Origin of the sequence: Micromonospora sp. NPDC049891 (genome assembly GCF_040660295.1) — a bacterium.
In the GTDB taxonomy this organism is placed as follows: domain Bacteria; phylum Actinomycetota; class Actinomycetes; order Mycobacteriales; family Micromonosporaceae; genus Micromonospora.
On sequence record NZ_JBFAML010000003.1, the window covers coordinates 1 to 112,629 of the forward strand.

At 71.2% G+C, this 112,629-nt stretch carries 111 protein-coding genes, 3 tRNA genes and 1 pseudogene (1 of these 115 only partly in view); 64 read left to right on the plus strand and 51 right to left on the minus strand.

From position 1 onward, the window contains the following. Window positions 1-375 precede the first annotated feature (375 nt). From AB0I71_RS05330 to AB0I71_RS05350, 5 genes are all read right to left on the minus strand, one after another. The gene (locus AB0I71_RS05330) at window positions 376-825 is read right to left on the minus strand and encodes a hypothetical protein (RefSeq protein WP_357582022.1); all 450 of its coding nucleotides are present in this window, start codon (window positions 823-825) and stop codon (window positions 376-378) included. 424 nt (window positions 826-1,249) lie between these two features. Next, on the minus strand, window positions 1,250-2,725 hold the full coding sequence (locus tag AB0I71_RS05335) for a hypothetical protein (RefSeq protein WP_357582023.1): 1,476 nt from the start codon (window positions 2,723-2,725) through the stop codon (window positions 1,250-1,252). Next, window positions 2,722-2,964, minus strand: coding sequence for a type II toxin-antitoxin system RelE/ParE family toxin (locus AB0I71_RS05340; protein WP_357582024.1), 243 nt, complete (start codon window positions 2,962-2,964; stop codon window positions 2,722-2,724). The genes AB0I71_RS05335 and AB0I71_RS05340 overlap by 4 nt, the downstream gene beginning before the upstream one ends. 3 nt (window positions 2,965-2,967) lie before the next feature. Beyond that, entirely contained in the window at window positions 2,968-3,372 is a 405-nt protein-coding gene (locus AB0I71_RS05345) for a type II toxin-antitoxin system Phd/YefM family antitoxin (protein WP_357582025.1), read from the minus strand. Window positions 3,373-3,777: 405 nt separating this feature from the next. Further along, the gene (locus AB0I71_RS05350) at window positions 3,778-4,317 is read right to left on the minus strand and encodes a hypothetical protein (protein ID WP_357582026.1); all 540 of its coding nucleotides are present in this window, start codon (window positions 4,315-4,317) and stop codon (window positions 3,778-3,780) included. 380 nt (window positions 4,318-4,697) lie between these two features. On the opposite strand from AB0I71_RS05350, the gene AB0I71_RS05355 reads away from it, so the two are divergent. After that, complete coding sequence (locus AB0I71_RS05355) at window positions 4,698-5,096, plus strand: hypothetical protein (RefSeq protein ID WP_357582027.1); 399 nt, start codon at window positions 4,698-4,700, stop codon at window positions 5,094-5,096. Between the two features lie 35 nt (window positions 5,097-5,131). Here the strand turns inward: AB0I71_RS05355 and AB0I71_RS05360 are convergent, their stop codons facing one another. Further along, the gene (locus tag AB0I71_RS05360; RefSeq protein WP_357582028.1) at window positions 5,132-5,533 is read right to left on the minus strand and encodes a winged helix-turn-helix domain-containing protein; all 402 of its coding nucleotides are present in this window, start codon (window positions 5,531-5,533) and stop codon (window positions 5,132-5,134) included. 375 nt (window positions 5,534-5,908) lie between these two features. Here AB0I71_RS05360 and AB0I71_RS05365 point away from each other — a divergent pair, with 375 nt between their 5' ends. The 5 genes from AB0I71_RS05365 to AB0I71_RS05385 all read left to right on the plus strand — a co-directional run bounded on the left by AB0I71_RS05365 (window position 5,909) and on the right by AB0I71_RS05385 (window position 7,763). Beyond that, entirely contained in the window at window positions 5,909-6,127 is a 219-nt protein-coding gene (locus AB0I71_RS05365) for a flavin reductase (protein ID WP_357582029.1), read from the plus strand. Next, the gene (locus AB0I71_RS05370) at window positions 6,124-6,297 is read left to right on the plus strand and encodes a hypothetical protein (protein WP_357582030.1); all 174 of its coding nucleotides are present in this window, start codon (window positions 6,124-6,126) and stop codon (window positions 6,295-6,297) included. The genes AB0I71_RS05365 and AB0I71_RS05370 overlap by 4 nt, the downstream gene beginning before the upstream one ends. A 231-nt stretch (window positions 6,298-6,528) precedes the next feature. Beyond that, window positions 6,529-6,921, plus strand: coding sequence for a type II toxin-antitoxin system RelE/ParE family toxin (locus AB0I71_RS05375; protein WP_357582031.1), 393 nt, complete (start codon window positions 6,529-6,531; stop codon window positions 6,919-6,921). Beyond that, window positions 6,921-7,235, plus strand: coding sequence for a helix-turn-helix transcriptional regulator (locus AB0I71_RS05380; RefSeq protein ID WP_093401373.1), 315 nt, complete (start codon window positions 6,921-6,923; stop codon window positions 7,233-7,235). Before AB0I71_RS05375 ends, AB0I71_RS05380 begins: the two co-directional genes overlap by 1 nt. 240 nt (window positions 7,236-7,475) lie before the next feature. Then, window positions 7,476-7,763 (plus strand): hypothetical protein, encoded by a 288-nt coding sequence (locus tag AB0I71_RS05385; protein ID WP_357582032.1) that lies wholly within the window; start codon window positions 7,476-7,478, stop codon window positions 7,761-7,763. Between the two features lie 96 nt (window positions 7,764-7,859). Here AB0I71_RS05385 and AB0I71_RS05390 read toward each other — a convergent pair. Both AB0I71_RS05390 and AB0I71_RS05395 read right to left on the minus strand, forming a co-directional pair. After that, window positions 7,860-7,967: pseudogene (locus AB0I71_RS05390) on the minus strand (PIN domain nuclease); the annotation flags it as partial. 80 nt (window positions 7,968-8,047) lie between these two features. Further along, a complete protein-coding gene (locus AB0I71_RS05395; protein ID WP_357582033.1) occupies window positions 8,048-8,908 on the minus strand; it encodes an SDR family oxidoreductase in 861 nt (286 codons plus the stop codon). Window positions 8,909-9,031: 123 nt separating this feature from the next. On the opposite strand from AB0I71_RS05395, the gene AB0I71_RS05400 reads away from it, so the two are divergent. Beyond that, entirely contained in the window at window positions 9,032-9,652 is a 621-nt protein-coding gene (locus AB0I71_RS05400) for a TetR/AcrR family transcriptional regulator (RefSeq protein ID WP_357582034.1), read from the plus strand. Window positions 9,653-9,672: 20 nt separating this feature from the next. Here AB0I71_RS05400 and AB0I71_RS05405 read toward each other — a convergent pair whose 3' ends face one another. Next, the gene (locus AB0I71_RS05405) at window positions 9,673-11,451 is read right to left on the minus strand and encodes an ABC transporter ATP-binding protein (protein WP_357582342.1); all 1,779 of its coding nucleotides are present in this window, start codon (window positions 11,449-11,451) and stop codon (window positions 9,673-9,675) included. Between the two features lie 108 nt (window positions 11,452-11,559). Between AB0I71_RS05405 and AB0I71_RS05410 the strand changes: the two genes are divergently transcribed. Next, window positions 11,560-11,991 carry a MarR family transcriptional regulator gene (locus tag AB0I71_RS05410; RefSeq protein ID WP_357582035.1) on the plus strand — a complete coding sequence of 144 codons (432 nt, stop codon included), beginning with the start codon at window positions 11,560-11,562 and terminating at the stop codon, window positions 11,989-11,991. Between the two features lie 236 nt (window positions 11,992-12,227). Beyond that, window positions 12,228-12,809: a DUF1349 domain-containing protein gene (locus AB0I71_RS05415; RefSeq protein ID WP_357582036.1), complete on the plus strand. Its 582-nt coding sequence runs from the start codon at window positions 12,228-12,230 to the stop codon at window positions 12,807-12,809. 14 nt (window positions 12,810-12,823) lie between these two features. Here AB0I71_RS05415 and AB0I71_RS05420 read toward each other — a convergent pair whose 3' ends face one another. The 3 genes from AB0I71_RS05420 to AB0I71_RS05430 all read right to left on the minus strand — a co-directional run bounded on the left by AB0I71_RS05420 (window position 12,824) and on the right by AB0I71_RS05430 (window position 15,618). Then, window positions 12,824-13,876, minus strand: coding sequence for a DUF2332 domain-containing protein (locus AB0I71_RS05420; protein ID WP_357582037.1), 1,053 nt, complete (start codon window positions 13,874-13,876; stop codon window positions 12,824-12,826). A gap of 137 nt (window positions 13,877-14,013) precedes the next feature. Further along, window positions 14,014-14,859 (minus strand): S1 family peptidase, encoded by an 846-nt coding sequence (locus AB0I71_RS05425; RefSeq protein WP_357582038.1) that lies wholly within the window; start codon window positions 14,857-14,859, stop codon window positions 14,014-14,016. 72 nt (window positions 14,860-14,931) lie between these two features. Next, window positions 14,932-15,618 carry a TetR/AcrR family transcriptional regulator C-terminal domain-containing protein gene (locus tag AB0I71_RS05430; RefSeq protein WP_357582039.1) on the minus strand — a complete coding sequence of 229 codons (687 nt, stop codon included), beginning with the start codon at window positions 15,616-15,618 and terminating at the stop codon, window positions 14,932-14,934. Between the two features lie 104 nt (window positions 15,619-15,722). Between AB0I71_RS05430 and AB0I71_RS05435 the strand changes: the two genes are divergently transcribed. Then, complete coding sequence (locus AB0I71_RS05435; protein ID WP_357582040.1) at window positions 15,723-16,439, plus strand: DUF4386 domain-containing protein; 717 nt, start codon at window positions 15,723-15,725, stop codon at window positions 16,437-16,439. Window positions 16,440-16,582: 143 nt separating this feature from the next. Beyond that, window positions 16,583-17,089 carry a hypothetical protein gene (locus tag AB0I71_RS05440; protein ID WP_357582041.1) on the plus strand — a complete coding sequence of 169 codons (507 nt, stop codon included), beginning with the start codon at window positions 16,583-16,585 and terminating at the stop codon, window positions 17,087-17,089. A 10-nt stretch (window positions 17,090-17,099) separates the two neighbouring features. On the opposite strand, the gene AB0I71_RS05445 is transcribed toward AB0I71_RS05440, so the two are convergent. Together AB0I71_RS05445 and AB0I71_RS05450 are read right to left on the minus strand one after the other, a co-directional pair. Beyond that, on the minus strand, window positions 17,100-19,487 hold the full coding sequence (locus AB0I71_RS05445; protein WP_357582042.1) for a glycosyl hydrolase family 65 protein: 2,388 nt from the start codon (window positions 19,485-19,487) through the stop codon (window positions 17,100-17,102). A gap of 78 nt (window positions 19,488-19,565) precedes the next feature. After that, the gene (locus tag AB0I71_RS05450) at window positions 19,566-20,273 is read right to left on the minus strand and encodes an A24 family peptidase (RefSeq protein WP_357582343.1); all 708 of its coding nucleotides are present in this window, start codon (window positions 20,271-20,273) and stop codon (window positions 19,566-19,568) included. Between the two features lie 681 nt (window positions 20,274-20,954). On the opposite strand from AB0I71_RS05450, the gene AB0I71_RS05455 reads away from it, so the two are divergent. The 12 genes from AB0I71_RS05455 (at window position 20,955) to AB0I71_RS05510 (ending at window position 30,165) form a co-directional block, all read left to right on the plus strand. Further along, window positions 20,955-21,524: a hypothetical protein gene (locus AB0I71_RS05455; protein ID WP_357582043.1), complete on the plus strand. Its 570-nt coding sequence runs from the start codon at window positions 20,955-20,957 to the stop codon at window positions 21,522-21,524. Between the two features lie 221 nt (window positions 21,525-21,745). Further along, complete coding sequence (locus AB0I71_RS05460; protein ID WP_357582344.1) at window positions 21,746-22,618, plus strand: hypothetical protein; 873 nt, start codon at window positions 21,746-21,748, stop codon at window positions 22,616-22,618. Window positions 22,619-22,667: 49 nt separating this feature from the next. Continuing rightward, the gene (locus tag AB0I71_RS05465; protein ID WP_357582044.1) at window positions 22,668-23,330 is read left to right on the plus strand and encodes an SAF domain-containing protein; all 663 of its coding nucleotides are present in this window, start codon (window positions 22,668-22,670) and stop codon (window positions 23,328-23,330) included. A gap of 2 nt (window positions 23,331-23,332) precedes the next feature. Then, window positions 23,333-24,133 (plus strand): ParA family protein, encoded by an 801-nt coding sequence (locus AB0I71_RS05470; RefSeq protein ID WP_357582045.1) that lies wholly within the window; start codon window positions 23,333-23,335, stop codon window positions 24,131-24,133. Continuing rightward, window positions 24,123-25,658 (plus strand): CpaF/VirB11 family protein, encoded by a 1,536-nt coding sequence (locus tag AB0I71_RS05475; protein ID WP_357582046.1) that lies wholly within the window; start codon window positions 24,123-24,125, stop codon window positions 25,656-25,658. The genes AB0I71_RS05470 and AB0I71_RS05475 overlap by 11 nt, the downstream gene beginning before the upstream one ends. 4 nt (window positions 25,659-25,662) lie before the next feature. Then, window positions 25,663-26,565: a type II secretion system F family protein gene (locus tag AB0I71_RS05480; RefSeq protein ID WP_357582047.1), complete on the plus strand. Its 903-nt coding sequence runs from the start codon at window positions 25,663-25,665 to the stop codon at window positions 26,563-26,565. Beyond that, the gene (locus AB0I71_RS05485) at window positions 26,562-27,425 is read left to right on the plus strand and encodes a type II secretion system F family protein (RefSeq protein WP_357582048.1); all 864 of its coding nucleotides are present in this window, start codon (window positions 26,562-26,564) and stop codon (window positions 27,423-27,425) included. Before AB0I71_RS05480 ends, AB0I71_RS05485 begins: the two co-directional genes overlap by 4 nt. 27 nt (window positions 27,426-27,452) lie before the next feature. After that, window positions 27,453-27,656: a hypothetical protein gene (locus AB0I71_RS05490; protein WP_357582049.1), complete on the plus strand. Its 204-nt coding sequence runs from the start codon at window positions 27,453-27,455 to the stop codon at window positions 27,654-27,656. Between the two features lie 3 nt (window positions 27,657-27,659). Next, window positions 27,660-28,106, plus strand: coding sequence for a TadE family protein (locus tag AB0I71_RS05495; RefSeq protein WP_357582050.1), 447 nt, complete (start codon window positions 27,660-27,662; stop codon window positions 28,104-28,106). Continuing rightward, complete coding sequence (locus AB0I71_RS05500) at window positions 28,088-28,555, plus strand: TadE/TadG family type IV pilus assembly protein (RefSeq protein ID WP_357582051.1); 468 nt, start codon at window positions 28,088-28,090, stop codon at window positions 28,553-28,555. Before AB0I71_RS05495 ends, AB0I71_RS05500 begins: the two co-directional genes overlap by 19 nt. Continuing rightward, window positions 28,552-28,977: a hypothetical protein gene (locus AB0I71_RS05505; protein WP_357582052.1), complete on the plus strand. Its 426-nt coding sequence runs from the start codon at window positions 28,552-28,554 to the stop codon at window positions 28,975-28,977. The genes AB0I71_RS05500 and AB0I71_RS05505 overlap by 4 nt, the downstream gene beginning before the upstream one ends. Window positions 28,978-28,992: 15 nt before the next feature. Then, window positions 28,993-30,165 carry a LysM peptidoglycan-binding domain-containing protein gene (locus tag AB0I71_RS05510; RefSeq protein WP_357582053.1) on the plus strand — a complete coding sequence of 391 codons (1,173 nt, stop codon included), beginning with the start codon at window positions 28,993-28,995 and terminating at the stop codon, window positions 30,163-30,165. Window positions 30,166-30,378: 213 nt separating this feature from the next. Here the strand turns inward: AB0I71_RS05510 and AB0I71_RS05515 are convergent, their stop codons facing one another. After that, window positions 30,379-31,230 carry a Rieske (2Fe-2S) protein gene (locus AB0I71_RS05515; protein WP_357582054.1) on the minus strand — a complete coding sequence of 284 codons (852 nt, stop codon included), beginning with the start codon at window positions 31,228-31,230 and terminating at the stop codon, window positions 30,379-30,381. Between the two features lie 86 nt (window positions 31,231-31,316). On the opposite strand from AB0I71_RS05515, the gene AB0I71_RS05520 reads away from it, so the two are divergent. Further along, window positions 31,317-32,081: a crotonase/enoyl-CoA hydratase family protein gene (locus tag AB0I71_RS05520; RefSeq protein WP_357582055.1), complete on the plus strand. Its 765-nt coding sequence runs from the start codon at window positions 31,317-31,319 to the stop codon at window positions 32,079-32,081. 99 nt (window positions 32,082-32,180) lie between these two features. Here AB0I71_RS05520 and AB0I71_RS05525 read toward each other — a convergent pair whose 3' ends face one another. From AB0I71_RS05525 to AB0I71_RS05535, 3 genes are read right to left on the minus strand one after another with little or no spacing between them, the layout of a single operon-like run. Next, a complete protein-coding gene (locus tag AB0I71_RS05525) occupies window positions 32,181-33,659 on the minus strand; it encodes an FAD-dependent oxidoreductase (RefSeq protein WP_357582056.1) in 1,479 nt (492 codons plus the stop codon). A 54-nt stretch (window positions 33,660-33,713) separates the two neighbouring features. Further along, on the minus strand, window positions 33,714-35,036 hold the full coding sequence (locus tag AB0I71_RS05530; protein ID WP_357582057.1) for a deoxyribodipyrimidine photo-lyase: 1,323 nt from the start codon (window positions 35,034-35,036) through the stop codon (window positions 33,714-33,716). Further along, on the minus strand, window positions 35,033-35,944 hold the full coding sequence (locus AB0I71_RS05535) for a phytoene/squalene synthase family protein (RefSeq protein WP_357582058.1): 912 nt from the start codon (window positions 35,942-35,944) through the stop codon (window positions 35,033-35,035). Before AB0I71_RS05535 ends, AB0I71_RS05530 begins: the two co-directional genes overlap by 4 nt. Before the next feature lie 65 nt (window positions 35,945-36,009). Here AB0I71_RS05535 and AB0I71_RS05540 point away from each other — a divergent pair, with 65 nt between their 5' ends. The 8 genes from AB0I71_RS05540 (at window position 36,010) to AB0I71_RS05575 (ending at window position 41,662) form a co-directional block, all read left to right on the plus strand. After that, complete coding sequence (locus AB0I71_RS05540; protein ID WP_357582059.1) at window positions 36,010-37,164, plus strand: polyprenyl synthetase family protein; 1,155 nt, start codon at window positions 36,010-36,012, stop codon at window positions 37,162-37,164. A 69-nt stretch (window positions 37,165-37,233) separates the two neighbouring features. Continuing rightward, entirely contained in the window at window positions 37,234-38,715 is a 1,482-nt protein-coding gene (crtI, locus tag AB0I71_RS05545; protein WP_357582060.1) for a phytoene desaturase family protein, read from the plus strand. A 55-nt stretch (window positions 38,716-38,770) separates the two neighbouring features. Beyond that, a complete protein-coding gene (gene idi / locus AB0I71_RS05550) occupies window positions 38,771-39,361 on the plus strand; it encodes an isopentenyl-diphosphate Delta-isomerase (RefSeq protein ID WP_357582061.1) in 591 nt (196 codons plus the stop codon). After that, window positions 39,351-40,292 (plus strand): MerR family transcriptional regulator, encoded by a 942-nt coding sequence (locus tag AB0I71_RS05555; RefSeq protein WP_357582062.1) that lies wholly within the window; start codon window positions 39,351-39,353, stop codon window positions 40,290-40,292. The genes idi and AB0I71_RS05555 overlap by 11 nt, the downstream gene beginning before the upstream one ends. Window positions 40,293-40,371: 79 nt before the next feature. Continuing rightward, window positions 40,372-41,151, plus strand: a complete 780-nt coding sequence (locus AB0I71_RS05560) for a polysaccharide deacetylase family protein (protein WP_357582063.1) — start codon at window positions 40,372-40,374, stop codon at window positions 41,149-41,151. A 154-nt stretch (window positions 41,152-41,305) separates the two neighbouring features. Continuing rightward, window positions 41,306-41,378 (plus strand) — tRNA-Glu (locus AB0I71_RS05565). Between the two features lie 33 nt (window positions 41,379-41,411). Next, window positions 41,412-41,485: transfer RNA gene (locus AB0I71_RS05570), tRNA-Asp, on the plus strand. Between the two features lie 103 nt (window positions 41,486-41,588). Beyond that, a tRNA-Phe gene (locus AB0I71_RS05575) sits at window positions 41,589-41,662 on the plus strand. Between the two features lie 67 nt (window positions 41,663-41,729). Here the strand turns inward: AB0I71_RS05575 and AB0I71_RS05580 are convergent. Then, the gene (locus AB0I71_RS05580; RefSeq protein WP_357582064.1) at window positions 41,730-42,056 is read right to left on the minus strand and encodes a hypothetical protein; all 327 of its coding nucleotides are present in this window, start codon (window positions 42,054-42,056) and stop codon (window positions 41,730-41,732) included. 79 nt (window positions 42,057-42,135) lie between these two features. Between AB0I71_RS05580 and AB0I71_RS05585 the strand changes: the two genes are divergently transcribed. From AB0I71_RS05585 to AB0I71_RS05605, 5 genes are all read left to right on the plus strand, one after another. Then, window positions 42,136-42,501 carry a hypothetical protein gene (locus AB0I71_RS05585; protein WP_357582065.1) on the plus strand — a complete coding sequence of 122 codons (366 nt, stop codon included), beginning with the start codon at window positions 42,136-42,138 and terminating at the stop codon, window positions 42,499-42,501. Next, entirely contained in the window at window positions 42,498-42,944 is a 447-nt protein-coding gene (locus AB0I71_RS05590) for a MerR family transcriptional regulator (protein WP_357582066.1), read from the plus strand. The genes AB0I71_RS05585 and AB0I71_RS05590 overlap by 4 nt, the downstream gene beginning before the upstream one ends. 90 nt (window positions 42,945-43,034) lie before the next feature. Continuing rightward, the gene (locus AB0I71_RS05595; protein WP_357582067.1) at window positions 43,035-43,412 is read left to right on the plus strand and encodes a metalloregulator ArsR/SmtB family transcription factor; all 378 of its coding nucleotides are present in this window, start codon (window positions 43,035-43,037) and stop codon (window positions 43,410-43,412) included. Further along, window positions 43,409-44,107 carry a cation transporter gene (locus AB0I71_RS05600; protein WP_357582068.1) on the plus strand — a complete coding sequence of 233 codons (699 nt, stop codon included), beginning with the start codon at window positions 43,409-43,411 and terminating at the stop codon, window positions 44,105-44,107. The genes AB0I71_RS05595 and AB0I71_RS05600 overlap by 4 nt, the downstream gene beginning before the upstream one ends. A 4-nt stretch (window positions 44,108-44,111) precedes the next feature. Next, window positions 44,112-44,717 carry an isoprenylcysteine carboxylmethyltransferase family protein gene (locus tag AB0I71_RS05605; RefSeq protein WP_357582069.1) on the plus strand — a complete coding sequence of 202 codons (606 nt, stop codon included), beginning with the start codon at window positions 44,112-44,114 and terminating at the stop codon, window positions 44,715-44,717. A 76-nt stretch (window positions 44,718-44,793) separates the two neighbouring features. On the opposite strand, the gene AB0I71_RS05610 is transcribed toward AB0I71_RS05605, so the two are convergent. Next, window positions 44,794-45,759 carry a hypothetical protein gene (locus tag AB0I71_RS05610; protein WP_357582070.1) on the minus strand — a complete coding sequence of 322 codons (966 nt, stop codon included), beginning with the start codon at window positions 45,757-45,759 and terminating at the stop codon, window positions 44,794-44,796. Window positions 45,760-45,955: 196 nt separating this feature from the next. On the opposite strand from AB0I71_RS05610, the gene AB0I71_RS05615 reads away from it, so the two are divergent. After that, entirely contained in the window at window positions 45,956-46,468 is a 513-nt protein-coding gene (locus AB0I71_RS05615) for an SRPBCC family protein (RefSeq protein ID WP_357582071.1), read from the plus strand. A gap of 34 nt (window positions 46,469-46,502) precedes the next feature. Here AB0I71_RS05615 and AB0I71_RS05620 read toward each other — a convergent pair whose 3' ends face one another. Beyond that, entirely contained in the window at window positions 46,503-46,892 is a 390-nt protein-coding gene (locus tag AB0I71_RS05620; protein WP_357582072.1) for a hypothetical protein, read from the minus strand. Between the two features lie 154 nt (window positions 46,893-47,046). On the opposite strand from AB0I71_RS05620, the gene AB0I71_RS05625 reads away from it, so the two are divergent. Continuing rightward, window positions 47,047-48,405 (plus strand): ABC transporter substrate-binding protein, encoded by a 1,359-nt coding sequence (locus tag AB0I71_RS05625; RefSeq protein WP_357582073.1) that lies wholly within the window; start codon window positions 47,047-47,049, stop codon window positions 48,403-48,405. Between the two features lie 58 nt (window positions 48,406-48,463). Here the strand turns inward: AB0I71_RS05625 and AB0I71_RS05630 are convergent, their stop codons facing one another. Next, entirely contained in the window at window positions 48,464-49,207 is a 744-nt protein-coding gene (locus AB0I71_RS05630) for an enoyl-CoA hydratase/isomerase family protein (protein WP_357582074.1), read from the minus strand. Next, entirely contained in the window at window positions 49,204-50,151 is a 948-nt protein-coding gene (locus tag AB0I71_RS05635) for a 3-hydroxyacyl-CoA dehydrogenase family protein (protein ID WP_357582075.1), read from the minus strand. The genes AB0I71_RS05630 and AB0I71_RS05635 overlap by 4 nt, the downstream gene beginning before the upstream one ends. Before the next feature lie 194 nt (window positions 50,152-50,345). On the opposite strand from AB0I71_RS05635, the gene AB0I71_RS05640 reads away from it, so the two are divergent. After that, entirely contained in the window at window positions 50,346-50,642 is a 297-nt protein-coding gene (locus AB0I71_RS05640; protein ID WP_099852498.1) for a hypothetical protein, read from the plus strand. A gap of 83 nt (window positions 50,643-50,725) precedes the next feature. Here the strand turns inward: AB0I71_RS05640 and AB0I71_RS05645 are convergent, their stop codons facing one another. After that, entirely contained in the window at window positions 50,726-51,514 is a 789-nt protein-coding gene (locus AB0I71_RS05645; RefSeq protein ID WP_357582076.1) for a methyltransferase domain-containing protein, read from the minus strand. Between the two features lie 54 nt (window positions 51,515-51,568). On the opposite strand from AB0I71_RS05645, the gene AB0I71_RS05650 reads away from it, so the two are divergent. Next, on the plus strand, window positions 51,569-51,949 hold the full coding sequence (locus AB0I71_RS05650; RefSeq protein ID WP_357582077.1) for a PPOX class F420-dependent oxidoreductase: 381 nt from the start codon (window positions 51,569-51,571) through the stop codon (window positions 51,947-51,949). A gap of 102 nt (window positions 51,950-52,051) precedes the next feature. On the opposite strand, the gene AB0I71_RS05655 is transcribed toward AB0I71_RS05650, so the two are convergent. Continuing rightward, window positions 52,052-52,261, minus strand: a complete 210-nt coding sequence (locus AB0I71_RS05655) for a BldC family transcriptional regulator (protein ID WP_007073996.1) — start codon at window positions 52,259-52,261, stop codon at window positions 52,052-52,054. 258 nt (window positions 52,262-52,519) lie between these two features. Then, complete coding sequence (locus tag AB0I71_RS05660) at window positions 52,520-53,359, minus strand: hypothetical protein (protein ID WP_269740393.1); 840 nt, start codon at window positions 53,357-53,359, stop codon at window positions 52,520-52,522. 261 nt (window positions 53,360-53,620) lie between these two features. Between AB0I71_RS05660 and AB0I71_RS05665 the strand changes: the two genes are divergently transcribed. Together AB0I71_RS05665 and AB0I71_RS05670 are read left to right on the plus strand one after the other, a co-directional pair. Continuing rightward, the gene (locus tag AB0I71_RS05665) at window positions 53,621-54,703 is read left to right on the plus strand and encodes a Glu/Leu/Phe/Val dehydrogenase dimerization domain-containing protein (RefSeq protein ID WP_357582078.1); all 1,083 of its coding nucleotides are present in this window, start codon (window positions 53,621-53,623) and stop codon (window positions 54,701-54,703) included. 293 nt (window positions 54,704-54,996) lie between these two features. Further along, complete coding sequence (locus AB0I71_RS05670) at window positions 54,997-55,209, plus strand: DUF3073 domain-containing protein (RefSeq protein ID WP_093403828.1); 213 nt, start codon at window positions 54,997-54,999, stop codon at window positions 55,207-55,209. 146 nt (window positions 55,210-55,355) lie between these two features. Here the strand turns inward: AB0I71_RS05670 and amcA are convergent, their stop codons facing one another. The 5 genes from amcA to AB0I71_RS05695 form a co-directional block, all read right to left on the minus strand. Continuing rightward, on the minus strand, window positions 55,356-55,592 hold the full coding sequence (amcA, locus tag AB0I71_RS05675) for a multiple cyclophane-containing RiPP AmcA (protein WP_357582079.1): 237 nt from the start codon (window positions 55,590-55,592) through the stop codon (window positions 55,356-55,358). Then, complete coding sequence (amcB, locus tag AB0I71_RS05680) at window positions 55,561-56,664, minus strand: cyclophane-forming radical SAM peptide maturase AmcB (RefSeq protein WP_357582345.1); 1,104 nt, start codon at window positions 56,662-56,664, stop codon at window positions 55,561-55,563. The genes amcA and amcB overlap by 32 nt, the downstream gene beginning before the upstream one ends. A gap of 176 nt (window positions 56,665-56,840) precedes the next feature. Continuing rightward, entirely contained in the window at window positions 56,841-57,995 is a 1,155-nt protein-coding gene (gene purM / locus AB0I71_RS05685; protein ID WP_357582080.1) for a phosphoribosylformylglycinamidine cyclo-ligase, read from the minus strand. 64 nt (window positions 57,996-58,059) lie between these two features. Then, the gene (gene purF / locus AB0I71_RS05690; RefSeq protein WP_357582081.1) at window positions 58,060-59,619 is read right to left on the minus strand and encodes an amidophosphoribosyltransferase; all 1,560 of its coding nucleotides are present in this window, start codon (window positions 59,617-59,619) and stop codon (window positions 58,060-58,062) included. Between the two features lie 162 nt (window positions 59,620-59,781). Then, window positions 59,782-60,144 carry a sterol carrier family protein gene (locus AB0I71_RS05695; RefSeq protein WP_357582346.1) on the minus strand — a complete coding sequence of 121 codons (363 nt, stop codon included), beginning with the start codon at window positions 60,142-60,144 and terminating at the stop codon, window positions 59,782-59,784. Window positions 60,145-60,246: 102 nt separating this feature from the next. On the opposite strand from AB0I71_RS05695, the gene AB0I71_RS05700 reads away from it, so the two are divergent. Beyond that, entirely contained in the window at window positions 60,247-62,478 is a 2,232-nt protein-coding gene (locus tag AB0I71_RS05700) for a carboxypeptidase-like regulatory domain-containing protein (RefSeq protein ID WP_357582082.1), read from the plus strand. A 186-nt stretch (window positions 62,479-62,664) separates the two neighbouring features. Here the strand turns inward: AB0I71_RS05700 and AB0I71_RS05705 are convergent, their stop codons facing one another. The 4 genes from AB0I71_RS05705 to purS all read right to left on the minus strand — a co-directional run bounded on the left by AB0I71_RS05705 (window position 62,665) and on the right by purS (window position 67,300). Further along, window positions 62,665-63,420 carry a 2-phosphosulfolactate phosphatase gene (locus tag AB0I71_RS05705; RefSeq protein WP_357582083.1) on the minus strand — a complete coding sequence of 252 codons (756 nt, stop codon included), beginning with the start codon at window positions 63,418-63,420 and terminating at the stop codon, window positions 62,665-62,667. 4 nt (window positions 63,421-63,424) lie between these two features. Further along, window positions 63,425-66,289: a phosphoribosylformylglycinamidine synthase subunit PurL gene (gene purL / locus AB0I71_RS05710; protein WP_357582084.1), complete on the minus strand. Its 2,865-nt coding sequence runs from the start codon at window positions 66,287-66,289 to the stop codon at window positions 63,425-63,427. A gap of 67 nt (window positions 66,290-66,356) precedes the next feature. Then, window positions 66,357-67,040, minus strand: coding sequence for a phosphoribosylformylglycinamidine synthase subunit PurQ (purQ, locus tag AB0I71_RS05715; RefSeq protein ID WP_357582085.1), 684 nt, complete (start codon window positions 67,038-67,040; stop codon window positions 66,357-66,359). Then, window positions 67,037-67,300: a phosphoribosylformylglycinamidine synthase subunit PurS gene (purS, locus tag AB0I71_RS05720; RefSeq protein WP_093403819.1), complete on the minus strand. Its 264-nt coding sequence runs from the start codon at window positions 67,298-67,300 to the stop codon at window positions 67,037-67,039. Before purS ends, purQ begins: the two co-directional genes overlap by 4 nt. Window positions 67,301-67,753: 453 nt before the next feature. Between purS and AB0I71_RS05725 the strand changes: the two genes are divergently transcribed. Next, window positions 67,754-68,434 carry a DUF1986 domain-containing protein gene (locus tag AB0I71_RS05725; RefSeq protein ID WP_357582086.1) on the plus strand — a complete coding sequence of 227 codons (681 nt, stop codon included), beginning with the start codon at window positions 67,754-67,756 and terminating at the stop codon, window positions 68,432-68,434. A 24-nt stretch (window positions 68,435-68,458) separates the two neighbouring features. Further along, complete coding sequence (locus AB0I71_RS05730) at window positions 68,459-69,022, plus strand: YbjQ family protein (RefSeq protein ID WP_357582087.1); 564 nt, start codon at window positions 68,459-68,461, stop codon at window positions 69,020-69,022. Window positions 69,023-69,134: 112 nt separating this feature from the next. On the opposite strand, the gene purB is transcribed toward AB0I71_RS05730, so the two are convergent. Then, a complete protein-coding gene (gene purB, locus AB0I71_RS05735) occupies window positions 69,135-70,559 on the minus strand; it encodes an adenylosuccinate lyase (protein WP_357582088.1) in 1,425 nt (474 codons plus the stop codon). A gap of 132 nt (window positions 70,560-70,691) precedes the next feature. Beyond that, entirely contained in the window at window positions 70,692-71,984 is a 1,293-nt protein-coding gene (locus AB0I71_RS05740) for an acetyl-CoA C-acetyltransferase (RefSeq protein ID WP_357582089.1), read from the minus strand. Window positions 71,985-72,099: 115 nt separating this feature from the next. Between AB0I71_RS05740 and AB0I71_RS05745 the strand changes: the two genes are divergently transcribed. The 7 genes from AB0I71_RS05745 to AB0I71_RS05775 all read left to right on the plus strand — a co-directional run bounded on the left by AB0I71_RS05745 (window position 72,100) and on the right by AB0I71_RS05775 (window position 79,465). Next, the gene (locus tag AB0I71_RS05745; RefSeq protein ID WP_357582090.1) at window positions 72,100-73,473 is read left to right on the plus strand and encodes a 3-oxoacyl-ACP reductase; all 1,374 of its coding nucleotides are present in this window, start codon (window positions 72,100-72,102) and stop codon (window positions 73,471-73,473) included. Between the two features lie 320 nt (window positions 73,474-73,793). Next, complete coding sequence (locus AB0I71_RS05750; RefSeq protein ID WP_357582347.1) at window positions 73,794-74,639, plus strand: MaoC/PaaZ C-terminal domain-containing protein; 846 nt, start codon at window positions 73,794-73,796, stop codon at window positions 74,637-74,639. Window positions 74,640-74,717: 78 nt separating this feature from the next. After that, complete coding sequence (locus tag AB0I71_RS05755) at window positions 74,718-75,476, plus strand: NUDIX domain-containing protein (protein ID WP_357582091.1); 759 nt, start codon at window positions 74,718-74,720, stop codon at window positions 75,474-75,476. Beyond that, window positions 75,473-76,447 (plus strand): serine/threonine protein kinase, encoded by a 975-nt coding sequence (locus tag AB0I71_RS05760; RefSeq protein WP_357582092.1) that lies wholly within the window; start codon window positions 75,473-75,475, stop codon window positions 76,445-76,447. The genes AB0I71_RS05755 and AB0I71_RS05760 overlap by 4 nt, the downstream gene beginning before the upstream one ends. A 10-nt stretch (window positions 76,448-76,457) precedes the next feature. Beyond that, window positions 76,458-77,417 (plus strand): hypothetical protein, encoded by a 960-nt coding sequence (locus tag AB0I71_RS05765; protein WP_357582093.1) that lies wholly within the window; start codon window positions 76,458-76,460, stop codon window positions 77,415-77,417. Between the two features lie 80 nt (window positions 77,418-77,497). Beyond that, window positions 77,498-78,796 carry an adenylosuccinate synthetase gene (locus tag AB0I71_RS05770; RefSeq protein WP_357582348.1) on the plus strand — a complete coding sequence of 433 codons (1,299 nt, stop codon included), beginning with the start codon at window positions 77,498-77,500 and terminating at the stop codon, window positions 78,794-78,796. 54 nt (window positions 78,797-78,850) lie between these two features. Further along, window positions 78,851-79,465, plus strand: coding sequence for a DedA family protein (locus AB0I71_RS05775; RefSeq protein ID WP_357582094.1), 615 nt, complete (start codon window positions 78,851-78,853; stop codon window positions 79,463-79,465). A gap of 70 nt (window positions 79,466-79,535) precedes the next feature. Here AB0I71_RS05775 and AB0I71_RS05780 read toward each other — a convergent pair whose 3' ends face one another. Then, the gene (locus tag AB0I71_RS05780) at window positions 79,536-80,177 is read right to left on the minus strand and encodes a response regulator transcription factor (RefSeq protein ID WP_357582095.1); all 642 of its coding nucleotides are present in this window, start codon (window positions 80,175-80,177) and stop codon (window positions 79,536-79,538) included. Continuing rightward, window positions 80,174-81,319, minus strand: coding sequence for a histidine kinase (locus AB0I71_RS05785; RefSeq protein WP_357582096.1), 1,146 nt, complete (start codon window positions 81,317-81,319; stop codon window positions 80,174-80,176). The genes AB0I71_RS05780 and AB0I71_RS05785 overlap by 4 nt, the downstream gene beginning before the upstream one ends. Window positions 81,320-81,512: 193 nt before the next feature. Between AB0I71_RS05785 and AB0I71_RS05790 the strand changes: the two genes are divergently transcribed. Continuing rightward, window positions 81,513-82,163 carry a VTT domain-containing protein gene (locus AB0I71_RS05790; protein ID WP_357582349.1) on the plus strand — a complete coding sequence of 217 codons (651 nt, stop codon included), beginning with the start codon at window positions 81,513-81,515 and terminating at the stop codon, window positions 82,161-82,163. Between the two features lie 32 nt (window positions 82,164-82,195). On the opposite strand, the gene AB0I71_RS05795 is transcribed toward AB0I71_RS05790, so the two are convergent. After that, window positions 82,196-82,834, minus strand: coding sequence for a TetR/AcrR family transcriptional regulator (locus AB0I71_RS05795; RefSeq protein ID WP_357582097.1), 639 nt, complete (start codon window positions 82,832-82,834; stop codon window positions 82,196-82,198). 67 nt (window positions 82,835-82,901) lie between these two features. On the opposite strand from AB0I71_RS05795, the gene AB0I71_RS05800 reads away from it, so the two are divergent. The 3 genes from AB0I71_RS05800 to AB0I71_RS05810 are packed head-to-tail and all read left to right on the plus strand — an operon-like array spanning window position 82,902 to window position 86,153. Further along, window positions 82,902-83,354, plus strand: a complete 453-nt coding sequence (locus AB0I71_RS05800; RefSeq protein WP_357582098.1) for an SCP2 sterol-binding domain-containing protein — start codon at window positions 82,902-82,904, stop codon at window positions 83,352-83,354. Between the two features lies 1 nt (window position 83,355). Next, window positions 83,356-84,570, plus strand: a complete 1,215-nt coding sequence (locus AB0I71_RS05805) for an acyl-CoA dehydrogenase family protein (protein ID WP_357582099.1) — start codon at window positions 83,356-83,358, stop codon at window positions 84,568-84,570. Window positions 84,571-84,590: 20 nt separating this feature from the next. Further along, on the plus strand, window positions 84,591-86,153 hold the full coding sequence (locus AB0I71_RS05810) for an AMP-binding protein (protein WP_357582100.1): 1,563 nt from the start codon (window positions 84,591-84,593) through the stop codon (window positions 86,151-86,153). Window positions 86,154-86,245: 92 nt separating this feature from the next. On the opposite strand, the gene AB0I71_RS05815 is transcribed toward AB0I71_RS05810, so the two are convergent. The 8 genes from AB0I71_RS05815 to AB0I71_RS05850 all read right to left on the minus strand — a co-directional run bounded on the left by AB0I71_RS05815 (window position 86,246) and on the right by AB0I71_RS05850 (window position 99,472). After that, window positions 86,246-91,330, minus strand: coding sequence for a DNA repair ATPase (locus tag AB0I71_RS05815; protein ID WP_357582101.1), 5,085 nt, complete (start codon window positions 91,328-91,330; stop codon window positions 86,246-86,248). Beyond that, a complete protein-coding gene (locus AB0I71_RS05820) occupies window positions 91,323-93,344 on the minus strand; it encodes an SPFH domain-containing protein (RefSeq protein WP_357582102.1) in 2,022 nt (673 codons plus the stop codon). Before AB0I71_RS05820 ends, AB0I71_RS05815 begins: the two co-directional genes overlap by 8 nt. 141 nt (window positions 93,345-93,485) lie before the next feature. After that, on the minus strand, window positions 93,486-94,118 hold the full coding sequence (locus tag AB0I71_RS05825; protein ID WP_357582103.1) for a hypothetical protein: 633 nt from the start codon (window positions 94,116-94,118) through the stop codon (window positions 93,486-93,488). Between the two features lie 119 nt (window positions 94,119-94,237). Next, window positions 94,238-94,834, minus strand: a complete 597-nt coding sequence (locus AB0I71_RS05830; protein WP_357582104.1) for a hypothetical protein — start codon at window positions 94,832-94,834, stop codon at window positions 94,238-94,240. Then, entirely contained in the window at window positions 94,831-95,337 is a 507-nt protein-coding gene (locus AB0I71_RS05835; RefSeq protein ID WP_357582105.1) for a sigma-70 family RNA polymerase sigma factor, read from the minus strand. The genes AB0I71_RS05830 and AB0I71_RS05835 overlap by 4 nt, the downstream gene beginning before the upstream one ends. Window positions 95,338-95,755: 418 nt before the next feature. Continuing rightward, complete coding sequence (gene purD / locus AB0I71_RS05840; RefSeq protein ID WP_357582106.1) at window positions 95,756-97,006, minus strand: phosphoribosylamine--glycine ligase; 1,251 nt, start codon at window positions 97,004-97,006, stop codon at window positions 95,756-95,758. Window positions 97,007-97,096: 90 nt separating this feature from the next. Beyond that, a complete protein-coding gene (locus tag AB0I71_RS05845) occupies window positions 97,097-98,014 on the minus strand; it encodes a type IV toxin-antitoxin system AbiEi family antitoxin domain-containing protein (protein ID WP_357582107.1) in 918 nt (305 codons plus the stop codon). A 168-nt stretch (window positions 98,015-98,182) separates the two neighbouring features. Continuing rightward, on the minus strand, window positions 98,183-99,472 hold the full coding sequence (locus tag AB0I71_RS05850; protein WP_357582108.1) for an adenylosuccinate synthase: 1,290 nt from the start codon (window positions 99,470-99,472) through the stop codon (window positions 98,183-98,185). Between the two features lie 125 nt (window positions 99,473-99,597). Between AB0I71_RS05850 and AB0I71_RS05855 the strand changes: the two genes are divergently transcribed. Beyond that, complete coding sequence (locus AB0I71_RS05855) at window positions 99,598-100,596, plus strand: hypothetical protein (protein WP_357582109.1); 999 nt, start codon at window positions 99,598-99,600, stop codon at window positions 100,594-100,596. 75 nt (window positions 100,597-100,671) lie between these two features. Beyond that, entirely contained in the window at window positions 100,672-102,657 is a 1,986-nt protein-coding gene (locus tag AB0I71_RS05860) for a chromosome partitioning protein (protein ID WP_357582110.1), read from the plus strand. A gap of 56 nt (window positions 102,658-102,713) precedes the next feature. Here the strand turns inward: AB0I71_RS05860 and AB0I71_RS05865 are convergent, their stop codons facing one another. After that, window positions 102,714-103,142, minus strand: coding sequence for a DUF3151 domain-containing protein (locus AB0I71_RS05865; RefSeq protein WP_357582111.1), 429 nt, complete (start codon window positions 103,140-103,142; stop codon window positions 102,714-102,716). Between the two features lie 251 nt (window positions 103,143-103,393). Between AB0I71_RS05865 and AB0I71_RS05870 the strand changes: the two genes are divergently transcribed. Then, window positions 103,394-104,641, plus strand: a complete 1,248-nt coding sequence (locus AB0I71_RS05870; RefSeq protein ID WP_357582112.1) for a hypothetical protein — start codon at window positions 103,394-103,396, stop codon at window positions 104,639-104,641. Between the two features lie 57 nt (window positions 104,642-104,698). Here the strand turns inward: AB0I71_RS05870 and fbaA are convergent, their stop codons facing one another. Continuing rightward, the gene (gene fbaA, locus AB0I71_RS05875; RefSeq protein ID WP_357582113.1) at window positions 104,699-105,724 is read right to left on the minus strand and encodes a class II fructose-bisphosphate aldolase; all 1,026 of its coding nucleotides are present in this window, start codon (window positions 105,722-105,724) and stop codon (window positions 104,699-104,701) included. Between the two features lie 157 nt (window positions 105,725-105,881). Beyond that, window positions 105,882-106,265: a phage holin family protein gene (locus AB0I71_RS05880; protein WP_357582114.1), complete on the minus strand. Its 384-nt coding sequence runs from the start codon at window positions 106,263-106,265 to the stop codon at window positions 105,882-105,884. A 166-nt stretch (window positions 106,266-106,431) separates the two neighbouring features. Here AB0I71_RS05880 and AB0I71_RS05885 point away from each other — a divergent pair, with 166 nt between their 5' ends. The 4 genes from AB0I71_RS05885 to AB0I71_RS05900 form a co-directional block, all read left to right on the plus strand. Further along, the gene (locus AB0I71_RS05885) at window positions 106,432-106,644 is read left to right on the plus strand and encodes a hypothetical protein (RefSeq protein WP_155217127.1); all 213 of its coding nucleotides are present in this window, start codon (window positions 106,432-106,434) and stop codon (window positions 106,642-106,644) included. 124 nt (window positions 106,645-106,768) lie between these two features. Further along, on the plus strand, window positions 106,769-108,343 hold the full coding sequence (locus AB0I71_RS05890) for an LPXTG cell wall anchor domain-containing protein (RefSeq protein WP_357582115.1): 1,575 nt from the start codon (window positions 106,769-106,771) through the stop codon (window positions 108,341-108,343). Between the two features lie 351 nt (window positions 108,344-108,694). Next, the gene (locus tag AB0I71_RS05895; RefSeq protein WP_357582116.1) at window positions 108,695-110,128 is read left to right on the plus strand and encodes a 3' terminal RNA ribose 2'-O-methyltransferase Hen1; all 1,434 of its coding nucleotides are present in this window, start codon (window positions 108,695-108,697) and stop codon (window positions 110,126-110,128) included. Beyond that, window positions 110,125-112,629, plus strand: partial view of a polynucleotide kinase-phosphatase gene (locus AB0I71_RS05900; protein WP_357582117.1) — the 5' portion only. Its footprint extends 21 nt past the window's final position; the window shows 2,505 of its 2,526 coding nt (coding positions 1-2,505); the start codon lies at window positions 110,125-110,127; its stop codon lies off the right edge, out of view. Before AB0I71_RS05895 ends, AB0I71_RS05900 begins: the two co-directional genes overlap by 4 nt.

A 112,629-nucleotide genomic window follows, 5' to 3' on the forward strand; every position in this document is an offset into this window, starting at 1 on the left:
CCGTCAGGTGCGGCAGCAACGCCGGAATGATCTCCACCTCGGCACCCAACCCGAACTACCGGCGAGCGCGACTCACAAAATGTGTGCCAGAGCCAGTTTTCAGGCGGAGCCGACACGCTGTGCTTGACATCAATGTCGAGCGCATGGGCGAGGCGCTCTCGTTGAGGGCAAACAATGGCCCGGTGGGTGTCAACATTGACGCCCGATGCCTTGTTCTGTCACACCTGTCGGCCTATTGCCGTGCCTCGGCTAAGTGTCTGTCTGGGTGACGACGGGTACGAGCGGCGGCGGACGTCCACGGACGATCCTGGACGGTTGCCGCAGGTACATGCCCATGACAGCACAGGTCAGCGAGCCGTGTTGGTTGCCTGGGGGTCAAGTGACCCGGTGATAGGAGAGCCAAATCCAGCGAGACTGTTGAGAACGGCGGCCGTCCTCCCAACGGATGAGTGCTGCTCTCGGGTCGCGCGTGCTGAGACTCCGGTTAAGCGTCAAGTAGAGAGACTCCTCCGGGTGCAGCCAGCCGAGCGGCATCTTGGGCCACAGGACCGAGACGGAGGCGTCTCCGAGTTCCAGCGATGTTCCGTCGTCATCGAAAAGTTGCACCTCGACCTTCTTCATGTCCGCCGGGCCGTGGTTCGTGACGACGACTCGTACCTCCTCATGCCAGCCAGACTTGTTGTGGTAGTCAAATAGATCAAGGCGAGCGGATGGGCTGGCCTTCCTCTCGCGCCACCACACGCGGACGACGCTGTACCACAGATTCGCAACGCTGATTACGAGCGCGACCCATGCGGCCAGGGCGCTCCATACGGGGGCCTTCACCACCACAGGGTACGTGCGTGGTCTATAGCTACCCCGCCAGCGCACTGGGGGCACACCTGGGGCACAAGACAGCGTGAAACCTCGTCACCAGCGCGTAGCCATGACAACCCGGAGACACCTCCTGAACAGGTGTCGGCTGCTGGTTGTGCTGGTGAGGAGATCAGAGCTATTAGTTCCGCTCCAACGTCTGACACCCGAGCTGGGTGACCAACTGGGTGACGATGGACGCGAGCAACGCCGGACATCCATGGACTGCGGTGGAACCGTTCGGACAGCTCAGCCCTGCTGCTGGCGCAGCTCATCGACGGCTAGTGGTTCCTTCGGGACGAAGGGGTCAAGCTCCGCCGGCCAGACAGCGGCCGACGGAGCTTGACATCCATAGGAGCATCGGGATAGAGAATTGTGAACAGCAGAGCTTGATTCCCTATCGCATTGCTTCCACTCGACGTTTCCAGTCGCCTAGAACCTCGCTGCTTTCCGTTGCCGACGCGATCAGCAGAACCAAGTCAAGCACATACGAGCGTGGGTCGTCCACCCGCTTCGGCTGGCTGCAGTCAACGGGCCACATATGGGTGTTACCCCTACCTCCAACTAATGCCGGCCATCGTGCAAATACGTCTTCGGCGTAGGTCAAGGCGGCAGCAAATTTACTCAGCTTATACAGCGCCAAGAGTCTGTTGCCAACCAAAACCAAGCTTTCCGACATGCCGAGTTCCATGGCTTGGTCAAGCAATTTTAGGGATTTGGCTGGGTCGTCCGGCAAAAGGCAGAATGCCCAGTTGTTGTAGGCGTCCGCGCTTCGCGGGCGTAATGTTGCAACAGCTTGAAAGAGGCTAGCTGCTGCGCCTCGCCGTCCTTCGGTGAGCAAACGTAGGGCCATGCTAACGTACTGGGAGGCACTAGGCGAGGCAGGTCCCCGGCGTTGAGGTTTTGGCTCGGAGGCTTGATGTGCCAGAAGCGTTGCCAATTCGTTCCGGTCTACTGACCGACTAGCCATGTCATGAGCGCGGCAAAGAGGGACTACCTTTCCATGAAGGTATCCCCACTCCATCCGTTGGGACGAGGGCGCCCAGTCATTAAGGTAAGTGGTGGTGAATCTATCTACCAGCCACGAATATTGCTCCTTTGGGGGCGGCAATGTGAAGGCCGCAAGAGCTTCTTTGCTGGTGGGCGGACGCCACTCGAAAACATCCTCTAGGTCAGCCGAGACGACCCATGCAATAACTGCGGCAACCTTATCGACGTTATAGCCAGCAACTAAGCGATCGGCAGCACTGCCGCCCTCCGGCGCATGATCTACAAGTAGCGATGCCCATTCTCGCGACCGCTGGATACTCTCGGTCGTTCCGCTTTGGGGGATGTCATCGACGGCAGAGATTACAGCCGAGCTATAGATCCCGACTGCAATTGAACTACCAAACCCGAACCGCACAAGTTCGTCGCTACTAAGCCCACGCCGCTGAATCTCATCGAGCACGTCGTCGATCAACTGTCGGCGATCAGTGTCCCAATCCTCGATCCATAGTAGTAGCCGCCGCAATCTTTCAAGCAGCGACGATAGGCGCCACCGGGAGTAGTCGTTGGACTCGGAATCAATAAGGTAGACTTCCGCGCAATCAAAAGCACGTCCGGGCTTGGCCGGCTCCCGACGGGGCCGAGGAGGTCGTGGACGCAGTCCCAGACCCTTGCCAATCGCAATTTCGTCTACCGGCGGCGGCGCATTGTAGCGAGCTAGTAGGGTCACACATTCCTCAAGGCAGCCGCGGCCGCCGTTCCCGAGGTCGATGGCAAAGGGGCAGCCAGGAGTTAATGCGGGCGGCTCACAAGCTTCGCTGTAGTTGCGGAGCGCACGAAGGAAAATCTCCTTTTCGGCGCCCTGCGACGGGAGCGAGTCACTCACTTGTAGGCATCCCTCCGCTGGGCCACAGTCAGGACAAATGCTCCTTCGTCGGTCATTCGGAAGAGGATGCGATGCGACCGCCCGAGTCTGGCCGATCGCACGCCTGCGAGTGGTCCAAGTAGCTTCTTGCCAAGGCCGGGTTCACGATCAAGCCTTGCGATTATCGTCTCTGCTCGATTCCGCAAAGCCGCAGGCAGATCGTCAAGATCCTTTTGCGCCCGCCTGCTCAACTCGGGCATAGATCACTCTCCGGCGTCTCGGGCAGATCGAGCATCCAGCTCCTCCTGGCCTTCCTGGATGGCAGCCATAGCATCAGGATCGCTAAGAACGTTGATGGTTTCGATCATTGACTCGTACTCGTCATGCGCGAGCACGACGGCGACGGGCCGACCGTGGCGAGTGATCACGAACTCCGTACCAGTAGAGGCCACCTCGTCGAGCACGTCACTCAGCCTGTCTCGGAGCTCGGTCAAGGGCACTGTAGTCATGTCGCTCTCCTTGCTGGGCGTCCCTAAACTGTACGTTATTCTGCCAACTTTGGCAGCAGCGATTCGGTGACGGGTCCCTCTGATGGGCCTCTCAGGAGGCCCTAAACAGGATGAACCCCCATGTTTCCGGCGGCTTGAAGTAGCAATCCCGCCTTGCATCACATGACGGGGGCGCACGTAGCATGGACAGAGACACTTGCCGGCCTGTCGGCACGGGCACGGCGTGTGGTGCCAGCAGACAAGATCCCGAACATGCGCGGAATCCAGCACATGCCCGAGATGCCCGCCGGGCGTGTGTCCTGGTGGGACGACGGATGTCCCGGCGCTAGATCCTTCCTAAACCGTGTGTGGCAGCAGCATCGACAGCAGTGCTGACAGCAACCGGCCGGAACGAGGGCAGCCGCCGGCAGTCGATCACGGACAGCCGCCCGAGGTCGCAGACGTGGATGGACCCTGCCGGACGGATCGGGCAGAACTTACAAGCGAGGGGTCAGCCGGGCCGTCGTTGGGCCGCGTGAGCCCTGACTCTGGCCCGTCGAAGGATCGCCCGCAGCATGCTGGCCGTCAGGCGCCCAATAGGACGGAAGCATGGGTGGGGGAGGCATTGGTGACTCGGACCCGGAGAAAGAGACGAACGTGCTGAGGGGCGGGTGCGCCGAGCCAGCGCTCAGTCTCCAAGCGAAGGCGGGTGATGTGTCGGTCATCCTGGAGCAGGCAGTGCAGCGGCTTTTCACCGTCCTCCGGGGTCCAGTCTGATGGAACCTGCTGCGTTTGCTGCGGCCACGTCAGTGCGTCGAACAGGGTCTTGAGCTGGTTATCGATGTCTGCCCTGCTGAGGACGCTTCCCGGCGCGGCTTCCCGCAGCAACAGGATGTCGAGGTCTGCTCGCAGCTTGTACGCGTCGTGCACGACCGCAGTAAAGCCATGTCCGGCGATGGTCTCGTAGTTGGTGCCGTCAGGCTCAGCGGCTCTCGCCAGTTGCTTAAGTGGCTCGTGCGTCCACAACTCCGCCAGCTGTCCATGGAAGCGTCGGCGGACGTCCATCTTGTGCTTCGCGCTGCCGTCGGGGGTGAGCAGGCCGTCGTAGGTCAGGGTGAAGCGCATGGGATATGTCTATCCCACAATGGGAGTTAGTGGCACGGGGCACCAACGAGGTCTCGGCCGGTCGACTGCCACTCAGTGACCGTTGGACCGCAGGTGGCTGAGCCTTCATCCTTTCCTGGCGGCAAGCGGTCGTCCCGGCATGCCGCCAGGGGAGTCCGAAGATCAGGCCGTATCCAGGCCGTCAGAGGCGGACCATGAGGAACGAACGTCGACCACCGATGACCAGTGAAGGGGCAGCTCAGACGGCATCTTGTCCGTGTTGATCGACTATGCCGTCACCGTTGATCAATACAACGCCAAGTGGCGTCCGGCAGGCTGCATGTCGGGTGCCGGACAAAAGACAGTTACCGAGGGCATGCGATCAACTACCTTCGATCACCATGAAGGGTCTGGGGCAGTATTGGGGCTATCTAGCGTTCGTCATCCTCGTCACGGCTTGGTGGACTCGCTCCGTGGGGCCTGTAGCGCTGCTCGTACTGTCGATACTGGTGACTGGCTTCTTCCTGTTCCAAGCTCCCGTGTGGTGCTGTGCCGTCAACCGGGACGGAACCCTATGCCGGAACAACTCAGCCGGCCTCCTGCTTGGGTGCAGCAAGCGGCAGCACAAGTGGCAGAAGCTCAAGATGACCATCGTTCCGCACGCCTGGCGTCAAATGAACCGTGGACTCTGGGCGTCACCCAGGGAGGGACTGACGACCCTAGGCGCGATCGTGGGCATACTCTCGACGATCGCGGCAACGACGATCAGCATTGCCGGGCAGTTCGCTGGCACAGCCTGACAGACCGCTTGGCGTGCAGGAGCCTGGGTAAGCCCCTACCTCCCAACGCGGATGCGGTCGGCGGCGTACAGCTCGCGTGAGCCGTCGGCACGGAAGATCACGATCACCGGTATGCCCTCGCCCAGCTCCAGTTCGCGCCGTTCGGCGGGCGTGGGCATGCGAGCGGTGGCGGTGTCGCCCTTGAGTAGGGTCACGGTTTCCGTCGGCTCGACGGCGCGAACGAACGTGCCGCGCGGCGGTTCCACGATTACGAGCCCTTCCGACCTGAGTAGCGCTATCGCCTGTCGGACGCTCGTACGGCTCAGCCCGTGTTCCTGAACCAGCCGCAGTTCACTGGGTAGCGGAGCCCCAGGCGCGAGGTCGCCAGACATGATCCGTTCTCGCAGGAGGTCTGCGAGCTGCCGGAACACGGCACGATCCGCGTTGGGGTCGATCACGAATGTGACGCTACGTGTCCAACAGTTCTACATCTTATTGTATCTACGTTCCTACGTCGTTACGGTGATGCTAGCTGGGACAACGGTCAACCGGCATGTTCCGGTCCACCTGTCTCTGACGTTGATCTGCACGCAAGGGGGTCCGGTGCCTCGCGTTTCCTACGAGGAGTACTTGGTAGCTGCCGCTCTGACCCTGGCGAGGCGACACCGGCCGGTCTGGTCATGGCGGCGATGGCGGAGGGTCTGCCGCTGCGGCAGCGAGTTGCCCTGCCGCGCCAGGCATCGGATTCCGATCAGCCGATGCCACTGGCCGTCAGCAGACGGCCAGCGATCTGCACAGTCGTCGGAGCAACCGGCAGGGCGGGAGACGCCGCGATGACGACTCACCTCCCGATCACGCCGGGTTGGACGTGCGGCGGCTGCGGTGCCGACTGGCCCTGCCAGACTCGGCGGCGGGAGCTGCGAGCGGAGTACGACAGCGCGCCCGTGTCGCTAGCCCTCTACCTGGCCGCCCAGCTCGTCGACGCGGCTCAGGACCTGGCCCACGTCCCCGCCGGCCACCTGCACCACCGCTTTCTCGGGTGGATCCGATGAGCATCCTTCGGCCAGGCGACGAGAAGTTCCACTACAGCGATGGCTCCCATAAGTGGATCCCGCCGGACCCGGACTATGACCAGGAGGTCTGGGACGAGCAGGTCCGCCAGCACAAGGAGGGCCACCTCAGGAACGAGCTGCCAAAGGTCCGTATCCGGCGGCTAGTCTGACGCCAGCAGTACAGCAGCGAAGTACAGCAACCGTGCCAGCCGAACCCGACCGGGACGAACGCCAGCAGGCCGGATGACCTCGCACGGGACCTGATCCGGCCGGCTCGCCGGCAATCCATAGGTTCAGGGTTCGAGTCCCTGGCGGCCCACCGATCGATATTGTCCGGCGCTCGACCTACGCTTCTCGGTTCGCATGCTGCCTCAAGGTATAGGCCGAGCTATAGTTGGCCCATGCCTCACGGCCCCGCCCGTCGCTGGGCGATCAGAACGACAAGCGATGTCCGCGACTGGTTGCGCTCGCTCCGTCAGACCGATCCGGCGACGTACCGGTCAGTCAACGTAGCGCTCGACATGCTCGCGGAGACCGGTCCGGGCCTGGGACGTCCGTTGGTCGACACGCTCAGAGGGTCGAGCATCGGCAATCTCAAGGAGTTGCGACCGAGGTCTGGGCGGGACGTCGCGATCCGGGTTCTGTTCGTCTTTGATCCCTGGTCGCAGGCGGTGCTGTTGGTGGCCGGCAACAAGGCCGGAGACTGGTCTCGATGGTATGAGGAAGCGATCCCGGTCGCCGAGGTCGCCTACGAGGGCTGGCTCGCCTTTGAGAGGAAGCGGAGGGAGGGCTGATGAGCGACTTCCATGATTGGGACGACATCCGGGCCGAGTTGCACGACGGGGACGACGACGCGCTCGATGTGGAGCGCGCCCGCACGGAGGCATGGATCAGCGCGTTCCATCTGGCCGAGGAGCGTAAGCGTCTCGGGCTCACCCAGCGGCAGGTTGCCGAGCTGATGGGGGTCACCCCCGGCCGGGTCAGTCAGATCGAGAACGGCGATCTGGAGGCCAACGAGGTCGCGACCCTGAGTCGGTACGCGCGAGCACTGGGCGCCCGGATGCGGATCATTTTCGACTATGGCAGCGATCTCCGTCAGATCGCCTGATCCTGCGCCGGGCCTATGAACCGCGCTCCTGACCTGCGCACCCGCAGCGGGAGCGGGTCATCAGCGATAGTCGCTGGTTGGTTCGCATGGTGGTACCTCCGGCCCACTCGGTTGCAGCTCAGCGGACCTTTGTAGGCCGTTGTTGTCGCGATCAGTGCCGGTACAGCAGCCCCGGCTGGGCAGCTCAAGCGGAGGTCACGGCTAAGAGACTCCGAGAACCGGGGGTTCTAGGCTGAAGCCATGGCGGACCGGCCGGACTGGAGCGAGGACGAGTATGTCCAGTGCCTGCAAGACGAGCGCCGCCGTTTTGCGTGGGTGATGCAACGTTACGGGGGTCTCAGCGCAACCCAGGCTAGGGTGGCGGCTACGCAGCGGTACCCGTTCGAGGCCGACGATGCACCGTATCGAGGACTCGTCTTCCATGACGAAGCATGGCGCTGGGCGATGCTGAAGATCTACGGAGAAGGGTATTGGATCCAGCACCCGGAGCTCGTTGAACCTTCGGCTGAGTACAGAGCGCTTGACTGAACCTTCATCGCAGCCCGGGCGGCCGGGCGACCTCGCACCGCACCCGATCCGGCCGGCTCGCCAGCAATAGCGGCCGACGACGGCTCAGGGCAGCAATCAGACCTTTAGGACGTCCACGTCGTACCGCGCGATCGATGCGTCGCGGGTGGCCAGGGTCAACCTCTCGGTGATCGCCTGTGCCACGAAAATGCGGTCGAACGGATCCGATTTCGTCACCGGCACACCGGATGAGCTGGGCAGAGTCGGCTGTCCCACTCGGCGGTGACCCGTATCGCGACGGGTGGTCAGTGCTCACCGTTGGCGGCCGGGACGGCGTGCTCGGCTGCCCGGCTGACCTGTTCCCAGCCTGCCCAGGTGTCCATCCGCCGGCGCGAGATGTCGAACGCGAGGTCGTAGACCATGCTGCCGAGCAGGAGCCGCAGCGGCGGGTCGTCGCTGTCGACAAGTTTGAGCAGCGCCTCGGCGGCGAGCCGGGGCTCGCTGTCGATCGAGCCTTCCGCCCACTGTCGCTCGATCTCGGCACGCAGCGGCGCGTAGTCATCGAGCGGGCTGGTGGAGGTCATGGTTGTGTACAGGTCGGTCCAGTAGCCGCCGGGCTGCACGATGCTGACCTTGACGTCGAAGGCCGCCGCCTCCATCGCCAGCGACTCGCTCATGCCTTCGAGCGCGAACTTGCTCGCGCTGTACATGCCGGTGGTCGGGAAGCCGCCGAGTGCGGCGATGCTGGAGATCTGCACGATGTGGCCGGCGCGTCGGGCGCGTAGGTGCGGTAGCACGGCCTGGCTGACCCAGAGCGCCCCGAAGAGGTTCACCTCGAACTGGCCGCGCGCCTCGGCTTCGGTGAACTCTTCGATCATTCCCATGGACATGGTGCCGGCGTTGTTGACGACGATGTCGAGGCGCCCGAAGTGCTCAACCGCGGTGGCCACGGCCGCGAAGACCGCCGCCCGGTCGGTCACGTCGAGCCGCAGGGCGAGCAGCCGATCGCCGTACCGCTCAGCGAAGTCTTCGCGGGTGATGGTCCGCGCGGCGGCGACCACCCGGTCGCCGCGTTCGAGCGCCGCGACGGCGAACGCACGACCCAGGCCGCGGCTGGCGCCGGTGATGAACCAGGTACGCGGTGTGGTGCTGGCGGAGCTGGGCATGTACGGGGTCCCCTCAAAGATTCGAGACGGAACGGTCCGTCTCGCTTTCGTTCCAGAGGCTAGGCCCCCTCCCACCCATCCGTCAAGACGAGACGGTCCGTCTCACCTTGCTAGGCTGAGCGCATGACGGCACAGCGCGGCGGGACGCCCAACACGGCCCGCAGAAACGAGGCCTCGCGACGGGCCATCCTGACCGCAGCGTTCGACCTGCTCCAGGAGGTCGGGTACGCCAAGCTCAGCATCGAGGGCATCGCCGCCCGTGCCGGCGTCGGCAAGCAGACCATCTACCGCTGGTGGCCGTCCAAGGGGACCGTCATCTTCGATGCCTTCCTCATGCTCAGTGAAGGCGCAGCGGGTGAGCCGCCAGCGCTGCCCGACACCGGTGACCTGTCAGCCGACCTGACAGCGGTGCTGCGCGCCACGGTCGACGAGTTGAACGATCCCCGGTACGACCAGCCGATGCGCGCACTGGCCACCGAGATCGCGCACGACCCCGAGCTGGCAGCCGCCTACGCCGAACGCCTGGACGGGCCGTTGAAGGAGGCCAAGCGACAGCGGCTACGCAGCGCACAACGGGCCGGGCAGCTCGCCGAGGACCTCGACCTCGACGTGGCCGTGGAGATGATCTGGGGACCGGTGCTCAACCGTTGGCTGCATCGCACGGGACCGCTCACCGCCGAGTACACCGACCGCGTCGTGAGCACTGCCCTGGACGGCCTACGCCCACGCCCGTCCGGCCACTGAGCCGGGGTGCTGAGCCACGCTCAGGCGGCCAGCGTGGCGTAGCGGCCGTTGCGGCCCAGCAGGCTGTGGTGGTCGCCGGCCTCGACGACCCGGCCGTGGTCGAGCACCGCGATCTGGTCGGCGTCGCGGACCGTGGAGAGTCGGTGGGCGATGGTGATCGTCGTGCGGCCCTCGGCGAGCGCGTCGAACGCCCGCTGGACAGCTCGTTCGGTCTCGGTGTCCAGCGCGCTGGTGGCCTCGTCGAGGACCAGGATGCGCGGGTCGCGCAGCAGCGTACGGGCGATGGCCAGCCGCTGCTTCTCGCCGCCGGAGAACCGGTGGCCGCGCGAGCCGACCATGGTGTCGTACCCGTCGGGCAGCCCGGCGATCAGGTCGTGGATCTGCGCGGCGCGGGCGGCGTCCTCGATTTCCGCGTCGGTGGTGTCCGGGCGGGCGTAGCGGAGGTTCTCCCGGACGGTGGTGTGCAGCAGGTACGTCTCCTGGCTGACCACCCCGACGATCGCGGCCAGGTCGGCCAGGCGCAGGTCACGCAGATCGACTCCGTCGATGGTGACGCGGCCCGCACTCGGGTCGTACAGCCGGCTGATCAGCCCGGCGAGCGTGCTCTTGCCGGAGCCGGTCTCGCCGACCAGGGCGAGGCTGGTGCCGGCGGGCACGTCGAGAGTGATCCCGGCGAGCGCGGCGGTGTCGTTGCCGGGGTAGGTGAAGGTGACGTCTTCCAGGCGCAGGTGTCCGCGCACCCGGGCGGGATCGAGCCGGACGGGCTCGGTGGGGTCGGCCACGTCGACCGGCAGGTCGAGGTATTCGAAGATCCGGGCGAACAGCGCCAGCGAGGCGGCGAGTGAGACACCCACGTTGAGCAACCCCATCAGCGGCCGGAACAGGCCGCTCTGCAGGGCGGTGAACGCGACGAGGGTGCCGATGCTCAGGGTGCCGGCGGTGCCGGGCAGGCCGGCGGCGAGGTAGATGATCGCCGGTACGGCGGCGAAGATGATGCTCATCGAGGCCATCCGCCAGCGACCGGCAAGCTCGCTGCGCAGCTCCAGGTCGACCAGCCGGGTCGACGAGGCGGTGAACCTGTCGACAAGTGCGGAACCGGTGCCGAGGGTCTTGGCGAGTTGCACCCCGCTGATCGACAGCCCTTCCTCGATCGTGACGTTGAGGTCGGCGAGTTCACGCTGGCGTTGGGCGGTGATCTCGCGCCGCATCCGGGCGACGCGGCGGGTCAGCCAGATCGCCGGCGGCAGCACGACCAGGGAGACCAGGGAGAGTTGCCAGGACAGCGCCAGCATGGCCACCGCGGTCGCGACCACTGTGGTCAGGTTGGACGCGACGGCGGTGGCGGTGGAGGTGACCACCGTCTGCATGCCACCGATGTCGTTCGTGATGCGGGACTGCACCTCACCGGTGCGGGTACGGGTGAAGAAGCCGAGCGACTGCCGCTGGAGGTGGCCGAAGACGTCGGTGCGCAGCCGGTGCATGACCCGCTGACCGACCTGGGTGGAGATCCAGGTCTGCACGACGCCGAGGGCTGCGGTCACGGCGGCCACGGCGACCATGCCGACGACCAGCCAGACCAGCAGGGTCACGTCGCCCTCCGGCAGGGCACTGTCGATCACCGCTCGCAGCAGGAACGGGTTGGCCATCGCGATGATCGAGGAGACCACGATGATGGCGGTGACGGCGGCCAGCGCGGGCCGGTGGGGGGTGAAGAGGCGCCCGATGCGGCGCAGCGACACCTGGCGGGCCTGCGCCTTCTCTTCGGCGGTCAGGGTGCGGTGGCCGCGGTCGCGGCCCATGGGGGTGGGTTCCAAGAGGCACTGCCTTTCGGTCGGGATCCGGGGGTCAGACTTGCTGAGGTTACCTCATCATGAGGTAGCAACCGCATCAGCTGTTACCGTATTCCGGTGACCGCACCCACCGCCGACAGCGCGGACGACGAGAGCCTGGCGGAGACGTTCTGGGCGGTGGCGTCCCGACTGCGCCGGCAGACCCGGGAGTCCCTCGCACCGTGGGACGTCACCCCGAGTCAGTCCCGGGCGCTCGGAGTGTTGGCGAGGCACGGCGAGGTACGCCCCGGCACGCTCGCCGAACACCTGCGCATCGCACCACGTTCGGCCACCGAGGTCGTCGACGACCTTCAGGCCCGTGGGCTGGTGGACCGCCGACCCGACCCGGCCGACCGGCGGGCCACCCTGGTCGCGCTCACCGAGGAAGGCCGCCGGGTCACCGCCGCCATCCGGACGGCCCGCCGGGCCGAGGCGGACCGGTTCTTCGGCCACCTCGACGCCGCCGACCGGGCCGAACTGTCCCGCATCCTGCGCACCCTCCGATCCTGAGCGCAGGTACGGCCGGGCCGGTCGCCCGCTCGAGGGCGGGTGCCGCGCCAGCGGCGGAATACGACGGTGTCACGGCCTTCGTTGGCCCGGTTGCACGAAACAGGTGCGGCCCCACCACGCGCGACCTGGTCGGCACCGAACGACGTCCGGGTGGCAGCGCTTCCATGCCTCACTGACCTGGGCGGTCCCGTCGGCGCAGGTTGCTTCCACTGGGTGGGCCCGGCACGCTTGCCGCCATGTCGATCGGGTCGCTTGAATGGCAGGACGTCGATGGCAATCGCGTCGAGTCACCAGGCGTCGGGCTGCTGAGCGCTTCCGGCCGTACGGACTGGTTCGTCGACCCGGCCGGCGGCGAGCCGACCGGATCGGCGCCGCTCGCCCTGGTGCGGATCGACGGCGACTTTCAGCTCAGCGCCCTGGTCGAGGCACCGCTGGCGGAAACCTACGACGCGGTCACGCTGTTCATCCACGGTGGACTGACGACCTGGGCGAAGCTGGCCCTGGAGCGATCACCGGCCGGTACCGACATGATCGTCACCGTGGTGACCCGCGAGGTCTCCGACGACGCCAACGGGGTTGCCGTGTCGACGCCCGGACGATCCTGGCTGCGGATCTCCCGCATGGGTGCGGTGTACGCGTTCCACCACTCCGACGACGGTGTGCACTGGGCGCTGGCCCGGCTCTTCACGCTCGGGCCGGTGGCCGGGCACCGGGTCGGATTCAGCGTGCAGTCTCCGATGGGTGACGGGCTCAGCGCCCGCGTGACGGACATCAGGCTCACGCCCACCACGCTTGCGGACGTCCGCAACGGCTCCTGATGCGGCCGGGAACGCTAGGCCACGTCGTTCATCGCGGGCAGTGGTTCCAGCCAGGCCAGGTGGCCGTCGGCGACGGCGACGGTACGGCTTCCGGCCTCATCGGTGGCGGTGAGGCCGCAGCCGGGTCGGCCCGACGGTGCGACGAGCTGGTCATCCTCCAATGCGAGGTGCAGCATCGGGCCGTCGACTCCGAAGGCGGCAACTGCGGCGTCGAACGCCGGACGGTCCTCGGCGGGTACGTGGATCCGCGTCGCGGTGTGCACGACCAGTCGCGGCAGCCCCGGCGGAAGCGTCGCCGCGACGGTGGGACCGACCTCGATGGCGTTGCCGGCCACCACACGCGGCGGATCGGCCGCCGCCTCGGCCATCGCCGCCTGCAACTGCGCCGCCTGATGCGAGTTCTCCGGCCACACGAGCGCACGCAGCCACGCCCGGTCGTCCACGTCGGTGAGGTCCGGCGGGGCCAGGTCGATGCCGACCGCGTCGGCGATCTCCGGTAGCTGGTCCAGGTCGGGCAACGGGCCGGGGTTCGGCACGTCCACCTCGATGTGGACCGACGAACCGCGGTCGCCGACGGGCGTGCCGCCAACGGTGTAGGCGTACCGGTCGGCGCGGAGATTCAGCCCCGCGCTACAGCCCACCTCGACGACGCACACAGGTCCCGGGGTGGTGCGGCGCAGCAGCGCCAGGCCCAGCCGTAGCACCAGGGCGCGCTGCACCTGGTTGGTCTGCACCAGACGCGTGCCGAGGAGGGACGAGATCGGGCCGGAGTACGCCGCGCAGAAGCGTGCGAAGGCCGGGCCGGTGTCCCCGTCGACCGGACGAGCGGCGGCACCCACCACGGACGGGTAGTACTCGGCCAGCGGATCGGGTACGCCGGACAGCAGCAGGTGATGGACCGCCCCGAAGAGTGCGAACGTGGGTTGTTGACCGTGCCGGGTGAGCGCGGCCAGGGCGAGCAGAGCCTCGTCCTCCGCGACGACGGTGAGCAGCCGGCTGTACAGCGGGGAACTGCCGAATCCGCGCGCGGTGCGGAACGCCTCCGCAACGTCCTCGATGTCACGCATCATCCGACAGTAGAAGCGTCGTTCCGGCCGGACGAGTCCTGGCGTCGGAGACGGTGCACACACGCACGGGTCGCGCTTGAGAAGCGCCCCGCTGGCGGGCGCCGGCCGAGTGGCACCCGCCAGCGGGGACGGACCCGTCACCCGATGGTGGCGAGCCAGTCCTGCACCACCGGGATGTCGACCCGCTGGTAGCCACCGAGGTAGCGGCAGTTGCTGGTGTAGCCGTAGCTGGTCACCGCCACCAGGTGACCGTTGAGGAAGGTCGGGCCGCCCGAGTCACCGAAGCAGGTGCCGCCACCGCCCCGGACGTCGTTCGGGTTGCCGTTCAGTTGCAGTACCTGCGGGGTGAGCTTCTGCCCGGGGGAGGTCGTGTAGCGACGCAGCAGGGGGTAGCTCATCGGCTGCGGCTTCTGCGCGCCCGACTCCGGCTTGCGGACCTCGGTGCCGTACCCGACGAGGTCGAAGATGGTCTTGTTGAGCCTGGGCTGCGCGAACTGGTCGAGGTAGCCGGCGGGCGCCACCGTCGCCGGGACGATCCCGGTCACCGGCTCGTCCAGCACCACCACGCCGACGTCGTTCCAGTTGTCCAGGTCGGTGAAGTCCGAGTACTGCGGGTGGGTGAGCGCCGTGCCCGACAGGTGACCGGCGGCGGCCAGTTCCTCGGCCGTGTAGCCGACGCTCGGGTCGGCGGCCACCGGGAGCGGGTTCGGCGGTGCTTCGGCGATGACCGAGTCGAAGGTGACCAGGGTCTTGCCGAGCGTGCCGAGGGTGCAGTGTGCGGCCGTGAGGACGATGGTCGGCGAGATGAGCGTCGCCGAGCAGCGGTAGCGGCCGGTTTCGTCGTAGAAGAGGATCAGACCGACGTTGGGGTGGCGGTCACCGTCGGGTTCGCCGCCGGTGATGGCGGCCGCGGGTGTGGCCGTGGCGATCAACGCGAACGTCGACACGACGATCGCGGCGAGGGTGCGGCGCAGTAGTCTCATACCGGTCTCAGCGCCTTGAGCTGGCCTTTCGTCACATGCCTGCGACGCTGAGCCGCGACGCGGCGGACGGCGTCAGGCCCGTGCGTTCTCCAGGCCGTCGAAGAGCAGATCGAGGGTGAACTCGAACTCGGTCTGACTGTCACACCAGCCCAGGGTCGGGTCGGCGGCGTCGTGCATCTCGGCGGCGACCATCGCCGCCAGGTGGGGCAACTGCTCGGCCATCGCGGCCAGCTCCGCCTCTGCGGCGTCGGCGTCGATCTCCTCGTCCGGGGCGGGCCGGAACACCTCCTGGGCGAATCCGAGCGCCAGGCTGCCGAACGCGTGCAGCGCCCGGTGGGCGATCCGGTACGAGAAGCCGCCGTCGACAAGGGTGGCGAGGATGCCTTCGTAGTAGCCGTACACCCCGGCGGGAATGGTCGGGCGGGAGCTGAGCAGCGCGGGTGCCCACGGGTGCCGCAGCATGACCGCACGGGCGGCGAGGAAACGCAGCCGTAGCCGGGTACGCCAGTCTCCGCCCGCCGCGTCCGTCTCGGCCTGGCCGCCGGCGGCGGCGATCTCGGCGATGACGGCGTCGACGAGTCCGTCGAGCAGCCCTTCCTTGCCGGGCAGGTGGTGGTAGAGCGACATCGCCTCGACGCCCAGGTCGGCGGCGAGCCGGCGCATCGTGAGCGCCGCCATCCCCTCCGCGTCCACGAGCGCGATCGCGGCGGCCAGTGCCCGGTCCCGGCTCAGCGGCTCTCGACGTTTCCTCGCTGCCATGCGGCCCCCATCCTCGCTTGACCTTACAACGTATGGTTGCCTTACGACGTAAGGCTCATCCGCTCCGGCCCGCCACCGGAGCTGCCGCAACCGAAGGAGCCACTATGCATCCGCTGATCCGCACCGCCCGCGTCACCGGGCTGTTCTACCTCGGCCTCGGCGTCACCGGCGCACTGGGTTTCCTCACCATCCGCCCCATGATCTTCGACGCCGGTGACGCCGACGCGACCCTCGCCAACCTGGTCGCCAACGAGTCGCTGGCGCGTCTCGGGGTGGCCCTCGAACTGCTCATCGTCCTCACCCAGACGCTCGCCGCCGTCTGGTTCTACCGCCTGTTCCGTACCGTCGACAGCACCGCCGCCGGCAGCATCGCCGCCTTCGGCGTCGTCAACGCCGTAGCGATCCTCGGCAGCGCCGCCATGCTCGCGACCGCCCTCGGGGTGGCCACCGGCGCGGCCGGCGGGGCCGCCGACACCGTGCAGCTGCTGTATCTCGTCAGCGAGAACCTGTGGGGGGTGGGCGGGCTCTTCTTCGGCCTCTGGCTGATCCCGATGGGCTGGTGCGTGCTGCGCTCGGGTTGGCTGCCCCGGATGCTCGGCTGGCTCCTCATCGCCGGCGGGATGGGCTACCTGCTCATGACCTTCGTCAGTTACCTCGCCCCCGACGCCGGGATCGCCGCCGACCTGCTGGTGGTCCCCGCCACCGTCGGTGAGTTCTGGATCCTCGGCTACCTGATCGTCTTCGGCGTCCGGAAGCGGGCGCTCACCGGGATCCCGCAGGCGACGCCGACCGCACCGCTCGCTCCGGCGTCACCCGCCTGACCGCTGCCGGCCCCGGTCCGGGTGCCGCATCACCCGGGTACGCCCCGACCGGGGCCGGCTGCCCCGCCGTGTCGTTGATCCGGTTGTGCCCGTCACCCGCCGGTGACCACGGTGGGGGCACCGAGTGTCCGGGAGGGACGCCGATGACAAGCGAACGCGAGACCGTCGAGGTCGAACCCGCCCTGTTCCAAGCCGTCTACGACTCGCCCGCCGCGCTGCCCGGCCGGCACCGCTGGACCACCCCGGAGGCCGACGTACGGCGGATCGAGAAGCTGCTCAACATGCCGCCCCGCACCATCGGTGCGCCGCTGTGGGTCAGCGGCGACCAGCCGGACTGCCCGAAGTGCGGTCGCCGGATCACCTGGTACGACATCGTCGCCTCGGCCCTGAAGGGCGTGCACGACCCGATGATGATCGCGACGGTGATCCTCGGCGACCGCCGCTACGTCAACACCGGCCTGCCCGCCGCCATCCCCGGCGTACGCTGCGCCGACTGCCGGTCGCCGATCGAGGGGCTACGCAGCTTCAAGTGCCACAACTGGGCGTACGCCTTCGAGGAGCTGGAGGCCGTGCGGCAGCGGATGGCCGGCGGCCAGGTCCTCGGTGACCACGGTGACCAGCTGACGCAGCCCGGGCCGCCGGTCCACTGACCTTCACGGATCAGCGGCGGGCGGGACGGCGTCCGGGTGGCGAGGGCGGCTCGGGGCCGAAGTCGGGTATCGGAGGCATGGGGCGGGTCGTCGGCTGGCCGGCGGTCACCCGCAGGCGCTCACCGTGGTGCCACAACTCGATCGCGGCGTCGGCGTCGGCGTCCGGCAGTTCGTAGCGGGCCTCCTCGGCGGTGAGCGTGACGTGCAGCCGGTGGCCGTGCCAGAGCAGGCTGAACGCGAGCCGGTCGATCCGGTCGGGCAGCCGCGGATCGAACGACAGCAGCTCCCGGTCGTCCCGCAGTCCACCGAAACCCTGCACAAGTGCCAGCCACGCCCCGCCGAGCGAGGCCAGGTGCAGCCCGTCGCCCGTCTTGTCGCCGAGATCCTCCAGATCCTGGAGCACCGACTCGGCGAACAGGTCGTACGCCAGGTCGAGGTGGCCCAGTTCGGCGGCGAGCACCCCCTGCGGTGCGGCGGACAGCGACGAGTCCCGGACCGTCCGCGCCTCGTAGTAGGCGAAGTTGGCAGCCTTCTCCTCGGCGGTGAACTCGCCCGGGCAACGCAGCATCGCCAGCACCAGGTCGGCCTGCTTGACCACCTGGTGCCGGTACAGCTCCAGGTAGGGAAAGTGCAGCAGCAGCGGATAGTCGTCGTCGCCGGTGTTGTCGAAGTCCCACTCCGGCCGGTCGGTGAACCCGGCGGCCTGCTGGTGCACCCCGCGCTTCGGGTCGTACGGCACGGTCATCGCCTCGGCGGCGGCCCGCCAACCGGCCACCTCGGCCGGGTCCACGCCCAGCCGGCCGGCCGCCTCCGGGTGCCGCTCGACGGCGTCGGCCGCGCCGCGCAGGTTCCGCCGCGCCATCAGGTTGGTGAACAGGTTGTCGTCGACAAGCGCGGCGTACTCGTCCGGGCCGGTCACCCCGACGATGTGGAAGCTGCCGTCGTCGGTGAAGTGCCCGAAGCCGTGCCACAACCGGGCGGTGGCCACCAGCAGGTCCAGCCCGGGGCCGGTCAGGAAGTCCTCGTCGCCGGTGGCCGCGACGTAGCGCAGTACCGCGTCGGCGATGTCGGCGTTGACGTGCAGCCCGGCGGTGCCGGCCGGCCAGTAGCCGGAGCACTCCCGGCCGCTGATGGTCCGCCAGGGGAAGGTGGCACCGGTGAGCCGCAGCTCGGCCGCGCGGTCGAACGCCTGCGACAGGTGCGCGTGCCGCCACCGTAGCGCCGACCGGGCCACGGCCGGCGCGACGTAGGTCAGCACCGGCAGCACGTACCCCTCGGTGTCCCAGAGCACGTGCCCGTCGTAGCCGTTGCCGGTCAGCCCTTTGGCGGGGATGGTCCGGTCACCGTCCGAGCGCCCCGCCTGGATCAGGTGGAACATCGCGAACCGGATCGCCAGCTGCAACTCCTCGTCGCCGTCGAGCAGCACGTCGGCGGTCCGCCAGGCGCTGTCGAAGGCGGCCCGCTGCTCGGTCAGCAGCGCACCGAAGCCGTCGGTGCGCGCGGCGTCCGCCTCGGCCGTCACCTGGGCGGCCAGTTCCTCGACCGAGGAGTCGGCGACGGGCGCCCATTCGTATGCCGCGAACTTGGTCAGCCGTACCCGCTCGCCGGGTGGCAGTGTCCCGGCCAGGGTGAGCCGGATCCGGTCCGCAGTGGCGTCGGTGGTGGTGGTGATGTGCTCCGGCATCGCCGACAGGTGCGCGACGGCGACGGCGACCCGCTGACCGCTGCGTTCGGTACGGTGCACCAGCAGCGCGTCGGCCTCGTCTACGCGGTGCAGCTCGCCGCTCAGCGGCTCCTGGATCAGCGAGGCGGCCCGAGGATCGTCCTCGCGTTCCGGGATGCGCTCGTTGGCCAGCAGGTCGGCGCAGATCCGCACCTCGACCGGCCCGTCCAGGGGTTCCACCGTCCAGTCGACGGCGGCGACCCGGCGGCGGCACAGCGACACCAGCCGGGTGCTGCGTACCCGCACCCCGTCCCCGGCCGGCGAGATCCACTCGGTGAGCCGTTCGATCACCCCGGTCCGCAGGTCCAGCACCTGCTCGTGGGCGAGCACCGTGCCGGTGCGCAGGTCCAGCGGCTCGTCACCGACCCAGAGCCGGACGAGCGTGGCGTTCGGCGGGCTGATGACTGTGTCACTGAGCTGCGGGAAGGCGTAGCCGTCCTCGGGATAGCTCAGCTCACGGCGTTCGTGCAGCCCGTTGAGGTAGCTGCCCGGCATGTCGACCGGATCGCCCTCGTCGAGGGTGCCGCGCCAGCCCAGCCATCCGTTGCTCAACGCGAAGACCGACTCGGTCTCACCGAGCCGGTCCAGGTCGTCCCGGGTCCGCCGGATCCGCCACCGCTCGTCGGGCTGCGGCTCGTCGGCCTCCGGGGACGACCGGTCGGGATTGGGCTGCACAGCGCCTCCAGGCGTTTCCGACGGTCCCTGCGGGCTGACAGTTCCCCGCCGGTCGGTCCACCACACCAGCAGCGTCGTTCACCACACCAGCAACAGTGCGCCGAGCGTGCCGAGCACCAGGTACGGCCCGAACGGCAGGTGGCTCGACCAGCGGGCCCGGCCGCTGACCAGCAGGAACAGGGCGACCAGTCCGGACAGGGTGAGCGCCAGTAGCAGCCCGAGCACCGGCACACTCCAGCCGTACCAGCCCAGGAGCGCCCCCGCGCTCAGCGCCAGCTTGGCGTCGCCGATGCCGAAACCCCGCGTACCGAGGAGCAGGGTGGTGGCGGCGAAGAAGAGCGCCAACCCGAGCCCGGCGGCGACGGCGCGCAGCCACGGTGCCGTCCCGGCACCTGTCAGCGCGGCCAGTCCGAGCAGCAGCCAGGTGCCGGCGGCGGCCGGGAGGGTGAGCCGGTCCGGCAGCCGGTGCACCGCCACGTCGATGAGGAGCAACGGCACCGCGAAGGCCAACCACCACGCGGCGGCGATCAGCTCGACGGCCGGCGGACGGGCCAGCAGCAGCGCGACCACGGCTGCCAGGGTGGCCAGTTCGACGGTGACCGGCGGGGCACCGACCCGGGCGCCGCAGCCGCCGCAGCGGGCGGTCGCGCCGAGCGCCGGCCAGGGGCGGTGCGGGCCGATCGGCGCGCCGCAGGCGTCGCAGCCGGTCCGGCGGGCAGTTCCCGGGGGTACGGCGTGCCGGGCGACGGCGTACCGCAGCAGGGGGGTGATCGCCAGCACGGCCACGGCGCGCGGCCACGGTCGTGAGGTCTCCCCCGACGACGGCCCGTCCGGCGCGGCTGCCCGCTCCGGTGGTGCCTGCCGGGCCGGTTGCCGGGTCACGCCACCCACCTGCTTACGGAGGGTAGTGTGTCCGGTCGGTTCGGGTGGCGGTCCGAACGTCGGGGACCCATTGTCATGCCGCCGTCCGAGTGTCGAGCCGAATGCCCGGAACGGGCAGATGGAATTCCCACCCACCGCAATTGACGACCAATTGGCACCGTTTTTGCCGGGGACGGATCGGACCGATTGCCATTTCCCGCCTCATTGCGACCGGCCGGTTGACTGCCCGTCCGGCGGCAGGCTCGCCCGCTCCATCGCCCACGCCCGCCCGCGCCGCACACCGAGCCGATCATCGCCGGCAACCTTCCGGTAACCATGCCCCGTCACCACCATTCATAACTCAGAGTGTTCACGTGAATTGCCTCTGTTGCATCGGCCAGCGTCAGCCTATGCTCGCCCCTTGGATGTGACGCAACCCACGTCCACCACCGACGAGCAGCCAGGCCAAGTGCATTCACAGGAGATCCGTAACCGTAAATGCGGCTGCGCGCGGAACAGGGCCGGAAACATCCGTCCGGTCGCGCCGCCGCACGCCCGGAGACGCCGGTGACGGCGTCCGCCGGTCGGCACCGAGGAGGGCACGAGGTGCGAGCACGGCAGCTGAGCCGCTGGACGGCCGGCCTGGTCGCGGTGGCCACGGTCGGCACGAGCACCGCCTGCGGCGGCACCCAGGAAGCGTCAACCACCGCAGCGCCCGAACGGCACAGACCTGCCGGCGCCGAGCGGGCCGCCGAGGAGGCGACCGCGGAGAAGGCGGCGCTGGCGGCCTACTCCGGCTACCTCAAGGCGTCCCGGGCGGCGAGCCGGCGCAGCGACCCGCAGGAGCCTGAGCTGACCCGGTTCCTCGCCGATCCACTGCTGACCCGGGTCCGGTTCAGCCTGCGGCAGGCCCGCCAGAACGGCGCGGTGAGCGCCGGCACGCTGCGCTCCGAAGGTCCCACAGTCATCTCGATGGACCTGGACGCCAGTCCACCCACGGTGGAGATCCAGGACTGCGTCGACGCCAGCAACTACCGGCTGATCTACGTCGCCGACGACAAGGTCGTACCGGGCACCCGCGGGTCCCGTCACCTGGCCACCGCCACGGCGACCCGCTATCCCGACGGTCGCTGGCGGATCAGCACCGGCGCGGCCCATCAGGACCAGCCGTGCTGACCGGGCGGGCCGTCAGCAGCGCGTCGGATCCTCAGGCAACCGGCAGGCCCGGTTCCGGGTGGCCGGGCCGTCGCCGGCCGGGTGCGCACCGGTCCGCCGGGCAGCGCCCGAGCCGCACGTCGCCGGCCGGTCCGCCCGGTGCGGCGGGCCACCACCGGCGACACCCGGCCGTCCCTCGTACCGGCATCGTGCGACGGGCGCTGCTCGGCGGCGCGCTGGCGGTGCTGCTGGCGAGTGGCGGCGCGGTTCCGGCGAGCGCCGCCGACCCCGGAGCCGAGTGCCCGCCGGCCCAGCCGAACTGCAACGTCTGGGACGACGACCCGGGTACCCCCGGTGGCGGTGGCAACGGCGGCGACAACGGCAGTGGCGGCAACAACAGCGGCGGAGGCGGCGGAGGCGTCTGCCAGTGGGAGGGCCGCACCATCCCCTGCTACGACGACGTGCTCGGCTGGTTCAACAGCGGCAACGGCTGCTACTACAAGCTGGCCGAGCCGCAGCCGGAAGCGCCCGAGGGCCAGCAGTGGTACGTGCAGACCTGCTACGGCGGGGCGGTGGGTGACCAGCGGACGGTGCTGCTGGACGCGCCGCCGCCGGGCTTCGGCGCGCCGCCGGACCCGGAGGAGCTGGCCCGCCGGGCGTTCGCCTCGATCACCCTGCTCGCGCCCCGGGCGGCGGTCGCGCCGCGCAAGTCCGTCGGCCCCGGGCTTGTCGGTCTGCCGGTCTGGATGTGGGCCGAACGAGGTGCCAACCAGTTCGGCCCGTTGAGCGCCTCCGCCTCTGATCGCGGCCTGACCGTGACGATCCGCGCCGAGGTGGACCGGGTGGTCTGGGACATGGGCAACGGCGACACGGTCACCTGCACCGGCCCCGGCACCAGGTACGACCCTCAGGGCCCGCACGCCGGGCGGCGCTCCCCCGACTGCGGCTACCACAGCGGCTACAGCAGGGCTGACACGTACACGGTCCAGGCGACCACGCACTGGTCGGTGACGTGGACCAGCACCGGCGGTGACAGCGGAAGCATCGGCGGTGTCACCCGCACGACGGGTCCGGTCGATATCGAGATCAATGAGCTTCAGGTGGTGGCGCGGTGAGTGAGCCCGTCCTGCGCGCCCCACAGTCGCAGACGAAAGGTTGGTACCAGTGAGCGTGGCGACCCGCAACGGAACCTCTCCGGTGGACGCGCCGGTCGCCCCGCCCCGGGTGGTCCGCCAACGCCGGGTCCGGCCCGGCCTGCTCGGCCTCGCCGTCCTGCTGATCGCCCTCGGCGGCCTGGGTTCGGCGTTCGCGGTGACCTCGGTCCGGGCGACCGGCAGCTACCTGGCGGTGGCCCGGGCGGTCGAGGTGGGCAGCGTGGTACGCGCCGACGACCTGGTGTCGGTGCAGGTGGCCGGCGGTCAGGGACTCGAACCGGTGCCCGCCTCCCGGCTCGCCGACGTGATCGGGATGCGCGCCGCCGTCTCGCTGGCCCCGGGCTCCCTGCTGACGATGGCCCAGCTCACCGACGATCCGCTGCTCGGCCCAGGGCAGCAGCAGCTCGCTCTCGGGCTACGCGCCGCCCAGGTGCCGGCGCCGAAGCTGCGCCCCGGTGACCAGGTGCTGCTGGTCAGCACCCCGAGCAGTGACAGCGGCGGAGGTTCGTCGTCCGGTGCCACCCGGTTCACCGCCACCGTCACCGACGCCGTCTCCACCGACGGGCGGGACGAGGTCGTCGTGTACCTGGCGCTCGCTGTCCGGGACGTGCCGGCCGTGGTGGCGCTTGCCGCCCAGGATCGGATCGCGGTCGTGCTGACCAAGGCGGCCTGAGCATGGCGATCATCGCGCTGGTCTCGGCCAAGGGTTCGCCCGGGGTCACCACCACCGCGCTGGCCTGCGCGTTGAGCTGGCATCGGCGGCTGATTCTGGCCGAGTGCGACCCGGCTGGCGGCTCCGTCCTCGCCGGTTACCTCGGCGGCGCGCTCGACGGGCCGCGCGGCATCGGCGAACTGGCCGTCGGCGAGTTGCGCGACGGCAGCCTGGAGAGCGCGTTCTGGTCGCAACTTGTCGACCTCGACGCGCCCCGCCGGGAGCGACTCCTGCTGCCGGGCGTGGTCGACCCCGCCCAGGCGGGCAGCGTCACCCCGCTCTGGCAGCGCTTCGCCGACTTCTTCACCGGCCTGGAACGCGGTGACCCGCCGTACGACGTGATAGTCGACTGTGGACGTCTGCACGTCCTCGGCCCGCCCTGGCCGCTGCTTCGCGCCGCTTCGGTGGTGCTCGTGGTCTCCAAGGCGCAGCTGCCCGACCTGTCCGGCACCCGGGCCATGCTCCAGACCATCGAACGGGACTTCGCCGAGCACCGGGTGCCGTCGGGCACGCTGCGCCTGCTGCTGGTCGGCGGCGGTCACGGCAGAAGCGAGGTCAGCAAGGCCCTCCAGCTGCCGGTGATCGCCCGACTGCCGCACGACCCGCGTACCGCCGAGGTGTTGAGCCTGGGCGGGACCGTGCGGGCCAGCCGGCCGCTGTTGCGCGCGGCCCGCGAGTTGGAGGTGCCGATCGGCGCGCTGCTGGAGCGACGGCGGGCCCGGCTGGCGTGGCCCGTCTCCCAGGGGGTGCCGGATGCGATTTGAACCCGTCTCGTCCGACCCGCGCCGACAGCCACCGGGCGCCACCTCCACCGCCCCGCCACTGCCCCCGGTCAACGGCTGGCACCACCAACCGACCGACGTGCCGCCACCCGTCGCGACGCCGCAAGCGGCACCGCCACCCCGGCCGCGGGTGGACTTTCAGGTGGTACGCGAGCTGCGCCGACAGCTCAGCGAACGGCTGACCCGGTGGCAGCGCGGCCGGGAGTTCAGCGTCGCCGAGGAGGACACCGAGCGCGCCCGGCTCGCGGTCGAGCTGGTCGCCGAGTACGCCGACTCGGTACGCCGCGCCGGCACGCCGATGGCCGCCGGCGAGGAACGGCTGCTGCTCGACCAGGTGACCGCCGAACTGGCCGGCCTCGGTCGACTCCAGACCCTGCTCGTCGACGACACCATCGAGGAGGTGCACATCCTCGGCTGCGACCAGGTGCGCATCACCCGGCACGGTGGCGGGGTCGACTGGGCCGACCCCATCGCCGACAGCGACGACGAGCTGGTGGAGATCCTCCAGGCGGCGGCCCGCCGGGCCGGCGCGACGGAACGCTCCCTGTCCACCTCGAAACCCACACTGGACCTGCAACTGCCCGACGGCAGCCGACTGGCCGCGGTGTTCCTGGTCAGCCACCGCCCGTACGCGGTGATCCGCAAGCACAACACCCTCGACGTGACCCTTGACGATCTGGCCGGTGGCCGGGGCGACCTGGACGAGATGATCGACCCGCTGCTGCGGGACTTCCTCCGGGCGTCGATGCGGGCCGGGTTGAACATCATGGTCGCCGGGCTGGCCGGCGCCGGCAAGACCACGGTGATCCGGGCCATGATGAGCGAGATCCCGCCGGACGAGCCGTACGTGCTGCTGGAGGAGAGTCGGGAGCTGCTCCCGGCCCGCCGCAGCGAGCGCCACCGGGCGGTGATGAGCTTCGAGGCCCGGGAGGGGCACGGCGAACGCGGGCCGGACGGTCGGCCCGCGGGCGAGGTGAGCATCGCCGACCTGATCCCGGTCTCGCTGCGGATGGGCGTGCTGCGGATCATCGTCGGCGAGGTGCGCTCCCGGGAGATCGTGCCGATGCTCCAGGCGATGACCACCAGCCGTGGCTCGATGTGCACGATCCACGCGCGTACCCCGGCCGGGGTGAGCGAGCGGATCATCGAGCTGGCACTGGCCCACGGCCGTGAGATGACAGTCGACCAGGCTCGCCGGATGGCCGGCAACGCACTCGACCTGATCGTCTACGTGAACGTCGACGACGAGACCGGCATCGGCGGGCGTAAGCACCGGTTCATCTCGCACGTCGAGGAGGTGCTGGGAGTCGGTGAGGGCAGCCGGATCACCACCACGCAGGTGTTCGGCCCCGGCCCGGACGGTCGGGCGGTCCCCCGGCACCTGCCCGAACGGGTTCGGGAGCAGTTGCTGCGGGTGGGCTACGACGCCCGGTTGCTGAGCCGGTGGATCGAGGCCGGTCAGGGTGCCTGGCGCCGGCCCCGGCAGACCCGACTCGGTCGGCGGTGAGCCGGTGCGTACGAACATCGAACTGATCGCCCTGGTCTCCGGCGCGGCCTGCGTGGCGGGTCTGGTGCTGGCGGTCATCGCGCTCGTCGGCACCCGCCGGCCGCCCGGCCGGGCACCCGGGGCGGGTCCGGGGCTCGGGCGACTCTGGCGCGGCTCCGGCACCACTGCCCGCGAGCAGCGATCGCATCAGGCCCTGCTGGTGGGCGCGGTGGTCGCTGGTGCGCTGGCCTTCCTGCTGACCGGCCTACCCGTGGTCGGCCTGCTGGTAGCGGTGGCGGTGCCCGGCACCCCGTGGCTGTTCTCGGTCGGCCGGGCCGAGCAGCGGGCCATCGCCCGGATCGAGGCGGTCGGCGAGTGGACCCGCCGGCTCAAGGACGTCTCCGCCACCGGGCAGGGACTCCAGCAGGCGATCATCGGCACGGTCACCACCGCGCCGGAGGAGATCCAGGAGGAGGTACGCCTGCTCGCCGCCCGGCTCCAGGCCGGTTGGCTGGCCCGCTCCGCCCTGCTGGCCTTCGCCGACGAGATCGGCGACCCGGTCTGCGACCAGGTGGTCGCGGCGCTGATCCTGCACCTCAGCGACCGGGGTGAGCGCCTCGGCGACGTGCTCGGCTCGATCGCGTCGGCCGCCGCGGCCGAGGTGGCGACCCGCCGGGAGATCGAGGCCAAGCGCACCCAGCCCCGGTTCGCGGTCCGCTTCCTCACCGGGATGACGCTTGCCACCATCGCGTACGGACTGCTCAACCGCGAGTACGTGCAGCCGTACGACACGCCGTTCGGGCAACTGGTGATGGCGGTGCTCGGTACCGCCTTCGTGGCGTTGCTGGCCTGGGTGCGCTCGATGAGCCAGCCGCTCCGACCGGCCCGTTTCCTGCCCGCACCCGACCCGAGCGAGGTGGTGGCGTGAACCTGCATCTCACCCTCGCGGTGGTGGCCGGTGCCACCGTCGGCCTCGGCGTGTTCCTGGTGGTTCGCGAGCTGGTGCCGGCAACTCCGGCGCTCGGCCCGGCGCTGCGCCGGCTGCACCAGCCTCCGGGTGCCGCCCGCACCGGCCCCGCGAACCGGCGTCTGGACTGGCTCACCGGGCTGGCCCGCTGGCTGCGCCCACCACACCGGCAACTGGCCCTGCTCGACCGCACCCCCGAGCAGTACGCCCTCTCCCTGCTCTTGTCCGCCCTGATCGGACTCTCCGCTCCGGCGCTGCTCAGCGTCACCCTCTTCACCGTCGGCGTCGCGCTGCCGCTTGCCGTACCGGTGCTGGGCAGCCTCGGCCTGGCACTGCTCTGCGCACTTGTGGCACACCGGTCGGTGCTGGCCAAGGCTGACGCCGCGCGGGACGAGTTCCGCCAGGCGGTCTGCACCTACCTCGACCTGGTCGCGTTGCAGCTGTCCGCGGCGCACGGTCCGGTGCAGTCACTGGAGCGGGCCGCCGCGATCTGCGAGGGCTGGGTCTTCGACCGGATATCCGAGGCGCTGCGGATGGCCCAGATGCAGATGCACTCCCCCTGGGACGAGCTACGCGATCTCGCCGATCAGATCGGCATCCCGGAGTTGGGCGATGTCGGCGCCATCATGCGGTCCTCCGGCAGTGAGGGCGCGCAGGTGCACGAAACCCTGCGCAGCCGGGCCGACTCGCTGCGCGACCAGATCCGCACCGACAACCTGGCCCGGGCCGAGGGGGTGACCAGCCGGCTCGACATCCCCGGCGCGCTGCTGGTCTTCGTCCTGCTCGGCTTCGCCATCTACCCGTTCCTGGCCCGCCTCTAGGCCGATTCCGAGTAAAGGAGCCCCGAAATGTCCGTCCTCACCTATGTACACGTCGCGCTACGGGCGCGGCTGGCCGAGCTGCGCGGCGACCGTGGCGACAGCCCGGTGCCGACCGCTGTGATCATCTTTGGCCTGGTGGCCGTGGCGATGGCGGTGACCGCCGCCGCCCTCGGCGCGGCGAACGACTGGATGGACAACATCCCGTCCCACCAGAACCCCACGGCGCCCTGATCGATGCGTCGAGCCCTGCCCGCCGGCTGGTGCCGGGTGGTCGCCGCCACCCGGCACCGCGTGCTGCCTGGCGACGGTGAGCGGGGTGGCAATCCGGTCGAACTGGCGGTGGCGCTGCCGGCGATCCTGGTGATGCTGTTCGCCTCCATCCAGGTCGCCGCCGTCTTCGTCGCCCGGTCGACAGCGCTCAACGCCGCCCAGAGCGGCGTCAACGCGGAGCGGCTCTACGACGCCCCGGCGGGTGCCGGAGAGGACCGTGCGGCCGAGTTCCTCCAGGCCGCCGGGGACTGGCTGGTCGACTGGGACGACCCGGGGCCGAGTTGCGCCGCCACGGACACCGACGTGACCTGCACGGTGAGCGGCAAGGCCCTCTCGGTGGTGCCGGGGGTCAGTTTCTCCGTCCGGCAGACGGCGCACGGGACGGCTGAACGATGGACCGAGCCGTCATGAGCCGGGGCTCCGTGTCGATCGAGGTGGCGGTGCTGGCACCGGCCTTCGTGGCGATGATGGTGCTGGGCGGGGTCGCCGGGCGTACCGCGGTGGCCAACGCGGCGCTGGAGGCCGCCGCGCACGACGCCGCCCGGGCCGCCTCGATCTCCCGGGACGCGCCCACCGCCCGGCGGGAGGCACGCGACGCGGCCCGCCGCCAGCTCGACTGGCGAGGGGTGTCCTGCTCTGGGGCCCCGCAGGTGACCTTCCGGGGCTCGGTCGACGGGCGGTCGACCACCTTCAACCGCGCCTTCACCAGCGCCGCCGGGCAGAACGCCACGGTCACCGTGCAGATCTCCTGCACCGTGTCCTACACCGACATCAAACTGCCCGCGCTGACAATGCCGGACGGACAACGGATCACCGCCTCGTTCACCTCCCCGCTGGACCGCTACCGGAGCCGGGGATGACGGCCGGGCGTGCCGACGCCGGCCGGGTGAGCATCTTCCTCGCCGTGGCCCTGATCGGGGTACTCGCCATCATCGGCATGGCGTTCGACGGCGCGGGTCAGCTCCAGAGCCTGCAACGGGCCGAGAACCTGGCCGCCGAGGCCGCCCGCGCGGGCGGCCAGGCCATCGACCGGGCCACCGCCATCGAGGGCGGACCAAAGCGGATCAACCGACGCGAGGCCCGTCGTGCCGTCCGGGACTACCTCGCCACCGCCGGGGCCAGCGATCACACCGTGACCTTCCCGGTGGTCGACGGCGAAACCCTGATCCGGGTACGCGTCGAGGTCACCTACGACCGGGCGGCGCTCGGCCTGTTCGGCTTCTCCAACACCGTCACCGTCTCCGGTGAGGCGACCGCGCGGGCGCTGACCGGGGCTCCCTAGGGAAGGAAGGTAGCCATGGCCGCATCGGGTGGCACCGCCGTACGGCGGGCCGGTCGGGTGCTCACCGGTTTCGGTGCGCTTGTCGTGCTGATCGGTCTACTGGTCGGCGGGCCGATCGCGCTGCTGGCCTTCGCCGGCAACCCGCTCCCCGACCACGTACCCACGCTCGCGGAGATCGGCACCACGCTGACCAGCCGCGACGACGGGCAACTCTTCCTCCGGGCACTGGCCATCGCCGGCTGGTTCGGCTGGGCCACCTTCGCCCTCTCGGTGCTCGTGGAGTTGGGCGCCCAGGCGTTGGACCGGCCCGCTCCCCGGCTGCCCGGCATGGGCCGCCAGCAGCGGGCCGCCGCCGCGCTTGTCGGGTCGGTCGCGCTCATCCTCGCCGCCAGCCCCGCCGCCACCGCCGCCACGACCGCGTACGGCGCGACGGCGTACGGCGGGAGCCCGACGGCCGCCGTCGCTTTCGCTCCGGCTCCCGTGATGGCGGCCCCGGCGGCGACCGGGCCAGCGGAAGCGGCCCGGACGGATCGGGTCGGCGCCCCGGCTGACGCGCCCGTGTACCGGGTCGCCAAGGGCGACTACCTGGGCGGGGTCGCCGACCGGTACCTCGACGACTTCGACGACTACCACCGGTTGGCCGCGCTCAACAAGCTGCGTGACCCGGACCGGATCCGCCCCGGCCAGCTCATCAAGCTTCCCGAACAGGCGCGTGACCAGGGTTCCCGGCCACACGCCACCGGTCGACTTGTCGCACCGAAGCCCCGCCCCGCTCCTGGGCCGGAGCGCACCGAGCAGACCCGCCCGGCACCGGCCAAGCCGGGCGACTCGGTGGATCGGCCCGGTGAGGCGGTGGAACTGCCCGGTGACCCGACCGAGCGTCCGGGGTCGGCCACGACCGCGCCGGCCAGTCCCGACGGACGGCAGCCGGAGCCGTCGCAGGTTGAGACGCCGGAGGGTCACCCCCCGGTGGTGACGGTGGGTGCGGCCCGGGCCGGCGAGCCCGACCGGGTGAACCGTCCGCTCGCCGTCTCCGCCGTACTGGCCGTGGCCAGCATCGTCGGCGCGCAGATCGGTGCGGTGCTCGGCCTGCGCCGCCGGCCGGCCGCCGCCCGCGCCGGTACCCGCCACCACCCGCCGGCCGGTGTTCCCCGCGAACTGCCCGTTGGCCGACACCGTAAGGACTGAGCCGGTCAGCACCGCGGCGCGTACCGATCGACAATGGATGTCGCTGACGCTGTCGAGCTGACAGCACGAACGACTCATGTCGCGTGACAGCACGGACGATTCAGCTCGACAGGAGGCGCGCACACCATCGGCGGTCCTCGCCGGCCGGTCCGACGCGCAACAGAGCGGAGCACGGACGCCCAGCCGCCAGCGATCGGCCGACCGGATGCCGGGTCAGGGCAGCCGGGCCTCCAGGCGGCCGTCGACGATCCGGGTCGGCAGGACCTGCTGGTCGTTCGGGGACGGGCCGTGCACCACCTCACCGCCGTTGAGCCGGAAGGTGCTGCCGTGCCACGGGCACACCACGCAGGCGTGGCCGTCGATCTCACGGACCTCACCCTCGCCGAGCGGGCCACTCTGATGCGGGCAGCGCTCCAACATGACCGTCACGTCGTCGCCGTGCCGGTAGAGGATCACCGACACGTCGTCGACCTTGCGGGTGACGAGTTCCCGCTGCGGCAGGCTCGTCATCTCCGCGACCGGGTGCCAGCCTTCGCTGATCAGGTGCAGGTCGGAGACGCTCACGTTCACCTGGGCACCCTGCTTGTACGCCAGGTGCCCGCCGAGGTACGCCCCGGCACCGGCGGCGCTGAGCCCGAGCCAGCCGAGGGTACGACCGAGTCCGTGCCGGCCGGACACGCGCGCGGCCACCGAGGCGCCGTACAGCGCCAACCCGACGGTGTTCGACGCGGCGTGCACCAGGCCGACCCGACGCTGGTCACGGGAGAGCCCCGCCCAGTCGTTGAGCCCGGCGACCGCCGCCGGCAGCGCGCTCAGGGTGCCCACCGCGGTCAGGGTGGTGGCCGCCCTCCGCTGGCCGGGCATCAGGTCCAGCACGGCCGCGCTGATCCACGCGCCGACCGGTAGCTGCACCATCGCCGGGTGCAGCGGATGGCCCAGCCAGACCCCGTGCAACAGGTCGCGGACCCGCTGTGGGCGCAGCACACCCTGCACCGTCTGCTGCAACCGGTCACCGAACCGGTCGAGGCCGGAGGCTTGCTCGATCTTCGTCAACAACGCTCGCACGAGTAACGACTTCCCGTCGTACGCCGCCGCAAACCGGTCGTCGGGGACGAATAGCCAGCCCGGCGACGCCGGGGCATGCTGACCGGATGACGGTACGGGTGGAACGGAACGGGCCGGTGACGACGGTGATCCTGGACCGGCCGACGGTCCGCAACGCAGTCGACGGGCCGACCGCCCGGGCGCTCGCCGATGCGTTCCGGGCCTTCGACGCGGATCCGGCGGCGGCGGTGGCGGTGCTCTGGGGGGCCGGAGGCACGTTCTGTGCGGGCGCCGACCTGAAGGCCATCGGTACGCCGAGCGGCAACCGGGTCGAGCCGGACGGCGACGGTCCGATGGGCCCGACGCGGATGGTCCTCGGCAAGCCGGTGATCGCCGCGATCTCCGGCTACGCGGTGGCCGGCGGACTGGAACTGGCGCTCTGGTGCGATCTGCGGGTCGCCGAGTCGGACGCGGTGCTTGGCGTCTTCTGCCGACGATGGGGGGTGCCGTTGATCGACGGTGGAACGGTCCGGCTGCCCCGGCTGATCGGGGAGAGCCGCGCCATGGACCTGATCCTCACCGGGCGCGCGGTGCCCGCCGAGGAGGCGTACGCTATGGGGTTGGTCAACCGAGTGGTCGACCCGGGCGATTCCCGGGCGGCGGCCGAGCGGCTGGCCGCCGAGATCGCCCGGCATCCGCAGACCTGCCTGCGCAACGATCGCGCCTCGGTCCTGGCCGCCGCCGCCCAACCGGAGCCGCAGGCCCTGGCCACCGAGCTGACCTACGGCCTGCACTCCCTCGCCACCGACGCCGCCGCCGGCGCCGCCCGCTTCACCGCCGGCGCCGGCCGCCACGGCACCCCCACCCCCTAACCACCCACCCCACCCCCGCGATCTTGCACCTTTGGTCGCTCAGATACGGCATACGTCCGTTATGCGGGGACACAAAGTGCAAGATCGCGGGGGCTGGCCTCACCGGCCCAGGTTGCGCAGTGCGTCGGAGATCGCCCGGTGGAAGGTCGGGTACGCGTAGATCATGTGCCGGAGCTGGGTCAGCGGGACGGCCGCGTGCACGGCCACGACCAGAGCTGACAGCACCTCGCCGCCGGCCGGACCGGCCGAGGTGGCCCCGATCAACACCCCCTGGTCGGCGTCGGCGACGAGCTTGATGAAACCGACCTCGTCGGTGCGGTGGATCCAGCCCCGGGCCGACGACGACAGCCGGGTGAAGCCGACCTGCACGTTGATGCCGCGTTCGCGTGCCTGCTGCTCGGTGAGGCCGACCGCGCCGATCTCCGGATCGGTGAAGGTGACCCGGGGCAGCGCCCGGTAGTCGGCGCGCGGCACCGATCCTGCCGCACCGCTCGATCCGGTGGCGGCCAGCGAACTGGCCGAGCCGACCGCACCGCCGACCACGCTTGCCGTACCGCTCGGGTCCGCGCCACCATCCGCGCGCCGCACGTGGTCGAGCACGTCGGCGACCACTATTGACGCCTGGTACATGGCGACGTGGGTGAAGGCACCCTCGCCGGTGACGTCGCCGACCGCCCAGATCCCGTCGGTGACGTGCAGCCGGTCGTTCACCGGCAGGTACCGCCCGCTCGCGTCGACGCCGACCGTGTCCAGCCCCAGCTCGTCAAGGTGGGCCCGGCGGCCGGTCACCACCAGCAGCCGCTCGGCGGTGAACTCCTCACCCTCGGTACCGCGCAGGGTGAAGCCTCCGGCGCCGTGCTCGACCCGGGCGGCTTTGACCCCGGTGTGGATCTCGACCCCGTCGGCCCGCAACGCGGCGGCGGCCGCCTCGGACGACTCCGGCTCCTCGACGGCCAGTACCCGGTCGAGCGCCTCGACCACCGTGACCCGGACGCCGAAGCGGGCGAACACCTGGGCCAGTTCCAGCCCGATCGCTCCACCACCCAGCACCAGCAGCGAGGCGGGCAGCTCCTCGACCTCGATGGCCGCGCGGTTGGTCCAGTACGGGGTCTCCGCCAGCCCGTCCACCGGCGGCACCGACGGGCGGGTGCCGGTGCCCAGCACGATGCCGTGGCGAGCTTGGAAGACCTGGTCACCGACCCGCACCCGGCCCGGACCGTCGATCCGGCCGCTGCCGCGTACGAAGCGGCCGCCCTTGTCGGTGAACCGTTGCACCGCCACCCGGTCGTCCCAGTCGTCGGTGGCTTCCTCGCGGATCCGCTTCGCCACCGGCGCCCATTCCGGGGTGACCTGCGCGGTGCCGGCCAGACCGTCGACCCGGCGGGCCTCGGCGACCGCGTTCGCCGCCCGGATCATCATCTTGCTCGGGACGCAGCCCCAGTAGGGGCATTCCCCGCCGACCAGGTCGCGTTCGACGCCGACCACGGTCAGCCCGGCCTCCGCGAGCCGACCGGCCACCTCCTCCCCGCCGACTCCGAGTCCGAGCACCACCACGTCCACAAGTTCCGGCTCCGCCATGCCGCCAGCATCGCGCACCGGTCCGCCCCGGGCCACCCGGCCGCGTGGATCAACTCAGCGCAGCCAGACCGGGGTGTCGCCGGGCGGCTCCAGCGGTGGCGGGTAGTCGAGTGTGCGGCGCAGCGCCTCCGGCAGTCGCCACGGCTGGTGCACCGCCCCACCGGCCACCGACGCCAGTTCAGGCACCCATCGCCGCACGTACCCGCCGTCGGGGTCGTACCGCTCGGCCTGCCGGACCGGATTGAACCCCCGGTACGGCCTGGTGTCGTTGCCGGTGCCGGCGACCCACTGCCAGTTGCCCGAGTTGTCGGCGATGTCGCCGTCGAGCAGCCATCGGAAGTAGACCGCCTGCCCGTCCCGCCAGTCCAGCCCGAGTGTCTTGGTCAGGTAGCCGGCGGTGATCAGTCGGGCCCGGTTGTGCAGCCAACCCTGCGCCCGTAGCTGACGCATGCCGGCGTCCACGACCGGCAGGCCGGTGCGCCCCTCGGCCCAGGCGGTGAGGGCCTGCTCGTCGTAGCGCCAGTGCTCGGTCGCGCGGCGCCGGTACGCCTTGCGGGGCAGGTCGGGAAAGGCGGCGGTCACCTGGTGGTAGAAGTCCCGCCAGCAGAGTTGCCGGACGAACGGGGACTCCCGATCGTCGATCGCGTTGGCCACGGTGAGCGGTGACAGGCAGCCGAAGCGAAGGTACGGGCTGAGCCGGGAGGTGGCGTCGCCGGCCATGTCGTCGTGGCGGTCGCCGTAGCTCCCGACGTCGGGCAGCCACCGCGCCAACCGGTGCCGCGCCTCGTCCTCCCCACCGGTCACCGCGTCCGGCGAGTCGCCCGGCGGCAGCGCCGGGAGGCGCCCGACCGGCACCCCGGCCGGCAGCACCACTGTCGTCGGTGCGGACAGTTCCTCCCGCCACCGCCGGCCGCTCCACGCCCGGTGGTACGGACTGAACACCCGGTAGTGGTCACCACCGCCCGGACTCAGCTCCCCCGGCTCGACCACCGTCAGGCCGGGGAAGAACCTCAGGTGCAGCCGGTGCCTGTCGCACTCGGTACGCAGGCGTTGCGCCCGGCGGGCCGCGTACCGGGAGACGTCGGCGGAGAGCGCGACACCTTCGGCGCCCACCTCACCGGCCAGCCGGATCGTCTCGGCCACCGGGTCGCCGTGCCGCAGCACCAGGTCACCGCCGAGCCCACGCAGAGCCTCGCGGAGCGCGGCGAGGCTCTGGTGCAGGAAGCGGGTGCGGTTCGGCGACAGCTCCGCGAGCGCGGGGTCCAGCACGTACAGCGGCACCACGCGGTCGAAGGCCGCGCAACTGGTCGCCAGTGCCGGGTGGTCGTGCACCCGCAGGTCGCGGGTGAGCAGCACGACCGCGGTACGCCCGCTCACCGCACCGGCGGTCCGGGCAGGGCGACCGGGCTGCCGGGCGGGGTCAGCAGGGCACGCGTGGCCACTCCCAGCCGGCGCCGCTGCGGCACCGTGGCCCGCCGGGCGAAGACGTCGTAGTCCTGGGCGGCCACCTCGTCGAGGATCCCGCCGTAGAGCAGGTAAGCGGTGCGGATGCAGGCCTGCGAGGCACCGTCGAGCAGGACCACACCCGGCGCGGCGGCGAGGTAGTGCGCCTGGGCGCGGGCCACCTCGTACCTGATCAGCTCGCGCACCGGCTCGCTGGACCGCCCGGCGGCGTGGCAGGCGAACAGGTCGTCGCGGGTCACACCGAAGGCGGACAGGTCCTCGTCGGGCAGGTACGTCCGCCCTCGGGCCAGGTCCTCGCCGACGTCGCGGATGAAGTTGGTCAGCTGGAACGCGAAGCCGAGCTGCCGGGCGGGCTCACGGGCCGCCGCCGGGTCGGAGCTGCCCAGGATGGGCAGCATCATCGTGCCGATGACCGCGGCCGATCCCTCCATGTAGTCCAGCAGGTGCTCGTAGGTGCGGTAGGAGGTGACGGTCAGGTCCATCGCCATGCTCTTGAGGAACGAGGCGAAGTCCTCCCGTTCGAGGTCGAACACGGCGATGGTGTGCAGCACCGCCGGAAGCAGCGGGTCGCTCACCGGGGCACCGTGCAGCCCGGCGACGAACCGGCCGCCCCAGTCGTCCAGCCGGGCCGCGCGCTCGGCCGGTGGCAGGGCGTCGGTCTGATCGACGATCTCGTCGGCGTAGCGCGTGAACCCATATAAGGCGTGCACATGCCGCCGTTTCCATGCGGGCAGCAGCCGGGTGGCGAGATAGTAAGTGCGGCCATGACGTCTGTGCAGCTCACGGCATCTGTCGTAGGCAGCGGCGAGATCCAGGTCCACCGGCCCCTCCTCTGATTCGACGCACCAATCGACGCAACTTGAGACCTTAGGGTACGCTCGGCGGCATGGCCAGCGACGGACCAACGGGTAACCTCCTTCGCGTGGTGCCTGAGCAGCCGGTCGGTGGAGTCGACCCGATCGCTGCCGTCCTGGCCGCCTACACGCGGGACATCGTCACGGCCGTCGACAACACGCTTGCCGAGTTCCTGACCGCCGAGGTCGACGCCCTCACCGCAATCGACCCGGCGATGGGTGGCTTCGCCGCCACCGCCCGCGACTGTGTCCTCTCCGGCGGAAAGCGGGTCCGGCCCACATTCGCCTACTGGGGGTGGCGTGGCGCGGTCGGTGGCGACACGCCTGTAGCCCCGGTGCTGCCCGCACTTGCCACCCTGGAGCTGCTGCACACCTTCGCGCTTGTGCACGACGACGTGATGGACGCCTCCGCCACCCGACGCGGCCGACCGACCGCGCACGTGGCGGTGGCCACCCAGCACGCCGCGGCGGGCCGCAACGGCGACTCCGGGCGGTTCGGCGAGGCGGTCGCCGTCCTCATCGGCGACCTCTGCATGGTCTGGGCCGACCAACTGCTGGCCCACGCCGACCTGCCGGCGGACCGGCTGTTCCAGGTTCGGCAGGGCTACGACCGGATGCGGGTGGAGACGGTCGCCGGGCAGTACCTCGACGTCCTCGGCGAGACCGACCCGGAGAGCTGGTCGGTGGACCGGGCACTCCGGGTGGCCCGGTACAAGACCGCCAGCTACACCGTGCAACGGCCGCTGCTCTTCGGCGCCAGCCTGGCCGGCATGGGCGGGGACAGCGCGCTGGCCACCGCGTACACCCGCTACGGTCTCGCCGTCGGCGAGGCCTTTCAGCTCTGCGACGACCTGCTCGGTGTCTTCGGTGACCCCACCACCACCGGCAAACCGGCCGGTGACGACCTGCGTACCGGCAAACCGACGGCGCTGCTCGTGCTGGCCCGGGAGCTGGCCAGCCCGACGCAGTTGCGGGCGCTCGACGGTGCCGACCGGCGTGCCGACGCGCCGGAGATCGCCCGGCTGGCCGAGGTCGTGGTCGACACCGGCGCGGTGCGACGGATCGAGCGGATGATCGACGAACGGGTCGAGGAGGCGCTGGCCGCGCTCGAGGCGGTCGCCATCGACGAGACCGCCCGTACCGCGCTGGTCGGCCTCGCGACCGCCGCCACCCACCGGAGGGCATGATGGGCTCCCTGCACAGCGGCCGTCGGGAAACCCGCGAGGTTTTCCGGTCCCCCAGAGAGGTGGTCCCCGGTGCGAACCGTTGAGGGACGTACTGACCAGGTGGTGGTTGTCGGGGCCGGTCTCGGCGGGCTGGCCTGCGCGCTGCACCTGGCGGGCAGCGGACGCCAGGTGACAGTGCTGGAACGCGAGGCGGTGCCGGGCGGACGGGCCGGTCGGCTCAGCGTCGACGGCTACGAGTTCGACACCGGCCCCACCGTGCTCACCATGCCCGATCTGATCGCCGAGGCGCTCGCCGCGGTCGGTGAGGAGCTGACCGACTGGCTCGATCTGGTGCCGCTCGACCCGGCCTACCGTGCCTACTACCCGGACGGTTCCACGCTGGACGTGCTCACCGACACCACAGCGATGGCGGCGGAGATCTCCCGGGTCTGCGGGCCCCGGGAGGCCGACGGCTACCTGCGGTTCGTCGACTTCGCCCGGAACCTGTGGCGCCTGGAGCGGGCCGACTTCATCGAGCGCAATCTCGACGCCCCCACCGACCTGCTCACCGGCAACCTGCTCAAACTCGTCGCCACCGGCGCCTTCCGGCGACTGCAAACCAAGATCGATCAGTTCTTCCGGGACCCGCGCACCCGACGGATCTTCTCCTTCCAGGCGATGTACGCCGGCCTCGCCCCGCACGACGCGCTGGCCATCTACGCGGTCATCGCGTACCTCGACTCGGTCGCCGGGGTCTTCTTCCCGCGTGGCGGCATCCACGCGGTCTCCCGCGGGCTGGCCGGCGCGGCCGAGAAACACGGCGTGCGGATCCGGTACGGCACCACCGTCACCCGGGTGGAGACCGCGAACGGCCGGGCGACCGGCGTGGTGACCGCCGACGGGGAGTTCGTCCCCGCCGACGCCGTGGTGCTCAATCCCGACCTTCCGGTGGCGTACCGCGACCTGCTGCCGCCGGCCCGGCAGCGTCGGCTCACCTACTCACCCTCGTGCGTCGTGCTGCACGTCGGCTCGACCCAGGGCTACCGGCGCATCGCCCATCACAACATCCACTTCGGGCGGGCCTGGCAGGGCACCTTCGACGAGGTCATCCGGCGGGGAAACCTGATGTCCGACCCGTCCCTGCTGGTCACCAACCCGAGCCGGACGGACCCGGCGGTGGCCCCCACCGGCCGGCACACCTATTACGTGCTGGCTCCGGTGCCGAACCTCGACCGGGCGCCGTTCGACTGGCGGGGCGACCTCACCGCCCGCTACACCGACCAGCTGATCACCACCCTGGAGGAGCGCGGCTACGTCGGGTTCGGCGCGGGCGTCGAGGTGCTGCGGGCGATCACCCCGGCGGAATGGGCCGAGCAGGGCATGGCGGCCGGTACGCCGTTCGCCTCCGCGCACACCCTGTTCCAGACGGGCCCGTTCCGGCCGTCGAACCTGCACCGCTCGCTGTCCAACGTGGTGTTCGTCGGCTCGGGCACCCAGCCCGGCGTCGGCGTACCGATGGTGCTCATCTCCGGTAAGCTCGCCGCCGCCCGGATCACCGGGGAGCGTCGGTGAGCCGGAGAAGCGAGGCGGCGCCGAACCCCGTGTGCACGGACGGAGGGTGGCGTTGATGCCGCAGTCCCGGGAGAGCCACCTCGTCGAACTCGTCGACGACACCGGCCAGCCCGTCGGGGAGGCCACCGTGGCCGCCGCCCACCAGCCGCCCGGTCAGCTGCACCGGGCGTTCTCCGTACTGCTCGTGGCGCCCGACGGTCGGGTGCTGCTGCAGCAGCGCGCCGCGACGAAGACCCGCTTCCCGTTGCGCTGGGCGAACTCCTGCTGCGGCCACCCGAAGCCGGGCGAGGCCCTGACCGAGGCCGCCAACCGGCGGTTGTCGGAGGAGCTGGGCGCCGGACCGGTGCCGCTGAGCGAGATCGGCGTCTACGTCTACCGTGCCGAGGATCCGGCCACCGGGCGGGTCGAGGTCGAGTACGACCACGTCCTGCGCGGCGAGTTCCACACCGACGGGCCACTACGCCCGGAGCCGGCCGAGGTGGCGGAGCTGCGCTGGGTCGAGCCGACCCAACTGGCCGCAGCGCTCCACCGCGACCCCGACGCCTACGCACCATGGCTGGGTGGCGTACTGGATCGGCTGCTGCAACCCTCGAAACCGCCCGGGCAGCCGGCCGACGACGCGCCGGAGCGGCCGGGTGGCCGATGAGGCGCTGAGCGCGGGCGTCGTCGCCCAGCGCCTGGGGGTCGCGGTCACCACGCTGCGCACCTGGCACCAGCGGTACGGCCTCGGGCCCAGCCAGCACATTCCGGGTCACCACCGGCGCTACACACCTGGCGACCTGGCCCGGCTCGAGGTGATGCGGCGGCTCACCGCCGAAGGGGTCAGCCCCGCCGAGGCGGCCAGATGGGCCCGTCAGGCACCCGACACCCTCGCGTCCGTCGGCGCCCCCGGCGGCAAGCGCAGGGGACGGGACGGCGGCGGTACGACCATCCCGGTCGGTCGGGCCGGTCCGGCGGCCCGGGGGCTGGCCCGTGCCGCGATGCGACTGGACGCCGAGGCCATCAACGAGACGATCTCCCGCGCCATCGCCGCCGACGGCGTGGTCACGACCTGGGACCGGCTGCTGCGCCCGCTGCTCGTGGGTATCGGCGAGCGGCACGTCGCCACCGGTGCGCTGATCGAGGTCGAGCACCTGGTGTCCCGCTGCGTCTCGGCGGCGTTGGGCGCGGTGGCGTCCGCCGGCCCCGCTGCCGGGCCACCGCGCGTCCTGCTCTCCTGCGCCGACGAGGAGCAGCACAGCCTGCCGCTGGAGGCGCTTGCCGCAGCGTTGGCCGAGGCCGGCGTCGGCTACCGGATGCTCGGTGCCCGGGTACCGCTCACGGCGCTGCTCGCCGCGATCGACCGGACCGGACCGGCCGCCGTGGTGCTCTGGTCGCAGACTCGGGCCACCGCCGACCCGGCCCAGCTCACCGCCCTGCTCACCGGGCCGAGCCGGCCGCTGCTCGTGCTCGCGGCCGGGCCGGGCTGGCCGGCCCGGACCCTGCCGGCCGGGGTGGTCCGCCCGACCGACCTGACCGAGGCGGTTTCCCTCACCGTCGCCGTGCACGACTCGCTGAATCGTTCGGCCGCCTCCTGACCCGCCGTGGGTCCACCCAAATCGGGTGAACTAGCGTCGGGGGGTCCGCGTACCCCGAACCCCTTCTCGGGAGCGAACGATGCGTCACCGTTTCCTGCTGGCTGTCCTGGTCGTCCTGCTCGTCGCCGGCTGCGGTGGTGGTGGTGGCACCCCGGAGGCCACCGCCCCGTCCAGCCCGCCACCCTCGGCCCCGCTTCCGCCGGAGGCGACCCCGTCGCCGACCCGCACCGTGCCGCCGAAGCCCGCACTACGACCGCTGCCGGCGAAGCTGCCGGCCGGTCTGGTCCGCACCACCGGCACCAAGAAGGTGGCCCTCACCTTCGACGACGGACCCGATCCGGCCTGGACGCCGAAGGTGCTCGACCGGCTGAAGGCAGCCAAGGTGACCGCCACCTTCTGCGTGGTGGGTACCCAGGTCCGCAAGCACCCGGGCCTGCTGCGGCGGATCGTCCGGGAGGGGCACCAGCTCTGCAACCACAGCTGGAACCACGATCTCGACCTGGCCCGGCGGCCGGTCTCCGAGATCCGCGCCGACCTGGTACGCACGAACCGGGAGATCCGGCGGGCGGTACCCGACGCGAAGGTGCCGTTCTACCGTCAGCCCGGAGGCCGGTGGACCGCCGAGGTGGTGAAGGTCGCCAAGCAGCTCGACATGCGCTCGTTGCACTGGACTGTCGACCCGCAGGACTGGGCCAAGCCGACCGCGGCCACCATCGAGAAGCGGGTGAAGCGGTCGGCCCGCCCCGGTGCCGTGGTCCTGCTGCACGACGGGGGTGGCAATCGCTCGGCCACCCTCGCGGCCTGCGCCAAGGTGATCAGTGGCCTGAAGCGCGACCACGGCGTCGCCCGGCTCACCTGAACCGCCTCTGAGCTGGTGTTTCCCAGGGCGTTGTGGCTGCCGCCATACCGGTTTGGTCGACCGGTACGCCATCACGTATGCTTTCGAAGCCTCCGGCGGGGCCGGATGGGAGCAAGTCCGCTCAACGTTGCGAGTGTGCAATGATGGCGGGGCCGCCCTCATCGTCTAGCGGCCCAGGACGCCGCCCTTTCAAGGCGGTAGCACGGGTTCGAATCCCGTTGGGGGCACGGTTCGGCTCAGGCCGAAGGCAACACCAGCAAGGTCCTGTGGAGCAGTTGGAGTGCTCGCCGCCCTGTCAAGGCGGAGGTCGCGGGTTCAAGTCCCGTCAGGACCGCAAGCGCTGACGCCGCGCCCCTCGCGCGGCGTTCTGCGTATCGGGGCATGTGACCCGTCCCAGCGGCGATCCCGCAGGTTGGGTAGCATGAGCCGAGCACCACGGCCAGGTAGCTCAGTTGGTACGAGCGTCCGACTGAAAATCGGAAGGTCGGCGGTTCGACCCCGCCCCTGGCCACATAGCCTTTCGCCGGGCTATTGCAACGCCGATCAGCGGAAACGCCGGTCGGCGTTTTGCTTTGGGGTCAGCGCCTGAGCAGGACGAACCATCCCATCGCGCCCATCAGCAGAAGCAGTGCCAGTGCGAACAGAGCCCGTCCGGCCACCACGGGCACGGGGGCGAGCAGCGGCACCTGCTGGACGAGCAGGCTCGCACCGAGCAGCGCAAGGAAGCCGCCACGACGGAGCGGCTCGGACCGCTGGCTCTCGGTCAGCCGCGCAACCCGCACCCAGACGGTGGGGAACCGTCGCGTCACCGCGACCCGCACGCCGAGGACGACCACGACAAGGCTGAGAAGCACGCTGACGGTACGCAGGGCGACCCACACCGGGTCCGGATCATCGATCGTCACGCCACCAATCATTCAAGTGAGGTCAATGCCGGCTCCGGAGCTTGCATCCGGTACCTGGGTACCGGCTTACCGTCGGGACATGAGCGACCAGGACATCAGCACCGGAGAGACCGGAGCGGCGTGGGTGCCGGAGGCGTGCACCCTGCCGACGGCGGAACGACCGCTGCGGCTCGCCGAGTTCGACAGGTTCTTCGACGAAGCCGTACGCGCTGCGGAGCGGGTGTCGGCGCGGCATCTGCGGCTGCGGCTCGACAGCGCGGCACAGGTGGAGGAGACCGCCCGCGACCTGACGGCACGCGAGTCGTCGTGCTGCTCGTTCTTCACCTTCGACCTGTCCCGATCCGACCCGGATTCGCTGACCCTGGATGTCCGGGTGCCAGCGGCGCAGGTCGACGTGCTGGACGCCCTCGCTGACCGGGCCGCCGCCGTACGGCGGCGGAGATGACGCCGGCCGGGCTGCGCAGTGGGGAACTGGCCGCTGCGGCCGGGGTCAACCAACAGACCCTGCGCTACTACGAACGACGTGGGCTGCTCACCGCCCCGCAGCGGTCGCCGGGCGGGCACCGGATCTATCCGGCCGAGACGGTCACCCTGCTACGGATCATCAAGACGGCGCAGCGTCTCGGTTTCACCCTCAACGAGGTCGCCGACCTGCTCGACGCCGGCCGTCACCGGCACGGCCGTCGTCCCGACAGCGGGCTGCAGGCCCGGGTCCGGGACAAACTCGCCGAGATCGAGCAGAGGTTGACGGACCTGACAGTCATCCGCGACACCCTGCGCTCCGCCGTCTCCGCCGGGTGCGACGACCTGGTCGCCTGCGCTGACAGCCCCTGCTGCCCGCTGCCCTTCGCTGAACTCGCCGAGAGGAACGACAATGCCGGCCACTGAGCCCCTGCCGACCTGGACCGACCTGCAGGTGCGCCCCACCGCCGAAATCAGGCGGAACAATTCATCACACATTCTGGCTATCATCGCGATGTGGCGATTGATTGCACGTCGGGAGTGACCCCGGCCGTAGCGCTGTTCCGCTCCCTCGGCGACCCGACCCGGCTGGCCATCCTGCGCCGCCTCACGGTCAGCGAGGCTCGCGTGGTCGACCTGACCGGCGAGCTGGGCATGGCTCAGTCGACGGTCTCCAAGCATCTCGCCTGCCTACGCGACTGCGGCCTCGTCGACTACCGGGTCGAGGGCCGCCAGTCGTTCTACGCGCTGACCCGGCCGGAGTTGCTGGACCTGCTGCGCTCGGCGGAGCTGCTGCTGGTGGCCACGGGCGAGGCGGTCGCCCTCTGTCCGGTGTACGGCGCCCCGGCGCCCGGAAGCGCGCCGAACCGCCCGCCGGCCGAGGCCCAGGCGTGAGCACGTCGGCACTGGCCCCCGACCGGCGGGCGGTGCTGTCCCGACGCAGCCTGTGGCTGGCCTACGCCACCGCCGGCTACAACCTGCTGGAGGGCCTGGTGGCCATCGCCGCCGGAGCGGCCGCCTCCTCCACTGCGCTGATCGGCTTCGGCCTGGACTCGTTCGTCGAGGTCTCCAGCGCTGCGGTGTTGATCTGGCAGTTTCGCTCCCGGGTGCCCGAGGATCGCGAGCGGCTGGCGCTGCGGCTGATCGGCCTGTCCTTCTTCGCCCTGGCCGCCTGGGTGAGCTTCGACGCAGTCCGCTCGCTGCTGGGCGGCGGAGAGGCGGATGCCAGCCCGGTCGGGATCGGCTTGGCCGTCGCCTCGCTGATCGTCATGCCGTTGCTCGTCGCCGCCAAGCGTCGCACCGGCCGCGAACTCGGCTCCGCCACGGTCATGGCCGACTCCACCCAGACGTTGCTGTGCACGTACCTGTCCGCGGTGCTGCTCGTCGGTCTGCTCCTCAACGCCCTGTGGGGCTGGTCCTGGGCGGACCCGATCGCCGGGCTCGTCATCGCCGGGGTCGCCGTGCGGGAAGGCGTGCAGGCGTGGCGCGGCGAGCACTGCGACGACTGCGTACCCGTTGCGGTCGCCGACATCACCGCCGGCCCGGCCTCGGGCTGCTCAGACAACTGCTGCACCAACCGGAAGGCGTGACGACATGGCCTCGCTCGCACTGCTGCTCTACCTGCTCGGCCTGCTGCTCGCGTTCGGCTGGCGCACGCTCGCGCAGTGGCGCCGCACCGGAGACACCGGCCTGCGTCTCGATGCCGGCCCGCCCGGCACGCTGCGATGGTGGGCCAAGCTGCTGTTCGTCGCCGCCCTCGTACTCGGCCTCGCCGGCCCGGCCGCCGCTCTCGCCGGCCTGCCTCCGCTGCCCGGTCTGGATCACCGACCGCTGCATCTCGCAGGTTTCGTCGTGACCGTCGCCGGTATCGGCGCGACGCTCGCCGCTCAACTCGCCATGGGCGCCTCGTGGCGCATCGGAGTCGATCCGTCCGAACGCACCGAGCTGGTGACCGGAGGGGCGTTCGCGTACGCCCGTAATCCCATTTTCACCGCCATGGCGGTGACCATGCTCGGCCTGACCCTGATGGTGCCCAACGCCGCGGCACTCGCCGCCCTCAGCGTCCTGATCGTGGCGCTGCAGGTACAGGTCCGGATGGTGGAGGAGCCCTATCTGATCGCCACCCACGGGGACGTCTACCGCCGCTATGCGAGACGAGTCGGGCGTTTCCTGCCCGGCCTCGGTCGACTGGCCGGTTGACACAGACCTCTCCATCGCCCGGCTCGGATGGTTCATCCGAAGTGGCTGCACCGCCGCGCTGCTGACCGCCGGCGGGTCATCGATCCTGCTGTCGGTGCTGCGTCACACCGCTCTGGATCGCCTCCCAGACGCTACGACCGGCCTGTAGCAGGGTCTCTCCCGCCTGCTCGGCCAGCTGCCGCGTACCGGACGTCCCACCGTGACCGGGTGGGCCGGGCTCCGGCGGCGAAGTCTCATCGTCTCCCCGGCCAGCCTGCCGACCTTCCCCCCGAGCCTGACCCTGGTCCCGACCCTGACCCGGCTCCCGATCCCGGATCCGGTCCCGGTCGTCCGGCTCGCGTCCGGCGGTCCGGTCGGCGACCGCCCCGACGGCACCCACCTGCTGCCCCAACTCGTCGGTGGCCCCGCCCGGCTGCCCACCCACCGGCCCCGCGCCGCCGGCTGCCCGGCTCGACGGGCCGGCGACCTCCTCCGGCCCACCGACGGGCCGGCCGGACCGGGTGGGCGGTTGAGTCGCCGGACCAGTGGGCCGGACAGCTGCCGGAGTCACCGGCCTGGTCCGCCCCAGGGCTGGGTCTGGCCGTCCGGCGGACTGCCCGGCGGTGGGCCCGACGGCGGCGGCCAACTGCCCGCTCGCGCTGACGGCCTCGCCCGCCGTCCGGTTCACGTCCTCCAACACCGCGCTCGCAGTGCTGGCCAACGCATCGATGACCTGCGGGTTCCGGTCGATCGTGGTCAGCGCGCGGTCGAGGATCGTCACCAGCTTCTCCAGGCGCACCTTCAGCAGAGCCTGTGCCTCGACGCCCTCGACGTCGAGTTCCACGCCCTCGACGTGTACCCGGACACCGGCGTCCAGCTGGAGCAGACCGGCGAGCCGGGCCCGCAGGGACAGGTCGGCGTCCAGCCGGTCCACGGAAAGCTGAATCGACTTGACCGAGACCTTCGGGACGTCGAGCAGCACGTCCGGCTCCGGCTCACCGCCACCGCCCGGCCCGGTCGGCCGCCCGGCACCGAGCGCCGATCGCTCTTCGCTGTCTGTCATGTCCCCGCTCCGCCTCACCGTCGCGGACCGCCCGGCGACGTCCCGCCGCGCATACCCGCTCTGCGGACGGCCATCCCGGCGAACGTCGCATCGACAACGCATGATCGATCGACGTCCGCGAGTACGACGATCATCAGGCGGGACGGACATCGGGGGAAGCTGCGCACCGGGGCATGAGCCGGTATGGTCCGGGCCTATGGGACAGGGGATGGCCGATCCTACCGACATCCAGCAGGATCTTGAGCGGTTCGCACTCCGCAGCACCCTGCGTGTGCCCACCTCCGCGGATCGGGCGTACGAGGTCTTCACCGGTCGGCTCGCCGACTGGTGGGTGATGGAGTACACCTGGTCGGGCCCGGGCGTCCTGGCGGAGCTGGGCATGGAGCGCCGCCCCGGCGGGATGCTCTACGAGGTCGGGCCATACGGCTTCCGCAACGACTGGGGGCGGGTGCTGACCTGGGATCCACCCCGCCGCCTGGTGTTCACCTGGCAGATCGGTGCGGATCGCGCACCGGTGCCCGATCCGGCGCAGGCCAGCGAGGTCGAGGTGCTCTTCACGCCCGCCGACTCCGGCACCCTCATCGAGGTGACGCACCGGCATTTCGACCGGCACGGCGAGGCCGCCGAAGGCTACCGACGTGCCCTGACCGCCGGCTGGCACGAGTTGCTTTCCCGCTACGCGACGGCCCTGACCCACTCGCCGGCATGAGCGCCGGGCCGGGCGCGTTGACCGACCCGAACGGTCAGGCGGCTCGATGCCGCAGCGTCGCCACGGTCGAGCCGGCAAGCGTGAGCAGACACTCCGGCAGCAGCCCGTCGGCGGCCGCCGCGCCGAACAGCGCCCGGGCGGTGTCCAGGTCGGCGTTGGCGTACGCGCTGACGAAACGGGCCACCCACCGAGCGTCGTACCCGGCCTGGTCGATGCCGGGAAAGTCGAGCGCGCAGGCCCCGGGCGGCACCGGATCGCCGACCATCGTCGCGGCCAGGCACCACGCCACGTCGTACGCACCGGCCAGACCGGCCCGGTCGACCACCTCGTCGAAGGTCCCCACCACCGCGTCGGAGTCCCCGTCGAGGGCCGAGCTGAGGATGGCGGCGGCGTCCTCGAACATCTGCTGTGGCGAGTCGGTCACGGACCGCACAGTACGGGTGCCGGTCAAGGAGGCCACCGCGATTACTCTCCGTACATGGCGGAGGCGACCTGCGGATAGACCCGCCTCCACGGTCCCGCCGCCGGTCACGGCACGCTAGTCTGCGCAGCGGACCTTCGCCCGAGGAAGGACGACCATGCACATGTCACGCGGCTCGCGGACGGCCATCCTGGCTGTCTGCGCCACGGTCCTGCTCGCCACCAGCGCCTGCGGGGACGAGCAGCCCGAGGAGGCGACCACCCAACAGGTGCGCCTCTACGGCACGGACGGCAACATGCTCAACTCGTACCCTGACGAGTTGAAGGATCGTGCCGGCCTGGTCGACGGGATGAAGGGCACCACCCCGCTCACGCCGCTGCCGGACAACTTCAAGAACCGGCTACGGTCCGTGGACCCGAGGCTGACCGACTACCTCTACGCCGCCGAGGCGTACGACGCGGTGGTGATCAGCGCACTCGCGGCGCAGCTCGCCGGCTCGACCGACTCCGCGGCCATCGCCAAGCAGATCGTGGGCGTCACGAACAACGGCACCAGCTGCACCTCGGTGAGCCAGTGCCTGCGGCTGGCCCGCCAGGGCACCGACATCGAGTACCGCAGCGTGTCGATCACCCGGGCCGGCTTCACCGACGCCGGCGAGCCGGCCACCGCCAGCTACGCCACCCTGCACTTCGACGGTCAGCAGCTCAACGACGCCAAGACGGAGTTCGTCGGCGCCGGTGACGAGTCGACGGCCAGCAGGAAGGCGCCACCGAAGGGCAAGCGGCAGGACGGCACCTTCCCCGACCCGGAGAGCGGAGCCCCGCTGGTGCTGGGCGGTCTGCTGCCCAAGACCGGTGACCTGGCCATCGCCAACCCGCCGATCGCAGCCGGTGCGGCGCTGGCACTCAAGGAGATCAACGCGGCCGGCGGGGTGCTCGGCGAGGACGTGGTCTGGATCGACGGCGACGACGGCACCAGCCCGACCGTGGCCAAGGCGACAGTGGCGAGCCACATCGACGCCGGCGTGCACGTGATCATCGGTGCCGGCGGCTCGGGCATCTCCGCGGCCGTGCTGCCCGACGTGGTGGACGCCGGCCTGATCCTGTTCTCGCCCTCGAACACGGCGGCGGACCTGACCGAGGCCGACGACAAGGGTCTCTACTTCCGTACCGCTCCGCCGGACAGTCTCCAGGGGCGGGCGCTCGCCGACGTGATCCTCCGGGACGGCCCACAGAAGATCGCCATCGTGGCGCGTGAGGACTCCTACGGCAAGGGCCTGCGGGAAGTCGTCCGGACTGAGCTGGAGCGGGCCGGATTCGGCGGCGACAAGGTGAAGCTGCTCGGCTACGAGCCCGGCGAGGACGCCGAGGCCGCCCCGATCAACTTCGGTGAGGGCGCCAAGCAGATCAAGGAGTTCGGGGCCGACGCGGTGCTGATCATCGGCTTCAGCGAGTCCGCCGCGGTGATCCGGGCGCTCGCCGACGCCGACGTACCGCTGGCCGCGCTGGCCTCCTGATCCGGCAGACACCGACGGCCGCACCGCGCACGGTGCGGCCGTCGCTGTTTCCGGGGTCCTAGCGACCTCGCCGCCGTTCGAGGAACTCGGTCATCCGGCGCTGCTTCTCCTCGTCGGTGAAGAGCACCGCCTGGCTGACCAGGTCCAGCTGTGGATGCGCGGCGGCCGGGGCGTCGACGGCGAGCTTGGTCAACCGCAGCGCCAACGCCGAGCCCTTGGCCATCTCGTCGATCAGAGCGTGCGCCGCCGGCAGCAGCTCGTCGGGCGTGGTCACCACCCGGTTCACCAGGCCGATCCGCAGCGCTTCCGCCGCGTCCACCCGCCGGCCGGTGAACAACAGCTCCTTGGCCAGTCCCTCGCCGACCAGCGCGGGCAGCCGGTGGGTGGCGCCGGCACCGGCCAGGATGCCGAGCCGCACCTCCGGCTGGCCGAAAACCGCCCGCTCCGAGCAGACCCGAAGATCGCAGGCGTACGCCAGCTCGGCACCGCCGCCGAGGGCCGGGCCGTCGATCGCCGCCACGGTCGGCATCGGCAGCGCCCGGATCCGGGCGAAGGCCGCCGAGTTGATCGCGGCAAGTGCGTCCAGCCGGCCGCGCTCCCGCAGTTGGGCGATGTCCGCCCCGCCGGCGAAGATCCCGTCGGTGCCGCCGGTCAGCAGCAGCATCCGGGGGTGGGCCTCCAGCTCGGCGCAGACCTCGTGCAGGGCCGCGATCAGATCGGCGTCGATCGCGTTGCGTTTCTCCGGCCGGTCCAGCGTGACCACCAGCCGGTCCGGCTGTTCCTCGATCCGCAGTCCGCTCATCGCGTCACCTCCGGCGACGAGCCCGCGCCGTCCGGGGTCGGTCCCGCCGCCGGAGCGCCGCCAGCGGCCTCCAACGGCTCGCTGCCGCCCGAACGCACACCGTCGGTCCACCGGTAGAAGCCCTGCCCGGACTTCTTGCCCAGCCGGCCAGCGGCGACCAGTTCCACAAGCAGCGGCGGCGGGGCGAACCGGTCACCGTACGCGGCCTGCAACGTACGCGCGATGTCCAGGCGCACGTCCAGGCCGACCAGGTCGGTCAGCTCCAGCGGGCCGACGGGGTGCCGGTAGCCGAGCACCATCGCCTTGTCGATGTCGGCGGGGCTGGCCACTCCGTCGGCGACCATCCGGATCGCCTCCAGCCCGAGGGTCACGCCGAGCCGGGACGTGGCGAAGCCCGGCATGTCGCGTACCACGACGGGGTCCTTGCCCAGCCGACCGGCGAGCGTGACGGCCGCGTCCGTGGTCTCCGGTGCGGTGGCCGGCCCGACCACGATCTCCAGCAGCGCCATCGCCCAGACCGGATTGAAGAAGTGCAGCCCGCAGAAGCGCTCCGGCCGGGTCAGCTCCGCCGCCAGGTCGGCGATCGGGATGCTTGAGGTGTTGCTGCCCAGCAGTGCCGGGCGCAGCGCCTCGGCCTCGGCGAGCACCGCCCGCTTGAGGTCGGCCCGTTCGGGTACCGCCTCGACGATCACGTCCGGTGCCGGTGCGACCTCGGCGAGCCCCGACCGCAGGGTGATCCGCGCCCGATCGGCGTCGGCCTGCTCGGCGCTGAGCCTGCCGCGCCGCACGGCCCGCTCCCAGAGTTCGGCGAGCCGCCGTACCGCCGCGTCACCGCGCTCCCGGTCCACCTCGACCAGTTCCACGGCGTGACCGCTACCGGCCGCCACGTACGCGATGCCGAGGCCCATCGTGCCGGCACCCACCACCACGAACCGTTCAGTCATCGCGACACCACCGCACAGTGAGAATGGGTCCCTCGCTGACGCCTCCGGCGCGCGGGGTCGCCGCCACGCCGGGTGTCAGCCCGTACGCTCCGCTCAGTCATGCTGCGACCCTATGCAGCGCCGGACCCGGTCCCATGCGTGGGGGCGGACGGGATCGGGTACAGACCGCCGACAACCGAGGGAAGGACGAGCAGATGAGCCAGGCACCGGAGACCGTGGACGGCGCGGGCGCCGAGGGAACCGTCGAGACGCGCGGCGACGAGCGCGTCGAGCTGCTGCGTGCCGACACCAACAACGACGGCCGTACCGACGTGTGGGTGGTCGACACCGACGGTGACGGCAAGGCCGACCTGTTCCAGTTCGACACCGACGGGGACGGCAAGGTGGACGTCACGATGGTCGACATCGACGAGGACGGCCAGCCCGACGAGGTGGTCGACGGCGACGGTGGGCTCCCCCCGGAGCAGCTTCCGCCGACCATCCAGGTCTGAGCGGTAACCGCAGCGGGCCCCCTGCTGACGCCTCCGGCGCAGCAGGGGGCCCGTTCGTCACCCGGTCCTCCATCGCCGCGGACTCAGCCCGACCCGTCGGTCAGCCGCAGGGTGGCCAGATAGTACGGGGCGTCGCGGTTGTCCACGTCGACCAACTTCCAGGGGGAGCCGTGCACCAGCTCGGCGAGTTCCTCGGCCGAACAGACCAGGTAGTCGAACCAGGGGGTACCCAGCTCGCGGTAGCGCAGCCGCAGCCGCAACTGCCCGCCCAGGCGGCCCCGTCGCCGGTTGCGCTCGTGGTACGAGGTGTGCACCGGATCCCGGGTGCCGTACGGGTCGGTGCCGTGGGCGATCACCTGCGCACCGGGGCGGGCCAGTGCCGCCAGCGCGGCTAGGAAGGCCGGAGCCCGTTCCCGTCCCTCGATCAGGCCCAGGTTGTTGCCGAGCAGCAGGAAGGTGTCGTACCGCCGCCCGCTCGCGGCGTGCTCGTCGACGGTGGCGTGCACCAGGTCGCGTACGCCCCGGCGACGGCACACCTGTAGCGCGCCGGCTGAGGTGTCGAGCCCGGTGACCGGTACGCCCCGCTCCTGAAGCAGCAGCGCGATCCGTCCGCCGCCGACACCGACATCCAGCGTCGCGCCGCGTACCCGGTCGACCGCGCGGTGGTCGTGCGGCTGCCAGTCCTGCGGCCCGTCGAGGTAGTGGGCGGCCGGCGCGCCGTTGACCAGCCCGTCGTCCCGCTCGATGATCTCGATGACCGGGCGGGGCAGGCGCCCACCGGCCAGCGGCCGGGGACCGATCCCGGTCGCCACGGCCAGCGCGTCGCGCAGCAGTTCCCCGAAGACGTCACCGATCCGTGGCTCCCCCGTCACGTGCTTCACGCTATCCGGCCGCTCAGCCGGCCGCAGCGCCCGTATCCTGTCGGCGTGACCACGTTGGACCGCCTCTCAGCGGAGAAGTACATCCTCCTGACGACGTTCCGCAAGGACGGTCGTGCGGTGCCGACCCCGGTCTGGGCGGTCCGCGACGGCGACGCCCTGGCGGTGTGGTCGGCGGCCGATGCCGGCAAGGTGAAGCGGATCCGCCGTAGCGGGAACGTCACGGTGGCCCCCTGTGACGTACGCGGCCGGCCGCACGGCGAGGCGGTGCCCGCCCGGGCGAGCCTCTACGACCCCGGCGCCACCAGTCGCATCCGTGGCCTGATCAAGCAGAAGTACCGGGTGATCGGCCGGCTGACCCTGCTCGGCAGCCGGCTGCGCCGGGGGGAGGGTGGCACCGTTGGCATCCGGGTCGAGTTGACCGACTGACGTTGCCGGCCCGGCTTCCGCCGACATCGTCGTCCGGGCACGGCGAAGGGCGGCGGAACGAGTCCGCCGCCCTTCATGAAGCTCTACTATCCGACCGTGTGGTCAGTCCCCCTGGCGCTGCTGCGGAATCTGTCCCTGCAGCAGTGCCCTGACCTCAGACTCGCGGTATCGGCGGTGGCCGCCGAGGGTCCGGATGGCGCTCAGCTTGCCAGCCTTCGCCCAACGGGTCACCGTCTTCGGGTCGACACGGAACATCGACGCCACCTCGGCCGGTGTGAGTAGCGGCTCTGGTTCGTGCGTTCGCGATGCCATCGGTCACTCCTCCACATGTATAGACATCGGCCGGGGTCCCGCCGGCCGACGCGTCTCCCATGGTCCGGCTAGTCCCCGATGTCCGACATGGGCCGAACGGCCGAACGTCCCTAGACGGACGGATGAACCATGCCCGATTTATTCGACTTTTACACGCCAGAAAGTAACTTATTCGGACTCATGATCACGGTTCGTGATGCGTCAACTACGAAGTTGCCTCGTGTTGAGGCCTGAAATCGGGACATTGTGTCCCAGGAACTAGTTGCAGCGCTCCAGGAGTTGTACCGCGCGCCAGCGGGCAACCAGCTTGTCGTACGCCGCCGATGCCTCCTCCGCCTCACCACGGGACAGCCCGGCCAATCCGGCCGCGACGAGCTCCGGCGAATCGTCCTCGGCCAGCGTCTCGTCCGAGAGCAGCTCGACCAGCCCGCCGTAGTCCAGTTCCACCACCGAACGCGGATGGAACTCCTCAAGCCAGCGGGCGGCCTCCTCGACCGCCTCGGTGATCGGCGCGTCGCCAACCGACTTGCGGAGCACCGCGAGCGCCCGGGACGAGCGACGGCGGGCCTTGGAGATCTCCGTCCGGAAGCGCAGCGAGCGACGGTCGGGGACGGTCACGTGGTTGCGTTCCTGCGCCTCGAAGAGCACGAACCAGCGCAGTGGCACGCCCCAGGTGGCGATCTGCTCGTGCACCCGGGGGACGCCGTGCTCCAGCACCCGGGCCCCGCTGCGCCAGTCCTCCACCACCGCCTTGGCCTGCCCGGCAAGCACCGGCGGCACGAAGGCGTCGGCCAGCACCGGCGGCACCCCGTCCCGCGCGCTCAACGCCGCCTCAGCCACCCGGATGCGCAGGTTCCACGGGCAGACCAGCAGGGTCTCGTCGGTCTCCAGCACGTACGCCTCGTCCGGCAGGTCGGGCAGCCGCGTCCAACCGGCGCCGAGCGCCTCGATCACGGAGGTCCGCTGCCGGCCGGGCCCCTCCACCGGCGCCACCGCCCGCCCCTGCTCGACGTAGCGCCGCCAGTAGGACTGGCGATCCCGGTCGAAGGCGGTCAGCGGCTCGTACACGCGCAGGTATGAAGCGAAGAGCGACGGCACGGCGCGATCCTCCCACGAACGGCAAGCCGAGCGTTGCTCGGCGTCACCGCGCGACCCGACGCGGCGCGGGATCAACCGGGCAAAGCCGCGCCACGTCGCCTGTCGCGGGGCCGGGACGGACCGCCCGCAGGGCGGGACGGCGGCTACTCGGGAGAGCGGCGCGACACGCGCCGAGACTAGGCTCGCAGCACCGGCAGCATCCCCGCCGGCGTTGACCAGGTCCGCGCCTCACAAGGGCGCCCGCCGACACAGGAGCCAGTCATGGGCGTATTCGCCACCACGGACGACCCGGAGTCCACGGGTCACGAGCAGGTCGTGTTCTGCCAGGACAAGCAGACCGGCCTGAAGGCGATCATCGGCATCTACTCCACCGCGCTGGGTCCCGCGCTCGGCGGCACCCGCTTCTACCCGTACGACAGCGAGGAGGCCGCCCTCGCCGACGTGCTCGACCTCTCCCGCGGCATGGCGCACAAGAACGCCCTCGCGGGCCTGGACCTCGGCGGCGGCAAGGCGGTCATCTGGGGTGACCCCGAGCAGATCAAGAGCGAGGCGCTGCTGCGCGCCTACGGCCGCTTCGTGGAGTCACTGGGCGGCCGGTACTACACCGCCTGCGACGTCGGCACCTACGTACCCGACATGGACGTGATCGCCCGGGAGACCCGGTACGTCACCGGCCGCAGCGTCGAGCACGGCGGGGCGGGCGACTCCTCGATCCTCACCGCCTGGGGTGTGTTCCAGGGCATGCGGGCGGCGGCCGAGCACGTCTGGGGCGTACCGACGCTGCACGGTCGGCGGGTCGGTGTCGCCGGGCTGGGCAAGGTCGGCAAGTACCTCGTCGGTCACCTGTTGGAGGACGGCGCCGAGGTGGTCGCCACCGACGTCAGCCCGCGGGCACTGGACTGGGCCCGTACCACGCACCCCCAGGTGCACCTCGTCGACGACGTCTCCGCGCTGGTCTCCGCCGACATCGACGTGTACGCCCCGTGCGCCCTCGGCGGCGCCCTGGACGACGACACGGTGGCGGCGCTGCGGGCCAAGGTCGTCGCCGGGGCGGCCAACAACCAGCTCGCCCACTCCGGCGTGGAGAAACTGCTCGCCGACCGGGGCATCCTCTACGCCCCCGATTACGTGGTGAACGCCGGTGGCGTGATCCAGGTCGCGGATGAGATCGAGGGCTTCGACTTCGAGCGGGCCAAGCTGCGCGCCACCCGGATCTACGACACCACGCGGGAGATCCTCCGCCTCGCCGACACCGACGGCGTGCCGCCAGCCGTGGCGGCGGACCGGCTGGCCGAGCGGCGGATGGCCGAGATCGGCCGACTGCGCGCGATCCACCTGCGCTGACGACGCGCCGTCGGGGGCGGGCCGTGGTCCCGCCCCCGACGCCCATGGGCCGACTAAGCTGAAGATACGACGCGTTCGTGGAGATTTGCCCTGTGTCACGACCGTTCCCGGCATCGCTCCTTACCGGGTACAATGGGTGACGACCTGACAACCGCAACGCGCGGTCGCGGTCGTAGGTAACCCGAGGTGCCGAACGGTGGCATCCCCATGTACCGTAAGAGCCACGAGAGATGCCTGACGTCATCGGGGCCCGCCTTCGGGCTGCCCCGCATTCTGTGCGAGGGGGTCGAGCCATGGGGCGCGGCCGTGCTAAGGCCAAGCAGACAAAGGTGGCCCGGGAGCTGAAGTATCACTCCCCGAACACCGACCTCGCCGCCTTGCAGCGAGAACTCGGCGGCAGCGGCAAGTCGGACCGCAACTTCGACGACGACTACAAAGAGTACGTCGACGATGACGAGGACCACTCCGACGACGACCCGGACAACTGGGTCCGTCCGACCCGCTGACCCCCGGTCACATCTGAGCACGCGGTGACTGCCCGCGTGCTCACGTATGTGCCCGCTACGCAGCGGCGTGCAGCACCCGACGAGTCGAGGGCCCACCATGGCCGGACGATGCTCCGGCGGCCTGGCGGGCCCTCGGCACGAACTGATCAGCGGGGACGGTTGTTCCAGTTGTAGAAGGTCGGGATGTTCTCGAAGTGGTTCCAGGCGCAGACCGCACTGGCCCCGTCGCCACCCGCCACCTCCGCCCGTAGTTGACGCGCGACCTCGGCCTCGTGGAGCAGGGCGTTGAGTCCGGCAGCGGCCTCCCGCACCCGGGCGGCGACCTGGTCGGGCTCGTCTCCCGTCACGGTCTCAGGCTCCCGGTGACTGGTGATCTCGGGCATGCTCCAACACTCCCTCCAGTAGGCGGATCTTGCTGTTGCGGCAGTGCTCGGTCTCCGTACCGTCAAAACGCCCCAGCTCGAAGTAGCGGTTGGCCGCGTGGCCTCCGCCACAGAAACCGAAATACGGGCAGGAGGAGCGACACGCCTCCACGCCGTCGATGAACTCGCCGACCCAGGGCGTGCGCCCCGCGCCGGCCAGGATGGCGTGCAACGGGGTGGTGAGCACGCTTCCGCTGGAGAAGTCGCCGTAGCGGGGATCGGTGAAGCCGGCCAGCTCGGGCGAGAGCACCACGACCGAGCCGTCGTACGCCACAGTCGGTATCGGATCGAGGCGACGGGGCAGCAGGTCGTCAGCCGTACCGTCCAGCACCGCGGCGGCGTACCGCAACGACCACTCCACCTCCCGCAGGTGGATCCGGGGATTCCGCCGCCAGGCCGAGACCAGCTCGGCCCAGAACCCGGTCACCACCGGGGCGTCATGGGCGTTGTCCCGGGTGTTGACCCCTTCGGTCTCCTCGATGTTGACGCCGAGCACCTCACACCCGAGGTCGAGGAAGTAGTCGTACAGCTCGGTGGCCCGGCCGGGAGACGGGTCGTTGACCACCGCGAGCGCCGAGAACGGCAGCCCGTGCCGACGCAACGCGGCCACGCCGCGGACGATCCGGTCGTACGCGGGCCGGTGCGCCCGGGTGACCCGCTCGCCGTTGCGTTCCCGCGGCCCGTCCACACTGACGCTCACCCGCATCCGGTGCCTGGCGAAGAACTCGCACCAGGCATCGTCGATGAGGGTGGCGTTGGTCTGGACGTGGTGCTCCACCTCGGGCCCGAAGGGTGCCATCAGCGCCGCCAGCCGCTCCCGGCCGGCGGCCAGCGGCTCCCCACCGTGCCAGACCACGGAGAACCGGTCGGTGGACGCCCACCGGTTCACCGAGGCGGCCACCGCCTCGGCCACCGCGACCGGCATCTGCCGGTCCGCCGCCCGAAACGGCAGATAGCAGTACGCGCAGTCGAGGTTGCAGAGGGTGGTGGGCTGCATCACGACGTACGACGGGACGGTGGCCAGGCCCCGCATCCCGCCAAATGACCGTCCCCGCGCAGCCATCGCCCTCCTCCGTAGCGGTCTTGGGCTGCCGGGCGCGACCCGGCATGGGCGCGCCCCACAGCTTTCGAGGGTGCCCTTCAGGCTAGGCGGCGACGGCCACTCGGGTGAAGCCCTGATCAGGTGGTCGGACAATCAGCGCAATGTGATCATCCTCGGGTGTGCTGGCCGACCATCTGCACCTCACCGGTGCCCTCGATGATCTCGCCGACCTGCCAGGCGTCGACGCCACGCCCGGTGAGCGTGGCCAGCGCACGGTCGGCGTCCTCCGCCGACACGATCGCGAACATGCCGACGCCCATGTTGAACGTCGCTTCCATCTCCGGGTCGTCGATCCGGCCCTTGGACTGGATCAGGTCGAAGACCGGCTGCGGCTTCCACGTCGACCGGTTGACCACGGCGTCCACGTGCTCCGGCAGGATCCGCACCAGGTTGCCGGGGATGCCGCCGCCGGTGACGTGGGCCAGGGCCCGCACGTCGGCCTCCGCGATCAGCTTGAGGCAGTCCTGTGCGTAGATCTTGGTGGGCGTGAGCAGCTCCTCGCCGAGGGTGCGCTGGCGACCGAAGTCGTCGATCACCACGTCCAGCCGCATCCGGCCGGCGCCGAGCAGCACGTGCCGGACCAGCGAGTACCCGTTCGAGTGCAGGCCGGAGGACCGCATCGCGATCACCACGTCGCCCACCTCGACCCGCTCGGAGCTGAGGATCTCGCTTTCCTCCACCACGCCGACACCGGTGGCGGAGATGTCGTACTCGTCGGGGCGCAGCACACCCGGGTGCTCGGCGGTCTCCCCGCCCAGCAGCGCGCAGCCCGCGTACCGGCAGCCGTCGGCGATGCCGGCACCGATCTCGGCGACCTTGTCCGGAACCACCTCGCCGGTGGCGATGTAGTCCAGCAGGAACAGCGGCTCCGCGCCGCAGGCGACCAGGTCGTCGACGACCATCGCGACCAGGTCGATGCCGACCGTGTCGTGGATGTCCATCTGCTGGGCGATCACCAGCTTGGTGCCGACGCCGTCGGTGGAGGAGGCCAGGATCGGGTGCTTGTACTTCGTGGTGTCCAGCCGGAACAGCCCGGCGAAACCACCGAGGTCGCCCATCACCTCCGGCCGACGGGTCTGCTTCACCTTCGACTTCAGCAGCTCCACGGCACGGTCGCCCGCCTCGATGGACACCCCGGCGTCCGCGTACGAGACCGAGCGTTTGCGCGCCGGGCGGCCGGAACCGGCCGTCCAGGGCTGACGGTCCCCGCCAGCGCCGCTCGGGCTGCTTCCTGCGCCGCTGCGCTCGGACACGTGCGTCACGGTTCTCCCCTTTGTGGTTCTCGGCTGTCGCGTCGACGGTGACCGGCGCCGCAGCCGGGTGGTGCTACGGGCGGTGTGTGGTCGCCGACGGCTTGAGGTCGCCGAAGCTGCTGTCGAGTGGCGGGACGAGTTGTTCGCCGGGTTCGATGTCGGCCGTACGGTTGGCGACCCGCCGGCCGATCCCTTCGAGCACGTGCTTGCCGATAAGGTTGCCGACGGGCAGCTCGATCGGGTACTCCCCGTCGAAACAGGCCCGGCAGAGCCGGGTCTTCGGCTGCTCGGTGGCGGCGATCAGACCGGACAACGAGACGTAGCCCAGCGTGTCCGCGCCGATCGACCGCCGGATTCCGTCGTTGTCGAGGCCGTTGGCGAGCAGTTCGGCGCGGGTGGCGAAGTCGATGCCGTAGAAGCAGGGCCAGGAGACCGGTGGCGAGGAGATGCGTACGTGCACCTCCACCGCACCGGCCTCGCGCAGCATCCGCACGATCGCGCGCTGGGTGTTGCCGCGGACGATGGAGTCGTCGACCACGACCAGGCGCTTGCCCCGCACGTTCTCCCGGAGCGGGTTGAGCTTGAGCCGGATGCCGAGCTGACGCAGCGTCTGCGACGGCTGGATGAAGGTACGGCCCACGTACGGGTTCTTCACCAGGCCGGCGCCGTAGGTGATGCCGGACTCCTCGGCGTAGCCGATCGCCGCCGGCGTGCCCGACTCGGGCACCGGGATCACCAGGTCGGCGTCGACCGGGTGCTCCTTGGCGAGTTGACGCCCGATCTGCACCCGGGCGGCGTGCACGTTGCGGCCGGCGATTGTGGCGTCCGGCCGGGCGATGTAGACGTACTCGAAGAGGCAGCCCTTGGGCTCGGGGGCGGCGAACCTGGTGGAGCGCAGCCCCTCCGCGTCGATCGCGATCAGCTCGCCCGGCTCGACCTCACGGACCACGCTGGCGCCGACGATGTCCAGCGCGGCGGTCTCACTGGCCACCACCCAGCCACGCTCCAGTCGGCCCAGCACCAGCGGACGCACCCCGTGCGGGTCGCGCGCGGCGTAGAGGGTCGACTCGTCCATGAAGACGAAGCTGAACGCGCCTCGCAGCTGCGGCAGCACCTCCAGCGCGGCGGCCTCGACGGAGAGATCCGGCCGGCTGGCCAGCAGCATGGTGACAAGCGAGGTGTCGTTCGTCGAGCCGTCGGTGTCCTGGCCGCGCTCGGCCACCTCACGCTGCAACTCGGCCGTGTTGACCAGGTTTCCGTTGTGGGCCAGGGCGATCGTCGTGCCCGACGTGGTCGCCCGGATGGTCGGCTGGGCGTTCTCCCAGGTCGACGCACCGGTCGTGGAGTAACGCGCGTGCCCGATCGCGACGTGCCCGCGCAGGCTGGCCAGGGTCGGCTCGTCGAAGACCTGGGCCACCAGGCCGAGATCCTTGTAGACCACCACGCCGGAGCCGTCGCTCACCGCTATGCCGGCCGCCTCCTGACCCCGGTGCTGCAACGCGTACAGCCCGAAGTAGGTCAGGTTGGCGACCTCCTCGCCGGGGGCCCAGACGCCGAAGACACCACAGGCGTCCTGGGGGCCGGGTCGCTGGGGATCAAGGTCGTGGCTCAGCCGGCCGTCGCCTCGGGGCACCTGCCGCTCCCTCTTGCTGGTCTGGACTGGCCTCGCGGAACCACGGGGGTTGCTCCGCACTCCTCGGCCGGGACCACACTGTCGTCGCCTGACAGTGTACGCGAATGCATGTCGCCACATACAGTCACACTGTCACCGCTTTGTGTCATCCAGTCTCAGCCGTCACTCCAGTTCGAGGGGCAGATACGCGGACAGGTCCGCACGCGCTCCGCTCGCCTTGACGCGACCCTCCGTGACCGCCCGCGCCCAGTCGAGTCGCCCCGTCGCCAATCCGAGCCAGGTTTCCGGATCCATCTCCACCGTGTTCGGAGGAGTACCGCGGGTGTGTCGCGGCCCCGGAACACACTGAACTGCACCGTAAGGTGGGACACGCACCTCCACCGATCGGCCGGGAGCGCGGTCCGCGAGGAGGGTCAACAAGGCCCTGACCGCCTCGCGGAGCACCGACCGTTCGGGCGTACGCCCCTCATCGAGCGCCGACAGCGCCGCCGCTACCGAGGCGGACTTAATGTACGGAGAGGACACGACGGGACGATACGGCGTGACCGCGCCGGCCGTCACGCTGGCCCTGGGTCGCGCCGATCCGGCCAGACAAGGCATAGTTGCCGACGGCGTATTCGTACCGTGATGTTCCCCGACCCGGCACCCGCCGGTCAGGGGAGGTCAGTCCGGAAGGCGGTGGACGTGTCAACACACCGACGAGCCTGGCACAAGCGGGCCGGTGTGGTTGTGGCGCTGATGATCGGTGCCCTGCTCGCCGTCCCAGCCACACCTGCCTTCGCCGCCTCCGTCAACGTCGTGCCCGGCTCGGTGACCGTCAACGCGGGCAGCGACGCCACAGTGACCGTTCAGGTCACTCCGGGTGAGGGCGACACCAGCGCCGAGATCAGCCTGACCGGCCTCCCCTCTGGAGTGAGCTGCGCCAGGGGCTGTGGCGGCATCCAGTTCAACGGACCTGCACCGAGGACGCAGCTGCTGACGCTGCGGGCGAACGACAACGCTCGGAACGGCTCCACCGGCGTCACCGTTCAGGTACAGCCGGACAGCTCCGACCCCGCGACCGCCAACCTCCAGCTCACCGTCCGTGGTGAGCAGGCGCCGCCGCCACCGCCGACGACGCAGGCGCCGCAGACGGTGCGGTCGATCTCCGGCAAGGTCGTCAACCAGGGTGGCGAGGCGGTGTCGGGCGCGTACGTCCTGCTCAAGGACAGCGCCGGCAAGCAACGCGACACCACCACCAACGGCGACGGCAACTTCCGGTTCACCGGTAGCAGCGACAACCCGATCGCCCCCGGGCGGATCGACATCGGCGCCAGCGCCGACGGCAAGAACGCCGTGGCGAGCTTCACCGCGAACGCCGGGCAGAGCATCACCGGACGACGGATCACCCTCCCGATCGCGGCCGCGGAGAGCCCGAGCGCCAGCCCGTCGGCCAGCGAGTCGGCGGTGCCGACCGAGGACCCGTTCGAGGAGGAACTCGGCGACGAGGAGGAGACCCCGGGCGAGAGCGCCGCGGCCCAGGCCCCGGCCTCCAACGAGGACTCCGGCGGCTTCGGCAACTGGTTGCTCATCCTGCTGGGCGGCCTCTTCGTGGCCGTCGGTGTCGGCACGATCGTGCTGCTCTGGATGAAGCGCAGGGAGAACGAGGACGGCGAGCCTGACGGGGACGCTCCCGCCGGTGCTCCGGCCGGCGCGGTCCCGGCGGCCCGTGGCTCGTTCGCCAGTGCCGACGACCAGACCCGGGTGGTGAACCGGGTCGGCGGCGCGCCGGACCCGACGATGGTCGGCGGCCCCGGGTTGGCCAACGCGCCGACGATGATGCACCAGCCGGTCGTGGACGACGTCCCGCCGGACCCTTACGGCGCACCGCCGCAGCCCTACGGTGCCGCGAGCGGGCCGGGTGGCTGGGCCGGTGGTGGCGGTTACGGCGACGAGCCGGGCGGCTACGGCGCCCCCGGGTACGGCAACGCCCCCTCGTCGGGCGGTGGCTACGGCAACAGCCCGTCCTCCGGCAGTGGGTACGGCAGCCGCGACTACGGTGCCGGCAACGCCGGCCCGGACTACCCACCGACAGGTGGCGGTGCCGGCTACGGCGGCGAGCGGTACGACGAGCCGACCGGCCGCTACAAGGGCGAGGAGACGGCCTACCCGGCCCCCGCCGACCCGTACGCCACCGGCATGTACCAGCCGGAGGCCGGCCAGGGCTACGGCCAGCCCGAGCCGGGCGGCTACGGACGGGGCGAGGCCGGCGGTTACGGACGGGGCGACGCCGCCGGTGGCGACTACACCCGCAACGAGCCCGCCGGTGGCTACGCCCAGAGCGACCCGACCCGGGGCTACGGCCAGGCCGAGCCGGGCGGTTACGGCCAGAGCGAAGCGACTCGTGGTTACGGCGAGGCTGAGCCGGGCGGCGGATACGGCCAGGGCGACGCGACCCGCGGCTACCCACCGGGACAGCCGGCCGGCGGCTACGGCGCGGCACCGGCTGGCGGGTACGACCAGCCGGCCGGGGGCTACGGCCAGGAGGCCGGCCACCAGCGCGGTGGCTACGACAACACCAGCTACGACAGCGGGTACGGCCAGGGTGGCTACGGCGGCGGTCAGGCCGGCGGCGGCTACGGCCAGGACGCACCGCCGCGCGGCGGCTACGACCAGAGCGGCTACGGAAATGACCAGGCCGGCGGCGGGTACGGTCAGGAGCCGCCACGCCAACGCGGTGGCTACGACAACGGCTATGACCAGGGTGGTGGCTACGGCCAGGGCGGCGGATACGGCGACCCGGCGCAGGCCGGCCGTGGCCGACCTGACGCCGCGCCCCAGGACCGCAGCGGCCGTCGCCTGGACTGGCTGGACGACTAGACCCTGTATCGACGTCCTCGGTCGAGCCGAGGCGGAGTCCAGGTTGGACGCCTGCGGGGTCGGCACCGCCATGTGGTGGTGTGCCGACCCCGGCGGACCATGCTGCGCACGACGTGATGTCACTCAGACGTGATCATGTCTGAGTGACATCACACTTTGCGGCCCCGTGTCGCCCACCGCGAGCGGTCAGGCTGCGGCGAAGACGCCCTGACGCAACAGTGGAGTGACGTTGGAGGTGCCGAGGCGTACCGCGATCTCGACGTCCTCGGCGAAGCCGCCCTCGATCAGTTCGCGACCGGAGACACAGCCCCGGATCGCCGCCGGTACGTCGGGGACACTGGCCAGCGTGGCCAGCGCCATGGCCGCCTCCACGGAGAGCCCTCCGGGTGCACCGGAGAGGGCGTCGAGCACGCTTGCCGCGCCGAGCTGGTCCTCCACCGATGGGCGCAACGATCCGTCCGGCCACCGTTCCCCGGCGGCCACCACCCCGATCGCGGCAGTGGTCGAGCCGTACCCCTGGCTGGTCAGCCAACGCCCGACGGCGCGGGCGTTGCGCAGGTTGGCCGCGACCACCGGTAGCCCGGTGGCGCTTGCGGCGGCGCTGATGGCCGATCCGTTGGGTGACGGCAGCACCAGGTCTGGCACCACAGGTGCCCGACTCAGCGCGGCCGGCGACAGCGACCACGGGTGTTCGCGGGTGACCTGCCGGCGGCCGGTCGCGGCGACCGCGCCGACCCGGCGTGCGTAGGCGGCCGCCTGTTCACCCCAGGGGAACGGATGCACCCGCATCCCGCGTCCCACCGCCACCTCGACGGTGGTGGTGAACGACAGGACGTCCACCACCACCAGTACCGCGCAGACCCGGCCGAGTTCGGCCGCACCCGCCAGGCCCCAGTCGAACCGGACTCCCGATCCGGGTTGGGCGGATACGGCCGCGGCCAACGCCTCAGCGCTCGTCGGGCGCGGAGGGCTGCTCGGTGTCACCGTGTTGCGGAGCGTCCGCCCCGGATTCCTCATGGTCGGCCGTCGGGGCGGCCGGGTCGGCAGCCTCGGCCGTCGGCGGGGCCACCTCGACGCGACCGGTACGCACCGGCGGGGTGGCCCGCTCAGCCGGTCGGTCCGCCGGCTCCTCGGTCGGATCCGCCGACGGATCGGCCTCGGCCGACGCCGGTGCGGCCTGCGCCGCACCGTCCTGCTCGCCGCCGGTCGCCTCGGCCGGCTGGGGGGCGGTGGCCCCTCCGGGGGCCGACTCGGGACCGGTCGTCGCTGCGCCGGTCGCGTCGGCCCGCGACGTGGCGTCGTGGTCGGCGGCCGGATCGACCCCGCCGGCCGGCCCGTCGATGACGACCTCGGCGACTGCCGGGGCGGTCACCTCGAACGGCTGCACGCCGCCGAACAGGGCCGGCAGCGTGCCGGTGTGTGCCTCGCGCAGCTCGTCCAGGCCGATCCGGAACTGGCCGTGCACCTCCAGCGCACCGGCCGTCGGGTCGGTTACGCCGATCAGCTCCCACGGCACACCGTGCTCACCGCAGAGCGCGGTGAAGGCCTTCTCGTGGCCGCGCGGCACCGAGACGAGCACCCGGCCGGCGGACTCGCTGAACAGGAAGACGAACGGCATCGAGTTGCCCTCGAAGCGCTCCGGCACCGCGATCCGGGCCCCCACGCCGTGCCGCAGGCAGGACTCCACCAGGCTCTGCGCGAGACCGCCGTCGGAGAGGTCGTGCGCGGAGCTGAGGTGCCCGACCCGGGCAGCGTCGGCCAGCAGGCCGGCGAGCTGCTTCTCGCGCGCCAGGTCGACGTGCGGGGGTACGCCACCGAGGTGCTGGTGGGTGACCCAGGCCCACTCCGAGCCGGAGAGTTCCACGTGCGTTTCGCCGAGCAGGAAGAGCTGATCGTGATCGGCGCCGGGACGCGGAACGAAGCCGGAGGCCACCCGGTCGGCCACGTTCTCCAGCACGCCGAGCACGCCGACGACAGGCGTCGGGTGGATGGCCGCCGCCCCGGTCTGGTTGTAGAAGCTGACGTTGCCGCCGGTCACCGGGATGCCCAGCTCGGCGCAGCCGTCGGCCAGGCCGCGTACGGCCTCGGCGAACTGCCACATCACGCCCGGGTCCTCCGGCGAGCCGAAGTTCAGGCAGTCGGTGACCGCGATGGGTGTCGCGCCGGTCACCGCCACGTTCCGGTACGCCTCGGCCAGCGCCAGCTTGGCACCCTGGTACGGGTCGAGCCGGGCGTACCGGCCGTTGCCGTCCACGGAGAGTGCCACGCCCAGCCCGGTGCGCTCGTCGATGCGGATCACGCCCGAGTCCTCCGGCTGGGCGAGCACTGTGTTGCCCAGCACGTAGCGGTCGTACTGCTCGGTCACCCAGGTCTTGTCGCAGAGGTTGGGTGAGGCGATCATCCGCAGCACGGTCTCGCGCAGCGTGTCCGCGTCGCCCGGCCGGGGCAGCGTCTCCGCCCGGTCGGCCTGGAGCAGGATCAGGTCCGCCGGCTCGCGCATCGGACGGGCGTAGACCGGGCCGTCGTCCACGAGCGAGCCCGGCGGTACGTCCACCACCAGGTGGTCCCGCCAGGTGATGAGCAGCCGGCCCGGTGAACCGTCCGGCTCGGGCGCGGTGACCTCGCCGATCGCGGTGGCCCAGACGCCCCACTTCTCGGCGGTCTTGAGCACCGCTTCCAGCTTCTCCGGCGCGACGACGAGCAGCATCCGCTCCTGGGACTCGCTGGCCAGGATCTCGTGCGGCTCCATCGAGGGCTCACGCAGCGGCACCCGCTCCAGCCACACCCGCATGCCGGTGCCGGCGGAGGCCGCCGTCTCGGTCAGGGCACAGGTCAGGCCGGCTCCGCCGAGGTCCTGGATGCCGACGACCAGCTCGGCGTCGTACAGCTCCAGGCACGCCTCGATCAGCAGCTTCTCCATGAAGGGGTCGCCCACCTGCACGGACGGGCGGCGCTGCTCACTGCCTTCGGTGAAGGTGGCGCTGGCCAGCACCGACACGCCGCCGATACCGTCCCGGCCGGTCTTGGCGCCCATCAGCACCACCACGTTGCCGGGGCCGGTGGCTTCCTTCTTCTGGAGCCGGTCGACCGGCAGCACGCCCAGGCAGAGCGCGTTCACCAGCGGGTTTCCCTGGTAGCAGGGGTCGAAGACCACCTCACCACCGATGTTGGGCAGGCCGAGGCAGTTGCCGTAGCCGCCGACACCGGCGACCACGCCGGGCAGCACCCGGGCGGTGTCGGGATGGTCCGCGGCGCCGAAACGCAGCGGGTCCATCACCGCCACCGGACGGGCGCCCATGGCCAGGATGTCGCGGACGATGCCGCCGACACCCGTCGCCGCGCCCTGGTACGGCTCGACGAAGCTCGGATGGTTGTGCGACTCGACCTTGAAGGTCACCGCCAACTCGTCGGAGATCCGCACCACGCCGGCGTTCTCACCGATGCCGGCCAGCATCCGGTCGCTCGGCGGGGCCTTCTCGCTGAACTGGCGCAGGTGCACCTTGCTGGACTTGTAGGAGCAGTGCTCGCTCCACATGATCGAGTACATCGCCAGCTCGGACTGGGTCGGCCGGCGGCCCAGGATGTGCCGGATGCGTTCGTACTCGTCATCCCGGAGCCCCAGTTCGGCGTACGGCTGGAGTTCCTCCGGGGTCCCGGCGGCGCGCGGCACGGTGTCCGTCCCGTCGGCCCAGTCGGTGGCCTCCGAGGCGGCGGCGTGCCGGGCCGGAGCGGCCGACGGCGCGGCGGCCGGTTGCGGCTGCGCCGGGACCGCCTCCGGGTTCTCCCGTACCGGGTCCGGATGCGTGGTCATGACGTCTCCTTGTTGCGCTCGCCGCCCGAGGGGCGGGTGAGCCGACCGATGATCCCGCCGCGGACGGTCACGCCGGCGCCCCCACCAGGTGCTTCAGCACCGAGGTGAAGAAGCCGAGGCCGTCGAGGGAGGGGCCGGTGAGCGCCTCCACCGCGTGCTCGGGATGCGGCATGATGCCGACCACGTTGCCGGCCTGGTTGGTGATCGCGGCAATGTCCCGCTGCGAACCGTTGGGGTTGCCGCCGACGTAGCGGGCGACGACCCGGCCCTCGGCCTCGAGCGCGTCAAGCGTCGCCGGGTCGGCGACGTAGCAGCCCTCGCCGTTCTTGACCGGGATCAACACCTCCTGGCCCGGCTGGAACGTGTTCGTCCAGGCGGTGCCGGTCGCCTCGATGCGCAGGATCTGGTCGCGGTTACGGAAGTGCAGGTGCTGGTTGCGGGTGAGCGCCCCGGGCAGCAGGTGAGCCTCGCAGAGGATCTGGAAGCCGTTGCAGATGCCCAGCACGGGCAGGCCCCCACCGGCGGCGTCGATGAGCTTTTCCATCACCGGCGCGAACCGGGCAATGGCACCGCAGCGCAGGTAGTCACCGTAGGAGAAGCCGCCGGGCAGGACCACCGCGTCCACCCCGTGCAGCTCCGCCTCACCGTGCCAGAGACGGACCGGTTCGGCGCCGGCGATCCGTACGGCCCGGGCCGCGTCCCCGTCGTCGAGCGAGCCGGGGAACGTCACCACACCGACCCGGGCGGTCACGACCGGGCTTCCGCAGCTTCGTCGGTCTCGACCAGACGGACCGTGAAGTCCTCGATGACCGGGTTGGCGAGCAGCTTGTCGGCGATCTCCCGGGCCCGGTCCAGGTCCGGTTCACCGGTAAAGTCGATCTCGATCCGCCTGCCGATCCGTACCGAGGCGACGTCGTTGACGCCGAGCCGGGGCAGCGCGTTTGCGACGGCCTGGCCCTGAGGATCGAGGATCTCGGGCTTGAGCATGACGTCGACGACGACGCGAGGCACTGGGCACTCCTGACTGTGTACGCAGTTGGGTGCCGACCCACAACGGGCGAGCGCAGCCAGCCTACCTGGCAGATGCCGCGCCAGACGCACCGGCCGGACGCCGCCAGGGTGCCGCTCGACCCTACCCGCACCTACCGATCGGGACCGATACGGGTTCGTTGCGATAGCGATACGGCTTCGTTGCCAGCTCCCCGGCCGGTCGCCCCCGGCTGGACCGGCCCCCGCCGGCACCGCAGCTGAGAGCCGCCGCCGGTCGCGCGACGGCCGGTGGCGGGAAATCCAACTGTTACATCGCCTTGTTTCAATGAACCTCTTGTGAAACACCTCACCGGGCCCTACGGTACATCGTCAGACGTCGATTTATCGACGTCACCGGTGGCGGATCACCCCCGTCCGCCACCCCAGGCCGGCCCGGCGAACCCGGGCCTGTGAACCCCCGAAGGAGCCCCACCGATGCGCATCCGATCCCTGATCGCGGTCTTCGCCACCGCCATGGCCGGCGTGCTCGGCGCCAGCTCCGGCGCCGTCGCCTCACCCGTCAGTCCGTACATCATCGGCGGCAGCACCGTCTCCTCGGCGCCGTGGGCCGCCGCGGTCTTCAGCAACGGCTCGTTCACCTGCTCCGGCACGATCATCGCCCCGCAGTGGGTGCTCACCGCGCGGCACTGCCTCGGCGGCTCGATGTCGGTCCGGGTCGGCAGCGTCTACCGCTCCTCCGGCGGCGTCACCCGCACGGTCAGCGCCACCTACGGCCAGTACGACGTGGCCCTGATGCGCCTGTCCAGCTCGGTGAGCACCAGCTACGTCAGCCTGGCCTCCAGCAACCCGCCGGTCGGCTCGACCAACTCGATCTACGGCTGGGGCATGACCTGCTACAGCGGCTGCTCGGCGTCGACCCAGCTCAAGACCGCGAGCGTCCAGGTCACCAGCACGAACGTGAGCGACGCGTACGGCGGGCAGGCGATCCGGAGCACCCGGATCAACGGCAACGCCTGGCGCGGTGACTCGGGCGGCCCGCAGTTCTACAACGGCCTCCAGGTCGGTGTGGCCTCCACCGCTGACGGCCAGAGCATCCAGAACTACGGCAGCGTCGCGTACAACCGTGCCTGGATCCGGTCCGTTTCCGGCGTCTGACGGTTAGCGCCCGTGGCGGCGCGGATGGTGGGCCCTGCGCCCGCCGTCCGCGCCGCGCGGTTTTTCAGCATCCGAGCAGGTGAACAGGGCTCACGATGCGCCGCACCCGCACCTGCCAGCATCGGAAACGTGCTGGTCGTGACGACGGATCTACTTCCCGGCTACGAGATCCGCCAGATCCTCGGCGAGGTGGTCTCCTCCATGGCCAGGACCCGCAACCCGTACCGCGAGGGCGTGAAGAACCTGCGCGGTGGCGCGTACGACCCGATGGCGCCGGACAACCTCACCCGCTGGCGTACCGACTCGGTTGCCCGCCTCGGCGAGGAGGCCCGGCGGCTCGGCGCGAACGCCGTGGTGGGGATGCGGTTCGACAGCCGCGACTGTGGCGAGATGTGGATGGAGATCTGCGCCTACGGCACCGCCGTGATCGTGGTGCCCAAGGTCCCCGACGTCATGCCCCCCGACCAGCCCCTGGTGGCCGCCGAGACGGCCCAGGAACCAGCCTTCGCCGAGGAACCCGGCGCCATCGCCGAACCGGCGAGCGCCCCCACCCTCTCCACCGCCCCCGAAACCCCCACCCGCGACTAACCCCACCCCACCCCACCCAACCCGGTTGATCAAGAAGTTCTGGTCTCGATCCGGCCGGATCCCGACCAGAACTTCTTGATCAACGCCGGTCGGCGGACCGGGTGGGGGTGGGTTAGAGGATGGGGGGTGGGGAGTAGGTGGCGGCTTGGGGGTGGGACTCGACGATCTTGGTGATTCTTGCGGTGACTGCCTGGATCTGGGTGGGGGCGGCGCCTACGAAGGCGGCGCGGTCGGCGACCAGGGCGTCGATCTCGGGGCGGGTGAGGGTGAGGCGGGTGTCGGCGGCGAGGCGGTCGAAGAGGTCGTTGTCGGGGGTGCCCTTCTCGCGCATGGCCAGGGCGACCGCGACCGCGTGCTCCTTGATCGCCTCGTGGGCGGCTTCCCGGCCGACGCCCCGACGGACGGCCGCCACCAGGATCTTGGTGGTGGCCAGGAACGGCAGGAACCGCTCCAACTCCCGGTTGATCACCGCCGGGTACGCGCCGAACTCGTCAAGCACGGTGAGGAAGGTCTGGAACAGCCCGTCGGCGGCGAAGAAGGCGTCCGGCAGGGCCACCCGGCGCACCACCGAACAGGAGACGTCCCCCTCGTTCCACTGGTCGCCGGCCAGCTCGCCGACCATCGACAGGTAGCCCCGGATGATCACCGCGAAGCCGTTGACCCGCTCCGACGAGCGGGTGTTCATCTTGTGGGGCATCGCGCTGGAGCCGACCTGGCCGGGCTTGAAGCCCTCGGTGGCCAACTCCTGGCCCACCATCAGCCGGATCGTGGTGGCCAGCGACGACGGTGCCGCGGCGACCTGCGCCAGCGCGGAGAGCACGTCGAAGTCGAGCGAACGCGGGTAGACCTGCCCGACGCTGTCCAGTACCCGGTTGAAGCCCAGGTGCTCGGCGACCCGGCGCTCCAACTCGGCGACCTTGTCCGCGTCACCGTCGAACAGGTCGAGCTGGTCGGCGGCGGTACCCACCGGTCCCTTGATCCCCCGCAGCGGGTACCGGGCGATCAGGTCCTCCAGCCGCTCGTACGCGATCAACAGCTCCTCGGCGGCCGACGCGAAGCGCTTGCCCAGCGTGGTGGCCTGCGCCGCCACGTTGTGCGAGCGGCCGGCCATCACCACGTCGGCGTACTCGTGGGCGTGCCAGGCGAGTCGGGCGAGCGTCGCCACCACCCGGTCCCGGATCAGCTCCAGCGAGCGGCGCACCTGGAGCTGCTCGACGTTCTCGGTGAGGTCCCGCGAGGTCATCCCCTTGTGCACGTGCTCGTGCCCGGCGAGCGCGCTGAACTCCTCGATCCGGGCCTTCACGTCGTGCCGGGTCACCCGCTCCCGTTCCGCGATCGAGGCCAGGTCGACGTCGTCCAGCACCCGCTCGTACGCCTCGACCACCCCGTCCGGCACCGAGACACCCAGATCCCGTTGCGCCCGCAGCACGGCCAGCCAGAGCCGCCGCTCCAGCCGGACCTTCTCCTCCGGCGACCAGAGGTTGACCAGCTCGGCCGAGCCGTACCGACTGGCAAGCACGTTCGGAATCATCGTCACCCCACCATTCTCGCGACCCCCCGCCCCGGCCACCCGAGCGGGTCCCGGTTGATCATGAGGTTAGCGGCACTTTGAAGATCAATAACTGCCGTCAACCTCATGATCAACAGGGTGGGTGAGGTGGGGTGGGGGTTAGCGGTCGAGGATGGCGGTTACGCCTTGGCCGCCGGCGGCGCAGATGGAGATCAGGCCGCGTCCGCTGCCCTTGGCCGCGAGCAGTTTGGCCAGGGTGGCTACGATCCGGCCGCCGGTGGCGGCGAACGGGTGACCGGCGGCCAGCGAGGAGCCGTTCACGTTGAGCTTGTCGGTGTCGATCGCGCCGAGGGGGGCGTCCAGGCCGAGGCGGTCCTTGCAGAACTCCGGCGACTCCCAGGCCGCCAGGGTCGCCAGCACCTGGGATGCGAACGCCTCGTGGATCTCGTAGTAGTCGAAGTCCTGGAGGGTGAGCCCGGCCCGGGCCAGCAGCCGGGGCACCGCGTATGCGGGCGCCATCAGCAGCCCCTCGTCGCCGTGCACGAAGTCCACAGCGCCCGTCTCCGACCAGGAGAACCAGGCCAGCACCGGCAGGTTGTGCTCGCGCGCCCACTCCTCGCTGGCCAGCAGCACGGTGGAGGCGCCGTCGGTCAACGGCGACGAGTTGCCGGCGGTCATGGTGGCCCGTTCGGCGTCCGGCCCCTTGGCCCCGAAGACCGGCCGCAGGGTGCCCAGCTTCTCCAGGGTGGTGTCGGCGCGGAGGTTCTGATCCCGGGTCAGCCCCAGGAAGGGGGTCATCAGGTCGTCGAAGAAGCCCCTGTCGTACGCGGCGGCGAGCCGCTGGTGCGAACGCAGTGCCAGTTCGTCCTGCGCCTGCCGGTCGATGTTCCAGCGCAGCGCGGTCTGGGCGGCGTGCTCACCCATGGACAGGCCGGTGCGCGGCTCGGCGTTGCGGGGGATCTCCGGCTTGAACGGCTGAGCCGGCCGCAGCTTGGCGGCGATCCGGAGCCGCTCGCCGAGGGTCCGGGCGGAGTTGAGCTTGAGCAGCGTGCGACGCATGTCCTCGTTCACCGCGAGTGGCGCGTCGGAGGTGGTGTCGACACCACCGGCGATACCGACGTCGAGCTGGCCGAGGGCGATCTTGTTGGCGACCAGGATGACCGCCTCCAGACCGGTGCCGCAGGCCTGCTGGATGTCGTACGCCGGGGTGCGCGGGTCGAGCTTCGAGCCGAGCACCACCTCACGGGTGAGGTTGAAGTCCTTCGAGTGCTTGAGCACCGCCCCGGCGACGACCTCGCCGACCCGCTGCCCGGCCAGGCCGAACCGGGCGATCAGCCCGTCCAGCGCGGCGCCGAGCATGTCGGCGTTGGAGGCGCTGGCGTAGCGCGAGTTGGAGCGGGCGAAGGGGATCCGGTTGCCGCCGATGACCGCGACCCGTCGAACGTTCTGCACGATCCGTCTCCTCGAAAGTGTTGCCCGCACCCTGGAGTGGCCGGCCAGCGGACTGGTGGGCTGCGGCCTCACCGCCCTACTGCCGGTCTCTCTTACTCGCCAGTAGGCTACGCCTATGACCGACAGGTATGCGAGCTTCGTCCAGTCGGGCGCCGGGCGGGCGCTGGTCAAGCGCCTCGGGCTGCCCGATCCGCCGCGACTGCGCCGGCACACACCCGGCGAGCCGATCCTGCCCGGGCTGGTCCTGCTCGGCGCCGCCGCCGGCGGGCGGCTGACCGACCCGGTCGGAAAGGCCCTGGCCGCCGCCGGGCTCGCCCTGCGCGATCCGGCCACCGCCGTGCCCGATCCGACAACCGGTCGTACGCCGGAGAGCGCGGCTCTCGTCTTCGACGCTACCGGCATCACCGACTCGTCCCAACTGCGCCAGCTCTACGACTTCTTCCACCCGCAGGCCCGGGCCGTGCAGCCCAGCGGCCGGGTGATCGTGCTGGGCACTCCGCCGGCCGAGTGCGGCACGCCCCGCGAGGCGACCGCCCAGCGGGCTCTGGAGGGGCTGACCCGCAGCATCGGCAAGGAGTTCGGCCGGGGCATCACCGCTCAGCTGGTGTACGTGACGCGGGAGGCCGACGCCGGCACCTGGACCAGCCTGGAGGCGACCCTGCGGTTCCTGCTGTCGGGCCGCTCCGCGTACGTCTCGGGGCAGGTGGTCCGCATCGGTGCCGGCCAGGCCACCGCACCGGCCGACTGGGACCGCCCGCTCGACGGGCAGGTGGTGCTGGTCACCGGGGCGGCCCGGGGCATCGGCGCGGCGTTGGCCCGGGTGCTGGCCCGCGACGGCGCGACAGTTGTGGCACTCGACATCCCGGCCGCCGGGGACGAGCTGGCCGCGGTCGCCAACGAGATCGGCGGCAGCGCCGTGCAGCTCGACCTGACCGCCGCCGACGCGCCGGCCCGGCTCGCCGAGCACCTGGCCAGCCGGCACGGCCGGGTGGACGTGGTGGTGCACAACGCCGGCATCACCCGGGACAAGACCCTCGGCCGGATGGACGCCGACCGGTGGGACCAGGTCCTCGACGTCAACCTGTCCAGCCAGGAGCGGATCAACGACCTGCTGCTGGAGCGCGGGTTGATCCCGGCCGGTGGGCGGCTCATCGGTGTCTCCTCGATCGCCGGGATCGCCGGTAACCGGGGCCAGACGAACTACGCCACCAGCAAGGCCGGGGTCATCGGGCTTGTCGAGTCGCTCGCCCCGGCGTTGCGGGAGCGGCAGATAAGCGTCAACGCGGTCGCGCCCGGGTTCATCGAGACCCGGCTGACCGCCCGGATCCCGCTGGTGCTGCGGGAGGCCGGCCGCCGGATGAACAGCCTCTCGCAGGGCGGGTTGCCGGTGGACGTCGCGGAGACCATCGGTTGGCTGGCCTGGCCGGCGTCCGGTGCGGTGAGCGGCAACGTGGTCCGGGTCTGCGGCCAGAGCCTGCTGGGGGCGTGATGGCCCGGCGCAGACGCGGTGACGAACCGGCCGACGACTTGTCGGTCGGCGAGCTGATCGACGGTCCGACCGAGACTCTGACATCCGAGATGCTGGCCGCCGCGTTCGCCCGGCCGGCCGGCGGTGGGGATCCGGAGGCGACCCGCGACCTGTCCGGTCTCGCCCCCACCGGCGGTGACTCCGACCCGCCGACGGCGGCCCCGGCTGCACCGAGCCCCGCCGGCACACGCGGTGCCGGCGCCGGGGGCGGCGATCCGGCCGGCGACCCGCCGACGGCAGCGACAGGCACCGGACCAGGGGATCCTGCGGCCCGGGCCAGGGTGGAGCTGACCCGGCTGCCGGCGGCCGGTCCGCTGTACCGGCGGGCGCTGCTGAACGCGGTGCCGGGGCTTGGCGGCCGGCGTGGTGCCGGGGTACCGGCTGTCGAGTTGGCCGTCGGCGGGGTGGCTGTCGATCCGGAGCGGCTGGCCGACTACGACCGGGTCTGCGGGTTCCGCCTCGCCGACCGGTTGCCCGCGACTTTTCCGCACGTCATGGGCTTTCCGCTGGCGCTGCGCCTGATCACCGCGCCGGAGTTCCCGATCCCGCTGACCGGGGTGGTGCACGTCGGCAACCGGATCACGGTGCGTCGGCCGGTAACCGTCACCGACCGGCTGGACTTCATCACCTGGGCGGAGAACCTGCGCCCGCACGACCGGGGACGGCAGGTGGACGTCGTACTCGTCGGGTCGGTCGACGGCGAGGAGGTGTGGCGCGGCGTTTCGACGTATCTCGGCCGGCAACGCACCCCGGGTGGCGGTGAGCGGCGCGACCACGGTGAGCGACAGGCACCACCGACCGCCACCGCACTTTGGCCTGTCACACCCCGGGTGGGTACGGACTACGCGAGGGTCTCCGGCGACCACAACCCGATCCACACCTCGCGGCTGGGGGCGCGGCTGCTCGGCTTCCCCCGGCCCATCGCGCACGGCATGTGGAGCAAGGCGCGCTGTCTCGCGGCGCTGGAAAGCCGGCTGCCCGAGGCGTACACGGTGGACGTGGCGTTCAAGTTGCCGGTGCCGCTGCCCGGCACTGCGGCGTTCAGCGCCACCGCGCTCGATCCGGGCTGGGATTTCAGCCTGCACGACAGGCGTGGTCGCCCGCATCTGGTGGGCACCATCCGCTGAGCGGGGCCGGGTACTTGCCCGGCCCTCTCTTTTCGGCTAGGTTCTTCTCAAGTAGAGATATTCTCTAAGTGAGAGTGATTGACCGTGAACGAGCAGGACTTCCTCGCCGCCTACGACCCGCGCGCCTACCCGGCGGTCGCGGTCACCGTCGACATCGTCGCCCTGACCATCCGCGACGGCGCTCTGCACCTGCTGCTGATCCGCCGCGGCGAACAGCCCTACGCCGGCCTCTGGGCACTGCCCGGCGGGTTCGTCCGGCCGGACGAGGACCTGGCCACGGCCGCCCGGCGGGAGCTGGCCGAGGAGACCGGGCTCGACGGCGAGCCACTCCACCGCGTCCATGTCGAGCAACTGGCCTCCTACGGCACACCCGACCGGGACCCCCGGATGCGGATCGTCTCGATCGCCCACCTCGCCTTCGCCCCTGACCTGCCGGATGCGACGGCCGGCACCGATGCCGACGAGGCGGCCTGGGTACCGGTCGCCGAGCTGACCAACCGGCAGCTCGCCTTCGACCACGGCCGGATCGTCTCCGACGGGTTGGAGCGGGCCCGCTCAAAGCTGGAGTACACCCCGCTGGCCACCCGGTTCCTGGCACCCGAGTTCACCATCGGGGAGCTGCGGGCCGTCTACGAGACGGTCTGGGGGCACCAGTTGCACGCCGGCAACTTCCACCGCAAGGTGCTCTCGGTGCCGGGTTTCGTGGAGAGCACCGGCGCCAGCACCGAGCGCGGCGGCTCCCGGGGTGGCCCACGCGCCCGGCTCTACCGGGCCGGGGACGCACGGCTGCTGCACCCGGCGCTGCTGCGCCCGGCGCGCGAGGAGACGGTGCGATGACGACCGATGAGGCAATCCGCCTGGTCACCGCCGCCCGCGATGACGACGAGCTGTTCGGCGGCGACGCGCCCGAGCGGCGCTACCGGGAACTCGTCGGTGCGCTGCACCCGGACCGGCTCGGTTGGGTCGGCCCCGGGATCCGGGCCGCTGCCATCGACGCCTTCCTCCGGGTCACCACCCGCTGGCGGGCCCGGCGGGTGACCGTGTTGCGTGGTTACCGGTGCGGTCGGCCCGCGTACTCCGGTGACCTCGCCGACCTGTACGACGTCGGCGCCGACCGGCTGCTCAAGTTGCCTCGTGACGCGGCCGACAACGATCTGATGGTTCGCGAGCAGCGTGCCCTGCGCACGCTCGCCGAGCGGGGTGACCCGCGCTGGCTGCCGTACGTGCCCCGGCTGGTCGACAGCTTCACCCACCGTGCCGCCGACACCGGGGCGGAGCGCCGGATCACCGTGCTCGGCACCGCACCCGGCCTGCACAGCCTGGTCGAGGTGCGGCGTGCCTATCCGGACGGGCTGGACGCCCGGGACGTGGCGTGGATGTGGCGGCGGCTCCTGGTCGCCCTCGGCCTGGCCCACCGGGCGGGCCTGGTGCACGGCGCGGTGCTGCCGGCGCACGTGCTCATCCACCCGGACGCCCACGGCCTGGTGCTTGTCGACTGGTGTTTCTCCACCGAGCCCGGCGGCACCGTGCCCGCGATGGTGCCCGACCACGACGCCTGGTACCCGCCGGAGGTCCCCGGCCGTGGCCCGTGCGGGCCGGGCACCGACATCTTCATGGCCACCCGCTGCATTACCTGGCTGCTGAACCGCGACGCCCCGCGCCAGCTGCTCGACTTCGCCAACGGCTGCCGGCAGCGGTCGCTGCGCGCCCGACCCGACGACGCCTGGCTGCTGCTGCGCGAACTGGACGAGGTGCTGCACCGGCTCTACGGGCCGCGCACCTTCCGCCCCTTCACCCTCAACCCCTAAGGAGGCTGCCATGGGCAGCGGAGCATGGTCCACAGATGTGTACGACGCCGCCGACCGGTACCGCCGGGCCACCGGCACCAGCGCCTTCTCCTACAGCGACAGCGGGGCGCGGGTGGTGCACCCCGCACTGGACCCGCGAGGAGCCGTACGGGAGAGCCGGGACAGCGCGGAACACCCGCAGTCGACCCCGGTCGCGGTCCTGTTCGACGTGACCGGCTCGATGGGGCATGTGCCCCGCGTTCTCCAGGCCAAGCTGCCACAGCTGCTGGGGCTGCTGCTGCGCCAGGGATACGCCCGCGACCCACAGATCATGTTCGGGGCGATCGGCGACGCCACCTGTGACCGGGTGCCGTTGCAGGTGGGGCAGTTCGAGTCCGACAACCGGATGGACGACGATCTCGGCCGGATCGTGCTGGAGGGTGGCGGTGGCGGCCAGATGCGGGAGTCGTACGAGCTGGCGCTGTACTTCATGGCCCGGCACACGGTCACCGACAGCTGGGAGAAGCGTGGCCGGCGCGGCTACCTGTTCGTCATCGGCGACGAGTTGGCCTACCCGCAGGTGAAGTCCGGCGAGGTGGCCCGACTCATCGAGGACGACCTGCGCGAGGACGTGCCGTTGCGGCAGATCGTCGACGAGGTCACCCGCAGGTGGGACACCTACTACCTGCTGCCCGCCGGCAGCCACTACTCGGGCAACCGCCGGGTGCTCGACTTCTGGCGCGGCCTGCTCGGCCAGCATGCCCTGGAGCTGGACGACCTGGCTGCGGTCTGCGAGACCATCGCGCTCACCGTCGGTCTCGGCGAGCAGGCCATCGACCTCGACCAGGGCCTGCGGGACCTGGACCGGTCCGGCTCGGCGGCCACCGGCACCGTCTCGAAGGCGCTCGCCCGGTTGACCGGCAGGTCGCGGGCCGAGGTGTCGGAGCTGCCGGCCAACCGCACCACGGGTCGCGGAGTGGTCCGGCTGTGATCCGGCCGGCGGCGGGTGTGGCTCCGGGCGGCACGGTGACCGGCGGGCCGGCGGCGAGGGGGCCGCACGGACAGCACGTGATCGTGATCGACCTCGGGTACGGCGACGCGGGTAAGGGCACGGTCGTGGACTGGCTCTGCGCGACCCGGCCGGTGCGGACTGTGGTGCGGTTCAACGGGGGTGCGCAGGCGGCGCACAACGTCGTCCTGCGCGACGGCCGGCACCACACGTTCGCCCAGTTCGGGGCCGGCACCTTCCGTCCCGGGGTACGGACCCACCTGTCCCGGCACGTGGTGGTGGACCCGTTGGCGCTGGCCGCCGAGGCGGACCACCTCACCGCCGTCGGGGTACCCGACGCGCTCGACCGGCTGACGGTGGACGGGGAGGCGCTGCTGGCCACCCCGTACCACCGGGCCGCGAACCGGGCCCGGGAGCTGGCCCGTGGAGCCGACCGGCACGGTTCCTGCGGGCTGGGGGTGGGCGAGGCCGTCGCGTACGGTCTCGCCCACCCCGACCAGGCGCCCCGGTTGGCGGACTGCCGCAGCCCGGAGCTGCTGCGCCGTCGGCTGACCGCGCTGCGGGACCGACTCAGCGCCGAACTCGGCCCGCTGGACGCTCCGCCGGTCTCCGACTGTCTGCCCGCGTACCTGGCCTTCGCCCAACGGGTGGCGATCGTCGACCGGGGCTGGCTCGCCGCGGAGCTTCGTGCCGGGACCTGCGTCTTCGAGGGCGCGCAGGGGGTGCTGCTGGACGAGTGGCACGGCTTCCACCCGTACACGACCTGGAGCACCACCACTACCGCGAACGCCGAGGCGCTGCTGGCCGAGGCCGGGTTGGCCGGATCGGCGACCCGGATCGGCGTGCTCCGGACGGTCACCACCCGGCACGGGCCGGGACCGCTGGTGACCGAGGAGCCGGGGCTCGGGCTCACCGAACCGCACAACGCGACCAACCAGTGGCAGGGCCGGTTCCGGTTCGGTCACTTCGACGCCGTCGCCCACGCGTACGCCCTGGCTGTCAACGGTGGGGTCGACGGCCTGGCGCTGACCCACCTGGATCTCGTCGGTAAGGGTCTCGACCTGCGGATCTGCCGCCGCTACACCGACCTGGACGGGCTGGTGCCGGGCCCACCCGGTGACCTCGACCGGCAGGCGGCGCTCACCGCCCGCCTGCTGCGGACCAGACCTGTGTACGACGCCCCGCCGCCGGTCGACTGGCCTGCGGCGGTGGAGCAGGCACTGGGCGTGCCCGTCGTGCTCACCTCCCACGGGCCGACGGCGGAGGACAAGCGGGTGCGGACGGTTCAGGTCGACACCGCCCGCGCCGAAGGCGGTACGGCCACCCGGTTGACAGTGGCAACGGGTGGAAGGCCCCATTAGCGGTGATCCGTCCGTCCCGCCCCGATTCGTCCGCCCGGCGGCGAGCATGGATCCATGGAGGCCGCGCTCGACCTGCTCCGGCACACGCTCACCTCTCCGTGGGTGTATCTGCTGCTCTTCGGTCTGACCGCGATCGACGCGGTCTTTCCGCTGGTGCCGGCCGAGGCGGCGGTCATCACCGTCACCGTCCTCGCGACCGGGGGCGAGCCGAATCTGGTGGTGGTGATCGTGGCGACAATGCTCGGTGCCGTGCTGGGCGACCATGTCTCCTACGCCATCGGCCGCGGCGGCGGCTCGCGTCGGCTGGACCACTCACCGGAGGACAGCCGACGCCGGGCCGGATCGCAGTGGGCGCGACGGGCGGTGTGCCGGCACGGCGGCGTCATCCTGACCTCCGCCCGGTACCTGCCCGGCGGGCGGACGGCGGTCACCCTGACCATGGGGGCGGTGCGCTACCCACTGCGCTCGTTTCTGCTCTACGACCTGATCGGCGCCGGCACCTGGGCGCTCTACTGCGTGCTGCTCGGCCTCTTCGGCGGGCTGGCCTTCGAACGTCAACCGTTCTACGGAATCCTGGCCGGGATCGGCCTGTCGATCGCGGTCACCCTGCTTGTGCAGGTGGTACGCGGACTGCGCCGCCGCGCCCATCGCCGGGCGGCGCGACACTGAACTCCGCTCACGGTCGCAGAGCCGCTGTCCGCCGTTGAACCGCTCTCCGACACCGAGCGATCCGCACCGATCAGGGCAGCTCGGCGTCGTGGACCAGGATCGCCAACTGCACCCGGTTCCCGGCGCCGACCTTCGTCATCGCCCGACTCACGTGCCCTTTCACCGTGGCCTCGCTCATCAGTAGTTGACGAGCAATCTGGGCGTTCGCGCATCCCCGCCCCACCGCACGCGCGATCTCCAACTCCCGTGCGGTCAGGCACTGGAGTTGACGCCGGGCCGTGTGGCGTCGGGCCGGGCCGCGTTCCGCGAAGGAATCGATCAAGCGCCGGGTCACGGCGGGCGCGAGCATGGCGTCACCGCTGGCCACGGCGCGTACTGCGGCGGTCAGGTCGGCCGGTGCGGTGTCCTTGAGCAGGAAGCCGACCGCACCGGCACGCAGGGCGTGGTGTACGTACGCATCCCGGTCGAACGTCGTCAGCATGATCACTCTCGCCCCGGCGGCGACAATGTCCGGCGCCGCGGCGAGGCCGTCCATGCCCGGCATACGGACATCCAGCAGGGCCACGTCCGGTCGGAGCCGCCGCACCTCGGTGCCGGCCGCAGCGCCGTCCGCGGCCTCGCCCACCACCGTGATGTCGCCGGCCGCTTCGAGGATCAACCGCAGGCCGGACCGGATCAACTGCTCGTCGTCGACGATCAATACTCGAATCACTCCGGCTCCCCCGTCGGAAGCAGCGCTCGGACCAGGAAGCCCTTGTCGTACGGTCCGGCCGTGAGCCGCCCGCCGAGCAGTTCCACACGTTCCCGCAGACCGATCAGGCCCAACCCCGCACCGGGCAGCGCCGACCCACCGATCGCCGGCCCGTTGCGCACCCCGACCTCGACCCCGCTGGAGAGATACCGCAGGCTGACCGTCGTCTCCGCATCGGGCGCGTGCTTCCGTACGTTCGTCAGCGCCTCCCGGACCACCCGGTGCACCGTCCGCCCGACCGTGGCCGGCAGGGGTCGAGGGATCCCCTCGTCCTGCCGGTCGACCCGCAGGCCGGCGGTACGCGACTCCTGGATCAGGACGTCCACCTCCGACAACCCGGGCGGCGGTACGGGCCCGGCCGCTCCACGCAGCACGCCGAGTACCTCGCGGAGGTCGGCAAGGGCCTGCCGACCGGTCGATCGGATCAGTGACGCGGTCTCCACCGCCGCCGAGTCGGCGGATGTCACCTCCAACGCGCCCGCATGCACGACCATCAGCGACACCCGGTGGGCGACCACGTCATGCATCTCCCGGGCGATCCGGGCCCGTTCCTCGGCGCGGGCCTGCTCCATGCGGGCCACCTGTTCGCGTTCCAGCCGCTCGGCCCGGTCGCGCAACGCGCCGACGGTGTCCCGCCGGGCCCGCGTCCAGAGCCCGATCACCAGTGGCAGCAGCACCAACCAGGCGAAGAGTGTCAGCGCATTGCCCGGCGTGGCCATGGTGATCTGCCGGTGTCCACCAGCCGCCCACCCCACCAGCACACCGATCGCCGTCACCAACGCCGCACCGGCCAGGTAGGCGACGATCCGGCGACGACCCCGCAGCCACAGCCCGGCAAGGAGGGACGCCGCCGCCGGGACCGGCCAGGCGGCAAGCAGCGGCCAGGCGACGGCAGCCGCGGCGAACAGCGGCCAGCGGCGTACCCGCGCCACCGCCACCGCAGTTCCGGAGGCGACGGCGACGGCGAGGACCACCGCCCGGGGGAGAGGTGACGCCACCCCGGCCGCGCCGTTCGCGGACATCCAGACCCCGACCGATACCAGTACGGCCAGCCCCGGCAGCGCGTACCGCCGGAGAGGTGTCCGGCCTTCGACGATGGCCATCGTTGCAGGCTAGTGGCGACCGGGCCGGCCGGACCGCCGCTGACGGCCAGAGGGGGGACACTTCCGGGCGACTGGCCGGCCCTTCTCGGGGTTGGCCCGGAGCCGGAGTCAGGGCTGACCACAACTTAGGTAGCGGGTCGGTGATGACCATCGGCCGATGGCCGGAACCCAGGCGGGGACCAGCATCAGAGGCATGCAACTGGTGCTCGACCTGCTCCACGAGACGATGTCCTCGCCCTGGGTTTACCTGGCACTCTTCGGGGTCGCGGTGGTTGACGGGTTCTTCCCGGTGGTGCCCAGCGAAACCGCCGTCATCACCGCCGGGGTCTTCGCGGCGACCGGACAGCCGGTGTTGTCGGTGGTGATCGTGGTGGCGGCGGCCGGCGCCCTGGTCGGTGACCACATCTCGTACGCCATCGGCCGACGCGGCGGCGGACGCCTGCTCACCCGCCTACCGGAACAGGGGCGGCGGCGTGCGGTGTACGGCTGGGCCAGCCGGGGCATCGCCGTACGCGGCGGTCTGATCCTGACCGTGGCGCGATACGTACCGGGTGGTCGGACGGCTGTCACCATGACCATGGGGGCGACCCGGTTTTCCCGGTCACGGTTCCTGATGTTCGATGCGCTGGCCGCCGGCACCTGGGGGATCTATTCGGCGCTTGTCGGTTATCTGGGCGGGCTCGCCTTCGAACAGGACCCGCTGCGCGGACTGCTGCTTGGGCTCGGGCTCGCGCTCAGCGTCACGGTGATGGTGGAGACGGCCCGCTGGGCGTACCGACGACGAGCACGGTCGCTGCCGGCAGTTGTCGAGGCCGGTGCCAGAGGTTCCATCGGTGATGCGTGATTACGCGCGCGTTCCCGGCGCTGGACCGCTGCCTACTCCTGAGGCGGGTGCCAGGTCACGCCGTGCAGGAGTTGCCCGGCGCCGAGCCAGGCGACGTTCATCATCCGGGTGGCGGTCTTCTCCGGGTCGGCTTCCGGATGGTCGGCCAGCCAGTCGGCAAGTGACTCGCTCGCACCGACAAGCGCGTACGCGACGACCTCCAGTTCGGTGGCGGCCACCTCACGCCCACCGGCGCGCAGCGCGTGGTCGAGCATGCCGGCGACCACCTCGACCAGCCGCGCCCGCATCACTGTCAGCTCGCGGGCGAACGGCTGCTCGGCCCGGGCCTGCCGGTAGAGCACCGCCCAGCCGTCCCGGTGCGCGCCGACGAAGCCGAAGAAGGCCCGCAACCCGCGCCAGAGTCGCTCGTCGGCGGGCAGGTCCGGGGCGGCGGCACCGGCGATGGCCTGCATCATCCGGGTGCCCTCGCGGTGCAGACAGGCGACGAAGAGTTCCTCCTTGGTGCCCAGGTACGCGTACACCATGGGCTTGGAGATGCCGGCCACCTCGGCGATCTCGTCCATGCTGGCGCCGTGGTACCCGCGTCGGGAGAAGACCCGCACCGCGGAGTCGAGCATCTGCTGCTCCCGTACGGCACGTGGGAGGCGCTTGAAGGCGGGGCCGGTGGACACCTTGCGAGCATACCTACCCATGCGTAAGGTTACGCACGAGTAGCCACTGTCCGAGAGGTGCTTTCCCATGACTGACTTCGACCCGGCCAACTTCGCAAACGTCGGCCCCAAGGAGTTCGCCCAGCTCGTCAAGACCACCCCGGAGAGCAAGCTGGCCGAGGTGATGTCCGGTGACCTGCGCGGCAAGATCCTCGGCGAGGTCTTCGGGCGGATGCCGCAGCTGTTCCGCGCCGACCGGGCCGGCTCCACCAACGCGGTCATCCACTGGAACATCACCGGCGCGCCGGACGGCGGCACCGACACCTACGAGGTGGTCATCGCCGACGGCACCTGCACGGTCAACGAGACCCCGCAGCACGACCCCCGGCTGAGCCTGACCCTGGGCCCGGTCGAATTCCTGAAGGTCGTCTCCGGCGGCGCCAACCCGGTCATGATGTTCATGACCGGCAAGCTCAAGGCCAAGGGTGACCTGGGTCTGGCCGCCAACATCGCGAACCTCTTCGACATCCCCAAGGCCTGACATGGTCGAGTTCTCGCTAGACCTGAACGAGGAACAGCGGGATCTGCGGGACTGGGTGCACGGCTTCGCCAGCGAGGTCGTGCGCCCGGCCGCGGCCGAGTGGGACGCCCGCGAGGAAACCCCCTGGCCGGTCATCCAGGAGGCGGCGAAGGTCGGCCTCTACGGCTTCGAGTTCCTCGCCACCTGCTGGGCCGACCCCACCGGGCTGTCGCTGCCGATCGCCAGCGAGGAACTGTTCTGGGGCGATGCCGGCATCGGGTTGAGCATCTTCGGCACCTCCCTCGCGGTCGCCGCCATCTACGGCGCGGGCACCCCGGATCAGCTCGTCGAATGGGTGCCGCAGTGCTTCGGTGACGTCGACTCCCCGGCGGTCGCCGCCTTCTGCACCTCCGAACCGGAAGCCGGTTCCGACGTCGCCGCCATGCGTACCCGGGCCCGCTACGACGAGGCCACCGACGAGTGGGTGCTGCGCGGGCAGAAGGCGTACGCCACGAACGGCGGGATCGCCGGCGTGCACGTGGTCACCGCCTCGGTCGAACCGGACCTGGGCTCGCGGGGACAGGCCGCGTTCGTCGTGCCGCCGGGCACCGCCGGGCTCAGCGCCACCCGCAAGCTGCGCAAGCTCGGCCTGCGCGCCTCGCACACCGCCGATGTCTTCCTCGACGACGTCCGGGTGCCGGGCCGGTGTCTGCTCGGCGGCAAGGAGGCGCTCGACGAACGCCTCGCCCGCGCCCGCTCCGGGCAACGCGCTTCCGGCCAGGCCGCGATGCGTACGTTCGAGTTGTCCCGACCCACCGTCGGCGCGCAGGCGCTCGGGGTGGCCCGGGCCGCCTACGAATACGCCCTGGAGTACGCGAAGGAGCGGGTCCAGTTCGGTCGTCCGATCATCACCAACCAGGCTGTCGCGTTCGCCCTTGCCGACATGAAGATGGAGATCGACGCCGCTCGGCTGCTGGTCTGGCGGGCCTCCTGGATGGGCCGCAACAACCGGCCGTTCACCGCCGGTGAGGGCTCGATGTCCAAGCTCAAGGCCGGCGAGGTGGCCGTATCGGTGACCGAGAAGGCGGTCCAGCTGCTCGGTGGGGCGGGGTTCCTTCGGGACCACCCGGTCGAGCGCTGGTACCGCGACGCCAAGATCTACACCATCTTCGAGGGCACCTCGGAGATCCAGCGGCTGGTCATCTCCCGGGCGATCTCCGGGATGCAGATCCGCTGACCGCCAGGAGGTACGCGGGCATGGACCTGCCGTTCATCGTCACCACGCTGACTCGGCGGGGCCTGCTCGCCCCGGGCCGCCCGATCCGCGTCGCATCCCAGCTCAGCGCGCTGCGGAAATGGGGCTGGAGCCTCGCCGGTGAGCTGCGCCAAGCGGCGGCCCGGGACCCGGGCCGGGTCGCGGTCATCGACGACCAGGGCACCGAGCTGACGTACGCCGAACTGCTCGACAGGTCCATGCGGCTGGCCCGCGCACTGCGCGCCGGACTCGGCGTCCAGGCCGGCGACCGGGTCGCCGTGCTCTGCCGCAACCATCCGGGGCTGATCGAGACAGTCGTCGCCGCCACGCTGCTGGGCGCCGACGCCGTACTCGTCAACACCGGGCTCTCCCCGGCGCAGCTGGCCACTGTGGCGGAGGAGCAGCGACTACGCGTTCTGGTGCACGACGACGAGTTCACCGAACGGACCCTCGGGCTGCCGGCGGAACTGCACCGCCTCGACGAGCAGGCCCAGGAGGAACTGATCGTCACCGCCCTGCCCGGCGAACTGCACCCGCCCGAGCGGGACGGCCGGATCATCGTGCTCACCTCCGGCACCACAGGTGTGCCCAAGGGCGCCCGGCGACCCACCCCGAACGGCTTCGGCCCGCTGGTGTCCATCATCGACCGGATCCCGCTGCACGTCCGGGACCGGGTGCTGATCGCCGCCCCGATCTTCCACACCTGGGGGTACGCGGCACTACAGGTCTGTTTCGCCCTGCGGGCCACGATCGTGCTGCATCGCCGCTTCGATCCGGCCGCCACACTTGACGCCCTGGTGCGGCACCGCTGTCAGGCACTGTTCGCGGTGCCGGTGATGCTGCAACGGCTGATGGAGATGCCGGCACCGGAGCCCCGGCCGCCGCTGAAGGTGGTCGCGGTGAGCGGCTCGGCGCTGCCCGGCGGCCTGCCGTCCGCGTTCATGGACACCTACGGCGACGTGCTCTACAACCTGTACGGCTCGACCGAGGCGTCCTGGGCCTCCATCGCCACCCCCGCCGACCTGCGCCGGGCACCCACCACAGCGGGCAGACCGCCGCACGGGACCCGCCTGGAGATCGTCGACGACGACGGCGAGCCGGTGCCCGGTGGCCGGGTCGGGCGGATCCTGGTCGGCAACGAGATGCTCTTCGAGGGCTACACCTCGGGTGCCGACCGGGACCGGCACGACGGCCTGCTGGACACCGGTGACCTGGGCCGGGTCAACGCCGACGGACTGCTCTTCGTGGACGGCCGCGCCGACGACATGATCGTTTCCGGCGGGGAGAACGTCTTCCCCGCCGAGGTGGAGCAGCTGCTCACCCAGCTCCCCCAGGTACGCGAGGCCGCCGTCATCGGCGTACCCGACCCCGACTACGGCCAGCGGCTCGCCGCCTTCCTCGCCCTGTACCCCGGCGAAAGCCTCGACACCGAGGCGGTCCGCGAGTACGTCCGGCACTACCTGGCCCGTTTCTCGGTCCCCCGCGACGTCGTCTTCGTCAAGTACCTGCCCCGCAACGCCACAGGCAAGGTGCTCACCCGCGAACTACGCCGCTACTACGGCTGACATCGCTGGCCCACCGTGTCACGGCTTGCGGCAAACCGGGCCATCACGTCGACGGGAAGGCCCCACTTGCCGCAAGTCGTGACCTCGACTGCTCACCGCTCGGTGGCGCGGCCGATGGCGGCGGCGACTCCGCCGACCCGGTCGGCGAGCAGGCCGAGCACGCCCACCGCACGGTCGACCGGATCGTCGCCGGCCCCGCCGAGCGCCCGCGAGCGCTGGAAGGCGTCCTTCACCTCGGCCCAGCGGACGGCCTGTTCCGGAGTGAGCCGGCCACGCAGCTCGGCGAGCTTCAGCAGATTCGCCTCCGCACCCGCCGCGAGGGTCTGCGCCTCACCCAGGTAGTGGTCGTCGATCACCGCCTCCAGTTCCTCGTCGGTGAGCACCGGGACGATCCGCTCGGCGAGCTTGTTCATGTTCCGGTACGACCCCTGGAGCTGGAACGGTGGTTCGGTGCGGGCGTCGTCGGACTGCGCCGCCGAGGCGATGTACGCCTGGTTGTTGGCCAGCACCACCTGCTGCACCCGCAGCAGCTTGCGCAGCACCGAGACGACCTGCTCCAACTCCACCGGCTGGTACGGGTGGGACAGCTGGTCGGCGCGGACCGTGTCGTCGCCACGGGCCATCCGTACCAGCAGTTCCAGGTCGGCGCGGTCCCGACCGGAGAGCGGTGCCAGCAACGGGTTCGCGGTGAGCGCGTTCTCGACGTAGCTGAGCGCGAAGACCTCCTCGCGGCCGGAGAGCACGTCGCCGAGGTTCCACACGTCGGCACGGTTGGCGAGCATGTCCGGCACCCGGAACCGCTTCCCCGACTCGGTGTACGGGTTGCCCGCCATACAGACCGCGAACCGCTTGCCGCGCAGGTCGTACGTGCGGGTGCGGCCCTCCCAGACGCCCTCCATCCGCCGCTGCCCGTCGCAGAGCGAGATGAACTTCTGCAACAGCTCCGGGTTGGTGTGCTGGATGTCGTCCAGGTAGAGCAGCACGTTGCTGCCCAGCTCCAGGGCGAAGGAGATCTTCTCGACCTCCTGCCGGGCGGTGGCGTCGGGCGCCTCCGCCGGGTCCAGCGAGGTGACCTTGGTGCCCAGGGCCGGCCCGTTGACCTTGACGAAGACCAGGCCGAGTCGACTGGCCACGTACTCCATCAGGGTGGTCTTGCCGTAGCCGGGCGGTGAGATCAACAACAGCAGGCCGGACTGGTCGACCCGCTTGCCGTCGCCTGTCGCGCCGAGCTGCCGGGCCAGGTTGTCGCCGATCAGCGGCAGGTACACCTCGTCGAGCAGCCGGTTACGGACGAAGGCGTTCATCACCTTCGGCCGGTACTCCTCCAGCCGCAGCCGCTCCCGCTCGACCTCCACGAGCGCGTTGCGTCGCCGCTGGTAGTCGCGGTACGCCGGCACCAGCTCGGTGCGGAACGTGCGGGTCCGGGCCAGCGTCTCGTCGAGCCGTACCTCAAGGGTGGAGCCCTCGATGCGAGGGTGGGCGCCGAGCAGACCGCCTACCGTCTCCGTCATCCGCGCCGCGCTGTCCTCGCGGGCCAGTTCGGCGCCGCACAGCTCGACGGCGATCGCCTCCGGCAGGTCGTAACCGGACAGCTCACCGTCGTCGGTGGCCAGGAAGGCGGTCAGCCACGCCTCGATCAGTTGGTACCGGCCGGCCAGGTCGTCACCGAGCGCCCGCAGGTCGTCGTCGAGCTCACGGGAGGAGCGGGACTGCGGGCCGCCGAGCGCCCGACGGAACCGGTCCAGCAGGGTGCGCGCACCACTGCCGGTGACGAACCGTACCGGCGGTGCGGCGAGTTCGGCGAACAGGTACTCGCCGGCTAGCGCGGTGCCACCGGGTGGCACCGGCAGTCCGGCATCGCGCAGGAACACCTCGATCGCCTCGGCCAGTTGGCCGCAGAGCAGGTCGGCGGCGTCCTCGCCGTCCGGGCGACCGAACCGCGCCCGAGCCCGGGCCAGCGACGCGGCGCGCGCGGTCCAGGTCGACCGGGTCGGCTCGTCGGTGGCGTACCGCCAGCAGAGCTGGGCGGCAGCGCGGTCGGCCGGCGGGTAGCGCAACAGTTCCGCACCGGCGTGCAGCCGCAGCAGGACCCGCAGGATCTCGGCGGCATCGTGATCGTGCACGCCGCGCTCGTACCCCTCGTCGTAGCGGGTCTCGGCGATCCCCCGGACCAGTTCCCGCAGTCCGTCGGCGTCCACCGCCGCCGCGTGCAGCGCGTCCAGGTCGAGCCCGTCGCGGCCGGCCTCGGCGGCGGCGAGGATCGCGGCGGCCAGGTACTCGGACCGGTACACCTGCGCCGACTCGGAGACCAGCAGTTGGTCCCAGAACCGCCGGGTCTGCTGGAACTCCTCGTCGCGTACCGGGGCTCGGTAGTCGGTGCCGGTCACCGCCACCACCATCCGGCCCTCGGCCGGCACCACCGCCACGTCGATCGGTTGGGTGTTCACCGCGAAGCGGTGCCGGCCCAGCCGGATCGTCTCGCCGCCGTCGGCGTACAGGTCGAGGCGGTCGCGCAGGCCACGCCCGGCCTCCTGGCGGGCGGCCCGGACCCGGCCGTCCAGCTCCTCGGCCCGCACCGCGTCGCCGAGGGTACGCAGCTCCTCGACCACCGCGCGCAGCTTGTCCACCATCGGATCGGCGGCGAAGTAAGTGTTGATCTCGTCGAGCGACCCGAGGTTGCCGGCCCGCCGGTGCACGCTCACCAGGATCCGTTCGGCGGAGACGACGAGCCGGTCGGCCCGCCGGGCCCGCTCGTCCAGCAGCGCCTGCTTGCGGGAGGAGAACGCCTCGTAGATGTCGGTGCGCCGGGTGGCCAGCTCGGCGAGGAAGTCGTCGAACTCACCGAACCGGGACTCCAGCTCCTCCACCCGAAGCAGCAACCGGCCCAGCTGCTCGTCGCAGCGCTCGGCGGTGTCCGCAGCCGCCAGCGCCCCCGTCACCGCCTGCCCGAGCAGGGCGAACTCGGCGGCGAAGCCGGCCCGGCCCTCCGCCGCGGCCAGTTCCCGGCGGCGCTTGTCCAGCACGGCTCGGGCCCGGTTGACCGCGCCCAGCACCTCACCGACGCGGCCCAGGATGCCGGTCCGGACTGTCGCGTCGGCGATGTCCAACCCGCCGACCACGTCGGTGATGGTCTGGAGGCCGTCGGTACGGGCGGCCAGCTCGTCGCGGACGGTGCCCGCCTCGGCCACGGTGCCGATCGCGGCGGCCTTCGTGGCGAGCCCCTCCACCTCCTGCTGGTATCCGCTGAACGCCTCGTCGCGGCGCAGGAACTCGACCGCCCGCCGGCCGGCCACCGCCAGTTCCTCGTCCAGCCGTTCGGCCAGCTCGTCGATCCGGTCGTGGTCGACGTACCGCAGTTCGCGCAGCGTCTCCAGGTGTCCCCGGGCGCGCCGCAGCCCGCCGAGCTGGGTGACCCAGTCGTCGGCGGTCAGCGGCGCCTCGCCCCGGGCCCGGCGGGCCAGCGAGGCGATCTGCTCGGCGCTGTCGTCCAGTTCGGCGCGGGCCCGCTCGGTGAGCGTACGGACCTTCTCGTGTTCCTCAAGCACGGCGGCGGCGGTGCGGCGCAGGCCGGTCAGCGGCGTGGCCAGGTCACCGAGTTCGTCCTCGCCGAGCCAGTGGTAGTGGTCGGCGATCCGCGCGCAGGCGGCGATCAGCGCCTCGTAGACCCCGGCGGTGGCGGTGCCGTCGACCATTCTGGCCGCCGAGAGGCAGTCCGAGATGCCGCGTACCAGGTCGGCGTTGCCGACCCGCTCCAGCGGCCCGGTGCCGGCCGGCTGTGCCGCCGCGTACGCGTCCGAGACGTACGGCGTCTGCCAGACCTGCATCGGGTGCACCCGGGTCGGTTCCTCGGACACCGCCCGGAACACCACAAGCGTGCCGTCGTCGAACAGCGAGAAGCCGTGGCACGGGATCGGTGCGGAGACCTCCTTGCGGATCGCGTTGTACGGCAGCAGCAGGGTCCGGCCGTCGGCGCGGGCGTGGAAGACGTAGAGCACGTCCTCGCCGTTGGGCGAGCGCACCGTCCGCTCGAACTCCAGGCCCGACACGTCGGTGTCGAACGTCCTGGTGACGCCGGTGACCAGGTGATATCCGCCCGGGAAGATGATGCCGTGGTCCTCCGGGAGCCGCTGGCAGGCGACGCCGATGCCGTCGAGCCGGACCACCTCCCGGGTGAGCGTGTTGAACACCAGGTGCCGCCACTGCGTCTCCTTGTACGGCCGCAGCCGCAGCAGGATCAGCGGCCCCACCCGGGCCCAGTGCACGTCGGCGTCGGCGAGGCTCTGCAACGGCTCGTCCACCGGCTCGGTGTAGATGCCCTCGCCGACCTCGGTGTTGTTCTCCACCTTCACGGTGAGCGTGCCGCCGACCGTCTCCACGAAGACCTGGCCGTCGATGGAGATGTGCGGGTGGCGGCCGAGGACGTGGTCCTCGCGCGTCGTCTCGGTCCACTCGAAGTCGTGCGAGGGTGGGAAGACGTGGTCCCGCTCGCCCCGGCTGTCCAGGTACTCGGGTGCGCCGTCGACGCCGACCCGCCACCGCAGCACCCGGATGTCCTCGGTACGCGGCCCGGTCTGGAACACCGCCAGCAGCCGTCCGTCGACCCGACGCAGCTGCAACAGGCGCGCCTGTCGGTAGTAGCGGTACAGCTCACCGAAGTCACGGACGAACTGCGGGTCGCGGAGCAGCCCGGGCAGCTCGTCGTGGCCTGCTTCGTCGAACCGGAACCCGGCCACCTCCGGCCCGCCGGAATCGCCGCTCCCGCCGGGGCCGCTGTGCTCCCGGGTGAACCGGTGCAGGGAGAAGACGTCGTCGACCGAGGTCTCCGGCTTCAACCCGATGAATACGTTGTAGCCGAACAGCATCAGCCCGCCCACCGAGACGATGTCCCGGGGTACGCAGTTGTGCTCCGTACGGATCCGCTCGGTGCTCAGCAGCCGCAGCTCGGTGCTGCCGAAGACCTCCAGCCGCCGGGCGTTGAGCGCCTCCGCCCGCCGGGCCAGTTCGGCCGCCTGCGTGGCGAGTCGCCGACGCAGCACCTCGTAGCTACCGTCGTCCAGTCCCGGCCCGGCACCGGCGTCCGCCGCCCCCGGACCGGTGGGGTCCGGGGCGGCCGGGGCCGGTCCGGCGTCGCCGGGCGTACGCCCGACATCTGCCGGACCGGCGGTCGGCTCACTCACCGGCGCGCTGCCGTGGGCCGGCCAGGGCGGCGACGGGGGTCTCCGCGACTCCGAGGCGTTGCGCGGCCTTCAACAGCTCCTGGAGCTTGCCCTTGTCCGCGCCACCGGAGCGAATCTGCTGCATCAGGAACGCCGACAAGGTGAGGTTCTGTAGGTCGGCGCTGTCGAATGAGCCGACCATGCGGGCCAGGTCGTCGGTGAAGCTGGCGCTGCCGTCCAGCCACGGCTGGGCCAGGTTCTTCGCCACGTCCGAGTGGGCCACGAAACCGTCCACGCTCTTGCCGTACGAGATCGAGCTGAGCAGCCGGTCGAAGAAGATGCTGTCCCCGCCGACGATGTCGATGTTCGCCTTCTCCAGGCCGGTGGCGACCAGCTTGGCCTGCGCCTCGGCGACCTGACGCTGGGTGTCCAGCCCGGCCAGCCGGACCTCCTTCTCCAACTCCAGACGCAGTCGGTACTCCTCGTGCTCCCGGGTCGCGTCGTCAAGCGCGGCCATCGCGGCGGCCTTCTCGGTGAGACCTTCGGCCTCGCCCTTCAGCTTCTCGCGTACCGCCTCGGCGGCCGCCACTGCCTTCTCGCGCTCGACCGCGGCCTCGGCGCGTCCGACCTTCTCGATCGCCTCGGCGCTGCGCTCCTGGACCTGCACCTCGGCGAGTCCGGCCGCTGCCGCCTCGGCCTGGACGCCTTCGGCCAGCCGGATCTTCGCCCGGGTGTCCAGCTCGGCGGCCTGCTGCCGGGCCTCGGCCAGCACCAGTTCCTCGCGGGCCTTGTGCTTCGCCGCCGCCTCGGCGGCCTCCGCCGCCTTGATGTCCTTGACCAGGTTCTCCTGCGCCTCGGCCTCGGCCTGGATGACGAGCGCCTGTCGGGTCCGCTCGGCCTCCTCGACCATCCGCAGCCGCTTGATGTTCTCCTCCTGCTCGGCCACGGTCTTCTCCACCGCGATCCGCTCCCGGATCACCTCGGCGATGGCCCGCTTCTCGGCCTCGACCTCCTTGTCCTTGGCGATCGTGCTCAGCTCGGTCTCCCGATCCCGGCCGATGACCTCCAGCAGGCGGTCCTTCTCGATCCGCTCGGTCTCGATGGCGATGACCCGCTCGCGGTTCTTCTCCGCGACCGCGATCTCCCGCGCCCGGTTCTCGTGCTGGATGCCCAACTGCTCGTCGGTACGGATGTTCGCGGTCTCCGCCCGCAGCCGCTCCTCCGCGCGTACCCGGGTGACCTCGGCCTCCTCCCGCGCCCGTACCGTCTCGATCTCGCGGCGCTGCTTGGCCTCGGCGTCCGCCTGCCGGCGCTCCAGCTCCAGGATGGCTTCCCGGGCGTCGACGTTCTGCCGGGTGATCTCCTTCTCCTCGCTGCGGCGGAACTCGTTGGTCCGCACGTGCTCCAGCGCGGTCAGCTCGGTGATCTTCCGGATGCCCTGGGCGTCGAGGATGTTCTTCGGGTCGAGCTGCGCCATCGGCGTCTGCTCCAGGAAGTCGATCGCCGCGTCCTCCAGGCTGTAGCCGTTGAGGTCGGTGCCGATCACCCGGATGATCTGGTCCCGGAATTCGTCGCGCTTGGTGTAGAGGTCGACGAAGTCGAGCTGCTTGCCGACCGTCTTGAGCGCCTCGGAGAACTTCGCGTTGAACAGCTCCTGGAGCGTCTCCCGGTCGCTGGCCCGCGCGGTGCCGATCGCCTGCGCCACCTTGATGACGTCCTCGACGGTCTTGTTGACCCGGACGAAGAAGGTGATCCGGATGTCGGCCCGGATGTTGTCGCGGCAGATCAGACCCTCGTTGCCGGTCCGTTCGATGTCGATCGTCTTGACCGAGATGTCCATGATCTCGGCCTTGTGCAGGACGGGCAGCACGACCGCGCCGGTGAAGGTCACGTCGACTCGTCGGACCTTGGAGACGATCAGGGCCTTGCCCTGCTCGACCTTGCGGAACAGCCGGCTGACCATGAACACCACGCCGAGCGCGACGAGCAGGACGACGGCGAGGAGTACACCTATTCCAGTGGTGATGACATCCATGGCTGGGCGCGCGGGCGATGACGACCGGCCGACGGGCCGGGCGGGACGCCGCGCATCCTCCTTTCGGGGCGGCTCAGGGGCGGCATGGGGCTGGCCGGCGGAAGGGGGTTCACCGGCTGCCCTCGACGGGTCGGTGGTGGGCTATTCGGGGATGTGTCTCAGCGGATCGAAGGCGGGGCCGGCGGGCATCACCCAGAAGAACTCGCCGTCGGTGTCGTAGTCGTAGATCAGCGCCGAGCTGCCGGCCGGCATCTGCTCGTCGCCCGGTTGCCGGATCTGCACCACGGCCGACGAACCATCAGCTGCGGTCACCTCGGCCTGACCGAAGTCGGCGGTGACCGTACCGGTGCGTACGACGCAGAGGCGGCCGACGAAGGAATGCCGGGTGGCGTCCGTCTCGGTCGGGAAGAGCCGGCTCAACGGCACCGCTACCAGGCGGGTCACCACCCACGCGCAGGCTGCGGCGGCGAGCAGGACGCCAACCGAGACGGCGATCCGGGTGCCGGAGCCGAGGCCGAGGCCGTCGAGCAGTGCGGTGCCGGCGAGGCTGACGAACCAGGCCACCGCCACGAGCAGGGAGAAGATGACGGCACTGGGCACGCCGCCCAGGCCGAGACCGGCCAGCACGGTGCCCGGTACGCCGTCGACGTCGAGGTCGTCGCCGAGATCCAGCACGCCGCTCAGCACCAGCAGCCAGTAAGCGACGACGACCACCAGAAGGAAACTGAACAGCACTGTCGGGAAGCTGAGCGCCGCACCGAGAAAACCGGTCACCGCGTCCTCCTCCCCGTCCCGATGGGTCCTGGCCAGCCACCGGCACGATGATCGTGACACGGGGTGTCAACGCCCCACGGTGGCCGATCGGCTGATCCAGGCGACCTGACCGGTCAAGGTCAACCGAGATTGGCCGCGATGAGCGCATCCAACGTCGACGACCGGATCTCGGCCTCGGCCGCCGTCACCGCCATGAACCAGCTGCGCCCGTCCGGTGCCCACGCCGACAGGTACGCCGTGGACGTCGCCGGCTCATCCGTGGCCAGTACCTGGGCACCGGTCGGCACGGACACCTCGCGCGGCGTACCGGGCAGGCCCTGCGGAGCCTCGAAGTCGAAGACCACCACCAGCCGGGCCACCGGGCCGGCTCCCTCGTACGCCGTCCGGGTGCCCGCCGGCACCACCTCCGGCCGCGCCATCCGCAGCACCGCATCCGTCGCATCGACCGGCCGTAGCGAGGGCGGCAGGCCCCGCAGCTCCGGTGCGACCGGGCTGGCAGGTGGCCCGGCCACGGAGGGTGCAGGTTCGCCGTACCGCGCGGTGGCAGCCATGAAGACCGCCATCCCGACGACCGCGCACGAGGCGAGCGCGGCGACGGTGGCCCGAACCCTCCGGCGACGACGCAGGCGGGCCCGCACCGCCGGTACCGGGTCCCGGCCGGGCGGCCCGGCGTCGGCGGTCCAGACCTCGCGCAGCGCGTCCCGGATGTCGGTCACCCCGCCACCTCCCGTTCGGCGCGTACCCGGGTGATCGGCAGTCCGGCCCGCACGGTGCCGAGGGCGCGCTGACGCAGCGACCGGACGGTCGCCGGTCGACGCCCGATCGCCGCCGCGATCGAGTCGTCGTCGAGGTCGTCGAGATAGGTCATGACCAGCACCGCCCGCTGCAACGGGGAAAGCCCGGCGAGCAGCCGGCGCAGTTGACCGTCGTCCACCCGGCCGATCCCGTCGGCAGCCACCGACGGTGGGGCGGCCGGGGCCAGCCGGGCCCGGCGGACGATGGTCCGCAGCCGGCTCACGTGCAGGCGGACCATTGTGACCTTCGCGTACGCGAGTGGACCGCCCTCGGCCAGGAGGCGATGCCATGCGGTGGCCATCCGCACGTAGGTCTGCTGGAGAAGTTCCTCGGCCTGGTCCGGATCGGCGGTGACCGCGCGTGCGTACCGACGCAGTGCCGGTGCGGAATCGCGTACGAACGTCTCGAACTCGTCGGCGTCCATCCCACCTCCCTCACCGGTAAATAACGCCACCACCGGTGCGCCGAGTTGCAGTGCCGTCCGCCGGGTTTCACCGACGGGCGGAACGACTCACGACAGTGCGGGGATGAGCACCATCAGCGCCGAGCAGACAGACCCGACGGTCTCCCTTCTCGACCTGGGCAGACCGTAGCAACGATCAGGCCCCGCCCATCGTCCCGGAAGGCATACGAGTCAATGTCGGCATGCGGCAGGTATGGCGCACAGCACGGCCACCCCGCCGAATCGTGGTGAAGCAGCACCAAAGTGGACCGGCGGAGGACCAGCCACGGCCCTGCGACGACAACGAGGCCGCAGACCACACCCGCGGCCGCCGGCCTTGACGCTGCCGGTGTTGACCGGGGAGCGGCACCGGTGGGCGGAAATCGCCCACCGGGACCTGTCAGACGGGAAGCGCGATCCGGCCGTCGATCGCGGCGGCGGCGATGTCCCGGCGGTAGTGCGAGCCGGCCAGCGTGATGCCGCGTACCACCTGGTAGGCGGCGTCCCGGGCGGCGGCCAGGTCCGGTCCGGTGGCCGTACCACAGAGGACCCGGCCGCCAGCGGAGAGCAGGGCGCCGTCGGCGGCCCGGCGGGCGGTGCCGGCGTGGATCACGCCCGGCTGCTCGCCCCCGGTGATCACGTCACCGGTACGCGGCCCGGCCGGATAACCCTCGGCGGCGACCACCACCGTCACCGCGGCGCCGGTACGCCACCGCAGCGGCGGATGGTCGGCCAGCGAGCCGGTGGCGGCGGCGTGCAGCAGCCCACCCAACGGCGTCTCCAGCAGCGCGAGCACCACCTGGGTCTCGGGGTCACCGAAGCGGGCGTTGAACTCGATCACCCGAGGGCCGTCGGCGGTGATCGCCAGCCCGACGTAGAGCAGACCGGAGAAGGGCGCACCCCGGCGGCGCATCTCGGTGAGCGTCGGGTGCACCACGTCGCGCATGACCTCGTCCACCAGGTCGGCAGGCGCCCACGGCAGCGGCGCGTACGCCCCCATGCCGCCGGTGTTCGGGCCGCTGTCGCCGTCACCGACCCGCTTGAAGTCCTGGGCCGGCAGCAACGGCACCGCCGCCTCGCCGTCGGTCACCACGAACAACGACACCTCGGGACCGGCGAGGTACTCCTCGACGACCACCCGGCCACACGCGCGGGCGTGCGCCGCCGCCGCGGCACGGTCGTCGGTGACCACCACGCCCTTACCGGCGGCGAGCCCGTCGTCCTTCACCACGTACGGTGGGTCGAAGCGGTCCAGGGCGGCGGCCGTGCTCGCCTCGTCGGTGCAGGTGAACGCGCGTGCCGTGGGGACACCGGCGGCGGTCATCACCTCCTTGGCGAAGGTCTTGGAACCCTCCAGCCGGGCCGCCTCGGCCGACGGCCCGAAGACCGCGATGCCCTTGGCCCGGACCGCGTCGGCCACCCCGGCGACCAGCGGCGCCTCCGGCCCGACCACGACCAGGTCCGCGCCCACCTCGACGGCGAGCCCCGCCACCGCCACCGGATCGACCGGATCGACGGACCGCAGCTCCGCCACCGCCGCAATCCCCGGATTACCGGGCGCCGCGATCAGCGCCTCAACGGACGGATCATCGGCCAACCCCAGCGCGAGCGCATGCTCTCGCCCGCCACCACCAAGAAGAAGAACCCGCACGCCGAGTCATCCTACCGACCCCACCGCCAATCCCGTTGATCAAGAAGTTTTCGTCTCAGATATGGCGTCCACGTGACCAAAAGCTCTTGGTCATTTACCCAAGGCGCGGCGCACGGTCTCCGGGATGTAGTCGGGACGGAGGGTGTCGGACCAGGTGAAACGGAGAATCTTCCAGCCGGCGTTGGTGAGGCGGTTCTGCCTGATCCGGTCCTCGTAGACCGCCTGGGGTGTGCGATGCGGAGCCGCGCCGTCCGCCTCGGCGATCACCATGGGCCGGCGCCAGCCTAGATCGCCGATTCCGAGCAGGTACCCATCGTCATCGCGCACCTCCAACTGCAGAACGTCGGGCGCGACACCTCCGTCGACGCACCTCAGACGGGTACGGGTCTCCAGCGGGGACTGCGCGCGACCGTCCGCCTCGGCCAGCCGCCCCCGCGCCGCCACTGCTCCCCGCCGGCCAGCGATCAGTGCCGGGATCGCCGACAGGTCGGCCTCGGTGAGAAGTTGCCGGTTGAGCGCCGAGTCCAGGACACAGACCGCCGGGTACCGGTTCACACGGAGAATGACGTCGGCAACGGTTCGCACGGCACTGGTGACCGGGATCCCGGCGACCATGCCAACGTCGGTCGACCCCAGCGTGAGCTGATGCACCACCAGCCCGGGATCACTTCGACGCTGCGGTCGAGGGCTGCCTGGCGGTACCGACACGTGGATTGTGGAAGTGGCCCTGAGGCCGGCGATGCCGTGCACCTCGGCAGCCGTGTCGAGGACCGCCACCGCCCCAGAGCCCAGGCTGTCCACCGCCGCGCCGATCCGCGCCCGACGATGGCGGAGCACGTCCAACACGGGGTCCGGCACGAAACGCCCGCGCGCCACCCTGGTCCAGCGACCCGACCTGACCAGATGCCGGATCTGGTTGCGGGTGTAGCCGGCGGACAACGCCTGCGCCGCCGTCACCATCCCGCCCTGAGTGGCGGCCAATCGACTCAACAACTCGGACGCATTCACCCACCCACCCTCTCCACCCCCACCCCACCCCCGCACCCCCTGTGGACAACCCTGTGGACAACCAAGCCCACCCTCCGCGTTGATCAAGAAGTTTGCGTCGAGTCAGCGCTCGATTCCAGACGAAAACTTCTTGATCAACGCGGAGGGTGGGGGGTGGGGGTGGGGGTTTTAGGGGAGGAGGGGGTGGCGGGTTACGTTTTCTTCGCGGCCGGGGCCTACGCCTACGACGCTGACGCGGGTTCCGCAGAGTTGCTCGATGCGGGCGATGTAGCGTTTGGCGTTCTCGGGGAGGTCGTCCTCGGTACGCGCCTTGGTGATGTCCTCCCACCAGCCGGGGTGCTCTTCGTAGATCGGGACGGCGTGGTGGAAGTCGGTCTGGGTCATCGGCATGTCGTCGACGCGCTTGCCGTTGATCTCGTAGCCGACGCAGATCGGGACCGTGGGCAGGCCGGTGAGCACGTCCAGCTTGGTGATCACCAGATCGGTGACGCCGTTGAGGCGGCAGGCGTACCTGGCGACGACCGCGTCGAACCAGCCGCACCGGCGTTCCCGACCGGTGGTGGTGCCGTACTCGTGGCCGACCTTGCGCAGGTGCTGACCGTTGTCGTCGAACAGCTCGGTGGGGAACGGTCCGGAACCGACCCGCGTGGTGTACGCCTTGCTCACCGCGATCACCTTCGTGATCGCAGTCGGCGGGATGCCGGTGCCCACGCACGCCCCGCCGGCCGTCGGGTTCGACGAGGTGACGAAGGGGTAGGTGCCGTGGTCCATGTCGAGCATGGTGGCCTGGGCGCCCTCCAGCAGCACCGTGTCGCCACGGTCCAGCGCGTCCCAGAGCATCGCCCGGGTCTCCGCGATGTACGGCCGCAGCCGCTCCGCGTACTCCAGGTACTCCTCGATGGTGGCGTCGACGTCGATCGCCTTGCGGTTGTAGACCTTGAACAGCACCTGGTTCTTCTCGCGCAGGGCGAGTTCCAGCTTCTTGCGCAGGATGCCCGGGTCGAGCAGATCCTGCACCCGGATGCCCATCCGGGCCACCTTGTCGCCGTACGCGGGACCGATGCCCCGGCCGGTGGTGCCGATCCGGGAACTGCCGAGGTACCGCTCGACCACCCGGTCCAGCGCCCGGTGGTGCGGCATGATCAGGTGCGCGTCGCCGGAGATCCGCAGCCGGGACACGTCGACACCCCGCTCGGCCAGGCCGTCGATCTCGCTGAGCAGCACCTTGGGGTCGACCACCACACCGTTGCCGATGACGATCACGGCGTTCGGGGAGAGTGCGCCCGACGGCATCAGGTGCAGGGCGTACTTCTGCCCGTCCGGGGTGATCACCGTGTGACCGGCGTTGTTGCCGCCGGAGAAGCGGACGACGTAGTCGACCCGCTCACCCAGCTGGTCGGTAACCTTGCCCTTGCCCTCATCGCCCCACTGGGCGCCGAGGAGCACGATCGCTGGCATCTTCTCGCCTCCAGAAGGCTCGGGTGCCAGATGGCGACCGGTCAGCGAGCCCGGGGTGTCAGGTTAACAAGTAGTGACGGCACGGCCGGCAGGGGTCGCGTCGGGAACAGCAGGAGGAGCTACCCGTGTACGACGTGGTGCTGCTCACCCTCGGCTCCGAGCGGGATGCTCCGGGAGCCGGGTGTGGCAGCGGCGGAGCCTGCTGTGGTGGTGCCACCGACGCCACCAAGGATCGCGAGGAACGCTGCGAGACGCCGCGCGTACCGGTACTGACCTGCTCCGATGCGCTGACCACCCGGGGCGCCCGGGTGGAGACGGTGACCGCCCGCTCGGATGCGGAGATCGACGAGGTGCTGGCCCGGCTGGACGGGCCGCCACGACCGGACGGCCTCACCTGGCCGGACGCCGACGCCAAGACCCGGCTCGTCGTCGCCGTCGCCGGTGACGCACAGTTGCGCGCCGTGCTACGCCGCATGGTCCGGCGGTACGCGCCACCGCCCAGTCGCCGCCCAGCCGACCTGGCCGGCAACCGGACCGTGCCGGACCTGCCACCGGTCGGCGTGCTGCCGCTCGATCCGGCCCGCAGCACGACGCACCGTGACCTCGCCGCGCAGCTCGGGCTGCCCCGCGATCCGGCGGCGGTGGCCGCCGCGGTGCTGGACGGCACGCCACGCCGGCTCGACCTGCTGCGCCACGACGGCGGCTCGGTGACGCTTGACGGCGCACTGCTCGGCGCCGCCGGTGAGGACGGCACCCCGCTGCCCTGGCGCGGCCGGGTGGAGGTGGACGACACCGTGCTGTCCAACGGCGACGAACCGCTGCTCGCCTGCGCGATCGGCAACGCGGGCGGGTACGCCCGCCTCGACGACGTGGCACTGCTCGCCGGGCCCGACCCGGCCGACGGGCTGGTCGAGGTGGCGGTGGCCGTGCCGGTGGTCGGCCGGTCACGGTGGGGTCGGCGTCGGGTACGCCTGGAGGTCCGGCGGGCCCGGGGCCGGGCCGCGTCGGTGCTGCCCCGGGACGAGGCCACGCTGCCGTACCTGGACGACGGCGTGGCAGGGCAGCTGACGCGCAAGCGGTCCTGGTGGACCGAGCCGGGCGCCTGGGCGGTCTGGACGGCCTGACCTGACCGGCCGGCGCACCGCAGGCCCGGGTCGGCCGCTGGGCCTATCCTCGTCAGGAGGAATGGGGAGGACACCGTGGTGGACGACAACGCCGACCGGGTGCACGTGCCCGGCCAGCATGGGATGCCGGAACGGGACATCGAACCACTCTGGCCACCGGAGCAGATCGACGGCTTCGGTGCGCCCACGTGGGGTGCTCCGCCACCGGTGCCGCCGACCGTGCCACCCCCGCCGGCACAACCGTCGCCCGGGCAGCCGACCGATCCCCCTCCGCACGCAGGGCCGATGCACCCGCCCGGACGGCCGACGCACGCGCCCGGCGCACCGCCCTCGCCCGCGGACTATCCGTCGTTGACAGGTGGCGCACCGACCGCCACCGGCTGGGAGCCGGCACCGCAACCCGGGCCCGCCCAGGTCGACCTGGACCTGCCCTTCACCCTCGACCGGCCCACCGCTCTCGTACCGGCCCGCGACGGTGGGCCGACCGACCCGGGGGCCCAGAACCCGGCGGACGAGGTGTCCGCCGACGCCGGCAACGGTGTGGCCCCCTCCGTGCCCCGTCCGCAGACGGAATCGCCGTGGGCGCATCCGCCGCAGCGTTCCGGTGCCGATTCGGCCGCACCCGCCGAGACCTCGGCAGACGCGTCCCGCCCCACCTGGGCCGGGCCGGCCCAACCGCTACCACCGATTCCGCAGCCGCTGCCGCCGACGCCCCAGCAACCCGGCCCGTACCCCTTCGTCGCGCCGCCCACGCCACAGCACGGCAGCGCTCCGGTGCCACCGCACGGCAGTGCTCCGACGCCACACCACGGCAGCGCCCCGGTGCCGCAACCCGGCGCGCCGCTGCCGCCCGTGCCGCCCGATACCGGCATGCCGCCTGCGGCCCCGCCACCCGGTCCGCAACCGGTGGACGCCGGGCCCACCCCGCCCGATCCCGAGCCGCCCGTCGCGCCGCCGTACCCGGCAGCGCCCCCCGGTCCGTTCCCGCCGCAGCCGGCCTGGAACCCCGCGCCCTGGCAGCAGGGCCCGCCGCCGGTGGCACCGCCGGTACCCCAGCAGCCGTACCCGCCGACGAACACCACGTCACGGGTGCCGTCGGGGTACGCGGAGCCGGCCTGGACCCCGGAGACAGGCGCCGCCCCCACCGCCGAGGACTTCGCCCGCCGCCGGCAGGTCCGCCCCGCCGACCCGGTCGCGACGACCGGGCTCCGTGCCGTGGTCAACAAGACGGGTCTGGTGAAGCTCCCGCCGGGGCGGCACGAGTTGGAACGCAAGCGGGACATCGAGATGGTGCGCCGCAACTTCGGTGGGCTGCGGCAGGTGACAGTGGTCAACCCGAAGGGCGGCGCCGGCAAGACCGTCGCCATTCTGCTGCTCGCGATGACCTTCGGTCAGAATCGCGGCGGATACGTACTGGCCTGGGACAACAACGAGACGCAGGGCACTCTCGGCATGCGTGCCCAGCAGGACTTCCATTCCCGTACGGTGCGGGACCTGCTGCGGGATCTCGGCCAGTTCCACGGCGCACAGGGACGGGTCGGCGACCTGTCCCAGTACGTCCGCTCGCAGGGCGAGGGGATGTTCGACGTGCTCGCCTCCGACGAGTCGGCCACCGGTGGTGAGATGCTCACCGCCGCCGCGTTCGGCGAGATCCGTGAGGTGGTCAGCCGGTTCTACAAGTTGATCTTCGTGGACACCGGCAACAACGTCCGGGCGCAGAACTGGCAGGCCGCCATGGACGCCACCGACCAACTTGTGGTCACCATGTCCGCCCGTAACGACTCGGCGGAGACAGCCGCCCGGATGCTCGACCACCTGGAGCAGAGCGGGCGGCAACGGCTGGTCCGGCAGGCGGTCACGGTGGTCTCCATGCCGCCGTCGCGCAAGGAGATCGACCTGCCCGCGATCCAGGAGCACTTCGCCGCCCGCACCCGGGCGGTGCTGCTGGCCCCGTACGAGCGGCTCATCGACACCGGCGAGCCGCTCCGGTACGCGCAGCTCTCGGCGGCCACCCGGGACGCCTGGCTCAAGATCGCCGCCTCGGTGGCCGAGGGCCTGTAGACCCTGTCGACGCGTCGCCGACCCGGACGTACCCGGGTCGGCGACACCGCATCAGGTCAGTTGCTGGCCAGCGCGTCGGCGGCGGCCGGATCGCAGTCGCGGAGGAACTGGGCGCAGCGGGCCGCCTCGTCCGCCTCGCCGATGGCGTCCGCCGCCCGGGACAGCACGTAGAGGCAGCGCAGGAAGCCGCGGTTCGGCTCGTGCGACCACGGCACCGGCCCATGCCCCTTCCAGCCGCTGCGCCGCAGCTGGTCCAGGCCGCGGTGGTAGCCGGTGCGGGCGTACGCGTACGCCGGCACGACCTGGCCCTGCGCGAACGCCCGGGCGGCCAGCGCCGCCCACGCCGCGCTGTTCGTCGGATACCGGGCCGCCACCTCGGCGAACGCCTCGTCGGTGCCGGCCTGCTCGGCTGCGACCAGCGCGGAGTCGGCCTCGACGTGCGCGGGCAGGAGCGTGGCGGGCGGCTCAGGTAGGAGGTTCTGCATCGTCCCATTCAACCCGCTTCGCACGGCGGCCCGCGAGGGGGTCGGGGGAGCCGGTCGGCTGAACGGCCGAGAGGTCGGTCACGCCTGCGGCCCATGCCGTCGTCGGGTCGTATCCACTACAACTATGGATCCGGAGCCTCCCCAGGAACCGGAAATGCGGGAGCCCGGCCAGGCCGCCGGGCTCCCGTCCCATGACCGGTGTTGTCCGGGGTCGTGTCCACGGCGTTGCGCCGGCCCGGCAGGATGACCCGATGCCGACTCCACCCCCCGCGGACGTCATCGAGCCGCACACCTGGACGGACGAGATCCAGACCCGCGCGGAGTTCGACCGGCGGCTAACCACCGGCAGCCTGGTCGGGCTCACCGTGCAGGGGCTCCGACTGGATCTGGAGCCGGTACCCGACCTCACCGGGGTCGAGGTGGCCGGGACGCTCTTCGTCGGCTGCCGCTTCGCCTCCCGGCAGGTCGGCGCCGACCTGGTCCGTCGGGGCGCCAACGTGGTGCCACCGTTCTCCGGGCTGCCGTACCCGACCCAGCCGTCCCACCTCTACACCCCGGAGGAACTCGCCGCCGGCTTCGCCGAGGGCGGTTTCGCGGCGATGTACGACACCCGGGTGTACGCGCACTTCCGCGCCCACGGTGGGGCGCTGCCCGACGTCCGGGAGGCACTCGGCCAGCGGCTGCACGACCACGGGGTGGACAACGCACTCGCCGACGCCACCCGCGCCTGGCTGGCCACCCACGGGCCGCAGTCGGTGGTCGGGGTGATGGGCGGGCACGCGGTCCGCCGCGGCAGCGAGCCGTACCGGATGGCCGCGGTGCTGGGCCGGGAACTCGCGCGAGCACACCGGCTGGTGGTCACCGGGGGTGGGCCGGGCGTGATGGAGGCCGCCAACCTGGGTGCGTACCTGTCGACCCGACCGGCCGAGGACCTCAACGCAGCCATCGACCTGCTCGCCACCGCGCCGGACTACACCGATCACGACCGCTACACAGCGGCGGCGCTGCGGGTACGGGAACTCTTCGGGCGGTCGGTCACGCCGCCGGTGAACGGCACCGAGCCGGTGACCGCCTACCGGGCGGACTCGGCCGCGCTGACCACCGGCGACCTGGACTGGGCCGGCTGTGGTGGACTCGCCGTGCCGACCTGGCTGTACGGGCACGAGCCGGCGAACCTGTTCGCGGGCCGGATCGCCAAGTACTTCTCCAACGCGATCCGGGAGGACACGATTCTACGGCTGGCCCGGGGCGGCATCGTCTTCGCCCCCGGCCGCGCAGGCACCGTCCAGGAGGTGTTCCAGGCGGCCACCAAGACCTACTACGGCACCGACGGGGTCAGCGGCGCGTACGTCTTCCTGGACCGCGCGTACTGGACGAAGGACCTGCCTGTGGAGTTGCTGCTGCGTCCGCTGCTGGCCACCTCACCCTTCGGGGACCTGTCGGACACCGTGCACCTGACCGACGACGTGCACGAGGCCGTCCACCTGCTGACCCGGTGAACGACGGCGGCCGGCCCCGCGAACGGGACCGGCCGCCGTCATCGCGACGTCAGGACGTCACTTGGTCATCGTGGTGCCGGTGGAGCGCAGGTGCTCGCAAGCCTCCGCCACCCGGGCGGCCATGCCCGTCTCGGCGGCCTTGCCCCACACCCGAGGGTCGTACATCTTCTTGTTGCCGACCTCGCCGTCGACCTTGAGCACGCCGTCGTAGTTGCGGAACATGTGGTCGGCGACCGGACGGGAGAAGGTGTACTGGGTGTCGGTGTCGATGTTCATCTTCACCACGCCGTAGTCGAGCGCCTCGCGGATCTCCGAGAGCAGCGAGCCGGAGCCGCCGTGGAAGACCAGGCTGAGCGGCTTCTCCTTGCCGTACTTGGCGCCGACCGCCTCCTGGATCTGGTTGAGCACCTCGGGGCGCAGCTTGACGTTGCCCGGCTTGTAGACGCCGTGCACGTTGCCGAAGGTCAGCGCCGCCATGTAGCGGCCCTTCTCGCCCAGGCCGAGCGCGTCGACCATGGCCAGGCCGTCCTCGACGGTGGTGTAGAGCTTGTCGTTGATGGCGTTCTCGACGCCGTCCTCCTCGCCACCGACGACGCCGACCTCGATCTCCAGGACGATCTTGCCCTTGGCCGCCTCGTCGAGCAGCTGGGCCGCGATCTCCAGGTTCTCCGCCACCGGCACGGCCGATCCGTCCCACATGTGCGACTGGAACAGCGGCTCCTGGCCGGCCTTCACCCGCTCCTGGGAGATCGCCATCAGCGGCCGGACGAACTTGTCCAGCTTGTCCTTGGGGCAGTGGTCGGTGTGCAGGGCGATGTTGACCGGGTACTTCTTGGCCACCTCGTGCGCGTACGCGGCGAACGCCACCGCGCCGGTGACCATGTCCTTGATCGAGGGGCCCGAGAGGTACTCCGCGCCACCGGTGGAGACCTGGATGATGCCGTCGCTCTCCGCGTCGGCGAAGCCCTTGAGCGCCGCGTTCAGCGTCTGCGAGGACGTCACGTTGATCGCCGGGTACGCGTACCGGCCGGCCTTGGCGCGATCCAGCATCTCGGCGTAAGCCTCGGGGGAAGCGATGGGCATGTCGAACGCTCCTTACTTGCCGCTGTCGGCCGTACGGCCGCTGTTCTCCGTAGGGGCCCGGCCGTGCGGCCGCCTGTTCTACCTTGATGCGCCGGACCGCGCTGTCCTCCGCGGGCAGTATCCCGTAGCGGAACCGGACGGACACAACCGGGCCGGGTCACCGCCGGTCCGCTGGATCCGGCACCGCCACGCTGATCAGCCAGGTGACCACCGCCATCACGATGGCTCCCCAGAAGGCCGCCCAGAAGCCGTCCACGTGGAACGGCAGGTCGAGCGCCCGGGCGATCCAGTCGGTCAGCAGGAACAACAGGGCGTTGACCACAAGTGCGAACAGGCCGAGGGTCAGCAGGTAGAAGACACAACCCACGACCTTGATGACCGGCTTGAGCACCGCGTTGACCAGACCGAAGATCAACGCCACGATGACCAGGGTGAACGCCGTGTCGTAACCGGTGCGCCCGGTCACCTCGACGCCGGGCACGACAAGCGTGGTGATCCACAGTGCGATGGCGGTCGCCGCCAGCCGGATGAGGAAGCCCACGGCACCATCCTGGCACCGGCGACAGTCGCCGGTGGGTCGATTCGGCCGACTCGGCTGCGACGACCGCGTACCCTCAGCGGCTCGGTGGCCGGCCGGTTCCCAGCACTGCGCCGGCACACCCCGTACGGTGGGTGGGTACCCGTCCGCGACATCCCGGAGGCATCGAATGGGCCAGCCCGACGAGGACTTCGCCCCCGGCGACCACCTCAGCCCGGAGGAGCGCGATCTGGAGGCCGAGCCGGCCGACGCCGTCGAGCAGGCCGCCGTGGTCGACCCGAGCCAGGTCGAGGTCGAGCCGCACCGCGGCTTGGAGGTCGACGACTGGGACGCCATGGAACAGGCTCGCGTGGTCGGCGCCGACGAGGACGACTACCGCTGACCTACCGGTTGGTCAACCTTTCGGCCGGACTTCGCCCGGCACGGTCGGCACGGACAGCGAGGAACTTAAAGATTCCTTAGCATCCGGGGGCTTCACCCGCACCCCTCACGGGAGGACCCCCTTCATGCTCACCCATTCCACCCGGCGCTGGCTGGCCGGGTTGGGCGTGGCCGGCGCGCTGATCGCCGCCGTCGCCGCCCCCGCCACCCCCGCCTCGGCCGAGGAGGCTGAGGTTTCCCTGGGCGTCTACTTCGGCGACACCACAATCGCCGCTGGCTCGCCCGGAAAGATCGACAGTCCGATCCTGTTCGCCTCCTCCACGGTGGTGGTGCACGACCTCACCGTGCGCTACGACTTCACCGACCTCGCGGGCAAGGCCACCGTGACGTCGGAAAGTGACTCCAGCTACTGCTCGACGCCCGAGCCGAACGTCCTGGTCTGCACGGATCCGTTCGAGGTCGAGCTGTACGAGGGCGGCTTCGGTGGCCTCTACTCGGTGGTCATCGCGCCCACCGCAGACGCGAAGGACGGCGACGAGGGCACCGTCAAGGTGAGCCTCAGCGCCACCGGCTACGCGGCGGTGACCCACGAGGCGCGGGTACGGATCGGTGAGGGCGTCGACCTGGCCGCCGGCCCGGAGACGGAACGCTCCGGCAAGCCGGGCTCGGCGTTCACCATGCCGCTGCGGGTCGGCAACCCGGGAGAGACGGTCGCCAAGGGCGCCGTCGCCGTTTTCTACAACGACTACGGAATCCAGCCCGCCAAGCAGTACACCAACTGCACTTACGAGGGCACCTTCCTGCGCGCCTGCCACTTCGACCGCCCGCTGGAGCCGCGGACCAGCTACGTCGCCACCCTCGCCTACCGGATCGCCAAGGACGCATTCGCGCCGGGCTTCGACTACGGCGAGATCCTCTGGATGACTCCGGCCGAGTTCGAGGACTACGAGGCGTACGTGAAGAGCCGCGGTGCCACCACTGGCAAGCCGGGCACCGGCGGGAAGCTGCTGCTGGACGAGGCCGGTCCGACCATCGCCGCGCGTAGCTTCCAGGCGGACACCCAGCCGGACAACAACTGGTCGAGTCTGGCGGTGACGGTCACCGGCAAGAACAGCACCGACCTGGCGGCGGTCGGCGACGAGGTCTCCGGTGCGAAGGGCGACGAGGTGGTGGCCACCGTCGGCTTCCGCAACAACGGCCCGGCCACCCTGGACTACGGCCGTTCCGGGTCCTCGGTCACCTACATGCAGGTCGGCATTCCGGACGGCACCAGCGCGGTAAAGGTGCCCGACAACTGCTCCCCGGTGCGCGGCGAGAACGAGTGGGGCGAGCCGGGTGAGCCGGGCGCCCGCCTGTACCGCTGCTACGCCAGCTGGTTCATCAAGGCCGGTGACGAGGAGACCATGGAGTTCGGGCTCCGGATCGACAAGGTCGTCGCGAACGCCACCGGCGACGTCAAGGTCAACGTCGCCTGCCAGTGCGACGGCGGCTTCTACGCCGACCTGAAGCCGGCGAACGACATCGCCAAGCTCGTCGTCAACCCGAGCGGCGGCCAGGGCGGCGACGGCGGTGACGGTGGCGAGCTGCCGATCACCGGCGCCGACACCGCTCTGATCGCTGGCGTCGGCGGCGTGCTGCTCGCCGCCGGTGCGGCCGGCTTCGTGCTGGCCCGTCGCCGCCGTACCCACTTCACCGCGTAACTCCACGCGGTAACCGACAGCACCACCGGTGCCCCGCCGACCACCTCGGCGGGGCACCCCCCTTTCCACCCCGCCACCATTCACGTCCCAGTTGTCCCCACCCCGGCCACCTCCCACTTTCGCCACCGTCCCGTCCCCGTCCCCGCCGCCGAGCCCACCCCACCAGCCCTCGCCGCCGCTGAAAGCCGGCACTGCCGCTGAAAGCCGGACCCCGACGGGTTTGCGGGGCAGCCCCACCCGCGCAGGGATCAAGCCTGACCGCCCGGAGCGGGTGGGGCTGCCCCGCAAACCCCGCCGCAACCACCGAAAAACAGGACGGCGCAAGATCGAGAGAGCTGACACCATGGGCGGGTGCTGCTCACCCTCACCACCACGCACCAGCCGGCGACGGATCTCGGTCACCTGCTGATCAAGCACCCCGACCGGGTGCACACCTTCGACGTGCCCGTCGGCACCGCACACGTCTTCTACCCGGAGGCAGACGAGCAGCGCTGCACGGCCGCGCTCCTGCTCGACGTCGACCCGTTGAAACTGGCCGCCGCCCGGGGTCGCGGCCGGAAGTCGACCACGACGCCGGAAAGTTTCACTCTCGGGCGGTACGTCAACGACCGGCCGTACGCCGCGTCCAGCCTGCTCGCCTCGGCGCTGTCGAAGGTGTACCGCTCGGCGCTGCGGGGTGCGTCCAAGGAGCGTCCCGAGCTGGCCGCCCGAGGCATCCCGCTGGAGGTCCGGGTTCCGGTGCTGCGCTGCCGTGGCGGCGCCGACGTGGCCACCCGGGTGTTCGGCCCGCTCGGTTGGGCGGTCACCGCCACCGCCATCCCGCTTGATGAACTGCACCCGCAGTGGGGCGACAGCCGTTACGTGGACCTGACCCTCACCGGCACGCTGCGGGTGGCCGACGCGCTCAACCACCTGTACGTGCTGCTGCCTGTGCTGGACGACGCGAAGCACTACTGGGTGGCCCCGGACGAGGTGGACAAGCTGCTGCGGGCCGGCTCGGGTTGGCTGGCCGACCACCCCGAGCGTGGGCTGATCATCCGCCGCTACCTGGCGCACCGGCGGGCGTTGGCAGGTCAGGCACTGGAGCGGCTGGACGCCCAGCGACCCACCGACGAGCCGACCGTCGACGACGGGGTGGCGGACGCGGTGCCGGCCGAGTCGGCACCCCAGGCTCCGCTGGCCGCCCTGCGCCGGGAGGCGGTGCACGCCGCGCTCGTCGACGCGGGCGCCCACCGGGTGCTGGACCTGGGCTGCGGCGGGGGTGCGCTGCTGGCCACGCTGATCGGTGACCGCCGGTTCACCGAGATCGTCGGCACCGACGTCTCCGCCCAGGCCCTCACCCTGGCCGCCCGGCGGCTGCGGCTGGACCGGCTGCCGGAACGCCAACGCACCCGCGTCACGCTCCGGCAGTCCGCGCTCACCTATCGCGACGATCGGTTGCGCGGTTACGACGCGGCGGTGCTGATGGAGGTCATCGAGCACGTCGACCCGCCCCGGCTGCCGGCCCTGGAGGACGCCGTCTTCGGCTACGCCCGACCGACGACGGTCGTGGTGACCACGCCGAACGTGGAGCACAACGTGCGCTACGAGGGGTTGCCGGCGGGCACGTTCCGGCATGCCGACCACCGTTTCGAGTGGACCCGCGCCGAATTCGGCGAATGGGTCCGGCGGGTGGGCGCCACGTACGGCTACTCGGCCGTGGTGCACGGCGTCGGTACGGACGACCCGGAGGTCGGAGCACCCACCCAACTGGCCGTGTTCACCCGTGCGGAGGCACCGCGATGACCGTCCTCGACATCCCCGAGCTGGCCCTGGTGGCACTGGTCGGGATCTCCGGCTCCGGCAAGTCGACATTCGCCGGCCGGCACTTCACGCCCAGCCAGGTCCTCTCCTCCGACGCCTTCCGGGCGATGGTCGCCGACGACGAGAACGACCAGTCCGCCTCGGCGGAGGCCTTCGACGCACTGCACTACGTCGCCGGTAAGCGGCTGCGCGGTGGACGACTCACCGTGGTCGACGCGACAAATCTCCAGCCACACGCCCGAGCCGCACTGGTCCGGGTGGCCCGCGAACACGACGTGCTGCCGGTGGCGATCGTGCTGGACGTGCCGGAGGCACTGGCCTGGGAGCGTACCGAGGCCCGGTCCGACCGCACCTTCGGCCGGCAGGTGCTGGCCCGGATGTCCCGGGACCTGCGGCGCAGCTACGCCCAGCTGGCACGGGAGGGCTTCCGCAAGGTGCACGTGCTGCGCGGTGTCGACGAGATCGAGACCGCCGAGATCCGCTACGAGCGGCTGTTCAACGACCGGCGCGAGCTGACCGGTCCCTTCGACATCGTCGGTGACGTGCACGGCTGCCGGGCCGAACTTGAGGCGCTGTTGACCCGGTTGGGCTGGCGGCTGCACCACGACGACGCCGGCCGGGCGGTGGACGCGACGCATCCGTCGGGGCGTACCGCCGTGTTCGTCGGCGACCTGGTGGACCGCGGACCGGACTCGCCCGGGGTGCTCCGCCTGGTGATGGGCATGGTCACCGCCGGGCACGCGCTCTGCGTGCCCGGCAACCACGAGCAGAAGCTGGTGCGGAAGCTGCGCGGCCGCAACGTCAAGGTGGCCCACGGTCTGGCCGAGACGTTGGCGCAGCTGGACGCGGAGCCCACCGAGTTCACCGCCGAGGTGGCCACCTTCGTCGACGGACTGGTCAGCCACTACGTGCTCGACGGCGGCCGGCTGGTGGTGGCGCACGCCGGGTTGAAGGAGGAGTACCAGGGCCGGGCGTCCGGGCGGGTGCGCGCCTTCGCGTTGTACGGCGAGACCACCGGCGAGACCGACGAGTACGGCCTGCCGGTGCGCTACCCCTGGGCCCGGGAGTACCGCGGTTCGGCAATGGTCGTCTACGGCCACACCCCCACTCCGGAGCCGGAATGGGTGAACAACACCATCTGCATCGACACCGGCTGCGTCTTCGGCGGCCGGCTGACCGCGCTGCGCTACCCGGAGCGGGAACTGGTCGCGGTGCCGGCGGAGCGCGAGTGGTACGCCCCGGTCCGGCCGCTGACCGCCGCGCCGGCCCGACCCGACGAGGTGCTGGAGCTGACCGACGTGACCGGTCGGCGGCACGTGGAGCACGCGTACGGCTCGCTGACCGTGCCGGCGGAGAACGCCGCAGCCGCGTTGGAGGTGATGAGCCGCTTCGCGGTCGACCCGCGTCGGCTGGTGTGGTTGCCGCCGACCATGGCGCCCTGCTCGACGTCCGAGTTGGACGGCTACCTGGAGCATCCGGCGGAGGCGTTCACCGACTACCGGGCGGCCGGCGTGGACCGGGTCGTCTGCGAGGAGAAGCACATGGGCTCGCGGGCCGTGGTGCTGGTCTGCCGGGAGCCGGACGGTGGCCCGTTCGGGCCGGGCGGCGGGGTGGTGCACACCCGTACGGGTCGGCCGTTCTTCGGTGAGCCGCTCGACACCGAGCTGCTGGACCGGGTGCGCGTGGCGGTGACCGGTGCCGGGCTCTGGGACGAACTGGCCACCGACTGGCTGCTGCTCGACTGCGAGCTGCTGCCGTGGTCGGCAAAGGCCGCCGGCCTGATCCGCGAGCAGTACGCGGGGGTCGGCGCGGCTGGCCGGGCCGGCCTGCCGGTGGCGTTGGCGACGCTGGACGCGGCGATCGGTCGTGGACTGGACGTGACCGAACTACGGGACCGGACCGCGCGCCGCCACGACGACGTGTCGGCCTACACGGCGGCGTACCGGGCGTACGTGGGACCGACCGACGGGCTGCGCGGCGTGCGACTCGCGCCGTTCGCGGTGCTGGCCGGGGCGAAGGCCAGCTACAGCGACCGGGATCACGGCTGGCACCTGGCGTTGGCCGATCGGCTCTGCGCGGCCGACCCGGAGTTCTTCACGCCTACCCGGCGTCGGATCGTCGACCTGTCCGACGACGACTCGGTACGGGAGGCGACCGACTGGTGGCTGGCGCTGACCGGAGCCGGCGGCGAGGGCATGGTCGTCAAGCCGTACGCGGGTCCGGCCGCCCGTAGCGAGCGTGGCTCGCTGCTCCAGCCGGGGATCAAGTGCCGGGGCCGGGAGTACCTGCGGATCATCTACGGTCCGGAGTACACCGAACCGGAGCAACTCGCCGCACTGCGGCGCCGTTCCCTGGGCCGCAAGCGGGGCCTGGCGTTGCGCGAACACGCGCTCGGCCTGGCCGCGCTGGACGCTCTGGTTGACGGTGCCCCGTTGTGGCGTCGCCACGAGCTGGTCTTCGCCATCCTGGCCTGCGAATCGGAG

Coding starts and splice junctions, on each gene's coding strand:
- AB0I71_RS05785 (WP_357582096.1), bottom strand. CDS start 81,319: ATGGCCATCGTCGAAGGCCGGACACCTCTCCGGCGGTACGCGCTGCCG.
- AB0I71_RS05590 (WP_357582066.1), top strand. CDS start 42,498: ATGACGCCGGCCGGGCTGCGCAGTGGGGAACTGGCCGCTGCGGCCGGG.
- AB0I71_RS05640 (WP_099852498.1), top strand. CDS start 50,346: ATGAGCCAGGCACCGGAGACCGTGGACGGCGCGGGCGCCGAGGGAACC.
- AB0I71_RS05890 (WP_357582115.1), top strand. CDS start 106,769: ATGCTCACCCATTCCACCCGGCGCTGGCTGGCCGGGTTGGGCGTGGCC.
- fbaA (WP_357582113.1), bottom strand. CDS start 105,724: ATGCCCATCGCTTCCCCCGAGGCTTACGCCGAGATGCTGGATCGCGCC.
- AB0I71_RS05885 (WP_155217127.1), top strand. CDS start 106,432: ATGGGCCAGCCCGACGAGGACTTCGCCCCCGGCGACCACCTCAGCCCG.
- AB0I71_RS05510 (WP_357582053.1), top strand. CDS start 28,993: ATGGCCGCATCGGGTGGCACCGCCGTACGGCGGGCCGGTCGGGTGCTC.
- AB0I71_RS05670 (WP_093403828.1), top strand. CDS start 54,997: ATGGGGCGCGGCCGTGCTAAGGCCAAGCAGACAAAGGTGGCCCGGGAG.
- AB0I71_RS05520 (WP_357582055.1), top strand. CDS start 31,317: ATGACGGTACGGGTGGAACGGAACGGGCCGGTGACGACGGTGATCCTG.
- AB0I71_RS05635 (WP_357582075.1), bottom strand. CDS start 50,151: ATGACTGAACGGTTCGTGGTGGTGGGTGCCGGCACGATGGGCCTCGGC.
- AB0I71_RS05350 (WP_357582026.1), bottom strand. CDS start 4,317: ATGCGCTTCACCCTGACCTACGACGGCCTGCTCACCCCCGACGGCAGC.
- AB0I71_RS05800 (WP_357582098.1), top strand. CDS start 82,902: ATGACTGACTTCGACCCGGCCAACTTCGCAAACGTCGGCCCCAAGGAG.
- AB0I71_RS05655 (WP_007073996.1), bottom strand. CDS start 52,261: ATGGCATCGCGAACGCACGAACCAGAGCCGCTACTCACACCGGCCGAG.
- AB0I71_RS05420 (WP_357582037.1), bottom strand. CDS start 13,876: ATGCGTGACATCGAGGACGTTGCGGAGGCGTTCCGCACCGCGCGCGGA.
- AB0I71_RS05730 (WP_357582087.1), top strand. CDS start 68,459: ATGGTGGGCCCTGCGCCCGCCGTCCGCGCCGCGCGGTTTTTCAGCATC.
- AB0I71_RS05435 (WP_357582040.1), top strand. CDS start 15,723: ATGCATCCGCTGATCCGCACCGCCCGCGTCACCGGGCTGTTCTACCTC.
- AB0I71_RS05630 (WP_357582074.1), bottom strand. CDS start 49,207: ATGAGCGGACTGCGGATCGAGGAACAGCCGGACCGGCTGGTGGTCACG.
- AB0I71_RS05430 (WP_357582039.1), bottom strand. CDS start 15,618: ATGGCAGCGAGGAAACGTCGAGAGCCGCTGAGCCGGGACCGGGCACTG.
- AB0I71_RS05725 (WP_357582086.1), top strand. CDS start 67,754: ATGCGCATCCGATCCCTGATCGCGGTCTTCGCCACCGCCATGGCCGGC.
- AB0I71_RS05760 (WP_357582092.1), top strand. CDS start 75,473: ATGACGACCGATGAGGCAATCCGCCTGGTCACCGCCGCCCGCGATGAC.
- AB0I71_RS05475 (WP_357582046.1), top strand. CDS start 24,123: ATGCGATTTGAACCCGTCTCGTCCGACCCGCGCCGACAGCCACCGGGC.
- AB0I71_RS05385 (WP_357582032.1), top strand. CDS start 7,476: ATGGCGGACCGGCCGGACTGGAGCGAGGACGAGTATGTCCAGTGCCTG.
- AB0I71_RS05490 (WP_357582049.1), top strand. CDS start 27,453: ATGTCCGTCCTCACCTATGTACACGTCGCGCTACGGGCGCGGCTGGCC.
- AB0I71_RS05395 (WP_357582033.1), bottom strand. CDS start 8,908: ATGCCCAGCTCCGCCAGCACCACACCGCGTACCTGGTTCATCACCGGC.
- AB0I71_RS05625 (WP_357582073.1), top strand. CDS start 47,047: ATGCACATGTCACGCGGCTCGCGGACGGCCATCCTGGCTGTCTGCGCC.
- AB0I71_RS05345 (WP_357582025.1), bottom strand. CDS start 3,372: ATGCAAGGCGGGATTGCTACTTCAAGCCGCCGGAAACATGGGGGTTCA.
- AB0I71_RS05380 (WP_093401373.1), top strand. CDS start 6,921: ATGAGCGACTTCCATGATTGGGACGACATCCGGGCCGAGTTGCACGAC.
- AB0I71_RS05505 (WP_357582052.1), top strand. CDS start 28,552: ATGACGGCCGGGCGTGCCGACGCCGGCCGGGTGAGCATCTTCCTCGCC.
- AB0I71_RS05665 (WP_357582078.1), top strand. CDS start 53,621: ATGGGCGTATTCGCCACCACGGACGACCCGGAGTCCACGGGTCACGAG.
- AB0I71_RS05440 (WP_357582041.1), top strand. CDS start 16,583: ATGACAAGCGAACGCGAGACCGTCGAGGTCGAACCCGCCCTGTTCCAA.
- AB0I71_RS05835 (WP_357582105.1), bottom strand. CDS start 95,337: ATGGACGCCGACGAGTTCGAGACGTTCGTACGCGATTCCGCACCGGCA.
- AB0I71_RS05870 (WP_357582112.1), top strand. CDS start 103,394: ATGCCGACTCCACCCCCCGCGGACGTCATCGAGCCGCACACCTGGACG.
- AB0I71_RS05370 (WP_357582030.1), top strand. CDS start 6,124: ATGAGCATCCTTCGGCCAGGCGACGAGAAGTTCCACTACAGCGATGGC.
- AB0I71_RS05615 (WP_357582071.1), top strand. CDS start 45,956: ATGGGACAGGGGATGGCCGATCCTACCGACATCCAGCAGGATCTTGAG.
- AB0I71_RS05560 (WP_357582063.1), top strand. CDS start 40,372: ATGCGTCACCGTTTCCTGCTGGCTGTCCTGGTCGTCCTGCTCGTCGCC.
- AB0I71_RS05495 (WP_357582050.1), top strand. CDS start 27,660: ATGCGTCGAGCCCTGCCCGCCGGCTGGTGCCGGGTGGTCGCCGCCACC.
- AB0I71_RS05700 (WP_357582082.1), top strand. CDS start 60,247: ATGTTCCCCGACCCGGCACCCGCCGGTCAGGGGAGGTCAGTCCGGAAG.
- AB0I71_RS05355 (WP_357582027.1), top strand. CDS start 4,698: ATGAAGGGTCTGGGGCAGTATTGGGGCTATCTAGCGTTCGTCATCCTC.
- AB0I71_RS05820 (WP_357582102.1), bottom strand. CDS start 93,344: ATGGATGTCATCACCACTGGAATAGGTGTACTCCTCGCCGTCGTCCTG.
- AB0I71_RS05340 (WP_357582024.1), bottom strand. CDS start 2,964: ATGCCCGAGTTGAGCAGGCGGGCGCAAAAGGATCTTGACGATCTGCCT.
- AB0I71_RS05805 (WP_357582099.1), top strand. CDS start 83,356: ATGGTCGAGTTCTCGCTAGACCTGAACGAGGAACAGCGGGATCTGCGG.
- AB0I71_RS05585 (WP_357582065.1), top strand. CDS start 42,136: ATGAGCGACCAGGACATCAGCACCGGAGAGACCGGAGCGGCGTGGGTG.
- AB0I71_RS05865 (WP_357582111.1), bottom strand. CDS start 103,142: ATGCAGAACCTCCTACCTGAGCCGCCCGCCACGCTCCTGCCCGCGCAC.
- AB0I71_RS05405 (WP_357582342.1), bottom strand. CDS start 11,451: ATGGGCCGCGACCGCGGCCACCGCACCCTGACCGCCGAAGAGAAGGCG.
- AB0I71_RS05425 (WP_357582038.1), bottom strand. CDS start 14,859: ATGAGACTACTGCGCCGCACCCTCGCCGCGATCGTCGTGTCGACGTTC.
- AB0I71_RS05375 (WP_357582031.1), top strand. CDS start 6,529: ATGCCTCACGGCCCCGCCCGTCGCTGGGCGATCAGAACGACAAGCGAT.
- AB0I71_RS05605 (WP_357582069.1), top strand. CDS start 44,112: ATGGCCTCGCTCGCACTGCTGCTCTACCTGCTCGGCCTGCTGCTCGCG.
- amcA (WP_357582079.1), bottom strand. CDS start 55,592: ATGCCCGAGATCACCAGTCACCGGGAGCCTGAGACCGTGACGGGAGAC.
- AB0I71_RS05415 (WP_357582036.1), top strand. CDS start 12,228: ATGTCGATCGGGTCGCTTGAATGGCAGGACGTCGATGGCAATCGCGTC.
- idi (WP_357582061.1), top strand. CDS start 38,771: ATGCCGCAGTCCCGGGAGAGCCACCTCGTCGAACTCGTCGACGACACC.
- AB0I71_RS05610 (WP_357582070.1), bottom strand. CDS start 45,759: ATGACAGACAGCGAAGAGCGATCGGCGCTCGGTGCCGGGCGGCCGACC.
- AB0I71_RS05790 (WP_357582349.1), top strand. CDS start 81,513: ATGCAACTGGTGCTCGACCTGCTCCACGAGACGATGTCCTCGCCCTGG.
- AB0I71_RS05775 (WP_357582094.1), top strand. CDS start 78,851: ATGGAGGCCGCGCTCGACCTGCTCCGGCACACGCTCACCTCTCCGTGG.
- AB0I71_RS05365 (WP_357582029.1), top strand. CDS start 5,909: ATGACGACTCACCTCCCGATCACGCCGGGTTGGACGTGCGGCGGCTGC.
- AB0I71_RS05400 (WP_357582034.1), top strand. CDS start 9,032: ATGACGGCACAGCGCGGCGGGACGCCCAACACGGCCCGCAGAAACGAG.
- AB0I71_RS05810 (WP_357582100.1), top strand. CDS start 84,591: ATGGACCTGCCGTTCATCGTCACCACGCTGACTCGGCGGGGCCTGCTC.
- AB0I71_RS05500 (WP_357582051.1), top strand. CDS start 28,088: ATGGACCGAGCCGTCATGAGCCGGGGCTCCGTGTCGATCGAGGTGGCG.
- AB0I71_RS05525 (WP_357582056.1), bottom strand. CDS start 33,659: ATGGCGGAGCCGGAACTTGTGGACGTGGTGGTGCTCGGACTCGGAGTC.
- amcB (WP_357582345.1), bottom strand. CDS start 56,664: ATGCGGGGCCTGGCCACCGTCCCGTCGTACGTCGTGATGCAGCCCACC.
- AB0I71_RS05765 (WP_357582093.1), top strand. CDS start 76,458: ATGGGCAGCGGAGCATGGTCCACAGATGTGTACGACGCCGCCGACCGG.
- AB0I71_RS05540 (WP_357582059.1), top strand. CDS start 36,010: ATGGCCAGCGACGGACCAACGGGTAACCTCCTTCGCGTGGTGCCTGAG.
- AB0I71_RS05745 (WP_357582090.1), top strand. CDS start 72,100: ATGACCGACAGGTATGCGAGCTTCGTCCAGTCGGGCGCCGGGCGGGCG.
- AB0I71_RS05850 (WP_357582108.1), bottom strand. CDS start 99,472: ATGCCAGCGATCGTGCTCCTCGGCGCCCAGTGGGGCGATGAGGGCAAG.
- AB0I71_RS05470 (WP_357582045.1), top strand. CDS start 23,333: ATGGCGATCATCGCGCTGGTCTCGGCCAAGGGTTCGCCCGGGGTCACC.
- purL (WP_357582084.1), bottom strand. CDS start 66,289: ATGACCACGCATCCGGACCCGGTACGGGAGAACCCGGAGGCGGTCCCG.